The organism is Streptomyces sp. NPDC027962, assembly GCF_055566095.1.
On record NZ_JBVHTA010000016.1, the window covers coordinates 56,630 to 145,830 of the forward strand.

Here is an 89,201-nt window from a genome sequence, read left to right on the forward strand (position 1 = left end):
TTTCCCGGTCACCGCATCGGGGGACGCAGAAACGGGCGAAGGGGTTGCCGTGGGTGGTCGAGAGGGAGGGGGCGCCGCGGGCGGGCGTTCAGCCGCGCCACGGGAGTTCTGCCGTGACCGCCGTCGGGCCCCCGGCGGGGGAGTCCACGGCCAGGACGCCGTCCACCGCGCTCAGCCGTTCCGCGAGACCGGCCAGCCCGCTGCCGGCCGCCGTGTCGGCCCCGCCCCTGCCGTCGTCCACGACCTGGAGCATCAGCCGGTCGGCCGACCGCCACACGTCCACAGAGGCGCGGGTGGCGCATGCGTGCTTGCTGACGTTCTGCAGGAGTTCGGAGACGGTGAAGTAGGCGATGCCTTCTATTGCGGGCGCCGGCCGCCGGTCCAGGTCGACCTCGACCGTCACGGGCACGGCGCAGCGCGACGCGACGGAGGAGAGGGCGGCGTCCAGGCCGCGGTCGGTCAGTACGGCGGGGTGGATTCCGCGGGCCAGGTCCCGGAGCTCCTGCAGGGCGACCTTCACCTCGCCGTGCGCCTCGTCCACCATCCGGGCGGCGGCTTCCGGGTCCTGGGCCAGCTTCTCCTTCGCGAGCCCGAGGTCCATGGCGAGGGCCACGAGCCGGGCCTGCGCGCCGTCGTGCAGGTCGCGTTCGATCCGGCGCAGGTCGGCGGCCGCCGTGTCCACGACGACGCCACGGTCCGACTCCAGCTCCACGACACGGGTCGCGAGGCGGGACGGCCCGAGCAGCCCGGCCACGAACAGGCGGTCGACGCTGGTCAGAGCACGCATGATCCACGGTGTGGCGATCGTGAGCACGAGGCCGACGGCGCTGGTGGCGGCGATCTCGAGGGGGGTGTCGAGGTAGAAGTTGTGCGTCCCGTCCCCGTACAGCTGCAGACCGTCCACGCCGCCCCACGTCGGGAAGGCCCACTGCCACAGCGGGTACAGCAGCAGCGCCCAGCCGGTCACCCACAGGGTCACGGCAACGCAGAAGCCGAAGACGGCCCACGGGAAGTGGAAGAGCGCATACAGAAGGTGGCGCCAGGACGCCCCGCTCTTGAGGATGCCGCCCATCCAGGCGGCGACGCCGCTGTTCTTCGGACCCAGAGTGCTCCGCACCGACTCCGGCGCGGCCACGTCCAGCCCGAGCAGCGCCCGAGCTCGCGCGCGCTCCAGTGCGCCGAAGCCGCGCAGGCAGGCGAGGCAGGCGGCGAACACGGGGATCCCCAGGAACGTGACGAGCAGTCCGGCGCCCAGCGAGGTCATGGTGACCGCGAACGAGAAGACCGCGGTGGCGAGGGGGAGGCTCAGCACCAGGTACCCGAACTCGCGCCAGGCCCGGCCCTCGAAGGGTGCGCGCAGCACGGGAGGGAAGAAGTGTTCCCGGGGGGCCGGGGGACCGTATCCGTAATCCGTATCCGTGCTGGCCATCGAAGTCGTCCGTTCTGCGGGGCGGCGTTCTGCGGGGCGGGCTGTCATGTCCCCAAGCCTGCTGTGGCGGGCCGGCGTGCACCATGCGGCCGGTATCCGTCTTGGGCGGGGGGTTTTCCCCACCATGCCGCCCCGGCGGGCCGGCAGGATGGCGTTCGCTCAGGCACGAGCCCGGCGCTCCCCGCGGTCCCGCCACGGCAGCTCCGCCGTGACCGTCGTCGGCCCGCCCACCGGCGAGTCCAGGGCGAGGAGGCCGTCCACCGCGCCCAACCGCTCCGCCAGCCCGGCCATTCCGGTGCCACCGTCCAGCCGTGCTCCGCCCCTGCCGTCGTCCACGACCTGGAGCATCAGCCGGCCCTCCGACCGCCACACGTCCACAGTGGCGTGCGTGGCTCCCGAGTGCTTGCTCACGTTCTGCAGCAGCTCGGAGACGGTGAAGTAGGCGATGCCTTCGATCGCTTCAGCGGGCCGCGCGTCCAGATCGACGGTGACCGTCACCGGAGCCGTACAGCGCGACGCGACGGAGGAGAGCGCGGCGTCCAGGCCGCGGTCGGTCAGCACGGCGGGGTGGATCCCGCGGGCCAGGTCGCGCAGTTCCTTGAGCGCGAGCTTCACCTCGCCGTGCGCCTCGTCCACCATGTCCGCCGCCGCGTCCGGGTCCTCCAGGAGTTTCTCCTTGGCGAGGCCCAGCCCCATGGCCAGGGCCACCAGCCGGGCCTGCGCACCGTCGTGCAGGTCGCGTTCGATCCGGCGCAGGTCCGCGGAGGCCGTGTCGACGACCACGCCACGGTCCGACTCCAGCTCGGCGATGCGGCGTTCCAGTTCGTCGGAGGGCGAGAGCAGCCCTCGCACCATCGCGCGGTCGGCGTTGGAAAGTCCCCGCGCGATGAAGGGCAGTACGGGCCAGAGCACGAACAGGCCCACCACCATGAAGGTGAAGGTGAGGACGCCCCAGGGCAGCCGGATCACTGAGTACAGCACGGTGCGCCAGGCCACCGGATCCTTCAGGTGGGACCACACCCAGGTGATCAGGCCCCCACCGCGCGAAGCCCCGAGCAACGGGCTCGGCTCGTCGACCTGTACGCCGAGCATCGCACGGCCCCGAGCCCGCTCCGCCCGTCCGAGCATGCGCGCGCCCGCGAGCCCGAGTGCCAGCAGGGGCAGGCCGATCACCGTCACGGCGAGCCCGGCGCCGACGCTGACCGTGACCGTCACATAGACGAACCCGAGCAGTGCGGCCGGCAGGTTGCCGAGCAGATGCGCGATCTCTTTCCACGTATGACGGTCGAAGACGAAGCGCACGGAGGGCGGCCGGTCGTTGTCGGGGGCGGTGATGCTCGCGGTCATGGAGGCCAGCCTGCCGGGCCGGACCGGCGCACGCCATGGGGTACGTGGGTGGGGCGAAGTAGGGATAACCCCACCCGCGGCCGACCGATGCGTGACACAACTGCTTACGCTCTCTTTAGCAGGGCCTAGACTCCCGTGCGTACAGATCGTTCGCGCTCGTCGAGCAGGGCACAAAGCGGTGACGAGGCGACGACAGGCAGCAACAAGCAGCCGCAAACGGCAGCAAACAGCAACAGGAACCGACAAGCAGCGACAAGTGGCGACAAGGTCGACTGGGTCAGGGAGCGAGGGGCGGACGTGCCGGAACCGACCGTGGTCATGCTCGCGGCGGACTACTTCGAGAGCTACGCCGTCGTCGGGCTGCTCGCGCTGATCGGCGTGCTGTTCGTCGCCGTTGCCTTCGCCGCCGGCAGGCTGCTGCGGCCGGTCGTCCCGACGCCGGAGAAAATGCTCACGTACGAGTGCGGAGTCGACCCCGTCGGCGAGGGATGGGCGCACACCCAGGTCCGTTACTACGTCTACGCCTTCCTGTACGTGATCTTCGCGATCGACTCGATCTTCCTTTTCCCGTGGGCGACGGTCTTCGCCGCCGACGGATACGGCGGGACAACTCTCGTGGAGATGTTCATCTTCCTCGGCTTCCTGGCCGTGGGACTGCTCTACGCATGGAAGAAGGGGGTCCTGACATGGACGTGACCCCGACCCCGTCCCAAGCTCCGGACACGGCCTCGGCTCCGGACACGGCCTCGGTCCCTGCTCCGGAGCTGCTTCCGGAGCCGCGGCGACTGGGAGCCCTCGCACGCCTGGCGCCCGAACCGATGAAGGTGGTCCTCAACTGGGGCCGCCGCTACAGCCTCTGGGTCTTCAACTTCGGACTGGCCTGCTGCGCCATCGAGTTCATCGCGGCCTCGATGGCACGCCACGACTTCATCCGTCTCGGCGTGATCCCCTTTGCGCCGGGACCGCGCCAGGCGGACCTGATGATCGTGTCCGGCACGGTGACGGACAAGATGGCGCCGGCGGTGAAGCGTCTGTACGAGCAGATGCCCGAGCCCAAGTACGTCATCTCCTTCGGCGCCTGCTCCAACTGCGGCGGGCCGTACTGGGACTCGTACTCCGTCACCAAGGGCGTCGACCAGATCATCCCCGTCGACGTCTACGTACCCGGCTGTCCGCCCCGCCCGGAGGCGCTGCTCCAGGGGATCCTGAAGCTCCAGGAGAAGATCGCGCGAGAGTCGCTCGGAGAGCGCTACGGGCACGGTGGGAAGAGTGCCGGCGCCCGCACCTCCGCCACGGCCCTGCAGAGCGGGCTGGTCACGCCGCCTCCACCGGCCGGCGCCGAGGGGGCGACGCGGTGAACCAGTACGACCTGCTTCCCGATGCCGTCACCGAGATCTTCGGCGAGGAGGCGACGGCCGAGCGGGCCTACGACCTGCTCACGGTCGACGTCCCGGCCGGCTCCTGGATCGCGGCACTGGAGATCGCACGCGACAAGCTGGGCTGCACCTATTTCGACTGGCTCAGCGCCGTCGACGAGCCGGGTACCGGCTTCCGTGTCTGCGCGCACGTCGTCTCGCTGGAGGGCCGTGCCGTCCGGCGGCTGCTGGTGCGCACGACCGTTACGCACTCGGCTCCGTCGCTGCCCTCCGCGGTCGACATCTACGCGGGCGCGAGCTGGCACGAGCGCGAGACCCACGAGATGTTCGGTGTCGACTTCACCGGCCATCCCCACCAGGCACCGCTGCTGCTGCCCGACGGCTTCGAAGGCCATCCGCTGCGCAAGGACTTCGTGCTGGCCGCCCGGGTCGCCAAGGCCTGGCCGGGCGCGAAGGAACCGGGAGAGTCGGAGCACGGCGGGCCGAAGCGCCGCCAGATGCTGCCGCCGGGTGTCCCGGACCCGAACGAGTGGGGTCCCCTCAAGGGCCAACTCCCGCCCGCGCCCGCCCGCCCCGCCCGCACACCCCGCGCCGCCGGAGCGGCCGGAGCCGCGGCAGCGGCCGGCGAACGCCCGCCGCGTCGCGCGCGGAGTGCGAGTGAGGGCTCTGCGTCCCAGGGCGGAGCAGTCCCTGCGGAGCCGCAGGCCCCGACCGCTCCGCGTCGCTCCCGCAGCGCGAGTGAGGGCTCGGCGAGCGTGCGCCGCTCACGTGACACGACGCCGCCCGAGGCGGCCGGAGCGCCCGAGACGCCGGTTCCTTCGCCGACGCCGGGCGCGCCCGAGGTATCCCAAGAGCCCCCGGCGTCGGGCGCGGGCACCACGCCGCCGCCCAAGGCGTCGCAGCCCTCCGGTTCGGAGGCCGACGCCACGGGTTCCCCCACGACCCCGGCCATGCCGTCACGCTCCCGCAGCGCCGACGCGCCCTGGCATCACGCCCGCCCCGCGTTCGACGACAGGCACTCCGCAGCGGCGTCCCCCGACGCAACCGTGGCGGAACGGCCGGTACCTGCCGGACCCGACGCCGCCGAGGCAACCGTGGCGGAACGGCCGGTACCTGCCGGACCCGACGCCGCCGAGCAACCCGTCGCCTCCGAGAGCGACTCCCCAGAAACCGAGACCCCCCGGCCCGCGACCGGGTCCACCGACGGACCCGAACCCGATGACGAGCCGAACCGACCTGCCGGAGGCGAGCCCGCGTGAACGACGCACTGGACGTCGCCCTCCGGCTCATCGTCGTTTTCGCGGTGTTCCTCGTCCTCCCCCTTGCCATCGGGCAGACCGAGCACAAGGTGATGGCCCATATGCAGGGCCGCCTCGGTCCCATGTACGCCGGCGGCTTCCACGGATGGGCCCAGCTCGTCGCGGACGGCGTGAAGTTCGCACAGAAGGAGGACGTTGTCCCGGCCGACGCCGACCGCCGCGTCTTCCAACTCGCCCCGGCCGTCGCGCTCCTGCCCTACCTCCTCGTACTCGTCGCGATCCCGATCGGACCGAACGAGGGCGCGGTCGGTCAGGTCGTCGATGCCGGCATCTTCTTCGTCCTGGCCGTCATGGGCGTCGGTGTGCTCGGCTCCCTCATGGCGGGATGGGCCTCGGCCAACAAGTTCTCCCTCCTGGGCGGTCTGCGCACGGCCGCCCAGCTGCTCGCGTACGAGCTGCCGATGCTGCTCACCGCTGCCTCCGTCGCGATGGCGGCCGGCACGGTCTCCCTGCCCGGCATCCTGAACGCCTTCGAGTGGTGGTGGCTGCCCTGGCAGATCGTGGGCGCCATCGTGTTCTTCGTCGCAGGCCTCGCCGAGCTGCAGCGCCCTCCCTTCGACATGCCGGTCGCGGACTCCGAGATCATCTTCGGCGCGTACACCGAGTACACCGGTCTGCGCTTCGCGCTCTTCCTGCTCGCCGAGTACGCGGGAATCGTCGTGCTGTGCGGTCTGACGACCGTCCTCTTCCTGGGCGGCTGGCACGGCCCGTTCGGCGCGGACGGCCTCGGCTGGGTATGGACCCTCCTCAAGACCGCCGTGCTCGCCTTCATCGTCATCTGGCTGCGCGTGACATACCCCCGGATGCGCGAGGACCAGCTGCAGAAGCTCGCCTGGACCGTCCTCGTCCCACTCGCTCTCGCCCAGATCGCCCTCACCGGCATCGTCAAGGTGGTGATCTAGTCGTGTCCCCGATCCCCGGATCCGGTCTCGCCAAGGGCCTGGCCGTCACCCTGCGGACGATGACCAAGAAGACCGTCACCGCGCAGTACCCGGACGTCCAGCCCCAACTCCCGCCCCGTACGCGCGGCGTGATCGGACTGTTCGAGGAGAACTGCACGGTCTGCATGCTCTGCGCCCGCGAGTGCCCAGACTGGTGCATCTACATCGACTCCCACAAGGAGACGGTCCCGGCCGCCGTCCCTGGTGGCAGGGAGCGCAGTCGCAACGTCCTCGACCGGTTCGCCATCGACTTCTCCCTCTGCATGTACTGCGGTATCTGCATCGAGGTGTGTCCTTTCGACGCGCTGTTCTGGTCGCCCGAGTTCGAGTACGCGGAGACGGACATCCGCGAACTCACCCACGAGCGCGACAAACTCCGCGAGTGGATGTGGACCGTTCCCGCGCCGCCCGCGCTGGACCCCGGAGCGGAAGAGCCGAAGGAGGTCGCCGCGGCCCGCAAGGCGGCGGACAAGCTGGCAGCCGCACAAGCTGACGCCACGCCCCCGACGACCCCGTCCGCCCCGCAAGGCACGCCGGGCGCGGCCCCGGAGGCCCGGGACGCCCAGCAGGGCGCGCCGCCGCCCGGCGAACGCCCCGCCGAGGGAGAAGACGGCCCGACTTCGGGTCAGGGAGGTCCGGCATGACGCTCGCCGCCGCCGCGACGCACGGTTTCCTGTCCCCCACCGGGGTCGAGATCGCCTTCCTGCTCGTGGGCATCGCCACGCTCGGCGCAGCGGTCATCACCGTCACGACCAGGCAACTGGTGCATGCCGCCCTGTGGCTGGTCGTGGCGCTCGGTGGCCTCGCCGTCGAGTACCTCCTGCTCACCGCGGAGTTCATCGCGTGGGTGCAGGTCCTGATCTACGTCGGTTCCGTGGTTGTCCTCCTTCTTTTCGGGCTGATGCTCACCAAGGCACCCATCGGCCGCTCACCGGATGCCGACTCCGGCAATCGATGGGTCGCTCTCGCTGTGGCGCTCGCCGCAGCGGCGTCCCTGGTCTGGGTCGTCGTCGACGCCTTCCGCACCACGTGGATCGACCTCGACGGGCCGGTCCAGGGGTCCACCAAGGTGTCCGGGGAGATCCTCTTCCGGCACTGGGTGCTGCCGTTCGAGGCGCTCTCCGTACTGCTGCTCGCCGCACTCGTCGGCGCAATCGTCCTGTCCCGCAGGGACGCAGAGCCGGCCGGCACGCCCCGCACACCCCCCACCGGCACTGCGGACCGAACAACCCAAGAGGGGAACAGCTGATGCACCTCGCTTATCCAGCCGTGCTGGCCGTGCTCCTCTTCAGCGTCGGGCTGTACGGGGTGCTTGCCCGCCGCAACGCGATCCTTGTCCTGATGTCCGTCGAGCTGATGCTCAACGCGGTCAACCTCAACCTCGTGGCCTTCGACGTGTGGCTGCGCGACACCCTGCACGCCGGCCAGGCGCTCACCCTGTTCATCATCGCCATCGCCGCGGCGGAGATCGGTATCGGCCTGGCGATCGTGCTCATGGTGTACCGCAACCGCGGCAGTTCGGATATCGACCGTCTCCGCGACACCGCGGAATCGCCGGACGGTCCCGAAGGTTCCGGCCCCGGCCACGGTGTTGCCGGCGAGACATCCACAGACCGCGAGGAGAAGGCCGAGGCCACCGCGTGACCACCACGACCCTCGCCGTCCTCGTACCCCTCCTTCCTTTTCTGGGCGCCGCGGCCGGGCTGCTGCTCGGCCGCCGTGCACCCGGGTTCGTACGTCCGCTGGCCGTACTGCCGACGCTCGCCGCGGCCGTGCTCGCCGTGCTCGTCGCCGTACGCCAGGGCGGCGGCAAGGCGATCGAAGCCTCGACGCAGCTCACGCCCACCGGCTCGGTCCCGATCGACCTCGCCCTGTACCTCGACGGTTTCGCCGCCCTCGCGGCCGTCCTGGTGGGTGTCGTCGCCTCGTGCGTGCAGATCTACTCGACGGGCTACCTGCGCGACGACCCTCGCTATCCCTCGTACGCCGCTCTCGTCTCGCTGTTCACCTCCGCGATGCTGCTCGTCGTCTACTCCGGCGACCTGATGGTGCTGCTGGTCGGCTGGGAGATCATGGGCATCTGCTCGTACTTCCTCGTCGGCCACTACTGGGAGACGCCCGAGGCACGGGCCGCCTCCCTCAAGGCGTTCCTGGTCACCAAGCTCGGTGATGTCCCCTTCCTGATCGGTCTGTTCGCGCTCGCGGCCGACGCGGGCACGTTCCGGATCACCGGGATCCTCGGAGCCGTTGCCGCCGACGCCGTCGAGCACCCCACGCTCATCGCCCTGCTGCTCCTCGCGGGCGTGGCGGGCAAGTCGGCGCAGTTCCCGCTGCACACCTGGCTGCCCGACGCGATGGCGGGCCCCACCCCCGTCTCCGCGCTGATCCACGCGGCGACGATGGTCGCGGCCGGCATCTACTTCGTGGCCCGGCTCCTTCCTCTCTTCGCGGCGTCCGCGGCCGCCATGACCGTGCTTGCCGTGATGGCCGCTGTGACGATGGTTGGCTCGGCGCTCGCCGCGCTCGCCCAGGACGACATCAAGCGGGTCCTCGCCTACTCGACCATCGGCCAGCTCGGCTACATGTCGGGCGCCCTGGCCGTCGGAGACCGAGGCGCCGCCGTCTTCCACCTCCTGTCCCACGGTGCGTTCAAAGCGCTGCTCTTCCTCTCCGCCGGCGTGATCATCCACGCCGCCGGCACCAACTCGCTCGCCGCCATGTCGCGGATGAGCGGACTCGCCAAGCGCGTCCCCGACGCGTACTGGACGATGACCGTCGCGCTTCTCGCCCTCGCGGCGATCCCGCCCTTCGCCGGCTTCTTCTCCAAGGAAGCCGTACTCGTGGCCGCCGAGCACACCGCTATCGGCGACTCGGCCGTCGCGCCCACCGCCGCCGGCTGGTTCGTGCTCGTCGCCGCGCTCGTGACCGCTCTTCTCACCGCCGCATACGCGATCCGGCTATGGCTGCTCGCCTTCCGGGGACGCGGCACCGAGGCTCCCGACCACGGCAGGCAGCCCATCGCGATGACCAGCGTGCTCTGGGTCCTCGTCGTCCCGTCGCTCGCTTTCGGGCTGACCGCCGGCCGCCTGCCCCGCTGGTTCGACGGCCATGAGCTCACCCCGACCCTCACCACCGCCGTCCTCGGCACAGGCGTCGCCCTCGTCGGCGGGCTGATCACCTACGGAGCCTGGCGGCATTCCACCGCGGTCGCCGCCCGACCCCCCATCGGCGCGGTCGCGGCGCACCCGGACGCCGAACCTGCCGTCTCCGAGGCCGAGGCCATCGTCACCCACAAGCCTGCCTACGGCGACATCGCCGCGGCCCCCGACCCGGCCGACCCGGCCCGGCTGCTGCTCGGCCCCCTCCACCGGCACGCTGCCGCGGGCTTCCACGTCGACGCGCTCTACACCGCGATGTTCGTCCGTCCCGTCCGGGCGGCCGCCCAGTTGGTCAGCTTCCTGGACCGCGAGGTCGTCGACTCCTATGTACGCGGCTCCGGCACGGGCACGCGCTGGCTCGGCGCGGCTGTCCGCCGCGCGCAGACCGGCAATGTGCAGACCTACCTGAGCGCTCTGCTCGCCGGCTCCGTCGTCCTGGCGATCGCCGCCGTCGTCCTTTCCAACGTCAACGCCGGATCGTGAGCCGTGATCGATATCAGCGCGTCCGTGATGCAGTTCCTTCTCGCGTTCATCGTCGTCGGGCCGCTCGTCGGAGCCGCCGCAGCCCTGCTGCCCGCCCCGCCCGGGCTTCGCGGCAGCAGCCCGGACCAGGCGGTTCTGCGGCACGGCATGACCGTCACTGGCACGGTCCTGGTCGCGGCCGTCGTCCTGGCGCTCGGCTTCGACCACGACCATCCGTCGAAGATGCAGGCCACGACGGACATCAGCTGGATCCCGGCACTTGATGTGCGGATCCACCTCGGCATCGACGGCATCTCGCTCCCCCTTCTGGTTCTTACGGCGCTGCTGACCTTTCTCTGCGCGCTCTACAGCTACTTCAAAATGCCTGCGGGCCCGTCCCCGAAGGCGTTCGTCGCCCTGCTTCTCGTCCTGGAGTCCGGGACTCTGGCGACCTTCGCCGTCCTCGACCTGCTGCTGTTCTTCCTGGCCTTCGAGATCGTGCTCATCCCGATGTACTTCCTCATCGCCCGCTGGGGCGGGGAGGCGCGGCAGCCTGCCGCCTGGAAGTTCATCCTCTACACACTGCTCGGCTCGGTCGTCATGCTGCTCGGCATCCTGCTCATCGGGCTGAAGGCGGGCACATTCGACATGGTGGCACTCGCCACTGACAACGGCCGGGGACTCACAGCATCCGTGCAGGTCATCGCCGTTCTGGCGATCGGCCTCGGCCTCGCGGTGAAGACGCCGATGTGGCCGTTGCACACCTGGCTGCCCGATGCCCACACCGCCGCTCCAACGGTGGGCTCCGTTCTCCTCGCGGGCGTTCTGCTGAAAATGGGAACGTACGGTTTCGTTCGTATCGTGCTGCCGATCGCGCCCGACGGCATGCGTACTTTCGCGCCGTACCTCGCCGCGTTCGCCGTCGTCGGCATCATCTACGGCTCCCTCGCCTGCCTCGCCCTCGCGAGGAGCGGCGCGGGCGGCGACCTGAAGCGGCTGATCGCGTACTCGTCCGTCGGCCACATGGGCTTCGTGCTGCTCGGCATCGCGACGATGACGCCCACCGGCGTGAACGGCGCCCTGTTCGCCAACATCGCCCACGGCCTCATCACCGGCCTGCTGTTCTTCCTGGTCGGCGCGGTCAAGGACCGCTACGGGACCGCCGACCTCGATGCCCTTGCGGGTGCGACGGGCGCCGCGCTGTACGGCCATGCCCCCCGCCTCGGTGGTCTGCTCGCCTTCGCCGCGGTCGCGTCGCTGGGGCTGCCGGGGCTCGCCGGTTTCTGGGGCGAGATGCTCGCTCTGTTCGGGGCGTTCGACCCCGCCGACGGCCTCAGCCGTCCCGCGTTCCTCACCTTCATGGCGATCGGCGCCTTCGGCACCCTGCTCACGGCCGCGTATCTGCTCGTCGTCGTGCGGCGGGTGTGCATGGGAGCCAGGCCGCCGGCGGACCGGGCCGAGGCCGAGCCGCTCGCCGATGTCCGGGCGTACGAGTTCGCCGCCTGGACCCCGCTCGTCGCCCTCACCGTCCTCGCCGGTCTGTGGCCCGCGGTCCTCCTCGGCCTCACCGACCCGGCCGTGCAGAAGCTCCTCGCAGGAGGCAAGTCGTGACCGTGGCAGCAGACAGCGTCACCAGCCTCGTCCAGTCCGTCGACTGGGCCGCCGTCGCGCCGCCCACGATCACGGCGGTCGCGGCCCTGATCGTCCTGGTCGCCGATCTCTTTGTCGACGAACGGCGCAAGCCGCTGCTGGGCGCCGTCGCCGTCACCGGTCTCGTCGCCTCGCTGCTCGCGCTCCTGCCGCTCCGCAAGGGCGACCGTTCCACCTTCTGCCTGACTGACAACGCAGCGGCCTGCAGCTACACCGCCGACCACTTCACGCTGGTGATCCAGTTCCTGGTATTCGGCGGTGCTCTCCTGACCGCGCTGCTCTCCCTCACCGAGACGCGGAAGAAGCTCCCGGCAGGAGAGTTCTGGTTCCTGCTGCTCTCCTCCGCGGCGGGTGCGGCGCTGCTGCCCGCCTCACGTGACCTCGCGACCCTGGTGGTCGCCCTGGAGGTCGCCTCGCTCCCGGCCTTCGCGCTGGTGGGTCTGAGAAGGGGGGACCGGCTCTCCAGCGAAGCCGCGCTGAAGTTCTTCCTCTCGTCCGTCGCCGCAACGGCCGTGACGCTGCTGGGCGTCAGCTTCGTGTACGCCACGACCGGGACGCTGCACCTCACCCAGGTCGCCGCGGGCCTCGAGGACGTGCCCGGACAGCTCGACACGCTCGCCAAGGCAGGCGTCGCGCTGACTCTTGTCGGCTTCGCCTTCAAGACGGCCGCGGTGCCCTTCCACTTCTGGGTGCCCGACACCTACGTGGGAGCGCCGCTGCCGATCGCGGGCTACCTGTCCGTCGTGGGCAAGGCCGTCGGCTTCACCGGGCTCATCCTGGTGACCGTCATCGCCTTCCCCGGATACGCGGACATCTGGGGCCCCGCTCTCGCGGTCCTCGCCGCTCTGACCATGACCGCGGGTAACGTCGCGGCCCTGCGCCAGTCGGCGACACGCGCGTGGAGCGCGGTCCGTCTCCTGGCCTGGTCCTCCGTGGCGCAGGCCGGCTACCTGCTGGTCCCGATCGCCGCCGCTGCCTACTCCAGCGACGTGCAGATCGGCGCGACGGTCGCGTACGCCCTGATGTACGCCGTGGTGAACCTGGGCGCCTTCGCGGTGGCTGCGCTCGTGGCCCGCAGCCGGCCGCTGAACCGGATCTCCGACTACCGCGGCCTGTACGCCACCCGCCCGCTCACGGCCCTCGCCATGGGCTTTTTCCTGCTCTGCCTGGCAGGACTCCCGCCAGGCATCGTGGGCCTCTTCGCGAAGGTGACCGTCTTCTCTGCGGCCGTCGACGCCGGCCTCGGCTGGCTGGCCGTCGTCATGGGCGTCAACGTGGTGATCGCCCTGTACTACTACCTGCAGTGGACGGCGATTCTGTTCCGCGCCCCCGAGGCGGCGGAAGGGGCGGCGGAGCCCAGCAGGAAGCGTGCCCCCGCCTCGGTCACCGTCGCCGTGGTCCTGGCAGCTGCCGTCGGTGTCGTGCTCTCCGGATACCCCCAGCTGGTCCTGCGCTTCGCCGCCACCAGCCTGTTCTGACGCCCCACCCGAACGGCCCACGCCCGGGGCCGTGGCGTGCAAGGGAACCAGTGTCCTTCGCCTGGCGTTGACCAGTTCAGAAGGGTCCACTGGAGAGTGGAGCACCACCACGCAAAGGGTCCCCTGCCGCACCACTTGGAGGGCGTAGCGTGCACCGCCGGCACAACGGGCTGAAGACCGCCGTACTCCTCGGGGGGCTGTCCGCACTCATCCTTGTCATCGGCAGCTTCTTCGGCCGGACAGGGCTGCTCGTCGCGCTTGTCGTGGCGCTCGGCACCAACGCGTACGCCTACTGGAACAGCGACAAGTTGGCGTTGCGGGCCATGCGCGCCCGCCCCGTCAGCGAGTTCGAGGCCCCCGCGCTCTATCGCATGGTCCGCGAGCTCTCCACCGCGGCCCGCCAGCCCATGCCGCGTCTCTACATTTCCCCGACCCAAGCTCCCAACGCGTTCGCGACGGGCCGCAACCCGCGCAACGCGGCGGTGTGCTGCACCGAGGGGATCCTGCGGATCCTCGACGAGCGCGAGCTGCGCGGCGTGATCGGCCATGAGCTGAGCCATGTCTACAACCGTGACATCCTGATTTCCTCAGTTGCCGGAGCGCTCGCCTCCGTGGTGATGTTCCTGGTCAACTTCGCCTGGCTGATCCCCATCGGCCGCTCCGACGACGACGAAGGCCCCGGCCTGATCGGCATGCTGCTGATCATGCTGCTCGGCCCCCTGGCGGCTTCCGTGATCCAGCTGGCGGTCAGCCGCTCCCGGGAGTTCGAGGCGGACGCGTCGGGATCCCAGCTCACCGGCGACCCACTGGCCCTGGCCAGCGCCCTGCGCAAGCTCGACGCCGGCACGAAGCAACTGCCGCTGCCGCCGGAGCCACGGCTCGAAACCGCGAGCCACATGATGATCGCCAACCCCTTCGGCCCCGGCCGCGGGCTCTCCAGGATGTTCTCGACCCACCCACCGATGGCGGAACGTATCGCCCGACTCGAGCAGATGGCAGGTCCTCGCCCGTGAAGACAATCCTGAACGTCATATGGCTGGTCCTGAGCGGTTTCTGGCTGTTTCTGGGATACCTGCTGGCGGGAGTGATTCTCTGCATCACCGTCATCGGCATCCCGTTCGGCCTGGCGTCGTTCCGGATCGGCGTCTACGCCCTCTGGCCCTTCGGCTACACAACCGTGGACCGACGCGACTCCGGCGCGCCCTCACTCGTGGGCAATGTCCTGTGGGTGATCCTGGCCGGCTGGTGGCTCGCGCTCGGCCATATCGTCACAGGCATCGCGCTGTGCATCACGATCATCGGCATCCCCTTCGGCATCGCCAACTTCAAGCTGATTCCTGTCTCCCTGATGCCACTGGGCAGGGAAATCGTCCCGACCGAGCGGCCGTTCGCGACGCGTTGAGCGCGGCGTCCCGTTCGGTCGGCGTCCGGACTCCACGCGCATGACCGCACATGGGACGTCCCGTACACCCGAACGGGTGTAACGCCGCCCCGTCCGGAACTCGGCGTCCAAGCCGAGGCGTTGGCGACTGTGTAGTAAACGAGCATTCCGAGCGAAGAGAAGCCGATCGCCCCGCGCAGGTCCACCGTTGCCGCCCCCACCGCGGCGACGGCGCCCACAGCGACCACCGCGCGGTGCGGCACCTGGAAGCACGGACGAACGGCGGCCAGTGCACCCGGCAGATGGCCGTCCCTGGCCGTCGCGAGCGTCGTCCTCCAGACGCCGAGAATCAGCGCGAGCACGAATCCGGTGCTGTCACGACGGCGCCGACACCCACCACCGGCACCAGCCGGCCCCCGCCGCCGCTCACGTGTCATGCGTCGCACCACACTGACCAGCGCAACCGCACCCCAGGCGGATCGCGTCCTCGACAACGACACCGCAAGAAAGGCAGGTTCACGGCATGAGCATCATCAGCTGGATCGTCCTCGGGCTGATCGCCGGGGTCATAGCCAAGATCCTGCTCCCGGGGCGGGACCCTGGCGGGCCGATCGGCACCACGGCCATCGGCGTCGCCGGGGCCTTTCTCGGCGGCTGGATTTCCGCCCGGTTCCTGGACCGGGATATCGCCAACCAGTTCTACGACGGGCCTACTTGGATCGCGGCCATCGGCGGCTCGCTCGTCCTGCTGATCGCCTACCGCATACTCTTCGGCCACTCACGCTCGCGCTGAGGGACGGCCCGCGGCGACGGACCAGGTCAGCCCGCAAGCCCGGTCTCCCGCAGCGTGATGTTCAGCCGCCCGCTGCTCATCCCCGCCGCCAGGTCGGCCGTACCGGGCAGCACCTTCGGCACGCCGTGGTACGCGAAGCGTGAGACGCCACCGAAGACGAACAGGTCACCGGACGCCAGCTCCACGTCCGTATAGGGGCGGCCCCGTGTCTCGGGGTTCCCGAACCGGAACACGCACGCGTCGCCGATGCTCAGCGAGACCACAGGCGCGCCGGACCGTTCCTCCTTGTCCTGGTGCATCCCCATCCGCGCCGCGCCGTCGTAGAAGTTGATCAGTGCCGTGTCCGGCGTGTACCCGCGATGCTCGCCGTACGCCTCGACCAGCGCCTCGCGACCCAACTCCACCAGCCAGTCCGGGAATTCGGCCACCCGGGCACCGTTCACGTCGTCCGCCGTGCGGGAATACCGGTACGGCTGCCAGTGCCAGCCCACGCATACGGTGCGCACCGACATCACACCGCCGCCCGGCAGGACCGTGTGCCGGATCGGTACCGGCCCACCGGCCCATCCGCGGCAGGCGTCCACCAGCTCCCGCCGGCGCTCTGCAGACAGCCAGCCGGGCACATGAACCGCGCCGGGCGAGACGACGGCTCGTTCGCGGGGGAACAGTGCGCCGCTCATGAGGCTGTTCCGGTCATGGGGCCAGTGCGCCCTCGAGTCCGAGGAGCCGAGCCTTGGACTCCAGGCCGCCCGCATAGCCGCGCAGCGCGCCGTCCACGCCGATCACCCGGTGACAGGGCCGCACGACGAGCAGCGGGTTGCGCCCGATCGCCGTCCCCACCGCCCGGACGCCCACCGCGGAGGTGCCGACCCGTTCTGCGATCTCCTTGTACGTGGTCGTCCCTCCGTAAGGGATGCTCTCCAGCGCCTGCCAGACGCGGCGCTGGAAGTCGGTCCCGGCATCGACGTACTCGATCTCGAATCGGGTCAGCCGGCCGGCGAAGTACGACGACAGCTGACGGCCGATCTCCTGGAAGGCCTCCGGCTCGCGCCGCCAGCCGTCCTCGATGACGGCGCCGCCCTGCTGCCCCGGCAGCGAGAGCGAGGCCAGTGCGGTGCCGCCCTTCGCCGTGGCCGAGGCCCGGCCGACGAGCAGCAGCTCGCCCAGCGGGCTGGCGACGGCGTCGTACACCCTGGTCATGGCGTGCGTCCTTCCTTGCAGGTGTTGCCTCTCGCGGGAGGTTCCCTCCGACCCGCGGCTACGAGGCCGTCCGTCCCGCTCCTATGAGTCTGCGTCCGCGGCGCTCGTGAAGCTGGCGGAATTCGGACGTCACACCCGGTGGGTGCCCGGTGCGTCCCGCACCGGCGGGCACAGGGCGGGGGCGGACCGGCAAAGCCACTCCGCCCCCGGTGCCCCAGCGCGCCCGCCAATGTCAGCGGTAGTTCACGAACTGCAGCGCGAACTCGAAGTCCTGGCCCTTGAGCAGCGCCTGCACGGCCTGCAGGTCGTCCCGGCTCTTCGAGCTGACCCGCAGCTCGTCGCCCTGAACCTGCGCCTTGACACCCTTGGGGCCCTCGTCGCGGATGACCTTCGCGACCTTCTTGGCGTTCTCCTGGGAGATGCCCTCCTCGATGGAGGCGAAGATCTTGTACTCCTTGCCGGAGAGCTGCGGCTCGCCGGCGTCCAGCGCCTTCAGCGAGATGCCGCGCTTGACGAGCTTGGTCTGGAAGACGTCCAGGATCGCGTTGACGCGGTCCTCGGAGTTCGCCTGCATCAGGATCTTCTCGCCGGACCAGGCGATCGAGGCACCGACGTTCTTGAAGTCGTAGCGCTGCGAGATCTCCTTCGCCGCCTGGTTGAGGGCGTTGTCGACCTCCTGCCGCTCGACCTTCGAGACGATGTCGAAACTGGAGTCGGCCATGTCCTGTGGCTCCTTGTATCGGGTGCGTGGAGGCGCGGCCCGCTGAGCCGGACCGCTCGGGCAAGCCTAGCCACCCGCGCCCGCCCAGGGCGCTGATCAATCCAGTGGCGAAGCACCCCCACGCATCAGGTATCGTTTACGTCGTTGCCACGGAGCACCGCCCCACAGCGGATGCCTCCAGAGCGACATCCCATGGCGGTGTGCCCGAGTGGCCAATGGGAGCGGACTGTAAATCCGTCGGCTTAGCCTACCCAGGTTCGAATCCTGGCGCCGCCACGCGATAAAGATGGCCCCTGATCTGCGGAAACGCAGGCCAGGGGCCATCGTCGTTGGAGCGTCGACAGAGCCGACTGTCTCGCTCTGTCTCGTTCACGCGCGCTCTCTACCAGCTGCTGTGGACGGGGCGTGGACGCGTCGGTTTCGCGGTCGGCATGCATCCAGCTCTGCTCCAGGCTTGGAGGTTTCCGCTACAGCCCATGCAGATCCTGTGGCGTTGCTAGCCTTCGGCTTGATCGTTGGAGCGCTACGGGGGTTGGCATGGTGGCACCGAGGCGACGGCCAAGCAGGCGGCAGACCACTTGGGTTTTGAGTGGTTTACTCACGGCGGCCGCCCTGTTCCTTGCGACGGCGCTGGCTGCGGGCCTCCTTCCGGACATCTACAAGGGGTACATCAGCGACAAACCAGCCCATCTCGTTTTAGGGGTAATTGTCGTCTCGACAATTGCCATCCTCCTCGTATACATCCAGTACCTGAGGAGCAGGCTGCCGCTGGACGTGATGCCGCAACAGGTCGCGGCTGAGAAACTCGAACGTACCCGCCTAGCGCTGCTTCGATCGGTACGCGAAACGTGGGTGAATCGGCTCGACTTGACTTGGCAACGGTCAGTTCGGGTTGAGCTGGGTCTCCTGGAGCAGCCGTCCGCAATCCACCATCCGTGGGGTTCGCCCGTTCTTTCGTCGGCGGAAGGAGTTCCGGTCCACCCCGGAACTTCGCTGAAAGATTTTTTCGTCCGTCATAACTCTCAAGTCCTCGTTCTTGGCGAGCCGGGGGCTGGTAAGACCTCGCAGATGCTCGATCTCACGGCCGCGCTACTGGAAGCAGCCGAGCAGACCGTAGAGGAACCGGCTCCGGTTTTCCTTCTTCTGAGCAACTGGCACGGGGGGCCATTTCAAGACTGGTTGCTGGACGAGATGCGCACTCGGTACCGCGTGGCGCCGGAGGTGTCTCTGGCCCTATTTCGGAATGATGCGATTGCACTTGTGCTGGATGGGCTGGATGAAGTTGCTCCGCAGCTTCGCCGGAAGTGCGTGGCGGAAATCAATGACTTTATCTCCGTTGATCGGCATCCGCATTGTGCGGTTGCAGTTTCTTGTAGGTCGGGTGATTACAGCGCGCTCGACATTCAGTTGATCTTAAATGGGGCAGTTTCTCTCAAGCCGCTTGAGGTTTCTTCCGTCCATTCATTGCTGAACGGCGCTGGGGAGTCCATGAGGGGGCTTGCGGCTGCCGCTGCTGCGGACCCTGTGTTGGCACGGCTGTTGACGACGCCTTTGATGCTCGGAGTAGCTGTTCTGGCGTACGGGGGCGTGAGTGAAGAAGAGGTAAACGGTTCTGGCACCGTTGAGGAGCGTCGCGGGCGAATATTCGATGCCTACATCGATCGGATGATCCAAAGGGATCGAACTCTTCGAGGAATTCGTGTTCCGCATCGCTGGGCGCCAGCGGAAGTGGAGTACTGTCTTTTGGTGCTCGCGCGTATCATGAGTGCAGTCCACGCGACTGCTTTCTACCCCTCCGACCCGTGGCGTTTGCTTTATCAGGCACCCGAGAGTGCTGTTAGGTCGATGTTCCCTGGAGGGCTGTACTGGCACATTAAGGTCGGGAGGGCTCTTTCGGGGTATGAGGCAGGCAATCCAGAGAGTAGGGCGAACTTCTTTTATCGGAAGCTAGCTGATAGCCTGCCCGACAGATTTTACCCACCCCATATTCGGCGGGATTTCTTGGATTATGTCGCCGATAGGGCGATAATGCGCCGTTCTGGTGATGCCTATGCGTTTCTGCACAAAATGATCCAGGACTACCTGGCAGATAAGACGACGCACATGAGCGCGGCAGAGTTGCTTTCTATGAAACCGCCCTCCCTCTCCTGATGCGGCATCAGATCTGATGGCTTGCCGCATCAGGAGAGATTATTGACTCGAAGCGGCTGATTCTTAGTTATTTGATTCTCAATCGGGCAGAGATCTTGGCGTTGGCCGCCTCGTCCCCGCCCTTGAGGAACTTCGCGTACACCCGGAACAGCACAGCAACGCTGTGGCCGGCGCGTTCGGCTACGAGCTGCGGCTCCACTCCAGAGCTGAGCCACGACGAGACAGCTGCGTGGCGGAGGTCATAGGGCCGCTTGGCGAGCTTCGACGCCAATTCACCGGGCGAGAGCACGTCGGCTCGAGCGCGGGCCCAGACCTCGCCGTAGCCGCTTTCCTGCACCATGCCGCCGCGTGCGGTGCGGAACAGCCGACCGTCCGGCGCCGTGCCGAACCGGACGACGTGCCAGCGCAGCAGGGCCAGCAGCTCCGGAGGTATCGGCACGTACCGAACCGCCTTGCGTGACCGGTGCTTCAACCCTCGCTGGTCGTGAGCCTCACCGCTGTCCGTCCAGGCCGTGCCCGAGCGCGCTCGGCTTTCGGGTAGCCGCAGCATGCCCCAGCCTCGGCTTGTGTGTCGTTTCGGCTGCGCCACCCCCTCTCCGGAGAGGTGTGCCGGATACCGGTTCCCTGAATCGCTGGTACGACGCTGCGTGCGCAATCAACTGCTGTAGGCCAAACGCATGCGGGCCGGTCAGTCCGGCCTCCCACCCGGACGAGGTCGTGACGGGAACCTGGAGCCCTCCGATGCCGAACACCGCCCGGCCCGCCTCGGTGAGTTCGCTTGACAGCCGCCGATCGCGTAGGCCAGTCCCCCGCGACAGCCGTCCATGGCAAGGGCTCGCTGTTCGGGGCTGCGTCAACGGTCTGCGGGGGGTGCTGCCGTCGCCGCGAAGGGTGGGGTGTCCTGTTCGCATGTGGCGCCGGCGGGCGGGAGAGCGCCAATGAGGAAGTAGCGGACCGCGTGGCGGCCGACGCAGCCGCTGGGATTGTCCAGTGCGGTGTGGCCGTACCCCTGCAGCGTGAGCAGTCGTGCGTCAGCCAGTTCTCCGGCCATGGCCTCGCCGCCCTGATAGGGAGTGGCGGGGTCGTAGGTCGGATTGACCACGAGGACCGGATACGCGATGGGCTTGTTCCACGGTCCGAGGTACTTGTCTGCTGCCTTGGCCGGCCAGGTCGAGCAGGGCTCGTTGGCCCAGGACCACCAGTGCCCGAGGTCCCCGGCACGCTTCGTGCTGAACCTGTCGAGTTCGGTGTACCGCTGCGGATGACGCGGGTTGGGGCTCTCCGCGCAGAGCACGGCGATGGGCTGCTCGAAGCCGGGGTACGGCGGGGGGCCGGGAGGCGCCTCCGGCTCCTCGGGGGTGCGGCGCTTCCAGAGCGCCTGCAGCGTGTCGGCGGTGTCGTTCCAGCCCGGATGGACCGTGTAGAGGCCGCCGCGGACCTCGCTGACGGTCTTCGCGTAAGTCCACGCTCCCTGGGGCCGCTGCGCCAGACGACGCATCAGCTCCTCGAACTTGGCACGGGTCTTCGTCGGGCTGCCGGCGGAGAAGGCGCAGCGGCTCGCCGAGGCTCGCCCGCACAGATCCAGGAACTGCCGCAGGGTCGACTCCGAGCCGAGATCCGACTCAAGGCGCAGGAACGTGCTGAGCTTCGGTTCCTGCCGGGAGCCGTTGTTGGCCCAGGCCCAGGGGTCGACGTTGCCGTCCAGTACCAGGCGTCCGACCTTGGACGGGAACAGGTTCGCGTAGGTGGCGCCCAGGAAGGTGCCGTACGAGACGCCCCAGTAGCGCAGTTGCTTTTCGCCGACCGCACGCCGCAGCCAGTCGAGATCACGCGCGGTGTCGGCTGTCGAGACGTGGCGCAGCAGTTCCGGCACCCGCTGCTCGCAGCGACGGCCGAGGTCGGCGTAGGCGGCGACGTACTCCTTGCGCTGCTGTCTGCCGACGGGGAAGGGGGGAACGTCCGCAATCCAGTTTTCTGCTTCTTCGGTGTTGGCGAAGCACCGAACCGCGGTGCTTTGTCCGATACCGCGAGGGTCCCAACTCACGATGTCGAACCGCTGTTGCAGTTCCTTGGGGAACTTCTCGTACTGCGCCGGAAGCCCCACCGTGCCCGCACCTCCGGGTCCGCCGGGGTTGAAGAACAACGAACCCATACGACGGCCCGGAACGGTCGCCCGGGCCCTGATCACCGCCAGTTCGATGGTGGGGCCTCCGGCACGGAAGCCGGAGTAGTCCAGCGGAACCTGCGTCGTGGCGCATTCGAACCCCTTCTGCCCGTCGCCCGTGCAGGGCCTCCAGTCCAGAGCCCACCCCGGACCGCCGACAGGACCCCCTCCGCGAGGACGTTCTGCCGCGCCGGTCCCAGTCACGACACTGGAGAGCAGCGTGGCCCCTGCGGCGCACACGACGCCGCGGCGCCGCCAACTCATCGTCGATCCCGGCATGTGCAAACCCTTCTGGGTGATGACGCGCATCGGGCGCCGGCTCGGGCGAGCGCAATCCATCCGACCGGCCGCCGGGGCCATGGGCAACACGCCAAGGCTGAACGGGTGACGAGCTCCTGCCACGCACATGCGTGCTGATGCGGAGCAGCTGAGCAGCGGCATCATCCGTGCGGCACGGCGGTGGACGTTGCATCGGGGTCGGCGGAGCGGCTTTGGGCGGGAGCTGCCACGGGGCGAGAGATCATGGCCCCGTAAGCTTCCGGCGATTCGGGCAGTCTGTGGACCCGCACGGTAAAGCACGACGTTGGGGCCATGATCTTCGAGGCTCGCTCCATGGTGGCTGCCACAAGCCGTGGAGCCGACCGCCCCAGCCACGTTGGGCTACCGTCCACTGCATCAGGTGTGCTCGTAGGGGCTCGTCCGGCGGAGCCGGGGCCGCGCGCGGCGAGCGGAGCGAGCCGCCTTGATCTAGCGCCGGGCAGGCGATGTTCGAGAAGCTCCGCTCGCTGCAACGGGTGGTGGCGGCAGGCGCCGAGCCGGCATCGGCCGCCTTCCACGGCGCCTATCACCACTACATCGGCGCGGTCTGGACCTATCGGGTTGCCGTACGCGAGGGGTTGGAGGGCAAGTCCCTCTCGCCCGCAGCCTTCGGATGGAGCAGAGGGACGGCACCGACCGGTGCCCGATGTGCCAGGGGGCCGTCGTCACGGGAGCGTGAGACACAGCCAGCGCCCCGCGGCGTCGGCGAAATCCTCCGGCGGCGCCTCAGTCCGCCAGCCGGAACGCCAGCTGGATCTCCCACTTGGACATGTCCGGCTCCACCCGGGGATCGGTCGGATACGACTCCGTCCGGCACGCCCAGTGCTCCACCCCGTCGACCACCGTCATGTCCCACTCCAAGCCTTCCTGCGCCGCCCAGTTGCGCATCGCGGCGGCGACGCCGAAGAGCTGGTCGGGGTGGCCGATGTGGGTGGCCGTCGCATAGCGGCCGGCGGGGAGTACGGCCACGCCGATGTCTCCCTCCGGCTCCGGGGCCGAGGCGACCGGCACGCCCGCCTCCACCACCGACTCCCCATCCATGTCCAACGTGTTGAACCGGAAGAAGGGCGCACCCGCGAACTCCACGCCTTTCCCTGTCAGCCAGTTGACCAGTTCGGGCAGCCGGTCGGCGATCTGTGCGAAAGCGTCCATCCGTACGGACCCGCGGATGTACGCATAGAGCTGCTCCTCGCGCTCCTCGATGTCCGGCCGGATGTCCTGTGTGTGATTGCTCATGACCTCAATGACCCCACGGGCGGAGGGAATTCATCGGACGGGAGGGCCCGGCAGTCCCGGGGACGGAGGGAGAGGCGGCGGCGTCAGTTCCCTGCGATGTCCTTCACCGCGACGGTGACCGGTGTCGAACCGCTGATGAGCTCCAGCGTCAGCCCCGCCGTTGCCGGTGTTTCCACCATCTCCGCGAGCACCGCCGCCACGTCGTCGCGCGGTACCGGCCCGCGTCCCGTCGAGGCCTCCAGCCGTACGAGGCCCTTGCCCGCGTCGCTGGTCAGCGCGCCGGGGCGCAGGATCGTCCACTCGAGGCCGGTGCGGGAGCGCACGTAGTCGTCCGCGGCGCCCTTCGCGCGCAGGTATGCGTCGAAGACATCGTCGCCCTCGTGCTCGGCGTCGGCGCCCATCGACGACACGACGATGTACCGCCGTGCGCCCGCCCGTTCGGCCGCGTCGGCGAAGAGCACCGCTGCGCCGCGGTCCACCGTGTCCTTGCGGTCGATGCCACTGCCCGGCCCCGCGCCCGCGGCGAAGATCGCGGCGTCCGCGCCCCGCAGTACGGCGGCGACCTCTTCCACCGACGCCGACTCCAGGTCCAGCAGTACCGGTTCGGCGCCCGCGTCCCGCAGGTCGTCCCCATGGTCCGGATTCCGGATGATGCCCGCGACCTCGTGCCCGCTTGCCGAGAGCAACCGTTCGAGACGGAGAGCGATCTGACCGTGTCCTCCAGCGATGACAATGCGCATGCCTACGACGGTACGTCCGAACCCGGGGCGGCGCTCAGGAGACCGTGGTTCCGACCGCAGTCAGGGTCCGGCGTCCGGCCCGGAGCCAGGCCCGGGACCCGCGCCAGGTCCCGCCCCCGGCCCGGATCCGAGCCCGTGGTCGGGGCGTCCCTGGCGCGGCAGTTCGAAGGCGACCTCAGCCGCCGAGTCGCAGTACTCGCGCACCGCGCTCGTACGGGCCACCACCCGCCCGCGGTGGATGACGATCCGGCTGTACGCGAGCGACAGCACGCCCGAGATCCGTTCGCCGCGCACCGCGAGCAGCTCCGCCGGGAAACCGGCCTCGACCCGCACCTCGGGGAGCCCCATCACCTCGCGGGCCGTGCCGGCCACGCAGCCGTACGCGTCGGAGGGCCGCATCCCGGCCTGCGACGACAGAAGGTACGCGGCCTCCAGCGGATCCCCCCGCCCCACCGGGTTGCACACGTCCCGCAGCGCACCGCTGCCCGCCGCGACCCGCACGCCCGCCGAGCGCAGCAGCCGGACCGGCGCGTTGCCGCGCTGCTCGACGCCGGCGCAGCCGCCCTGGGGCAGCGAGACGACGGTGACGCCGGCTGCCGCGAGCTGGTCGGCAGTCCTGGAGGCGATGTCGCGTGGCAGCCGGGCGAGACCGGCGCACGGCCCGATCGTGACGCCCGGCCGCAGCCCGCCGGCCATCGCGGCGAGCCGCGCCAGCCGTGCGGGGTCGTCGCCGTGGGTGTGCAGGTCGACGGGGCAGCCGTGTTCGGAGGCGATCTCGAGGACCGCCTCCACGTATCCGGTCGGGTCGGGGTCGGCGTCCGGGCAGCCGCCCACCACCCCGGCGCCCATCTTCATCGCGTCCCTCAGGATCGACAGACCGTCGGCCCCCGCGAGGCCCGTCAGCAGCCGGGGCACCGCCACGGTGGTCAGATCGGCCAGCCCGCGCAGGGAACGCCGCGCCTGCAGCACCGCCTCCAGAGAGTCGAGACCCTGTACGTCCCCGATCCGTACGTGCGAGCGCAGCGCCGTCGCCCCGTGGCCCAGCTGCAGCAGTGCCGCCTCGGTGGCGCGCCGCTGGACGTCTTCCGTGTCGTAGGAGACGGGCCCGGGGGTCTCCGCACTGAGAGCCGTGTCGCCGTGGAAGTGGGGTTCGGCGGGGGCGGGCAGCAGCAGGAAGCCGGTCAGATCCAGTCGGGCGGAGTGCGGCGGGAGGCTTCCCGCGGTGCCGACCGCCTCGATGCGGCCACCGCTGAGCCGGACGTCGACGGTGCGGCCGTCGGTGAGCCGGGCGCCGCAGAGCAGCAGCGCGGCTGAGTCCGCGGCGGCGCCGTCGGGGGGCGGCGGCTGGCTGTCGGGCATCGCGCTCCTGGGTGGGGCGGTCGGGCTCGGACGGCGAGCGGCGCCCGGGCGGGGGTGGGAGCCGCGGCGTGGGAGCCGGAAAGGATCACACAGCGTGAGTCGAGCGTAGGGGCGCACGCGATGCGCTTCGAGGAGGAGCGCAATAGTCGTACCGGTGTGGTCGCAAGTGGCGTGCGGGACGGGCGTGGTGCCGAACGAGAACTGCAGGCGTCACGGGCATGGTGCTGTCAGGAACGGCGCGCGTCACCGGCGTGGGGCCCCGGTGGCGACGGGCGCACGCGTCCGTCCATGGCGCGCGCCGCACGTCCGTCCGCGACGCGGGAGCGGGCGGCCGGCGAGTGCCGGTGCGGGGATGCCTTCCGGGCCGCAAGGGGACCGGAAGGCGGCCGACGGGGCGCGTGGAAACGGATTTGGGCGAACGGCAGCCGACCGTGTAATGTCTTCATCGCTCGCCCCAATAGCTCAGTCGGCAGAGCGTCTCCATGGTAAGGAGAAGGTCTACGGTTCGATTCCGTATTGGGGCTCTGATGTTCGGTGATCCTCACTTTCGGGTGAGGAGATCCAGCATCGCAGCGGTGTAGCTCAGTCGGTAGAGCAAGCGGCTCATAATCGCTGTGTCACCGGTTCAAGTCCGGTCACCGCTACACACAGTAGCCGATTGTGGGGTCGGTCCTCCGATCGGCTACTCTTTTATGCGTTCATCCGTCCTATCCGTCCAAGGAGCACTCACGTGGCTGCCACCGACGTCCGCCCGAAGATCACGCTGGCCTGCGTGGAGTGCAAGGAGCGGAACTACATCACCAAGAAGAACCGGCGTAACAACCCGGACCGTCTTGAGATGAAGAAGCACTGCCCGCGCTGCAACTCGCACACGGCGCACCGCGAAACGCGCTGAATCAGGCTCGTATACGAGGCCGCCCCCCCTGGGGGCGGCCTCGTGTCGTTTGTCGTGCCGTCATTTTGCTGTGGTCAATATCAGGAGGGAGCCAGTCATGGCGCTCGACCAGTCCTTCGTGGGGCGGACCTATCCGCCCACCGCGCCCTACGAGGTGGGACGGGAAAAGATCCGCGAGTTCGCAGAGGCGGTGGGTGACGCGAATCCCGCCTACACCGACCGCGAGGTGGCGCGCGCGCTCGGTCACACCGATGTGATCGCTCCGCCGACCTTCGCCTTCACGATCACTTTCAAGGCTGCCGAGCAGGTCGTCCAGGACCCTCAGTTGGGGCTGGACTACAGCCGTGTGGTGCATGGCGACCAGAAGTTCGCGTACGCGCGCCCCGTGCGTGCGGGGGACAGGCTGTCGGTCACGTCGACGATCGAGGCCATCAAGTCCCTTGCCGGCAACGACATTCTGGACATCCGCGGCGAGGTGCACGACGAGACCGGTGAACTGGTCGTGACGGCGTGGACGAAGCTGGTGGCGCGAGCCGCCGAGGAGGCGTGATGGCAGCGAGGATCTCCTACGCGGACGTCGAGGTCGGTACCGAGCTGCCGGCGCGTGGCATCCCCGTGACGCGCGGGACGCTGGTGCAGTACGCGGGCGCCTCCGGCGACTTCAACCCGATCCACTGGAATGAGAAGTTCGCCACCGAGGTCGGGCTGCCGGATGTGATCGCGCACGGCATGTTCACCATGGCGGAGGCGATCCGCGTGGTGACCGACTGGGTCGGCGACCCGGGCGCGGTCGTCGAGTACGGGGTGCGGTTCACCAAGCCGGTCGTCGTTCCGAACGACGACAAGGGTGCGCTGATCGAGGTCAGCGGCAAGGTCGCGGTGAAGCTCGACGACAACCGGGTGCGCGTGGACCTCGTTGCGACGAGCGACGGTCAGAAGGTGCTGGGCATGTCCCGCGCGGTGGTGCAGCTCGTCTGACGGACGCGGCCGGCCGATGCGACGAGGGGTGCCCTGCCGAGGCGGGGCACCCTTCGGCTGTTTCCGGCTCCTGGGGGTTTCCGCTGCCGGCTGTGTCCGCCGGCCGCCCCTCTTGACTTGGTTAGTGATTGACCAATAACTTGTACTCATGGTCAGGATGAGCGCAGAAGAGCGACGCGAGAGCGTGATCCGTGCGGCGATCGCCGAGTTCGCGCGCGCCGGGTACAACGGCACCTCCACCGAGGTCATCGCCAAGCGTGTCGGCGTCTCGCAGCCCTACCTCTTCCGTCTCTTTCCCAACAAGCAGGCCATCTTCCTCGCCGCCTCCTCGCGGTGCCTCGCCGACACCCGGCGCGTCTTCAAGGAGGCGGCTGACGGGCTGGAGGGCGAGGAGGCCCTCCACGCGATGGCGACCGCGTATCAGCGCCTCATCGCCGACGACCCCGAGAAGCTGCTGATGCAGATGCAGATGTACGTCGCCGTGGCGGCCGCGGAGGCGGCGGGCGACCACGAGTTCGGTGAGCAGGTGCGATCCGGATGGCTCGAGCTGTGGGACGCCGTCCATCTGCTTCTCGGCGCCGACACGGACGAGACGACGACCTTCCTCGCCTACGGGATGCTCATCAACGTCCTTGTCTCCATGGGTTTTCCCGCCGATCACCGCATCTGGTCCGGCTTCTACGTCTCCGCGCGTCCCGCCGACGAGTGAGCCCGACGGTTCCCCGGTGCGGTCCGCGCACGTCTCGGCAGTGAAAGTTAGTCATGGATTACTAATCCTCTGGGGGAGCAGTGAATCAAAGTCAGCGGCCCGCGCGGCGCACCAGCGCTGTCTGGGCACTCGTCATCACCAGCACCGCCGGTTTCATGGCGGCGCTCGACAACCTCGTCGTCACCACAGCCCTTCCGTCCATCCGCAAGGACCTCGGCGGGGCGCTGGAGGACCTGGAATGGACCGTGAGCGCCTACACGCTCACCTTCGCCGTCCTGCTGATGTTCGGTGCGGCTCTCGGTGACCGCTTCGGCCGCCGGAGGCTGTTCATCGTGGGCCTGGCCGTCTTCACCGGCGCGTCGGCCGCGGCCGCTCTCGCCTCGGGTATCGATGCCCTCATCGCCGCCCGCGCAGTCCAGGGCGTCGGCGCGGCGATCATGATGCCGCTCACACTGACACTGCTCACCGCGGCCGTCCCGGCCGCCCGACGCGGTGCCATGCTCGGCATCTTCAGCGCCGCCACCGGCGTGGCCGTCGCCACCGGCCCGCTCATCGGCGGCAGCCTCACCGAGCACATCTCGTGGCAGTGGATCTTCTGGCTCAACGTCCCCATAGGCCTGGCGCTGCTGCCACTCGCCCGGCTGCGCCTCGACGAGTCGTACGCCCCCGACGCCCGGCTGGACGTCCCGGGGACCCTGCTCGTCAGCGGCGGCCTCTTCGGCATCGTCTACGCCCTGGTCAACGGCAACGCCGACGGCTGGTCCAGCACCCGGATCCTGTTCTGCCTGACGGCCGGCACCCTGCTGCTCGTCGCCTTCATCTGGCACGGCTCCGTGGCCAGAAAGCCCATGCTTCCCATGCGGCTCTTCCGCAGCCGCGCCTTCTTCGGAATCAACATCGCGAGCCTGCTGATGTTCCTGGGTATGTTCGGCTCGATCTTCCTGCTCAGCCAGTTCCTGCAGGGAGTGGTCGGCTACTCGCCCACCGAGGCAGGACTGCGGATGCTGCCCTGGACCGGCATGTCGCTGCTCGTGGCGCCGTTCGCCGGCATCCTGTCCGACCGGATCGGCGGCCGTCCGGTCGTCACCGCCGGCCTCGCGCTCCAGGCAGTCGGCCTCGCGCTCTTCGCCCTGGTCCTGGAACCGGGTGTCTCGTACGCTGCCCAGCTGCCCGCGCTCGTCATCAGCGGCATCGGCATGGCGCTCTACTTCGCGCCCGCCGCCAGCGTGGTCATGTCCAGCGTCCGGTCCGCGGAGCTGGGCATCGCCTCCGGGGCCAACAACGCGCTGCGCGAGGTCGGCGGCGCTCTCGGCATCGCGGTGCTCGGCGCGGTCTTCGCCGCACAAGGCGGCTACGAGTCCCCCCAGGCCTTCTCCGACGGAACGGTGCCCGCGGTCTGGCTCGGCGCCGGGGTGCTCGCACTCGCGGCCTTGGTGGCGCTGCTGATCCCCAAGGGCCGGATCGTCCCCGACGGCCCCCTGGCGGCCTCCGAGCCCGCCGGGCCCGCCTCCGCCGACGGCGAACGCGCACCGGTCGCGGTCTGAATCCCGCCCCGGCCCTCGCGGGCCGCCCCGGCCGTTCCTCGCGGTGCGGAGCCCGGCCCGGCCCTCGCGGGCCGGGGCCCCGCCCCCGGCCCGCACGGTCTGCATCCCGCCCCCGCGGTCCGCGGCCCCGCCCGAGCGGCGGGGGCGCGGACCGTACTCTTGTCTCCGTGCAGGAACTTCACGACGCCCCCCTTGCCCCCCTGACCACCTTCCGGCTCGGCGGTCCCGCGACGCGCCTCGTCACGGCCACCACCGACGACGAGGTGACCGCCGCCGTGCGCGAGGCGGACGAGGCCGGCACGCCGCTGCTGATCATCGGCGGCGGCAGCAACCTGGTCATCGGCGACAAGGGCTTCGAGGGCACCGCGCTGCGCATCGCGACCCGCGGCTTCGAGCTCGACGGGACCCGGCTGGAGCTGGCCGCGGGGGAGACCTGGAGCGACGCCGTCGCCCGGACCGTCGAGGCAGGCCTCGCGGGCATCGAGTGCCTGGCCGGCATCCCCGGCTCCGCGGGCGCGACCCCGATCCAGAACGTCGGCGCGTACGGCCAGGAGGTCTCCTCGACCGTCACCGAGGTGATCGCCTACGACCGTCGTACCGGGGAGACGGCCACCCTCGCGAACGCCGAGTGCGGCTTCTCCTACCGCGACAGCCGCTTCAAGCAGGACCCCGACCGCTATGTCGTGCTGCGCGTCCGCTTCCGGCTGGAGGACGCGGGCGGGCTGTCCGCGCCCGTGAAGTACGCGGAGACCGCCCGTGCTCTCGGCGTCGAGGTGGGCGACCGCGTTCGGGCCGCCACCGCCCGCGAGACGGTGCTCGGGCTGCGCGCCGGCAAGGGCATGGTGCTCGACCCCGACGACCACGACACGTGGTCGGCCGGTTCCTTCTTCACCAACCCGATCCTCACGGCCGCCGAGTACGAGGCCTTCCTCGTCCGCGTACGCGACCGGCTCGGCGACGGCATCGCCCCGCCCGCCTACCCGTCCGCTGACGGCCTCACGAAGACATCGGCCGCGTGGCTGATCGACAAGGCCGGCTTCACCAAGGGCTACGGCTCCGGCCCGGCCCGTATCTCGACCAAGCACACGCTCGCCCTCACGAACAGGGGCGAGGCCACCACGGAGGATCTGCTGGCGCTGGCCCGCGAGGTGGTCGCGGGAGTGCGGGACGCCTTCGGGGTGACCCTTGTCAACGAGCCGGTGACGGTCGGCGTCAGCCTGTAGGTACCGGACAGTCCCTGGTGCAGGACAGGGCCTGGCAGGCGACTCCCACGTCCTGCTTGAGCGTCGCCGGGTCGTCGGTCGTCGCGGGCATCGCGTGCGCCACGTCCGCCCGGCCGACCCGGCCGATGATCCGGCCACCGTGCGGGTTGCCGCCGACGACCGTGCGGTAGGTGCCGGTCAGCGGCCCGTCGAGCAGCCTGGGCGGTCGACGGAGGTCCAGTCGGTGGCGCTGCGGGACGGCTCGTCCTCCACGACCCGCAGATCCGCGTAGACGTCCTTGAGTACGGACGGCAAGCCGCCCCGACCCGACGACTCCGCAGCGGCCCTCGCGCTCACGGCTGCGCGGCGTCTCTCCGGCCTGAGCTCCTCGCCGAGGCCCTGCCCGGGCGCGGAGCACCTGCCGACCTCGTCCCAGAGGCGCCTCCGGCTCACCAACCCGTCAATTGTCGGACGACCGGTCCCGCCAGCCAGTCGTCGATCCCCGAGAGCAGCTTTCGCCTGACGTCCTCCGGTGCCGCGGAGCCGCGCACCGACTGGCGGGCCAGTTCGGCGAGGTCGGCGTCCGCGAACCCGTGGTGGTGGCGGGCGAGCTCGTACTGGGCCGCGAGGCGGGAGCCGAAGAGCAGAGGGTCGTCCGCACCGAGGGCCATCGGGACGCCGGCTTCGTAGAGCGTCCGCAGCGGTACGTCCGCCGGCTTCTCGTAGACGCCGAGGGCCACGTTCGACGCCGGGCAGACCTCGCACGTCACGCCGCGCTCGGCCAGCTTCCGCAGCAGACGCGGGTCCTCCGCCGCGCGCACGCCGTGGCCGATGCGGGAGGCGTGCAGATCGTCGAGGCAGTCGCGTACGGACGCGGGGCCGGTCAGCTCGCCGCCGTGCGGGGCCGCCAGCAGCCCGCCCTCGCGGGCGATCGCGAAGGCGCGGTCGAATTCGCGGGCCATGCCCCGCCGTTCGTCGTTGGACAGGCCGAAACCGACGATGCCCCGGTCCGCGTAACGCACCGCGAGCCGGGCGAGCGTTCGGGCGTCGAGCGGGTGCTTCATCCGGTTCGCGGCGACCAGCACCCGCATCCCGAGACCGGTCTCTCGCGCGGCGCTGTCCACGGCGTCGAGGATGATCTCCAGCGCCGGGATCAGACCGCCGAGCCGCGGCGCGTACGAGGTCGGATCGACCTGGATCTCCAGCCAGCCCGAGCCGTCCTTGATGTCCTCCTCCGCCGCCTCCCGCACCAGCCGCTGGATGTCCTCAGGCTCGCGCAGGCAGGAGCGGGCCATGTCGTACAGCCGCTGGAAGCGGAACCAGCCCCGCTCGTCCGTGGCCCGCAGCTTGGGCGGCTCGCCGCCGGTGAGCGCCTCCGGCAGGTGCACGCCGTACTTGTCGGCCAGTTCCAGGAGGGTGGCGGGCCGCATCGACCCGGTGAAGTGCAGATGCAGATGGGCTTTGGGCAGCAGGCTGACGTCTCGTACGTGCGGGGGGTCTGAAGAGAGCAGCATTCAGGGATCCTGCCGTACGAAACCCGTCCCGGGCAGCCCTTTTCCCCGATCGGGTTCTTGCCCGAACGCAGAAACGGGCCCCCGGCCGAAGCCGGAGGCCCGTCCCGCGAGGGAGCGGATCAGTCGCGGGCCTCGGCCAGCAGCTTCTGGACCCTGGAGACGCCCTCGACCAGGTCCTCGTCGCCCAGGGCGTACGAAAGACGCAGGTAGCCGGGGGTGCCGAAGGCCTCGCCCGGGACGACCGCGACCTCGACCTCGTCGAGGATCAGGGCCGCGAGCTCCACGGAGCTCTGCGGGCGCTTTCCGCGGATCTCCTTGCCCAGCAGGCCCTTCACGGACGGGTACGCGTAGAACGCGCCCTCGGGGGTCGGGCAGACCACGCCGTCGATCTCGTTGAGCATCCGCACAATGGTCTGGCGGCGGCGGTCGAAGGCCTCACGCATCGTGGCGACGGCGGCCAGATCGCCGGACACGGCGGCCAGCGCGGCGACCTGTGCCACATTGGAGACGTTGGACGTGGCGTGCGACTGCAGGTTGGTCGCGGCCTTCACGACGTCCTTCGGGCCGACGATCCACCCGACGCGCCAGCCCGTCATGGCGTACGTCTTGGCGACGCCGTTGACCACGATGCACTTCTCGCGCAGCGCCGGGACGAGGGCGGGCAGCGAGGTGAACTTCGCGTCGCCGTAGACCAGGTGCTCGTAGATCTCGTCGGTCAGCACCCACAGACCGTGCTGGGCGGCCCACTCGCCGATCGCGAGGGCATCGGCCTCGCTGTAGACGGCGCCGGTGGGGTTGGACGGCGAGACGAAGAGGACGACCTTGGTCTTCTCCGTACGCGCGGCCTCGAGCTGCTCGACGGAGACGCGGTAACCGGTCGTCTCGTCCGCCACGACCTCGACCGGCACGCCGCCCGCGAGGCGGATCGACTCGGGGTAGGTGGTCCAGTACGGCGCCGGGACGATGACCTCGTCGCCCGGGTCCAGGATCGCGGCGAACGCCTCGTAGATCGCCTGCTTGCCGCCGTTGGTCACCAGGATCTCGGCCGGGTCGACCTCGTAGCCGGAGTCGCGCAGCGTCTTCTGAGCGATGGCCTTCTTCAGCTCGGGCAGACCGCCGGCCGGCGTGTAGCGGTGGTACTTCGGGTTGCGGCAGGCCTCGACGGCGGCCTCGACGATGTAGTCGGGGGTCGGGAAGTCGGGCTCGCCCGCGCCGAAGCCGATCACCGGACGCCCGGCGGCCTTGAGAGCCTTGGCCTTGGCGTCGACGGCGAGGGTTGCGGACTCGGAGATCGCGCCGATGCGCGCGGAGACCCGGCGCTCGGTGGGAGAGGTTGCAGCGCTCATGCGGCCCATGCTCCCAGACGCCGGAGACACGCGGCACACAGGTTTCGAGGACCGGACATATCCGGCCGGCCGCTGCGTCCTCGACCGGCCGGAAGCCGAGGGCGCAACCGGCCGGAAGCGGACGGCGCGACGGGCAGGAAGCGGACCGCGGGGCTTTGTGTTCGACGCCGGGCCTGGGAACACGTACACTCACTGGCTGTTGGCCTTCACCAGCCACGTCGGATCCGGGCACTTAGTGCACCCGGACGGATGCGGTAGGTTGGGGGACCACAAAGGGTCGTAGCTCAATTGGTAGAGCACTGGTCTCCAAAACCAGCGGTTGGGGGTTCAAGTCCCTCCGGCCCTGCTACACACACCTTCGCCAGGTTGTGTGCGCAGCGCATGTACGTCTTCTATGCACCGCCGTGCGGCTCCACCGGGCGCGGCACGGCCACGACCCGGGAATCAGGTGAGAGATCGTGACGGACGCCGTAGGCTCCATCGACATGCCTGACGCCGAGGACGAGAGCCCCGAGTCGAAGAAGAAGGCTCGCAAGGGCGGCAAGCGCGGCAAAAAGGGCCCGCTGGGTCGCCTGGCCCTCTTCTACCGCCAGATCGTCGCCGAACTGCGCAAGGTCGTCTGGCCGACTCGCCATCAGCTGACGACGTACACCACAGTGGTGATTATCTTCGTCGTCATCATGATCGGCTTCGTGACCGTGATTGACTATGGCTTCCAGGAAGCAGTCAAGTACGTCTTCGGCTGATCCGCGGAGGGCGCCGGACTCGGCGCCCCTTTCGCATGTTCCACCCCATCTGTATCCAGGAAGAAGCAGCCACCGTGTCTGACCCGAACCTGAACGACGCCGACCGTTCCGGCGAGAGCTTCGAGTCCGCCGAGGACAAGCTCGACATCGTCGAGGCGGCGGACGCTGTGGAGCCGGACCAGGCCGAGGCTGCCGACTCCGCGGCGGGCGAGCCGGCCGAGGTCGAGGCCCTGCACGTCGAGAGCATCGAGGGCGAGGCGGACGTCGAGGATGCCGCCGAAGGTGACGAGGACGCTGCCGAGGTTGCCGAAGGTGACGAGGACGCTGCCGAGGAGCAGGCCGAAGAGGCCCCTGCGGCCCCGGCCGACCCGATCGCAGCCCTGCGCGACGAGCTGCGCGGCCTTCCCGGCGAGTGGTACGTGATCCACACCTACGCGGGCTACGAGAAGCGCGTGAAGGCGAACCTCGAGCAGCGTGCCGTCTCGCTCAACGTCGAGGACTTCATCTACCAGGCCGAGGTCCCCGAGGAAGAGATCGTCCAGATCAAGAACGGCGAGCGCAAGAATGTCCGGCAGAACAAGCTGCCCGGCTACGTGCTCGTCCGCATGGACCTGACGAACGAGTCCTGGGGTGTCGTCCGCAACACCCCCGGTGTCACCGGCTTCGTGGGCAACGCCTACGACCCGTACCCGCTGACCCTGGACGAGATCGTCAAAATGCTCGCCCCGGAGGCCGAGGAGAAGGCCGCCCGTGAGGCCGCAGAGGCCGAGGGCAAGCCGGCTCCCGCCCGCAAGGTCGAGGTCCAGGTGCTGGACTTCGAGGTCGGCGACTCGGTCACCGTCACCGACGGCCCGTTCGCCACGTTGCAGGCCACGATCAACGAGATCAACGCCGACTCGAAGAAGGTCAAGGGCCTCGTCGAGATCTTCGGCCGCGAGACCCCGGTCGAGCTCAGCTTCGACCAGATCCAGAAGAACTAGCACCTTCTGGACGCCAGGCTTCCGAACAGGTCAGACCGCCTTTCGCAGGCGGTCTGACCTGCTCGGTTTTTGGCCGCGCATGGATACCCGTTATCGTTGTGCGGTATGCCTCCATCCGGATGATCGGGTGGCAGGCGGATAACTCTCACTAGGACCCGGAGAGAGCAATGCCTCCCAAGAAGAAGAAGGTCACGGGGCTTATCAAGCTCCAGATCCAGGCCGGCGCGGCCAACCCGGCTCCGCCGGTCGGCCCCGCCCTGGGTCAGCACGGCGTCAACATCATGGAGTTCTGCAAGGCCTACAACGCCGCGACCGAGTCGCAGCGTGGCATGGTCGTGCCGGTGGAGATCACGGTCTACGAGGACCGTTCCTTCACCTTCATCACCAAGACTCCGCCGGCCGCCAAGCTGATCCTCAAGGCCGCGGGTGTGGACAAGGGCTCCGGCGAGCCGCACAAGACCAAGGTCGCGAAGCTCACCAGCGCCCAGGTCCGCGAGATCGCCACGGTCAAGCTGCCCGACCTGAACGCCAACGACCTGGACGCCGCGTCGAAGATCATCGCCGGCACTGCCCGTTCCATGGGCATCACGGTCGAGGGCTGACAGCCCCCAAGCCCCCAGTGGTAGGGCCGGCGCTGGCCCGCACCACGACTCCACGCTCAACACATCAGGAGCAGAAGTGAAGCGCAGCAAGACTCTCCGCGCTGCGGACGCCAAGATCGACCGGGAGCGCAACTACGCCCCGCTCGAGGCCGTCCGTCTCGCCAAGGACACCGCCGCCACCAAGTTCGACGGCACTGTCGAGGTCGCCTTCCGTCTGGGCGTTGACCCGCGCAAGGCCGACCAGATGGTCCGTGGCACCGTGAACCTTCCGCACGGCACCGGTAAGACCGCCCGGGTCCTGGTCTTCGCGACCGGTGACCGTGCTGCGGCCGCGGAAGCCGCGGGCGCCGACATCGTCGGCTCCGACGAACTGATCGACGAGATCTCCAAGGGCAACCGCCTGAACGAGTTCGACGCGGTTGTCGCCACCCCGGACCTCATGGGCAAGGTCGGCCGCCTCGGCCGAGTGCTCGGTCCGCGCGGTCTGATGCCGAACCCGAAGACCGGCACCGTCACGATGGACGTCGCCAAGGCCGTCAACGAGATCAAGGGCGGCAAGATCGAGTTCCGCGTCGACAAGCACTCGAACCTGCACTTCATCATCGGCAAGGTTTCCTTCGACGAGACGAAGCTGGTCGAGAACTACGCGGCGGCGCTGGAGGAGATCCTCCGTCTGAAGCCGTCCGCCGCGAAGGGCCGCTACATCAAGAAGGCGACCCTGACCACGACGATGGGCCCCGGTATCCCGCTGGACTCCAACCGCACCCGCAACCTCCTCGTCGAGGAGGACCCGGCGGCGGTCTGAGCCTGACGCTCAGGGCCTGCCGGTCCGCGTGTTGTGAGAACGGCCCCCGCGCCTCTTTCGAGGCCGCGGGGGCCGTTCCCGTTCCGCCTGGCGCCCCCGGCGCCGCGTCGGCCCTGCGGACTGACCGTGCCCCAGTGGCCGCGAGCGGCCGTCCAGGGCCGGCGCGGCCTGCGGGAGGTGGACCGGCGGCGCAACAGCCGGGCCGCCGTCCGCGAAGGGGACCGAGGGCGGATGCCGTCCCCGGCGACCGCCAGGCCGCTGCCCGGGGTGAAGGCGGAGTCACCCAAGTGCCGCCCCCGGGCGGGCGGGGCGACCGCAGAGGGCGTAAGGGCGGATTTGCCTGGCGGCGATGCGTTCGCGTAGTCTTCCGACGAAGCCAAAGACCGCTGGTCGTTGCCGTGCTCTCCTTCCGAGGGTCCGGTGGCCGAAGGATCCGCTCAGCAGCGGACGACCCGCGCAGGTGACTCTGGACAAGTTCCCGGAAGGAATTCCGGTCGAGCTCAGCCCCGTGCGCCTGCGCCGGGGCGTTTCGTTTTGTTCAGCCCCTTCTGAGCGGTCCTCATCACCCGGAAGGAGGCCGACGCTCATGGCAAGGCCCGACAAGGCTGCCGCGGTAGCCGAGCTGACGGACCAGTTCCGCAGCTCGAACGCCGCCGTGCTGACCGAGTACCGGGGTCTCACCGTGGCTCAGCTCAAGGAGCTGCGCCGTTCGCTCGGTGAGAACGCCCAGTACGCCGTGGTGAAGAACACGCTGACCAAGATTGCGGCCAACGAGGCCGGGATCACTTCGCTCGACGACCAGTTCACTGGTCCGACGGCGGTTGCCTTCATCACCGGTGACCCGGTGGAGTCGGCGAAGGGTCTTCGTGACTTCGCCAAGGACAACCCGAACCTGATCATCAAGGGCGGTGTCCTTGACGGCAAGGCGCTGTCCGCCGATGAGATCAAGAAGCTTGCGGACCTCGAGTCCCGCGAGGTTCTGCTCGCCAAGCTGGCGGGCGCCTTCAAGGGCAAGCAGACCCAGACTGCTCAGCTCTTCCAGGCGCTTCCCTCGAAGTTCGTCCGCACCGCGGAGGCGCTTCGTGCCAAGCAGGCCGAGCAGGGCGGTGCCGAGTAATTCGGCTCGCGCATTGATCGACGCCCACCAGGGCGACGGTCGCAGCGGGCCGAACGTACGCCCGCCTACATGTACATCCGGCACCTGCCGAATTAGTGGAAGGACGCCATCATGGCGAAGCTGTCCCAGGACGACCTGCTCGCGCAGTTCGAGGAGATGACCCTCATCGAGCTCTCCGAGTTCGTGAAGGCCTTCGAGGAGAAGTTCGACGTCACCGCCGCCGCGGCCGTCGCCGTTGCCGGCCCGGCCGGCCCGGCCGCCGCCGCCGAGGCTGCTGAGGAGCAGGACGAGTTCGACGTCATCCTCACCGGCGCCGGCGAGAAGAAGATCCAGGTCATCAAGGTCGTGCGTGAGCTGACCTCCCTGGGCCTGAAGGAGGCCAAGGACCTCGTCGACGGCACCCCGAAGCCGGTCCTCGAGAAGGTCGCCAAGGAGGCCGCGGAGAAGGCTGCCGAGTCCCTCAAGGCCGCCGGCGCCTCCGTCGAGGTCAAGTGACCCCACGGAGTCTCTGACTCCCGCGCTGTAACGCGCACACACTGAAGGGCGATCACCCATGCGGGTGGTCGCCCTTCGGCGTGCCCGCCCGGCTTGCCTTGCTCTCCCGGCGACGGCGAGTATGGTGATCTTCGCCGTGCGCCCCTCACGGCGGCCGACGAGGATCCCGGATCAGCAGCTCAGGGGCAGGGGCCTTGACGAACCGCACGCAGCGCGCAATTCTCAGGACGCGTCGTCGAGGCGATCCAAGTTCCGAGGCATGGATCGACGACCGAACGGGCAGTAATGATGTGCGCCTCACGGCGCATGGGGTTCGCGGAGTTGAGAAAAACGAGGGTATCGAGGGTCTCGAAAACCCGCACTGGACATCAGTGTGCCAAGTGGCTACACTGACCCTTTGCGCTGCCTGTTAGCTGCCTCCTGCCCGTCACCAGGGGCATGCCCACGTTTGAGCATCGGATGTAGACGCCCCCCAGCTGGGGCTTCTCCCTCCGTGCACAGCTTGGGACCGGTACGCGCGTAGTGAGTCCGAGCCCTCGGAAGGACCCCCTCTTGGCCGCCTCGCGCAACGCCTCGACCGCGAATACGAACAACGGCGCAAGCACTGCCCCGCTGCGCATCTCCTTTGCAAAGATCAAGGAGCCCCTCGAGGTTCCGAACCTCCTCGCGCTGCAGACCGAGAGCTTTGACTGGCTGCTCGGCAATGCCGCATGGAAGGCTCGTGTCGAGGCGGCTCTCGAAAGCGGACAGGACGTCCCCACCAAGTCCGGTCTGGAGGAGATCTTCGAGGAGATCTCTCCGATCGAGGACTTCTCCGGGTCGATGTCGCTGACCTTCCGCGACCACCGTTTCGAGCCTCCGAAGAACTCGATCGACGAGTGCAAGGAGCGCGACTTCACGTACGCGGCCCCGCTCTTCGTCACCGCCGAGTTCACCAACAACGAGACCGGCGAGATCAAGTCCCAGACGGTCTTCATGGGCGACTTCCCGCTCATGACCAACAAGGGCACCTTCGTCATCAACGGCACCGAGCGTGTCGTGGTGTCGCAGCTCGTCCGCTCGCCGGGTGTCTACTTCGACTCCTCCATCGACAAGACGTCCGACAAGGACATCTTCACCGCCAAGATCATCCCGTCCCGGGGTGCCTGGCTCGAGATGGAGATCGACAAGCGCGACATGGTCGGTGTCCGCATCGACCGCAAGCGCAAGCAGTCCGTCACCGTCCTGCTCAAGGCTCTCGGTTGGACCACCGAGCAGATCCTCGAGGAGTTCGGCGAGTACGAGTCCATGCGCGCCACCCTGGAGAAGGACCACACCCAGGGCCAGGACGACGCGCTGCTCGACATCTACCGCAAGCTCCGCCCGGGCGAGCCGCCGACCCGTGAGGCCGCTCAGACGCTGCTCGAGAACCTCTACTTCAACCCGAAGCGCTACGACCTCGCCAAGGTCGGCCGCTACAAGGTGAACAAGAAGCTCGGCGCCGACGAGCCGCTGGACGCCGGCGTGCTCACCACCGACGACGTCATCGCCACCATCAAGTACCTGGTCAAGCTGCACGCCGGCGAGACCGAGACGGTCGGCGAGTCCGGCACGCAGATCGTCGTCGAGACCGACGACATCGACCACTTCGGCAACCGTCGTCTGCGCAACGTCGGCGAGCTCATCCAGAACCAGGTCCGCACGGGTCTGGCTCGTATGGAGCGCGTCGTGCGTGAGCGCATGACGACCCAGGACGTCGAGGCGATCACGCCGCAGACCCTGATCAACATCCGGCCGGTCGTGGCCTCCATCAAGGAGTTCTTCGGCACCAGCCAGCTGTCGCAGTTCATGGACCAGAACAACCCGCTGTCGGGTCTCACCCACAAGCGCCGTCTGTCGGCTCTTGGCCCGGGTGGTCTGTCCCGTGAGCGGGCCGGCTTCGAGGTCCGTGACGTGCACCCGTCGCACTACGGCCGCATGTGCCCGATCGAGACCCCTGAAGGCCCGAACATCGGCCTGATCGGCTCGCTCGCCTCCTACGGCCGGGTCAACGCGTTCGGCTTCGTCGAGACGCCGTACCGCAAGGTCACCGACGGCCAGGTCACCGACGAGGTGGACTACCTGACCGCCGACGAGGAGGACCGCTTCGTCATCGCCCAGGCGAACGCGACCCTGAACGACGAGCTCCGGTTCACCGAGGCCCGTGTTCTGGTCCGCCGCCGTGGTGGCGAGGTCGACTACGTGCCGCCGACCGAGGTCGACTACATGGACGTCTCGCCGCGCCAGATGGTGTCGGTCGCGACGGCCATGATCCCGTTCCTCGAGCACGACGACGCCAACCGTGCCCTCATGGGCGCGAACATGATGCGTCAGGCCGTTCCGCTCATCAAGGCGGAGGCCCCGCTCGTCGGCACCGGCATGGAGTACCGCTGTGCCACCGACGCCGGTGACGTCATCAAGGCGGAGAAGGACGGTGTGATCCAGGAGGTTTCGGCCGACTACGTCACCGTCGCGAACGATGACGGCACGTACACCACGTACCGCATCGCGAAGTTCTCCCGCTCCAACCAGGGCACCTCGGTCAACCAGAAGGTCGTCGTAGCCGAGGGCGACCGCGTCATCGAGGGCCAGGTCCTCGCCGACGGCCCCGCCACCGAGAACGGTGAGATGGCGCTCGGCAAGAACCTGCTGGTGGCGTTCATGCCGTGGGAGGGTCACAACTACGAGGACGCGATCATCCTGTCGCAGCGCCTCGTGCAGGACGACGTCCTCTCCTCGATCCACATCGAGGAGCACGAGGTCGACGCCCGTGACACCAAGCTCGGCCCCGAGGAGATCACCCGGGACATCCCGAACGTCTCCGAGGAGGTCCTCGCCGACCTCGACGAGCGCGGCATCATCCGTATCGGTGCCGAGGTCGTCGCCGGCGACATCCTCGTCGGCAAGGTCACGCCCAAGGGTGAGACCGAGCTGACCCCCGAGGAGCGTCTGCTCCGCGCGATCTTCGGTGAGAAGGCGCGCGAGGTCCGTGACACCTCGCTGAAGGTGCCGCACGGCGAGACCGGCAAGGTCATCGGCGTCCGCGTCTTCGACCGCGAGGAGGGCGACGAGCTTCCCCCGGGCGTGAACCAGCTGGTCCGCGTCTACGTCGCCCAGAAGCGCAAGATCACCGACGGTGACAAGCTCGCCGGCCGTCACGGCAACAAGGGCGTCATCTCGAAGATCCTGCCGATCGAGGACATGCCGTTCCTGGAGGACGGCACCCCGGTCGACATCATCCTCAACCCGCTGGGTGTCCCGTCCCGAATGAACCCGGGCCAGGTCCTCGAGATCCACCTCGGCTGGCTCGCCAGCCAGGGCTGGAAGGTCGAGGGCAGCGAGGAGTGGATGCAGCGGCTGCAGGCCATCGGCGCCGACGACGTCGCGCCCGGCACGAACGTCGCCACCCCGGTCTTCGACGGCGCCCGCGAGGACGAGATCGCCGGTCTCTTCGAGTCCACGATCCCGAACCGCGACGGCAACCGGATGGTCCAGCCGTCCGGCAAGGCCAACCTGTTCGACGGCCGCTCCGGCGAGCCGTTCCCGGACCCGATCTCGGTCGGGTACATGTACATCCTCAAACTCCACCACCTGGTCGACGACAAGCTCCACGCCCGTTCGACCGGTCCGTACTCGATGATCACCCAGCAGCCGCTGGGTGGTAAGGCCCAGTTCGGTGGCCAGCGATTCGGTGAGATGGAGGTGTGGGCGCTGGAGGCGTACGGCGCCGCCTACGCGCTCCAGGAGCTGCTGACGATCAAGTCCGACGACGTGACCGGCCGCGTGAAGGTCTACGAGGCCATCGTCAAGGGCGAGAACATCCCCGAGCCCGGCATTCCCGAGTCCTTCAAGGTGCTCATCAAGGAAATGCAGTCGCTCTGCCTCAACGTGGAGGTGCTCTCCTCGGACGGTATGTCCATCGAGATGCGCGACACGGACGAGGACGTCTTCCGCGCTGCGGAGGAGCTCGGTATCGACCTGTCCCGGCGCGAGCCGAGCAGCGTCGAAGAGGTCTGACGGGCCTGGCCGGGGCTCCCCACCAAGGAGCCCCGGTCGTCCCCGGACCCTCCCCCTACGCCCTGCGGGCGTGGAGGGACCCCCATCAGACCACTTGATTGAGACACGACCCCGAAAGAGGGATTGACGCACAGTGCTCGACGTCAACTTCTTCGACGAGCTGCGGATCGGCCTTGCCACCGCGGACGACATCCGGACCTGGTCCCACGGCGAGGTCAAGAAGCCCGAGACCATCAACTACCGCACGCTCAAGCCCGAGAAGGACGGACTCTTCTGCGAGAAGATCTTCGGTCCGACCCGGGACTGGGAGTGCTACTGCGGCAAGTACAAGCGCGTCCGCTTCAAGGGCATCATCTGTGAGCGCTGTGGCGTCGAGGTCACACGCGCCAAGGTGCGCCGTGAGCGGATGGGCCACATCGAGCTTGCCGCTCCCGTCACCCACATCTGGTACTTCAAGGGCGTCCCCTCGCGCCTCGGCTACCTGCTGGACCTGGCGCCGAAGGACCTCGAGAAGGTCATCTACTTCGCCGCGTACATGATCACATTCGTGGACGAGGAGCGCCGCACGCGCGACCTGCCCTCGCTGGAGGCCCACGTCTCCGTCGAGCGCCAGCAGGTCGAGAACCGCCGCGACGCCGACCTCGAGGCCCGCGCCAAGAAGCTCGAGACCGACCTGGCCGAGCTCGAGGCCGAGGGGGCCAAGGCCGACGTGCGCCGCAAGGTGCGTGAGGGCGCCGAGCGTGAGATGAAGCAGCTGCGCGACCGTGCCCAGCGCGAGATCGACCGTCTCGACGAGGTGTGGAACCGCTTCAAGAACCTCAAGGTCCAGGACCTCGAGGGCGACGAGCTGCTCTACCGCGAGCTGCGTGACCGCTTCGGCACGTACTTCGACGGGTCGATGGGTGCCGCGGCGCTGCAGAAGCGCCTGGAGTCCTTCGACCTCGACGAGGAGGCCGAGCGTCTCCGCGAGATCATCCGTACCGGCAAGGGCCAGAAGAAGACCCGTGCGCTCAAGCGCCTCAAGGTCGTCTCCGCGTTCCTGCAGACCAGCAACAGCCCCAAGGGCATGGTGCTCGACTGCGTGCCGGTCATCCCGCCGGACCTGCGTCCGATGGTGCAGCTGGACGGTGGCCGCTTCGCGACCTCCGACCTGAACGACCTGTACCGCCGTGTGATCAACCGCAACAACCGTCTGAAGCGTCTGCTCGACCTCGGTGCCCCCGAGATCATCGTGAACAACGAGAAGCGGATGCTCCAGGAGGCGGTCGACGCCCTCTTCGACAACGGCCGTCGTGGTCGCCCTGTCACGGGCCCCGGCAACCGTCCGCTGAAGTCCCTCAGCGACATGCTGAAGGGCAAGCAGGGCCGCTTCCGTCAGAACCTGCTCGGTAAGCGAGTCGACTACTCGGCGCGTTCCGTCATCGTCGTCGGCCCGCAGCTCAAGCTGCACCAGTGCGGTCTGCCCAAGGCCATGGCGCTGGAGCTCTTCAAGCCGTTCGTGATGAAGCGCCTGGTCGACCTGAACCACGCGCAGAACATCAAGTCGGCCAAGCGCATGGTCGAGCGTGGCCGCACCGTCGTGTACGACGTCCTCGAAGAGGTCATCGCCGAGCACCCGGTGCTTCTGAACCGTGCGCCCACGCTGCACCGCCTCGGCATCCAGGCCTTCGAGCCGCAGCTGGTCGAAGGCAAGGCCATCCAGATCCACCCGCTCGTCTGCACCGCCTTCAACGCGGACTTCGACGGTGACCAGATGGCCGTGCACCTGCCGCTGTCCGCGGAGGCGCAGGCCGAGGCCCGCATCCTGATGCTGTCCTCGAACAACATCCTCAAGCCGGCCGACGGCCGTCCGGTGACCATGCCGACCCAGGACATGGTGCTGGGCCTCTTCTTCCTCACCACGGACGAGGAGGAGCGCAAGGTCATCGGCGAGGGCCGGTCCTTCGGTTCCACCGCCGAGGCGATCATGGCGTTCGACGCCCGGGAGCTCTCGCTCCAGGCGAAGATCGACATCCGCTTCCCGGTCGGCACCATCCCGCCGCGCGGCTGGACGCCGCCGGCGGACGAGGACGAGGCCGGCGAGGGCACGTGGCAGCAGGGTGACTCGTTCCGTCTGCGCACCACCCTGGGCCGCGCGCTCTTCAACGAGCTGCTGCCCGAGGACTACCCGTTCGTCGACTACTCGGTGGGCAAGAAGCAGCTCTCCGAGATCGTCAACGACCTCGCCGAGCGCTACCCCAAGGTCATCGTGGCGGCGACGCTCGACAACCTGAAGGCGGCCGGCTTCTACTGGGCGACCCGTTCCGGTGTCACCGTGGCCATCTCCGACGTCGTCGTCCCCGAGGCGAAGAAGGCGATCGTCAAGGGCTACGAGGAGCAGGACGAGAAGGTCCAGAAGCAGTACGAGCGCGGTCTGATCACCAAGGACGAGCGCACCCAGGAGCTCATCGCGATCTGGACCAAGGCGACCAACGAGGTTGCCGAGGCGATGAACGCGAACTTCCCGAAGACCAACCCCATCTTCATGATGGTCAACTCGGGTGCTCGTGGAAACATGATGCAGATGCGTCAGATCGCCGGTATGCGTGGTCTGGTGTCCAACGCCAAGAACGAGACCATCCCGCGTCCGATCAAGGCGTCCTTCCGCGAGGGTCTGTCCGTGCTGGAGTACTTCATCTCCACGCACGGTGCCCGTAAGGGTCTGGCGGACACCGCTCTGCGTACCGCCGACTCGGGTTACCTCACCCGTCGTCTGGTGGACGTCTCGCAGGACGTCATCATCCGCGAGGAGGACTGCGGCACCGACCGCGGCCTCAAGCTGCGGATCGCCGAGCGCGGCGCCGACGGCGTGCTGCGCAAGGCGGAGGACGTCGAGACCTCCGTGTACGCCCGCATGCTCGCCGAGGACGTCGTCGTCGACGGCAAGGTCATCGCGCCTGCCAACGTCGACCTGGGCGACGTGCTCATCGACGCGGTCGTCGCGGCCGGCGTCGAGGAGGTCAAGACCCGCTCGGTCCTGACCTGTGAGTCCGCTGTCGGCACCTGTGCGTACTGCTACGGCCGTTCGCTCGCCACCGGCAAGCTGGTCGACATCGGCGAGGCGGTCGGCATCATCGCCGCCCAGTCCATCGGTGAGCCCGGTACGCAGCTGACGATGCGTACCTTCCACACCGGTGGTGTGGCCGGTGACGACATCACCCAGGGCCTGCCCCGTGTCGTCGAGCTCTTCGAGGCTCGTACGCCCAAGGGTGTCGCCCCGATCTCGGAGGCGGCCGGCCGCATCCGTATCGAGGAGACCGAGAAGACCAAGAAGATCGTCGTCACCCCGGACGACGGCAGCGACGAGACGGCGTTCCCGATCTCGAAGCGTGCCCGTCTGCTGGTCGGCGAGGGCGATCACGTCGAGGTGGGCCAGAAGCTCACCGTGGGTGCCACCAACCCGCACGACGTGCTGCGGATCCTCGGTCAGCGCGCGGTCCAGGTCCACCTGGTCGGCGAGGTCCAGAAGGTCTACAACTCGCAGGGTGTGTCGATCCACGACAAGCACATCGAGATCATCATCCGGCAGATGCTGCGCCGTGTGACGATCATCGAGTCCGGTGACGCGGAGCTGCTGCCGGGCGAGCTGGTCGAGCGTTCGAAGTTCGAGACCGAGAACCGTCGTGTGGTCACCGAGGGCGGTCACCCCGCCTCCGGCCGTCCGCAGCTGATGGGTATCACCAAGGCCTCGCTGGCGACCGAGTCGTGGCTGTCCGCGGCGTCCTTCCAGGAGACGACCAGGGTTCTGACGGACGCGGCGATCAACGCCAAGTCCGACTCCCTGATCGGCCTCAAGGAGAACGTCATCATCGGTAAGCTCATCCCGGCCGGTACGGGCCTGTCCCGCTACCGCAACATCCGGGTCGAGCCGACCGAGGAGGCCAAGGCCGCGATGTACTCGGCCGTCGGCTACGACGACATCGACTACTCGCCGTTCGGCACCGGCTCCGGCCAGGCCGTTCCGCTGGAGGACTACGACTACGGTCCGTACAACCAGTAGGAGTGCGTGAGGAAGGGCGGTCACCCCATCGGGGTGGCCGCCCTTCTGCGTTCCCGCGTGCCCGGCTTCGTACGCGCCTTCGGCACTCAGGTCCCGGACACGGTCATGGCCCAGGCGTCGTCGCTGTCGACAAAGACGGCGCCGATGCCGTGCAGGCCGAGCCGGAGGGAGGACCGGCCCTGGCCCTCGGCGATCAGGCGGCCGGCGCGGGGGTCCAGGGCATGGGGCTCGCGGATGACGAAGTCCCCGTCGCCCCGGTGCTCGAACGTGGCCAGGCGGTGCCCGGCCCGGTTCAGCAGCACCTCTGAGGCGTCCCCGCGCACCGTGCCGTCGAGGGCGCGCGCCTGCCGGGCGGGGAGCAGGGCGGCCCGCCACGGCCCGTCCGTGATGATCTCGATGGTGACGGCGTCGTCGACGGGGGCCGGTGCGGGCACGCGGACCAAGGCCGGGCCGCGCTCGCGGGAGGCCAGTTTCACGACTCGCCGCCCTCGGCGGCCGCCGACCTTCGCACACACCAGGAAACCTCCTGGGGAGCTGCCCTCGAAGGCGACGAGACACTTTCCCGTCCAGCCCTCGGGCCGGGGCATCCGCAAGGTGGCCGGCCCGGTGCCCCGGCTCCAGACGCGTGGGTCGTTCTCCCTCTGCCGCTCGTCGCCGTGGTCGGCGGACAGCCGCTCCAGGGCACCGTGCCCGCGGGCGAGGATCTGCGGCACCAGACCCGGTTCCGCGTGTTTCGCCTCCTCGTAGGCGTCGAGTGCGATCTGCCAGTCGGCGGCGTGGGTGCCGCCGGTGAAGGGGCGGCGCGCGAGCAGCTCCCCGTACCTGGTGACGGCCTGCTCCGTGGCCTGGTGGCCGGACAGCGGCGGCGCCGGCGGCAGCAGCGCGCGGTGAGGGGCACCTGTCTCCACGTGCGGCCGTCCGGGGGTTCTCGCCCGTTCGCGCAGCCGGCGCAGATGGCGGGGGAGCGCGACGCCGGAGCCGAGCAGCAGGGCGCAGAGGAGCACCGGGGCGGCTGCGGTGCCGCCTGCCGACGCGCTCAGCAGTGCCAGGGCCAGCACGAAGCAGCCCAGGTGCGTCAGGACGGTACGGACAAGGGCCGCGGTGCTCACACCCGGAGGCGGGCGCCACGAGCTGGTGGTACCGAGGGCGGCGGCGGGAGGCGACGGGCGCCGGCTCATGGGGTCTCCCGGGACTGAGGCTGTGCGAGGAGCGCGAGGTGGACGCGGTGCAGCGCTCGTGCCCCCGCCGCGAGTACCGGTGGGACGTCGGCAGACGGAAGGCTGTGGGCCAGGGCGAGCACGTCCACGACGACTGCGTAGTCGTCGACGACGGCCTGCGGTACGCCGGGCGCGCTCACGGCGGCCGCGTAGCCGCCGGCCACGTCTGCGTATTCCATGATGGTCAGGCGCACGTCGACGGTGGTGTCGTCGAGGTCGTGGGCGGTTCGGGCTCGGTGGTCGGTCACGGTGGACCTCCTCGTACCGGACGGTTCGGCTCACCGCATTGTCCGGGCGGGCAAGGGCCGGGGTCAGGGGATGCCGGGGGCCGTCTTGAGCGCCGTACCGTTGCCGACCTCCGGCAACGAAAGGGTGCTCAGCAGCCGTGGCCGACCGGGCCGCACGCCTCATCCGGCGTCGTTCCGGATTGCCCTTGGGGCCAGTACGCCGCCCCTGCCCGGCCTTTCCGGTCATGTCCCCGGTGCCGTGCGTCAGGGCGTGCCCGGCCCCGTCCCGCCCCGCGGTCTCCGGCCCAGTTCGCCGCGGCACCGGAGCCCCGTGCGGGGCATGCTCGGGCCCAGGTCGTGAGGGGAGTCCCGCGCCGTGGGCATTTGTTTTGACCGGAGTCCATGCGATAGGTACGCTCAGACCTTGTGCCTGGGGTGTGCCTGGGCTCGTGTGCGTGTCGTCTGCCGCATGGCGAGTCCTGGACCGGCCACCGCAATCTGCGCCCTTTCCGCCTGGCGGCGAGGGTCCGCAGTATTCGACACACCCGACCGCGTGGGTCGGCGACGTTCCAGGTTAGCTTCACTGACGGCACACAGAAACCGGAGAAGTAGTGCCTACGATCCAGCAGCTGGTCCGCAAGGGCCGGCAGGACAAGGTCGAGAAGAACAAGACGCCCGCACTTGAGGGTTCGCCTCAGCGCCGTGGCGTCTGCACGCGTGTGTTCACGACCACCCCGAAGAAGCCGAACTCGGCCCTCCGTAAGGTCGCGCGTGTGCGTCTGACCTCCGGCATCGAGGTCACGGCCTACATCCCGGGTGAGGGACACAACCTGCAGGAGCACTCCATCGTGCTCGTGCGTGGTGGCCGTGTGAAGGACCTGCCGGGTGTTCGTTACAAGATCATCCGCGGTTCCCTGGACACCCAGGGTGTCAAGAACCGCAAGCAGGCCCGCAGCCGCTACGGCGCCAAGAAGGAGAAGTAAGAATGCCTCGTAAGGGCCCCGCCCCGAAGCGCCCGGTCATCATCGACCCGGTTTACGGTTCTCCTCTGGTGACCTCGCTCATCAACAAGATCCTGCTCAACGGCAAGCGTTCCACCGCTGAGCGCATCGTCTACGGCGCCATGGAAGGCCTCCGCGAGAAGACCGGCGCCGACCCGGTCATCACGCTGAAGCGCGCCCTCGAGAACGTCAAGCCGTCTCTCGAGGTCAAGTCCCGCCGTGTCGGTGGTGCCACCTACCAGGTGCCGATCGAGGTCAAGCCCGGTCGTGCCGCCACCCTCGCGCTCCGCTGGGTCGTGGGTTACTCCCGCGCCCGCCGTGAGAAGACCATGACCGAGCGCCTCATGAACGAACTGCTCGACGCCTCCAACGGCCTCGGCGCTTCGGTCAAGAAGCGTGAGGACACGCACAAGATGGCCGAGTCCAACAAGGCCTTCGCGCACTACCGCTGGTAGTCGCTACCCACATCGAGACCGAGAGAAGATTGAGCCTTATGGCCACCACTTCGCTTGACCTGGCCAAGGTCCGCAACATCGGGATCATGGCCCACATCGACGCGGGCAAGACGACGACCACCGAGCGCATCCTGTTCTACACCGGTGTGAGCTACAAGATCGGTGAGGTCCACGACGGCGCTGCCACGATGGACTGGATGGAGCAGGAGCAGGAGCGCGGCATCACCATCACGTCCGCCGCGACGACCTGTCACTGGCCGCTCGAGGACGTCGACCACACCATCAACATCATCGACACCCCGGGTCACGTGGACTTCACCGTCGAGGTGGAGCGTTCGCTCCGCGTCCTCGACGGTGCCGTGACCGTGTTCGACGGTGTCGCCGGTGTGGAGCCGCAGTCCGAGACGGTGTGGCGTCAGGCCGACCGTTACGGCGTGCCCCGCATCTGCTTCGTCAACAAGCTCGACCGTACCGGTGCCGAGTTCCACCGCTGTGTCGACATGATCGTGAGCCGCCTCGGTGCGACCCCGATCGTCATGCAGCTTCCGATCGGTGCCGAGGCGGACTTCAAGGGCGTCGTCGACCTCGTTCGTATGAAGGCTCTTGTCTGGTCCGCCGAGGCCACCAAGGGCGAGATGTACGACGTCGTCGACATCCCGGCCACGCACACCGAGGCCGCCGACGAGTGGCGCGGCAAGCTGGTCGAGACCGTCGCGGAGAACGACGAAGAGATCATGGAGCTGTACCTCGAGGGCCAGGAGCCCACCGAGGAGCAGCTGTACGCCGCGATCCGTCGTATCACCATCGCTTCCGGCAAGGGCGGCGACACCACGGTCACCCCGGTGTTCTGTGGCACCGCGTTCAAGAACAAGGGCGTCCAGCCCCTGCTCGACGCGGTCGTGCGCTACCTCCCCTCCCCCCTGGACGTCGAGGCCATCGAGGGCCACGACGTGAAGGACGCGGAGCAGGTCGTCTCGCGCAAGCCTTCCGAGTCCGAGCCGCTTTCGGCGCTCGCGTTCAAGATCGCGAGCGACCCGCACCTCGGTAAGCTCACCTTCATCCGGGTCTACTCGGGTCGCCTGGAGGCCGGCACCTCGGTGCTGAACTCCGTCAAGGGCAAGAAGGAGCGCATCGGCAAGATCTACCGCATGCACGCGAACAAGCGTGAGGAGATCGACGCGGTGGGCGCCGGCGACATCGTCGCCGTCATGGGCCTCAAGCAGACCACCACCGGTGAGACGCTGTGCGACGAGAAGAACCCGGTGATCCTGGAGTCCATGGACTTCCCGGCGCCGGTCATTCAGGTCGCCATCGAGCCCAAGTCCAAGGGTGACCAGGAGAAGCTGGGTGTCGCCATCCAGCGTCTCGCGGAGGAGGACCCCTCCTTCCAGGTTCACTCGGACGAGGAGACCGGCCAGACCATCATCGGTGGTATGGGCGAGCTTCACCTCGACGTCCTCGTCGACCGTATGCGCCGCGAGTTCAGGGTCGAGGCCAACGTCGGCAAGCCGCAGGTCGCCTACCGCGAGACGATCCGCAAGACCGTCGAGCGTCACGACTACACCCACAAGAAGCAGACCGGTGGTACCGGTCAGTTCGCCAAGGTGCAGATCGCGATCGAGCCGATCGAGGGCGGCGACGCCTCGTACGAGTTCGTGAACAAGGTCACCGGTGGCCGCATCCCCAAGGAGTACATCCCTTCGGTGGACGCGGGTGCGCAGGAGGCCATGCAGTTCGGCATCCTGGCCGGCTACGAGATGACCGGCGTTCGCGTCATTCTTCTCGACGGTGGCTACCACGAGGTCGACTCCTCCGAGCTCGCCTTCAAGATCGCCGGTTCGCAGGCCTTCAAGGAGGCCGCGCGCAAGGCTTCGCCCGTACTGCTCGAGCCGATGATGTCCGTCGAGGTCACCACGCCCGAGGACTACATGGGTGAGGTCATCGGCGACATCAACTCCCGCCGTGGTCAGATTCAGGCCATGGAGGAGCGCAGCGGCGCTCGCGTCGTGAAGGGCCTCGTGCCCCTCTCGGAGATGTTCGGCTACGTCGGAGACCTCCGCAGCAAGACCTCGGGTCGCGCAAGCTACTCGATGCAGTTCGACTCCTACGCCGAGGTTCCGCGGAACGTCGCCGAGGAGATCATCGCGAAGGCCAAGGGCGAGTAACTCTTCCGAGTCCACGCTTTAGGCTTGACACCATCCGCCGGGGTTCGCCCCCGAAACCGAGGACCGGATCCCGGCGGCTGGCCACCCAGCAAAGATCACCTGGCGCCGATGAGTAAGGCGTACAGAACCACTCCACAGGAGGACCCCAGTGGCGAAGGCGAAGTTCGAGCGGACTAAGCCGCACGTCAACATCGGCACCATCGGTCACATCGACCACGGTAAGACGACCCTCACGGCCGCCATTACCAAGGTGCTGCACGACGCGTACCCGGACCTGAACGAGGCCTCGGCCTTCGACCAGATCGACAAGGCTCCTGAGGAGCGCCAGCGCGGTATCACCATCTCCATCGCGCACGTCGAGTACCAGACGGAGTCGCGTCACTACGCCCACGTCGACTGCCCCGGTCACGCGGACTACATCAAGAACATGATCACGGGTGCGGCGCAGATGGACGGCGCCATCCTCGTGGTCGCGGCCACCGACGGCCCGATGCCGCAGACCAAGGAGCACGTGCTCCTGGCCCGCCAGGTCGGCGTTCCGTACATCGTCGTCGCCCTGAACAAGGCCGACATGGTGGACGACGAGGAGATCCTGGAGCTCGTCGAGCTCGAGGTGCGTGAGCTCCTCTCCGAGTACGAGTTCCCGGGCGACGACCTGCCGGTCGTCAAGGTCTCGGCGCTCAAGGCGCTCGAGGGCGACGCCGAGTGGGGCAAGTCCGTCCTCGACCTGATGAAGGCCGTCGACGAGGCGATCCCGCAGCCCGAGCGTGACGTCGACAAGCCGTTCCTGATGCCGATCGAGGACGTCTTCACGATCACCGGTCGCGGCACCGTCGTGACCGGCCGTATCGAGCGTGGTGTCCTCAAGGTCAACGAGACCGTCGACATCGTCGGTATCAAGCAGGAGAAGACCACCACCACGGTCACCGGCATCGAGATGTTCCGCAAGCTGCTCGACGAGGGCCAGGCCGGTGAGAACGTCGGTCTGCTCCTCCGTGGCATCAAGCGCGAGGACGTCGAGCGCGGCCAGGTCATCATCAAGCCCGGTTCGGTCACGCCGCACACCGAGTTCGAGGCCCAGGCCTACATCCTGTCCAAGGACGAGGGTGGCCGCCACACGCCGTTCTTCAACAACTACCGTCCGCAGTTCTACTTCCGTACGACTGACGTGACCGGTGTTGTGACCCTCCCCGAGGGCACCGAGATGGTCATGCCGGGCGACAACACCCAGATGTCCGTCCAGCTGATCCAGCCGGTCGCCATGGAAGAGGGCCTGAAGTTCGCCATCCGTGAGGGTGGCCGGACCGTGGGCGCCGGCCAGGTCACCAAGATCAACAAGTAATTTGTTGGTTTGACCTGGTAGCTCGCTGAGCTGCAAGAAGGGCCCCGCACCGTCAGGTGCGGGGCCCTTCGTCATACGTGGTGTTGGTTGTGACCGGGGCCCCGGGCGTGTGCGGAGGACCAGGGCCTAGCCTGCCGCGCTGCCCGCCGGGGGTGACCAGATCCAGGGGTACGCGTCCGGGCCCAGGCCGACGACCGTGACCCCCGCGGCGGTGGCGTCCAGCGTGGGGGTGTCGAGCGCCACCGGCCCCGCCTCGCGCGTCAGCAGCCGGTCCTCGAAGCGCAGCTGGATCCGTCCGCGCAGATCCCTGCCCAGCAGGGCGAGCCCGTCGGGTCCGCCGACCGCGCCGACCGGGCCGTATCCGTCGAAGGAGACGGCGGGCAGCTGTTCGCCGCCCGCGCTCAGCCGGGTCAGGTGCGGGGAGGCACTGCCGCGCGAGTCCCGGCTCGAGTCCCGCTTCCAGGGCCGCTCCGTGCGGTACAGCAGCTGCACGGAGCCGTCCGCGCCGGCCAGCGCGGCGGGGGTGCCGACCGCGGTCGGCAGCCGTCCGGCGGGCCGGTGCCGCAGAGGCCGGCCGGGTGCCTCCTGCGTCCAGTGGTGAACGGTGTCGTGGCCCGTGCCGAAGACATGGACCCGGCCGGCCCCGTCCACCACGGTGGACAGGCCGTCCTGTATCTCGGCGGTGCCGTCGAGCGCCTGCCAGCCGCTCCAGCGGCCGCCGGTGTCGCGGACCCTGGCGCTGACGCCCTTGTCCGCGTTGCGCACGAACAGATGGACGCGGCCGTCGGGTGCGGTGACGGCCACCGGTATGCCGATGCGCCGCCCACGGTCGTCGGTGTGCTCCGGGTTGCCGAGGCCTCGCCAGGCGCGGAACGCGCCGCCCGGGGAGCGCTGCTCCAGCAGCACGACCTCCCGGGTGTTGCTCCCGCCGTGACCGCTGATCGCGGAGAAGCGCAGGGCGAAGAGGAGCTGCCGGCCGTCCTCAAGAGCAGTTGCTCCCAGCGCGGGTGCGAGCGGGCCGCCGCCGAGGTCGTCCGGCTCGCTCCACCGGCCGCTGCCCCGCAGGGTCTCGCGCCAGCGGACAGCCCGCAGGCCCAGGACCCCGTAGGCGGAGAGCCGGCCGTCCGGCTCCATGGCCACGGCGGGGCGGGCGCCCGGGTAGCGGTAGTGGGTCGAGCGCACCCAGCCCTTCTTGTTCTTCAACGGGCGCCTGCCGCCGACGTTGTAGTCGCCGCAGCCGCCGCTGTTGCCGCACTCCCAGGCAGGGTCACCGCCGTAGGGGACGAGATGCGCGGCCTTCTCCTCGATCACCCGCGGCGGCAGGTTCTTGGGCCAGTGTCGGTTGTAGTAGCCGCGGAAGGAGGTGGCGGCGAATGCCGGTATGCCGCCGCCGTCCTTGGTGGCGTCGGCCACCCAGCGCACCATCGCCGCCCAGCTGAACGAGGCGACGGCGGTGTGGTCGGCGTGGTCCGAGTAGCCGGGCTGTTCGCTGTCCCGCTTGCGGGTGGCCTCGTCGCTGTACTGGATGTCCGGGTCCGGATCGAGGGTGTGGATCACGGTGGGCCGGTATCGCTCCATCAGACCGACGAGGACGTCCGTCAGATCGTCATAGGCATAGCTGTCGGCCCGGCGGACGGGGGAGCCGTCGGTGATCGTGGTCGGCACGCTCAGCGCGCGGTCGTGCCAGAGGCTGGGCACGGCCATCCAGCGGCGCGGGGCGTGCATCGAGAGGTTGAGGAAGATCAGCTCGACGCGGCGGTTGCCGTCGGCGAGGGTATTGATCTCGGCCCGCCGGTCGCCGCGCAGGGTGGCTACGCCCTTCTGCCACTCGGTGAACTTGTCGAGACCGAGCAGGCTCGCGTACGCCTGGCGCAGCCCCTGATGGCGGGCGGAGGAGTACGCCCCCTTGTCGGCGGGGCCGTCGGGCCGGCCGGGGATGTGGTTGACGCCGTTGTGCTCGCCGGCGGTGACGTAGACGCACACCAGCGGGACGCCGGAGTCCAGCATGTGCTGGGCGTCCGGGTTCATGAAGTACAGGTCGTCGTCGGGGTGCGCCAGTATCTGCATCAGCTGCGCACGCCGCGAGGTGGCGATGGGCATACCGGGCGCGGGATCGGCGGTGGGCCCGGTGCGGCGGGGCGCGGGCACCGAGCACGACGTGAGCGCGGCGGCGGAGGCGGCCGCGGTCAGGGCGGTCAACGCGGCGACGACACTGCGCCGCCGGGGCCGGCTCACGGCTTTCACGGCAGGGCGCAGCCCTGACACAGCTCTCTCGTTCACTTGTGCTCCGTCCGCTTCCCCCCGCAGCGGCCGGGCCCGTGCCCCCGTCTGCGTACTGTGATCTCCCCAGGTCGGAGCGGGACCGGTCGAAGGCCCGCACCGCGATCGACTAGACGGCGGACGGGCGCCGTGGGTTGCCTGGGAGTTCCTTTCACCTCGGTGAACGCAGCCGGCGGAACCAACACGTACACCTACGACGACCGCAGGCAACCTGCTCTCGTCCTCGGGCCCGTCCGGTGCGGCGACCTTCCAGTACGACGAGGAAGGCCGGCTGACCGGGCGTACGGACGCGGCCGGGGACGCGACGTTCGGCTATGACAGCGCGGGCCGACTGCGGACAGCCGCCGGCCCCGGCCCAGGGGCGTGGGCAGGGGCCGGGTGGGCTCCTCTTGCAGAAGGGGCAGGGTCAGACGCCCGCGACGGACTGGATCCAGGAGCGGTACGCCGTGACGTTCGTCTACGCCGTGGGGGTCTGGCGGCCGGCAGGGCAGCCGCAAGTGCCGTGAATAACCTCGCCATTCGCAAGGCTCCTCATTTCCGAAGACACGCGCGGGGACGCGCGGGGGGTGTCCAGGAACCATCAGAATCGCCAGGGGGAAGGCCGGTTGGGCAATAGCAATCGGCTGCAACGCGATGCTATGGCCGGCGTCCACGGCTTCCCGCCGTGCGTCACGCCAGGGTCGGGACCTCGCCACCGGGCACGTGGGTCACCGTCGTGTGCGCGAGCCCTCGTAGCCACGGGACCGCGAGCTCCGCGAGCAGGGCTTTGTCCGGCGGGGTCGGGCCGAGGCCGAGGGCGTAGCGGGTGGGGGCGGTGGTGAACGGGTGGGGCCAGGCGTGGACGCCCGGTTCGGGGAGGGCCGACAGGAGGGCGCGCATACGGCCGCGGACCCGGCCTTCGTCCGTCGCGTCGGCGACGGTCACGACCGCCCAGGCCGCGTGGCGGCGGTGCAACGGCGGCGGGGCGAGCAGCGGTTCGGCGGGGGAGCGGGACTCAAGGAGCTCCCACGCACGGAACAGCTCCTGGGTGATCAGGTCCCGCATACCCGCTGTGACCTGGTCGGAGCAGGCGCGTACGGGCTCGGTCGGGGTCCAGATCGTGACCGGCAGGTCCCCGCGGGCGGGTCCGCCGACCGGCTCGCGCCAGTCCCAGGCCGCCCAGGTCGCGAAGAAGTGGCGGAGCAGTTCGTCGGACGGCAGCTCACTGGCCTCCCGGACCGTACGGGCCGCGAGTACGGACCAGGCGAGCCCCGGCAGCCCGCCGAACGGGGCCGAGTCCAGGCCGCGGGCCCTGGCCCATCGCTTCACCTGCCGAGCCAGGTGCGTGAAGGCGGCGTGGCGGTCGCCGACCGAGGCGAGCAGCGCGTCCGCGTCGCTCACCGCGCTCAGCGCGACCGCCGCGTCCTCGCCCAACTCGGCACGCCGGGCGACCGCGTCGGCTGGAGCGACGGCGCCGGTGGCGACGACGGCCAGATCTACGTCGAGGCCGTCGACGTTGAACCGCACTCCGGGCACGCGGGCGCCGACCACCTCCCGTACGTCCGTCGCCCCGGGCAGGGCGGCCGTCAGCCGGGAGCGGACGTCCGCGAGGCCGGGCGCGCCGTGCACTGCCGCGACCAGGTCCAGGTCCGCGCCCGGCAGCGCGCAGCCCGTGCGCCGTGAGCCGACGACATGGACGGCCCCTTCGGCCAGTGCCTCCGCGACGCGCTCCGCCGTTCGGGACGAGTCCCCTTCCTCACGCACGGACGGAGCCTCGTCCGGCACCCAGCGCACCTCACCCGTCCCCAGCGTCACGGTCGCCCGTACCCGCATCGGCTCGTCTCCGCGGCGGGACAGGAGGACCAGCTCGCCCACGTCGGCAGAGAGCGGAGGCAGACGCGTCTCGCACTCGGCGGCCAGGGGCTGCGGGTCCTTCGTCCGGCCGAGGCTGAGATGGGGTGTGAAGCCCTCGTGGCGGCCACGGCAGCGCGGGAACCGCTCGGCAAGGGCTTGCCGCAGCTCCTGCCACGGCTGCTCATCGCCCGCCGCCGGGTCGAGCCACACCGTCGCGTCTTCGCGGTGGCCGAAACTGTGCACGCCCTCCAGCCGGGCCGTGAACAAGGCGGTTTGGGAGACCGCCTCCGCCACCAGCGGTGCCGCTGCCTCGAAGTCGGACTCCGGTACGAAACCGAAGAGCACGTTGACGTGCGGCGGCCAGCGGTGGATCTGCGGGTCGTGTTCCCGGCGGATGTCCTGGACCGGCGGCCACAGCTCGGCGGGCGGCACCCATGCCACGGCGGTACGGGCCGTCGGCGGTACGTCGAGGACTCGGCGCCCCTCGTGCACCGGGCCGAGCCCGACCGCCACGCCGTAGTGGTCGGAGACGTACAGCCCCTGCGCGGTCGGGACGTCACCGAGCAGGGCCGCCGAGTCCACGGCCAGCCCGTCGGCCCGCAGCAGCACCCGGTCCAGTCGTCCCGCACGCCCGGTGAGGGAGGAGACGGCGGCCAGGGGGTTGGCGGCGGGGTCGAAGGTGGGGGTCGTGTCGGCCGGGCCGTGCGCCTCGCGCCAGGCGTCGCGCATCCCGAGCATGGTCTGTGGTGCGTCCGTGCCGTCGTTGAAGTCGCCGACGAGGACCACGCCCCCGTCCAGGCCCGCCAACCCCTCGGCAATCCGCGCCAGTTCGGCCTGCCGTCGGGCAGCGCCGTCGTCCGAGTGGTCGCTGCTGAGGTGCGTCGCCGCGACCGTGACCGGCCCGGTGACCGTGTCGACGACGACCGCGGTGACGGCCTTGTGCGGGCCGAGGACGTGGTGGCCCACCTCCCGTACCGACAGCCGGCTGAGCAGCAGCAGCCCGCACTCGTCGACGTCCCGGCCGGCCGGGTCGGTCGCCAGCGTGTAGCGGTCGCGTACCCAGGGCGTCCGCAGCAGCAGGACGAGCAGCTCCGGCTCGACCTCCTGAAGGGCGATGACGTCGGCGTCGGCGTCGTGCAGGGCGTCGATCAGCAGCGGGCGGCGCAGCGCGGTGTCGATCCGGTCGGCGTCGTACCGGTCCCACAGGGTGTTCCAGGTCAGCACGCGCAGCCCGCCCGCCATGCTCCGCGGTGCGTGGGGCGCCGGCACCCAGCCGTCCCCGTCCCACGCGTACGGCGTCCGGGCCTCGAAGAACGGCGCCCTCAGCCGGCGCGCCTCCCGGACCCGTCCGGCGTCGGTGTCGTCCATCCGGTCCACGCCCGTCGCGCGGTCCCACACCACCTCGCCGTCCGCCTCGAAGAACAGCACCCGGTGCCAGGGGATGTCGCCGCCCGGTACGAACGCCGACAACGGCATCCGCTTGGGCGCGGCCTCCCGCCGCCGTACGCCGATCACGAAGCGGGCCGGGTCGAACCGTGCGTCCCAGCGCACCCGGTGGTAGATCTCCTCGCTCGTCCGCACGGTCAGACCTCTTCCTCGACGGTTCCGCTCGCACCGATGTACCAGGTGCGGTGGCCCTCGCCGGGGTACGGCGGGCCGAAGCGGTGGAGCTGAGCGGTGAGCACCTCCGGCGGAACGGGGTGCTCGCGACGCTCGTTGCGCCGGATCAGCTCGTCCTCGTCGACGAGGACCACGGCATTCGTGATCAGGGCGTCGCGGCGGCGGGCGACCGTGTGTACCAGCGAGCGCTGCCGGCGGTTGAGGGATGTGGCGTCCCACACCACGGTCCCTCCGGCGGCCAGGGCCGCGTCCAGCCGGTCGAGGCCGGTGCGCAGGACGTTCCCGTTGGCCTTCTGGTCGGCCCGGGAGCCGCGGGCGGCACGCAGGTCGTCGAGGGAGACGTACGCCGACACCCCGGCGAGCTCCCGGGCGAAGGTGCTTTTCCCGCTGCCCGAGGGGCCGACCATCTGGATCAGTGTCGGGAAGTCCCCGGAACGCCAGCGCCAGGTCGAGGCGACAGCCTCCTCGGTACCGCCGATCCGCCCCTGTGCGTACGCCTCGCGTGCTTCGGCGCGGCAGCGGTCGGCGGCATCCGGCGCCAGGCCGGCGAACGCGTCCCGCAGCCCGGCCTCGTCCAGTCCGCCGACGTCCTCGGCGTGCAGCGCCGACCACTCCACCTGCTCGCGCGCCTCGTCGGACGCGGCGGCCGCCCGGGCGACGGCGTGCAGCACGCCGAGGTCGGCGGCGAGCGACAGGCGCACCAGACCGGCCCGCCGGCCCTCGTCCGGATACGGCCGGTGCAACGCCGGATGCAGCCCGACGAGGTCCGCGACGCGCCGCGCGAGCGGCATGCCGAGCGGAGAGGCGAGCCGGGCGGCGAGCGGGGAACGCCGGGCGCCGTGCAGCAGCGCGGCCAGTACGCCGGCGAGCCTGCCGTCGCCGCCGCGCCCCGCCAGGTCGAGGCGCGCGACGGCGGCCGCGTCCCCGTCTCCGGGCAGGCCGACCGCCGCCATGAGCGCGCCCGCGTCGGCCGGGGCACCCGAACGCACTGCCCAGAGCGGCGCGTCGGCGCCGAGCCCGTTCTCCACGACGGCCGCATGCATCCAGTGCGTGTCGGTCTGCACGTGCCCGGCCCGCACCCACTTGGCGGCCCGATGCCCGAACTCCTCGGCCATGAAGCCCTCGGCGGTGCGGACGACGTACCCCTCCTGCCGGGTCAGGTCCAGCTTCAGTCCCCGCAGGGCCCGCTCGTCGAAGACCCCGCGCCACAGCACGCGTGGTACGGGAACTCCCAGGTCGCGCAGGAAGCGGACGGTCCGGTCCCAGTCCAGACACCAGCCGAGCTCGTCCCACACGGAGAACCCGTAGAAGTAGCTGTCCAGGTCGTCGTACGCGATCGAGTGGCGGGCAAGCATGTTCTCCCCGCACACGCGCCAACCCTCGGGGATGTGGTGCCCGATCCGGCCCTGCAGCGCCTTGACCCATGTCCGGGACGGGTGATGTGCCGAGTCCAGCGAGCGGGCGTGCAGACCGTCGGTGTAGAGGGTGGTGTTCTCGCCGTCGAGTTTCTCGGTGACGACGACCTCGCGGCCGCGCAGGCCGGACAGACCGGTGACCCGTACGTCGTCCGCGGTGGCGCCGGGCGACCAGGGCAGATGCCGCGTCCGTGGATAGTGCGTGCGCATGGTGACCCGTCCCCCGTGACTGCTGCCTGCCTCGCCAGCCTAGGAGCCCGGAAGAGCGCCAAGCCACTGGATAACCTGCGGGGCGATCTCCGCTGGCTGCCCCGAGGACGCGCCCTTAGTGTCCCGGTATGAAGCCCAGGGCCGGTCTCGCGCTCACATCGATCATGGTGACGCTCACCCTGACCACCGGGGTGATCGAGGCGGTCAGCTTCCTGGTGCTGGGGCCGGTTTTCACCGCGGTACAGACCGGCAACCTGCTCCTGCTCGGCTTCGCGATCGCCGGCGAGGGCGGTCTGTCCCCGGCGGCGTCCGCGATCTCGGTGGCAGGCTTCGCCGTGGGTGCGGTGCTCGGTTCCCGGTTCGAGTCGGGCATGGACGTCCGGGGCCGCCGCTGGTTCGTGCCCGCGCTGCTGGCTGAGGCGGGGCTGCTGGGGCTCGGCGGACTCGTCGCGTGGCTCACCGGCATCGAGAAGTTGGGCGAGTACCCGACAGGCCGGCACTTCGCGGTGATCGCCCTGGTGTCCGCGGCCATGGGCGTGCGCAATGTGACGACGCTGCGGGTGCGGGTGCCGGATGTGCCGACCACGCTGTCCACCCGGGCTCTGACCGGGTTCTTCAGCGGGCTGCCGATGATGTCCGACAGCCGGATCGCGTCTGAGGCACGCGACGAGGGGCGCCGTTTCGCGTCGATCGGCGCGATGCTCGCGGGCGCGCTGCTCGGCGCCTGGCTGCTGCACCAGGGCGTGAGTCCTGCCGTGGTGCTGCTCGTCCCGGCGGCGACAGCGCTGGTGCTGGGAACGGCGTTCTGGGCCTCGCCCCGCTCCCGCACCTCCGAGGCGGACTGACGGCGACGGGAAACGGGCCTCACGTGTGTGCGTCCTGCCCAGGGCCCGCGTCCCCGCGCGTGAGCGCGAGGCCGTTGTCCCGAACGGACCGCGGCGCGACGGCAGCCCGGCGCCGGGCTGTGGGTCTGCTTGCCGACGCCATGGCCCTGGGCACCGCGGGCACGGCCTGTCCCTGGAGCTCGGTGATTCGTGCAGCCACCCGGTCGCGCAGCCCGGACAGGCCGGTGACCCGGACATCGTCCGTCGTCGCGCCGGGCGGCCACGGCAGATGCCGGGTCCGGGGCACGCGTACGCATGGTGATCGAGCCCCGTGTCGCTCATGTGCTGGTCACTTCAGGGGCGCGGGGGAGTGGTGATCGACCGGCCATCGCGGCCTCTGAGACCGCGATATCGACTGCAGTCGTTGTCGACCATGCTCGGTTGGTTCTCCCTGAGAACCGGGTCCAGTCGGTGGCGAAGACCTCTTCGAGAAACGAGACGGTCACGGCTCGGACGGGCCGGCGGCGCTGGATCTCCGGATCGTGCAGCTGGCGATGCGTTCGCGAGTCTCTTTCGGCAGATGGATACCGCGTCGCCTCAGGATGAGCAGGATGATCTCCGTACGACCCTGAGCGCGCGCGGGACGATGGCGTCGTCGGCCATCAACTGCCCCCGTGGGTGAAGACGTCCTCAGTGGAGGAGGCGGTGAGGGCCCGGTCGAGCCAGTGGAGCAGAAGCTCGGGGTCGTCGCAGCTGGTGATGCGCTTGCGGGCCATGTCGGGGACATCGACACCGCGCCGCCCCAGGATATGAAGGATGTCTTGGGCGCGGCCTTCCATGCGGCCTTCCGCGCGGCCTTCGTCTCGGAGTTCTTCGGAGAGGGGCGACTTGTAGAAAGAGAGGTCCACGGCCACCAGTTTCCTCCATTGTTGTGCGGCCGGCAGTGTGCCCAGGCCCTGTGAGACAAGATCGATCAGCGGGTATCGGATTTCATCCTGAGTGTCCCGCAGCGCGCCGGTCAGTGCCTTGAGTATGGCTCCGGTGTCCGGTCCCGCGCCGTGCGTGATCGCTGCCAGGGTGGCGAGCGGCAGGTCCTTGCGGGCCTCGGCCGTGCTCGTGATGCGCGGCATGTTGTGCGGGCCGACCACGAGCGGACGCACACTGAGTGTCGGCCACCCTGCCGCCTTGAAGTCGACCGGCCGTGCTGCCCACTTCGCTGTGGTGCGATCCTGGCAGACGACGAGGAGCAGCGGTGGTAGGCGGTACTTGTTCAGGAGATACGCGACGTAGTACGCCCACCCGGCCGGTTTGGCCGGGTCCTTCTTGCTCTGGGCCTCGACCGCGAGGATCAAGGCGCCGCGGTCCTCGGTCTCCAGGCGTAACAACGTGTCGACGCGACGCTCGACCGGCCTGTTCTCCGTGAGGTCCGTCGGCAGGACGGTGACCGACGTGGGTGGGGGAAACGGGACGCCGAGCACCTCGGAGATTCCGGAGAAGAGTTCCGGATACTCCTGAAAGATGCGGTGCATCGCCTCGTGGGGCGAACTGACCATGTGGTTCCTTTGCTGGAGGGGCAGCACACCGGATATGCCTTTGGCATGTGCCGTCAACTGACTTGCCGAGGAGCGTAGGCAAGCAAGAGGGCTGTTGAGCAGCAGAGTTGAACGGTTTCACCCGCAGGAGTGAGTGGAGCCTGCGCGGGCGGGGAGCAACACCTGCGGCACGAGAATCAGTTCCGTCCACACCGTCTTGCGCGGGATGGGTTCGGTGCCCACGCCCCAGCGGTCGGACAGCGCCTCGATCAGCAGAAGGCCACGGCCGGACTCGTCGTCGGCCGGTAACGAGGTGCCGGGCTGGGGAGCCGGTCGCAACGGTGTCGGTCACCTCGATGCGCAGGGCGCGGTCGTACGGCATCGTGAAAAGCGCGAGCAGGAATTCGCGGCCACGCATTCGACCGTGGGTGGTGGCGTTCGCAGCGAGTTCGGCCACGACCTGCTGAGAGGTGTCGGTCACCTCGGGGGCCATGCCCAACTGCCCCGTTGAGCGTGGCTGTGCTGCGGCCGTGATCCGCAGGGCGTCTGCCGGTGGCGGCTTCGAGTCGGGGTGGCGCAAGAGCAGTTATGGCTCGAACGGCAGCGAAGCCGACTGCGTCGAGGTCGCGACCGCCCCCGGCGCCGTCCACGTCCGTGACTCCAGGAACGCCCCGGCCCCCGCCTCGCCGTCACGTCGGCCGCCTGGACGGAGTTCGTGGCGTACGCGTCGCGGTGCTGACGTACCCGTCGGACCGTTGGTGCACGTCGGGCCAGGCTTCGGGCCTATTACGTGATCATCACGGTACGAAACCGGACCCTTGATCTCCTTTGATCGCCTTCGTGGAATGTTCACGACACCACCACATCGGCGAGGCGGGCACAGTGAGCAAGGACGAGCCGGAGAAGAAGCACGTCTCCGACGAGGAGTGGGCGCGGTTCGTCCGTGACGCGGAAGCCGGGGCCGTCGCTCCGAAGGAGCCGTCCGCCCGCGCGCGGATGGTGACGGAGCGGCTGCGCGTCCAGGACGCCGAGGCGGCCCGGCAGGGTGGGCGCCGCTGGGGCCGGAAGCCGAAGGCGCCCGCCCAGCCGCCGGGCTGGCGGACCGGTCCGGCCTGGCAGGAGATGAACGGGACGAAGGCGCGGCGCAAGCGCGTGACGTCAGCGGTCGCCGTGCTCGCCCTGGTGGGGCTCGCCGTGGTGGCCGTCAGGCCCGAGCTGGTCACCGATCACCTGCCTGACGGAGGTGAGAGCGACGTGGCAGCTGCGCCGCTCGCCGCGGAGACGGCCCGGCCGGCGACCGCGCCGCCGGAGGACCTGTTCCCGGACAGCCCCACACTCAAGGAGCCGTTCCGTGGCTCGCCCGCCCTCCGCTGGGCGGCCGGTGCCGACGGCATCGTGGTGCCGGAGGCGAAGGCCGTGGGCGGTATGAGCAAGAAGCAGGTCGCGCACGCGCTGAAGAGTGTCAAGAGCTTCCTGGTCGCCGCCAACATCGATCCGGCGACGCTGCGGGGGGAGTACCCGAAGGCCGCGCTGGAGCTGCTCGACCCGCTCCAGAAGGACGGGCGGGGCGCGATGGAGAAGGCGCTCGCCGCCCCGGCGAGAGACCGGGACCCGCTGGCGCTCTTCAGCCGTTTCGACCCGGCGGACGTCCGCCTGGTGGGCGACGTGGTCAAGACGCGCGGGCGGATGACCTTCGGCAAGGGGGAGCGCGACGGCATCGTGGAGGTGTGGACGGACTACACCTTCGTCTACCCGATCGCGCAGGCGAAGCCCGGGGCGACCGAGGTGGCCCGGACCATCGTGCGGCGCGAGATCACGTTCGCGCTGTACGACCCGGCCAGGACCGCGGTGACGCCCGGGAAGCTTTCGGTGCACGAGATGGCTTCGAGCTTCGGCAACAGCGACTGCTTCACCAAGGAGCGCACCGGCTATCTGCAGCCGGAGTTCCTGGCGGACCGCATCGGGGAGCCGGAGCGGACGGGGCCGTCCGGTGACCCGTACGACCGCAGCGAAGACTTGAGCGACGGTCCCGAGGAGTGCGGCACGGTCACCCGCACCTGACCCGTTGCCCCAGGGGTTCTGCGTGCCGGGAGTTTGACGCGCATCACCCTCGGGGTAGTGTCTTCGGCTCGATTGGCCAGGGCGCCGGACCGTATGGCAGACTGTCCGGGTTGCTCGGTTGAGTGCCGATGCTGCGCGCCTCCCGCCGGGAGGACCGGAAGCGAGTCCCACAGTACTCGTCGACCCCACGCGGGTCGGACGTACGGGAATCTTCCGGGAAGTGTCAGCGGGGTACCGGCCAGGCACTCGGCGGGAGCTCTTCCCCCGATCCGCGGTCATCAGGCCCGCACCCCTTGGTTGGGAAATCCTTCGGGAGATCTTCGTAGAGGGACTGCGACACGCCCGACCGCGTGGGTCGGAGAAGAGGGTAAGACCCACCGAGTACCAGAGCGTTTCACTAGACAAAGGACTACTGAGTAGCCATGGCGGGACAGAAGATCCGCATCCGGCTCAAGGCCTACGACCACGAGGTCATCGACTCCTCGGCGAAGAAGATCGTCGAGACGGTGACCCGCACTGGTGCGTCGGTCGCAGGCCCGGTGCCGCTGCCCACTGAGAAGAACGTGTACTGCGTCATCAAGTCGCCGCACAAGTACAAGGACTCGCGCGAGCACTTCGAGATGCGCACGCACAAGCGCCTGATCGACATCCTCGACCCGACGCCCAAGACCGTTGACTCGCTGATGCGCCTGGACCTTCCGGCCGGCGTTGACATCGAGATCAAGCTCTGAGAGGCGCGGAAGAGATGGCAAAGCAGATCAAGGGCGTCCTGGGCGAGAAGCTCGGCATGACCCAGGTCTGGGACGAGAACAACCGTGTCGTCCCGGTGACCGTCGTCAAGGCCGGGCCCTGTGTCGTTACCCAGGTCCGTACGAACGACATCGACGGCTACGAGTCGGTCCAGATCGCCTTCGGCGAGATCGACCCTCGCAAGGTGAACAAGCCCCTCAAGGGCCACTTCGCCAAGGCCGACGTGACCCCCCGCCGCCACCTGGTGGAGCTCCGCACCCCTGACGCCGGCGAGTACACGCTGGGCCAGGAGATCACTGCCGAGGTGTTCGAGTCCGGCGTCAAGGTCGACGTCACGGGCAAGAGCAAGGGCAAGGGCTTCGCCGGTGTCATGAAGCGTCACAACTTCAAGGGCCTCGGCGCCGGTCACGGCACCCAGCGCAAGCACCGCTCTCCCGGCTCCATCGGTGGCTGTGCCACCCCGGGCCGTGTGTTCAAGGGCCTCCGCATGGCGGGCCGCATGGGCAACGAGCGGGTCACCACCCAGAACCTGACCGTTCACGCCGTTGACGCGGAGAAGGGCCTGCTCCTGATCAAGGGCGCGGTTCCTGGCCCGAACGGCGGCCTGGTCCTGGTCCGCACTGCGGCCAAGGGGGCCTGAGGACTATGAGCACCATTGACATTCTGTCGCCCGCAGGCGACAAGTCCGGGACCGTTGAGCTCCCGGCCGAGATCTTCGACGCCAAGGTCAGCATCCCGCTGATCCACCAGGTCGTCGTCGCGCAGCTGGCCGCGGCCCGTCAGGGCACGCACAAGGTCAAGACGCGTGGCGAGGTCCGCGGTGGTGGCAAGAAGCCGTACCGCCAGAAGGGCACCGGCCGCGCCCGTCAGGGTTCGACCCGCGCGCCTCAGTTCGCCGGCGGTGGCGTCGTCCACGGCCCCGTGCCGCGTGACTACTCGCAGCGGACCCCGAAGAAGATGAAGGCCGCCGCCCTGCGCGGTGCCCTCACCGACCGGGCCCGTCACTCCCGCATCCACGTCGTCTCCGGCGTGGTCGAGGGCGAGGTCTCCACCAAGGCCGCGAAGACGCTGTTCGGCAAGATCAGTGAGCGCAAGAACCTGCTCCTGGTCGTCGACCGCGCCGACGAGGCCGCGTGGCTGTCCGCCCGCAACCTGCCCCAGGTGCACATCCTGGAGCCGGGCCAGCTGAACACGTACGACGTGCTCGTCTCCGACGACGTGGTCTTCACCAAGGCCGCCTTCGAGTCCTTCGTGTCTGGCCCCAAGGCCGCTGAGACCGAAGGGAGCGACGCCTGATGTCCGAGGCGACCGTAACCAGCAAGACCTTCACGGACCCGCGCGACGTCCTCGTCAAGCCGGTTGTCTCCGAGAAGAGCTACGCCCTGCTCGACGAGAACAAGTACACGTTCATCGTCGCGCCCGGCTCCAACAAGACCCAGATCAAGCAGGCCGTCGAGGCGGTCTTCTCGGTCAAGGTCACCGGGGTCAACACGATCAACCGCCAGGGCAAGCGCAAGCGCACCCGCACCGGTTTCGGCAAGCGCGCCAACACCAAGCGCGCCATCGTGACCCTTGCCGAGGGCGACCGTATCGACATCTTCGGCGGTCCGACCGCCTGACGGCGGTCGGGATCGTCCAGAAGTCCGGATCATTCCGAGGACTGAGACACAATGGGTATCCGCAAGTACAAGCCGACGACCCCGGGCCGTCGTGGCTCCAGCGTCGCCGACTTCGTCGAGATCACGCGGTCCACGCCGGAGAAGTCGCTGGTCCGCCCCCTGCACAGCAAGGGCGGCCGTAACAACACCGGTCGTGTGACCGTCCGTCACCAGGGCGGTGGCCACAAGCGCGCCTACCGCGTGATCGACTTCCGTCGTCACGACAAGGACGGCGTGCCGGCCAAGGTCGCTCACATCGAGTACGACCCGAACCGCACCGCGCGCATCGCGCTCCTGCACTACGCAGACGGCGAGAAGCGCTACATCATCGCGCCGCGTGGCCTGAGCCAGGGCGACCGTGTCGAGAACGGCCCGGCCGCCGACATCAAGCCCGGCAACAACCTGGCGCTGCGCAACATCCCGGTCGGTACGACCATCCACGCCATTGAGCTGCGGCCCGGCGGCGGTGCGAAGTTCGCCCGTTCCGCGGGTGCCTCCGTGCAGCTGCTGGCGAAGGAGGGCCAGATGGCCCACCTGCGTATGCCGTCCGGCGAGATCCGCCTGGTCGACGTCCGCTGCCGCGCCACCATCGGTGAGGTCGGCAACGCCGAGCAGTCGAACATCAACTGGGGCAAGGCCGGCCGTCTGCGCTGGAAGGGCGTCCGCCCGACCGTCCGCGGTGTCGCGATGAACCCGGTTGACCACCCGCACGGTGGTGGTGAGGGCAAGACCTCCGGTGGTCGCCACCCGGTCTCCCCGTGGGGTCAGAAGGAGGGTCGTACTCGTTCTCCCAAGAAGGCGAGCAACAAGTACATCGTCCGCCGCCGCAAGACGAACAAGAAGCGCTAGGAGCGGGTTTAGATGCCGCGCAGTCTCAAGAAGGGGCCCTTCGTCGACGACCACCTGATCAAGAAGGTGGACGTACAGAACGAAGCCGGCACCAAGAACGTCATCAAGACCTGGTCCCGTCGCTCGATGATCGTCCCGGCCATGCTGGGCCACACGATCGCGGTGCACAACGGCAAGATCCATGTCCCGGTGTTCGTCACCGAGTCCATGGTCGGCCACAAGCTCGGCGAGTTCTCGCCGACTCGCACCTTCCGCGGCCACGTCAAGGACGACCGGAAGTCGAAGCGCCGCTAACGCGGGGTGGAACGACTATGACTTACACCGAAGGGACAACCATGGAAGCCAGGGCCCAGGCGCGGTACATCCGCGTCACGCCCATGAAGGCCCGCCGCGTGGTGGACCTCATCCGTGGCATGGATGCCACGGAGGCTCAGGCGGTCCTGCGTTTCGCCCCGCAGGCCGCGAGCGTGCCGGTCGGCAAGGTGCTGGACAGCGCCATTGCCAACGCCGCGCACAACTACGACCACAGTGACGCCTCTTCGCTGTTCATCAGCGAGGCGTACGTGGACGAGGGCCCGACCCTGAAGCGGTTCCGTCCGCGTGCTCAGGGCCGTGCCTACCGGATCCGTAAGCGGACCAGCCACATCACCGTGGTCGTCAGCAGCAAGGAAGGAACCCGGTAATGGGCCAGAAGGTAAACCCGCACGGGTTCCGGCTCGGTATCACCACGGACTTCAAGTCCCGCTGGTACGCCGACAAGCTGTACAAGGACTACGTCAAGGAAGACGTCGCCATTCGTCGCATGATGACGAAGGGCATGGAGCGGGCCGGCATCTCCAAGGTGGAGATCGAGCGCACCCGCGACCGCGTCCGCGTTGACATCCACACCGCCCGCCCGGGCATCGTCATCGGCCGCCGCGGCGCCGAGGCCGACCGTATCCGTGGCGAGCTGGAGAAGCTGACCGGCAAGCAGGTCCAGCTGAACATCCTCGAGGTCAAGAACCCCGAGGTGGACGCTCAGCTGGTGGCCCAGGCCGTCGCCGAGCAGCTCTCCTCCCGCGTCTCCTTCCGTCGTGCGATGCGCAAGAGCATGCAGAGCTCGATGAAGGCCGGCGCCAAGGGCATCAAGATCCAGTGTGGCGGTCGTCTCGGCGGCGCCGAGATGTCCCGCTCGGAGTTCTACCGCGAGGGCCGTGTGCCCCTGCACACGCTCCGCGCGAACGTCGACTACGGCTTCTTCGAGGCCAAGACCACCTTCGGCCGCATCGGCGTGAAGGTCTGGATCTACAAGGGCGACGTCAAGAACATCGCCGAGGTCCGCGCCGAGAACGCTGCTGCCCGTGCGGGCAACCGCCCGGCCCGTGGCGGCGCCGACCGCCCGGCCGGCCGTGGTGGCCGTGGTGGCGAGCGTGGCGGCCGCGGTCGCAAGCCGCAGCAGGCTCAGGCTGCCGAGGCCCCCAAGGCCGAGGCTCCCGCCGCCGCTCCGGCTGCTGAGAGCACCGGAACGGAGGCCTGACCGACATGCTGATCCCCCGTAGGGTCAAGCACCGCAAGCAGCACCACCCCAAGCGCCGCGGTATGGCCAAGGGTGGTACGACGGTTGCGTTCGGCGAGTACGGCATCCAGGCCATGACTCCGGCGTACGTGACCAACCGCCAGATCGAGGCGGCTCGTATCGCGATGACCCGCCACATCAAGCGTGGCGGCAAGGTCTGGATCAACATCTACCCGGACCGCCCGCTGACGAAGAAGCCTGCCGAGACCCGCATGGGTTCCGGTAAGGGATCCCCCGAGTGGTGGGTCGCGAACGTGCACCCGGGCCGGGTCATGTTCGAGCTGTCCTACCCGAACGAGAAGATTGCACGTGAGGCTCTGACTCGCGCGGCTCACAAGCTGCCGATGAAGTGCCGGATCGTCAAGCGCGAGGCAGGTGAAGCGTGATGTCGGCCGGTACCAAGGCGTCCGAGCTGCGCGAACTGGGCAACGAGGAGCTTGTTGCCAAGCTCCGCGAGGCCAAGGAAGAGCTGTTCAACCTCCGCTTCCAGGCGGCGACGGGCCAGCTCGAGAACCACGGCCGGCTGAAGGCCGTCCGCAAGGACATCGCCCGGATCTACACCCTGATGCGTGAGCGCGAGCTGGGCATCGAGACGGTGGAGAGCGCCTGATGAGCGAGAGCAACGTGACTGAGAACAAGGAAGCGCGCGGATTCCGCAAGACCCGTGAGGGTCTGGTCGTCAGCGACAAGATGGACAAGACCGTCGTCGTCGCCGTCGAGGACCGTGTGAAGCACGCGCTGTACGGCAAGGTCATCCGCCGTACGAACAAGCTCAAGGCGCACGACGAGCAGAACGCCGCGGGCGTCGGCGACCGTGTCCTCCTCATGGAGACCCGGCCGCTGTCCGCGACGAAGCGCTGGCGCGTCGTCGAGATCCTCGAGAAGGCCAAGTAATTGCTTGAAGGGGTAACCCTTCGAGTTCGTTCCGCCAGGCTCGGTGGGGGCTTCACCTCGTAAGAGGAGAGCCCCCGCCGGGAACCGGCAGACAATCAGGAGATAGACGTGATCCAGCAGGAGTCGCGACTGCGTGTCGCCGACAACACTGGTGCCAAGGAGATCCTTTGCATCCGTGTTCTCGGTGGCTCCGGTCGCCGCTACGCGGGCATCGGTGACGTCATCGTCGCCACCGTCAAGGACGCGATCCCCGGTGGCAACGTGAAGAAGGGTGACGTCGTCAAGGCGGTCATCGTTCGCACCGTCAAGGAGCGCCGCCGCCAGGACGGCTCGTACATCCGCTTCGACGAGAACGCCGCTGTCATTCTCAAGAACGACGGCGACCCTCGCGGCACCCGTATCTTCGGCCCGGTGGGCCGTGAGCTGCGCGAGAAGAAGTTCATGAAGATCATCTCGCTCGCGCCGGAGGTGCTGTAAGCATGAAGATCAAGAAGGGCGACCTGGTTCAGGTCATCACCGGCAAGGACAAGGGCAAGCAGGGCAAGGTCATCGCGGCCTTCCCCCGCGAGGACCGCGTCCTGGTCGAGGGTGTCAACCGGGTCAAGAAGCACACCAAGGCCGGCCAGACCGCTCGTGGTTCGCAGACCGGTGGCATCGTCACGACCGAGGCCCCCATTCACGTGAGCAATGTTCAGCTCGTCGTGGAGAAGGACGGCAAGAAGGTCGTGACCCGCGTCGGTTTCCGCTTCGACGACGAGGGCAACAAGATCCGCGTTGCCAAGCGGACGGGTGAGGACATCTGATGGCTACCACCACCACTCCGCGTCTGAAGACGAAGTACCGCGAGGAGATCGCGGGCAAGCTGCGTGAGGAGTTCTCCTACGAGAACGTCATGCAGGTTCCCGGCCTCGTCAAGATCGTGGTCAACATGGGTGTGGGCGACGCCGCCCGCGACTCCAAGCTGATCGACGGTGCCATCAAGGACCTCACCACGATCACCGGCCAGAAGCCGGCCGTCACCAAGGCCCGTAAGTCCATCGCGCAGTTCAAGCTGCGTGAGGGCCAGCCGATCGGTGCCCACGTCACGCTCCGTGGCGACCGCATGTGGGAGTTCCTGGACCGCACCCTGTCGCTCGCGCTTCCGCGCATCCGCGACTTCCGTGGTCTGTCCCCCAAGCAGTTCGACGGCCGTGGCAACTACACCTTCGGTCTCACGGAGCAGGTCATGTTCCACGAGATCGACCAGGACAAGATCGACCGCGTCCGGGGTATGGACATCACCGTGGTCACCACGGCGACCAACGACGACGAGGGCCGTGCCCTTCTGCGTCACCTCGGCTTCCCGTTCAAGGAGGCGTAAGCGAGATGGCGAAGAAGGCTCTCATTGCCAAGGCTGCTCGTAAGCCCAAGTTCGGTGTGCGTGCGTACACCCGCTGCCAGCGCTGCGGCCGTCCGCACTCCGTCTACCGCAAGTTCGGCCTGTGCCGCGTGTGCCTTCGTGAGATGGCTCACCGTGGCGAGCTGCCGGGCGTGACCAAGAGCTCCTGGTAGTCCCTTAATCGGGACAACCGGAGTCTCTCGGTAAGCAGAGGGTTGGCAGGGGCCCTTCTCTCCATGGCTTAGGCTAGGAGGGTTGGGCGTCTGCCGCCCGTACGACTTACTACGCCGTAGGTCCCCGCGCCGCACCCGTCCCGCCTCTGTGCGGGGAGAGGGATGGTGCATACAGGAAACCCCGGCGAGAGAGGCCGAAGGCCAATTCATGACCATGACTGATCCCATCGCAGACATGCTCACGCGTCTGCGTAACGCGAACTCGGCGTACCACGACTCCGTGACGATGCCGCACAGCAAGATCAAGTCTCACATCGCGGAGATCCTCCAGCAGGAGGGCTTCATTACGGGCTGGAAGGTCGAGGACGCCGAGGTCGGCAAGAACCTCGTTCTCGAGCTGAAGTTCGGCCCGAACCGTGAGCGCTCCATCGCGGGCATCAAGCGGATCTCGAAGCCCGGTCTCCGGGTCTACGCGAAGTCCACCAACCTGCCGAAGGTCCTCGGCGGCCTGGGCGTGGCGATCATCTCCACGTCGCACGGTCTCCTGACCGGTCAGCAGGCAGGCAAGAAGGGCGTAGGTGGGGAAGTCCTCGCCTACGTCTGGTAGTCGGGAACGGAGGAATAGCTAATGTCGCGTATTGGCAAGCTGCCTATCCAGGTTCCCGCCGGTGTGGACGTCACCATCGACGGTCGCACGGTCCAGGTGAAGGGCCCCAAGGGTTCCCTCGCTCACACCGTTGCCGCGCCGATCGAGATTGTTAAGGGCGAGGAAGGCGTGCTCAACGTCACCCGCCCCAACGACGAGCGTCAGAACAAGGCCCTGCACGGCCTGTCCCGCACGCTGGTGGCGAACATGATCACCGGTGTGACCCAGGGATACACCAAGGCGCTCGAGATCAGCGGTGTCGGTTACCGCGTCGCCGCGAAGGGCTCCAACCTGGAGTTCCAGCTCGGTTACAGCCACCCGATCCTGGTGGAGGCGCCCGAGGGCATCTCCTTCAAGGTCGAGTCGCCGACCAAGTTCTCGGTCGAGGGCATCGACAAGCAGAAGGTCGGCGAGGTCGCCGCGAACATCCGTAAGCTGCGCAAGCCCGACCCGTACAAGGCCAAGGGCGTGAAGTACGCGGGCGAGGTCATCCGCCGCAAGGTCGGAAAGGCGGGTAAGTAAGCCATGGCATACGGTGTGAAGATTGCCAAGGGCGACGCGTACAAGCGCGCCGCCATCAAGCGCCGCCACATCCGCGTCCGCAAGCACGTCTCCGGTACGCCGGAGCGTCCGCGCCTGGTCGTGACGCGTTCCAACCGCCACATCGTGGCCCAGGTCATCGACGACATCGCGGGCCACACGCTCGCTTCGGCGTCGACCCTGGACACCTCGATCCGTGGTGGCGAGGGCGACAAGAGCGCCCAGGCCAAGCAGGTCGGTTCCCTGGTCGCCGAGCGCGCCAAGGCCGCCGGCGTCGAGGCTGTCGTGTTCGACCGTGGTGGCAACAGGTACGCCGGGCGCATTGCCGCTCTGGCTGACGCCGCCCGCGAAGCCGGGCTGAAGTTCTGAGCCCCGGTTCCGGGACTAACGGACGTAACAGAGAGAGGTAAATCCAATGGCTGGACCCCAGCGCCGCGGAAGCGGTGCCGGTGGCGGCGAGCGGCGGGACCGGAAGGGTCGCGACGGTGGCGCTGCTGCCGCCGAGAAGACCGCGTACGTTGAGCGCGTTGTCGCGATCAACCGCGTCGCCAAGGTTGTCAAGGGTGGTCGTCGCTTCAGCTTCACCGCGCTCGTCGTGGTGGGTGACGGTGACGGCACCGTAGGCGTCGGTTACGGCAAGGCCAAGGAGGTGCCGGCCGCCATCGCCAAGGGTGTTGAGGAGGCCAAGAAGCACTTCTTCAAGGTCCCCCGTATCCAGGGCACCATCCCCCACCCGATCCAGGGTGAGAAGGCTGCCGGCGTCGTTCTGCTCAAGCCGGCTTCCCCCGGTACCGGCGTTATCGCCGGTGGCCCGGTGCGTGCCGTGCTCGAGTGCGCGGGCGTGCACGACATCCTGTCGAAGTCGCTCGGCTCGGACAACGCGATCAACATCGTGCACGCGACCGTGGAGGCCCTGAAGGGCCTGCAGCGTCCCGAGGAGATCGCGGCTCGCCGTGGTCTGCCGCTCGAGGACGTCGCCCCCGCGGCTCTGCTCCGTGCGCGTGCGGGAGCGGGTGCGTAATGGCCCGCCTCAAGATCACGCAGACGAAGTCGTACATCGGCAGCAAGCAGAACCACCGCGACACCCTGCGTTCGCTCGGGCTCAAGCGCCTGAACGACGTGGTTGTCAAGGAGGACCGTCCCGAGTTCCGCGGCATGGTGCACACCGTCCGCCACCTCGTGACGGTCGAGGAGGTCGACTGACATGGCGGAGCAGAACCCGCTGAAGGTCCACAACCTCCGTCCCGCCCCCGGCGCCAAGACCGCGAAGACCCGTGTCGGTCGTGGTGAGGCGTCGAAGGGTAAGACGGCCGGTCGTGGTACCAAGGGCACCAAGGCCCGTTACCAGGTTCCGGAGCGCTTCGAGGGTGGGCAGATGCCCCTCCACATGCGCCTCCCGAAGCTCAAGGGCTTCAAGAACCCGTTCCGTACCGAGTACCAGGTCGTGAACCTGGACAAGCTCGCGGCCCTCTACCCCGAGGGTGGCGAGGTCACCGTTGCCGACCTGGTCGACAAGGGTGCCGTGCGCAAGAACAGCCTCGTCAAGGTCCTGGGCCAGGGCGAGATCTCCGTGGCGCTGCAGGTGACGGTCGACGCCGTCTCCGGCTCCGCCAAGGAGAAGATCGCCGCCGCCGGCGGCACCGTCACCGAGCTCGTCTGAGACGTCTCGATGGCCTGAACATCCGACCGGGGATGCCTCTCATACGGGGCATCCCCGGTCGGTCGTTCCTAGGCGGGCACCGTCGCCGGTAAGGTGTCGTGCGTTGTTAACTTCAGCCCGGTGTGCCTACTGGCAGGCCGAGCGGATTTGCCTGTTACGTATTCGTCGATCCTCAATACCGTCACCTCTGACGCAGTAGCGCGGGGGTCGCAGGAGGCACCGTGCTCACCGCGTTCGCCCGGGCGTTCAAGACGCCCGACCTGCGCAAGAAGCTGCTCTTCACACTCGCCATCATCGTTCTGTACCGGCTCGGGTCCCATATCCCGGTTCCCGGAGTCAATTACCAGAACGTCCAGATCTGTGTGGATGCGGCCACGAAGGGCAACAACAGCCTGTTCGGGCTGGTGAACATGTTCAGCGGCGGAGCGCTGCTGCAGATCACCATCTTCGCGCTCGGCATCATGCCGTACATCACGGCGAGCATCATCCTGCAGCTGCTGACCGTGGTCATCCCGCGGCTGGAGGCCCTGAAGAAGGAGGGTCAGTCCGGCACGGCGAAGATCACGCAGTACACGCGTTACCTGACGGTGGCGCTCGCCGTGCTGCAGGGAACCGGCCTCGTCGCCACCGCCCGGAGCGGCGCGCTGTTCGCCAGCTGCCCGGTCGGCAACGAGATCGTGCCGGACCAGTCGATTTTCACAACCGCCGTGATGGTCATCACCATGACCGCCGGCACCGCCGCCGTCATGTGGCTCGGTGAGCTCATCACCGACCGCGGCATCGGCAACGGTATGTCGATCCTCATGTTCATCTCGATCGCCGCCGGCTTCCCTGGTGCCCTGTGGGCCATCAAGGAGAGCGGCAAGCTCGCCCAGGGCTGGATCGAGTTCGGCACGGTGATCCTGATCGGCTTCGTGATGGTGGCGCTGGTCGTTTTCGTCGAGCAGGCCCAGCGGCGCATCCCCGTGCAGTACGCGAAGCGCATGATCGGGCGGAGGTCGTACGGCGGTACGTCCACTTACATCCCGCTCAAGGTGAACCAGGCGGGTGTGATTCCCGTCATCTTCGCCTCGTCGCTGCTCTACATCCCAGCGCTCGTCGCGCAGTTCTCGAACTCGCAGTCGGGCTGGAAAACCTGGATCGAAGCCCACTTCGTCAAGGGTGACCACCCCTACTACATCGTCACGTACTTCCTTCTGATCGTGTTCTTCGCCTTCTTCTATGTGGCGATCTCGTTCAACCCCGAGGAAGTCGCGGACAACATGAAGAAGTATGGTGGCTTCATCCCGGGTATCCGGGCTGGTCGACCTACTGCCGAGTACCTGAGCTACGTGCTCAACAGGATCACTTGGCCGGGCTCGCTGTACCTGGGTCTGATTGCTCTTGTTCCGACGATGGCGTTGGCAGGCTTCGGAGGCGCGAACCAGAACTTCCCGTTCGGCGGGACGAGCATCCTCATCATCGTGGGTGTGGGTCTGGAGACCGTGAAGCAGATCGAGAGCCAGCTCCAGCAGCGCAATTACGAAGGGTTCCTCCGCTGATGCGAATCGTCCTCGTCGGGCCGCCCGGTGCCGGCAAGGGAACGCAGGCCGCGTTCCTTGCCAAGAACCTGTCGATCCCGCACATCTCCACGGGCGACCTCTTCCGCGCCAACATCTCCCAGGGCACGGAGCTCGGGAAGCAGGCGAAGGCGTACATGGACGCCGGCACCCTGGTCCCGGACGAGGTGACGATCGGGATGGCCAAGGACCGCATGTCCCAGGCGGACGCGGTGAACGGCTTCCTGCTGGACGGTTTCCCGCGCAACGTGGGCCAGGCCGTGGCGCTCGACGAGATGCTCAAGGGCGAGGGTGTCCAGCTGGACGCGGTCCTCGACCTGGAGGTCCCCGAGGACGAGGTGGTCAAGCGGATCGCCGGCCGTCGCGTCTGCCGCAACAACAGCGCGCACGTCTTCCACGTGACGTACTCCCCGGCGAAGACCGAAGGCGTCTGCGACGAGTGCGGCGGCGAGCTGTACCAGCGCGACGACGACTCCGAGGAGACCGTCCGCAAGCGGCTCGAGGTCTACCACACGCAGACCGAGCCGATCATCGACTACTACAGGGCCCAGGGCCTGGTGGTCACCATCTCCGCGCTCGGCAAGGTCAACGAGGTGACCGCCCGGGCGATGGAAGCGCTCAAGGTCGGCAAGGCCGCACAGGCCTGACCTGTTCGCACAGCCCGAGAGTTACGGCCGCGGTGTCCTCCGGACGCCGCGGCCGTATCGTTGAAAAGCCCTGAACACCTTGTCCCGGACCCCTTGTACGGAATTCCTTGTCGAGAAAGGCACGAGCCGCAATGGTGCAGATCAAGACCCCCGAGCAGATCGCGAAGATGCGTGAGGCGGGACTGGTCGTCGCCGCCATCCACGCGGCCACCCGCGAGGCCGCGGTGCCCGGCGCCACGACCAAGGACCTCGACGAGGTGGCGCGCAAGGTGATCGCCGATCACGGCGCCAAGTCGAACTTCCTCGGCTACGGAGGCTTCCCCGCCACGATCTGCACCTCGGTCAACGAGGTCGTGGTCCACGGCATCCCGGACGACAAGACCGTCCTCAAGGACGGAGACATCATCTCCATCGACTGCGGTGCGATCATCGACGGCTGGCACGGCGACGCCGCGTACACCGCCTTCGTCGGCAGCGGCCACGCTCCGGAACTCCTGGAGCTCTCCCGGGTGACCGAGGAGTCGATGTGGGCCGGCATCGCCGCGATGAGATGCGGCAACCGGCTCGTCGACATCTCCCGTGCCATCGAGACCTACATCCGCAGGCAGCCCCGCCCCGCGACGGGCAGGTACGGGATCATCGAGGACTACGGCGGCCACGGCATCGGCACCGAGATGCACATGGACCCGCATCTGCTGAATTACGTCTCGCGCAAGCGCGGCAAGGGCCCGAAGCTGGTGCCCGGTTTCTGCCTGGCGATCGAGCCGATGGTCTCCCTCGGCACGCCGCAGACCGAGGTTCTCTCCGACGACTGGACGGTCATCACGACGGACGGCACCTGGTCCTCCCACTGGGAGCACTCGGTGGCCCTCACGGAGCAGGGTCCGCTGGTGCTGACCGCCCCCGACGGAGGCAAGGCGAAGCTGGCGGAGCTGGGTGTCACCGCCGCCCCCGATCCACTGGCCTGATCCCCGGGGCTTAACGATCTTCACGCATGGGCAGACTTGGCGGATTCGTCTTTTGGATGCCCCTGACGTAGACTGATGCGTCGGCTCTCGTGTACCCGTGTGTCCGCACGCGGTGACGGGAGTCGATCAAGGTAGCCGATTCGAAAGGCGAAGCGTGGCCAAGAAGCAAGGTGCCATCGAAATCGAGGGCACCGTGATCGAGTCTCTCCCGAACGCCATGTTCAAGGTGGAGCTCCAGAACGGTCACAAGGTCCTCGCGCACATCTCCGGCAAGATGCGGATGCACTACATCCGTATCCTCCCGGACGACCGGGTCGTGGTGGAGCTCTCTCCGTACGACCTGACGCGTGGCCGGATCGTCTACCGGTACAAGTAGATCTTGTCGCACCCCCTTCGCGGGGTGTCGGCACTGACCCGGAGAACCTCACATCCCATGAAGGTCAAGCCGAGCGTCAAGAAGATCTGCGACAAGTGCAAGGTGATCCGCCGTCACGGCCGGGTCATGGTCATCTGCGACAACCTGCGCCACAAGCAGCGCCAGGGCTGACGCACGACCACCTGCACTCGCAGTTCTTCGCGCGACGCACGTAAAAACATGTACATACGCAGGGTCCGCCTGGCTTCGGTCGGCGACACCCCCGGTGGAGGCCGGGGACCTGGTCCGTACCACCCTCTCTTCAATCAAGGGTCGGCGGCCACGGAACGACTCTGCGGAAGACCTCCGCATACATCAGGAGCCATGAATGGCACGCCTTGAAGGCGTTGACCTCCCGCGCGACAAGCGCATCGAGGTCGCCCTCACGTACGTTTTCGGCATCGGCCGCACCCGGTCCCAGGAGACCCTCGCCGCCACCGGTGTCGACCCGAACGTCCGCGTTCGTGACCTGGCCGAAGAGGACCTGGTCAAGATCCGCGAGTACGTGGATGTCAACTTCCAGACGGAAGGTGACCTCCGCCGCGACATCCAGGCCAACATCCGCCGCAAGGTCGAGATCGGCTGCTACCAGGGTCTGCGTCACCGCCGCGGCCTGCCGGTCCACGGTCAGCGCACCAGCACGAACGCCCGCACCCGCAAGGGCCCGCGTCGCGCCATCGCCGGTAAGAAGAAGCCGGGCAAGAAGTAGTCCTCAGCGGACACGCTTTACCAGCGGTCTTCGCTGTAGGACCGACCACCTCCCCGTAGGAGTTATAGATGCCCCCCAAGGGTCGTCAGGGCGCTGCCAAGAAGGTGCGCCGCAAGGAAAAGAAGAACGTCGCTCACGGCCACGCGCACATCAAGAGCACGTTCAACAACACGATCGTGTCCATCACGGACCCGACCGGCAACGTGATCTCCTGGGCCTCCGCCGGCCACGTCGGCTTCAAGGGCTCGCGCAAGTCCACCCCCTTCGCCGCGCAGATGGCCGCCGAGTCGGCCGCCCGCCGCGCGCAGGAGCACGGCATGCGCAAGGTCGACGTCTTCGTCAAGGGTCCCGGCTCCGGCCGTGAGACCGCGATCCGCTCCCTCCAGGCCACCGGCCTCGAGGTCGGCTCGATCCAGGACGTCACCCCCACGCCGCACAACGGCTGCCGTCCCCCCAAGCGCCGCCGCGTCTGACGCACGGCTGCTTGTTCGGATTCGGGCGGTTCGGTGCTTCTGTGCCGGGCCGCCCGTACCCTTGCTGTAGGCAGTACCTGTAGGACGTCAAATAGCGGGCGTCCACGACAGAAGGAAACAACACCATGCTGATTGCTCAGCGCCCCTCGCTGACCGAAGAGGTCGTCGACGAGTACCGCTCGCGGTTCGTCATCGAGCCCCTGGAGCCGGGTTTCGGCTACACCCTCGGCAACTCCCTGCGCCGTACGCTCCTCTCCTCGATCCCGGGTGCGGCGGTCACGTCCATCCGCATCGACGGTGTCCTGCACGAGTTCACCACCGTGCCGGGCGTCAAGGAGGACGTCACCGACCTCATCCTGAACATCAAGCAGCTGGTCGTCTCCTCGGAGCACGACGAGCCGGTCGTGATGTACCTGCGCAAGCAGGGCCCCGGCCTGGTCACCGCTGCTGACATCGCCCCGCCGGCCGGTGTCGAGGTGCACAACCCCGACCTGGTGCTGGCCACGCTCAACGGCAAGGGCAAGCTGGAGATGGAGCTGACCGTCGAGCGCGGTCGTGGCTACGTCTCCGCCGTGCAGAACAAGCAGGTGGGCCAGGAGATCGGCCGTATCCCGGTCGACTCCATCTACTCCCCGGTCCTCAAGGTCACCTACAAGGTCGAGGCGACCCGAGTCGAGCAGCGCACCGACTTCGACAAGCTGATCGTCGACGTCGAGACCAAGCAGGCCATGCGCCCGCGTGACGCCATGGCGTCGGCCGGCAAGACCCTGGTCGAGCTGTTCGGTCTGGCCCGTGAGCTCAACATCGACGCCGAGGGCATCGACATGGGCCCGTCCCCCACGGACGCCGCCCTTGCCGCCGACCTCGCGCTGCCGATCGAGGAGCTCGAGCTCACCGTTCGTTCGTACAACTGCCTCAAGCGCGAGGGCATCCACTCCGTGGGTGAGCTCGTGGCGCGTTCCGAGGCCGACCTGCTCGACATCCGCAACTTCGGTGCGAAGTCGATCGACGAGGTCAAGGCGAAGCTGGCCGGCATGGGCCTGGCCCTGAAGGACAGCCCGCCCGGATTCGACCCGACCGCCGCCGCCGACGCCTTCGGCGCCGACGACGACGCGGACGCCGGTTTCGTCGAGACCGAGCAGTACTGAGTCTGAGCCGGGCCTGCGGGCCCGGCCCCACTTCCGGCGGGCGTCCGTCCACCGGTAACTGACACCGGTACCTGATACGGCCGGTGCAGATCACAAGGAGAAACCCATGCCGCGTCCCACCAAGGGAGCCCGTTTCGGTGGCAGCGCCGCTCACGAGAAGCTGCTTCTCGCGAACCTGGCGAAGTCGCTGTTCGAGCACGGCCGCATCACCACGACCGAGGCCAAGGCCCGCCGCCTGCGTCCGGTCGCCGAGCGCCTGATCACCAAGGCGAAGAAGGGCGACATCCACAACCGTCGCCTGGTGCTGCAGACGATCACGGACAAGGGCATCGTGCACACGCTCTTCACCGAGATCGCCCCGCGTTACGCGGAGCGTCCGGGCGGCTACACCCGCATCACCAAGGTCGGCAACCGTCGCGGCGACAACGCCCCGATGGCTGTGATCGAGCTGGTCGAGGGTGAGATCGCGAAGAAGGCGACCGTCGCCGAGGCCGAGGCCGCCACCAAGCGTGCGGTCAAGGAGTCCGAGGAGGCCAAGGCCGAGGACACCAAGGCCGACGAGGCTGCCGAGGCTCCGGCCGAAGAGTCGAAGGACGCCTGAACCGCGTTCTGAAGGCTTTACGACGGGCCCGTATTCCCCTCGGGGGTACGGGCCCGTTCTGCTTGAGAGGATGGATCGCGTGAGCGACGAGGTGGAGCCCGGTCACGTCCGGGTGCGACTGGATCTTTCGTACGACGGCAAGGACTTCTCCGGCTGGGCGAAGCAGGCCGGCGGGCGGCGGACCGTGCAGGGCGAGATCGAGGACGCGCTGCGTACGGTGACGCGCTCGTCCCGGACGTACGAGCTGACGGTCGCCGGGCGTACGGACGCAGGGGTGCATGCGCGTGGGCAGGTGGCGCACGTGGACCTGCCGGAGGACGTCTGGGCAGAGCACCGCGACAAGCTGCTCAAGCGGCTCGCGGGGCGGCTCTCACGCGATGTGCGCATCTGGAGCGTGGCCGAGGCGCCCGAGGGCTTCAACGCGCGGTTCTCGGCGATCTGGCGGCGGTACGCGTACCGCGTGACGGACAACCCCGGCGGCGTCGACCCGCTGCTGCGCGGCCATGTGCTGTGGCACGACTGGCCGTTGGACGTGGCGGCGATGAACGCCGCCGCGCAAGGGCTGGTCGGCGAGCACGACTTCGCGGCCTACTGCAAGAAGCGTGACGGCGCCACGACCATCCGTACCCTGCAGCGGCTGTCCTGGGAGAGGGACGCCTCCGGGGTCGTCACCGCCACCGTGAAGGCCGACGCCTTCTGCCACAACATGGTGCGCTCGCTGGTCGGCGCGCTGCTGTTCGTCGGCGACGGGCACCGGCCGGTGGAATGGCCCGCGAAGGTGCTGGCCGCGGGCGTGCGGGACTCGGCCGTCCATGTCGTGCGCCCGCACGGGCTCACGCTCGAGGAGGTCGGCTATCCGGCGGACGAGCTGCTGGCCGCCCGCAACCAGGAGGCCCGCAACAGGCGTTCGCTGCCGGCGGCTCGCGCCGTCCCGCTACTGGGCGGGTGCGCCGGCTGCGGCTGAGGCCTGCGCCTCGCCGCGCCGTCTGATCTGACGGAACGTGAACTCGCCCAGGTCGTCGCCCGTCTGGTACGCCGCGGTGTCGCCCTGGGTGACGGACTTGGCCTTGGTGTAGCCGGTGATGGTGGCGTAGAAGTACCGCCCGTACGAGTTGAAGGTGGACCGGCAGACCGGGCCGCCCTTGCAGAACGCGGGGACGCCGGAGCCCGTCAGCGGCACGACGCTGCCCGACGCCTGCTCCACGGCCTTCTTGGCCTTCGCCTCGTTCTCGAAGGTCGCGACGCCGATGGTGACCGCGATGCCGTCCTTGCTGTAAGTGGCGCGGAAGACCTGGTCGCAGCCGTTCTTCTCGAGCACGGAGCCGAGGGCGCCCTTGGTGACGGAGCCGCAGTTGCCGGTGCGTGACGTGGCGCCCTTGTCGTAGACACGGTCGCCCATCGTCAGCTTCTTGCCGGGGAAGAGGGATTCGGCGCTCAGTGGCAGCGTGTCCTTGTTCCGCTCGGAGATGAACTCCTTGGGGTTCGGCGGGGGCAGCGGGGCCACGGAGGAGAAGGACGGCTCGGGCTGGGTCGTGTCCGCGGGCAGTTCGGGCGGCGCGGGGAGACTGGAGCTCTTGTCGGAGGCGCTGTTGTCGCTGTCCTTGTTGGACGAGACGATGGCGGTCGCGACGGCGCCGGCGACCAGCGCGGTCGCGAGCGCGCCGCCGCCGATCATGAGCCAGCGCCTGCGGCGGGTACGGGCGGCCGAGGCGTCGGCGAGCGCGGCCCAGTCCGGCGTGCCCGCGTCACTGTCGGACCGGCTGCCGAACGGGTCGAAGGACTGCTGTCCGTACTGCCCCTGACCGTACTGGTTCTGCCCGAATTGGCCCTGGCTGTGCGGGCCCTGGTCGTAGGGGTCCTGGTTCTGTCCGCCGGAACCCCACTGAGGTCCCCCGTGCCCAAAGCTCATGCCGCGCATCCTAAACCTGTTGGGCGAAACCGGGGTCGGCGGTCAGAATCGGGCCATGGGACATGTGGAAGCGGCGCATCTGGAGTACTACCTACCGGATGGGCGGGTGCTCCTCTCGGATGCGTCGTTCCGGGTCGGTGACGGCGCGGTCGCGGCGCTGGTGGGAGCCAACGGCGCCGGCAAGACGACGCTGCTGCGGCTCATCGCGGGGGAGATCCAGCCGCATGGAGGCTCCGTCACCGTGAGCGGAGGGCTCGGGGTGATGCGGCAGTTCGTCGGCTCGGTGCGCGACGAGCGCACGGTCCGGGACCTGCTCGTGTCGGTGGCCCAGCCGCGGATCAGGGAGGCGGCGGCAGCGGTCGACGCCGCCGAGCACGCGATCATGACCGTCGACGACGAGGCCGCGCAGATGCGGTACGCGCAGGCGCTGAGCGACTGGGCGGAGGCGCGTGGCTACGAGGCGGAGACCGTCTGGGACATGTGCACCATGGCGGCGCTGGGCGTGCCGTACGAGAAGGCGCAGTGGCGCGAGGTGCGGACGCTGTCCGGGGGAGAGCAGAAGCGGCTCGTGCTGGAGGCGCTGCTGCGCGGGCCCGACGAGGTGCTGCTGCTCGACGAGCCCGACAACTATTTGGACGTGCCGGGAAAGCGGTGGCTCGAGGACCGGCTGAAGGAGACCCGTAAGACGGTCCTCTTCGTCTCCCACGACAGGGAGCTGCTGGCCAGGGCGGCCGAGCGGATCGTGGCCGTGGAGCCGGGCCCAGCCGGGTCGGACGTATGGGTGCACGGAGCCGGCTTCGCCACGTTCCATGACGCGCGGCGGGAGCGGTTCGCCCGCTTCGAGGAGCTGAAGCGGCGCTGGGACGAGGAGCACGCCCGGCTGAAGGCCCTGGTGTTGCGGCTGCGGCAGCAGGCGGCGAACAGCCCCGACATGGCTTCGCGGTACCGGGCGATGCAGACGCGTTTCAAGAAGTTCGAGGAGGCCGGACCGCCGCCGGAGCCGCCGCGCGAGCAGGACATCACGATGCGGCTCAAGGGCGGGCGTACCGGCGTGCGCGCGCTGACCTGCACCGATCTTGAGCTCACCGGTCTGATGAAGCCGTTCTCCCTGGAGATCTTCTACGGCGAGCGGGTCGCCGTCCTCGGCTCGAACGGCTCCGGGAAGTCGCACTTCCTGCGGCTGCTGGCGGGGGACGCGGTCGCGCACACGGGGCAGTGGAAGCTCGGCGCGCGCGTGGTGCCCGGGCATTTCGCCCAGACCCACGCCCACCCGGAGCTGCTGGGCCGCACCCTGGTCGACATCCTGTGGACGGAACACGCCAAGGACCGGGGCGGGGCGATGTCGGTCCTGCGCCGGTACGAGCTGGAACGCCAGGGCGACCAGGCGTTCGAGAAGCTGTCGGGCGGCCAGCAGGCGCGCTTCCAGATCCTGCTGCTGGAGCTGCAAGGCACGACCGCGCTGCTCCTGGACGAACCGACGGACAACCTGGACCTGGAGTCCGCGGAGGCGCTCCAGGAGGGCCTGGAGTCGTACGAGGGCACTGTTGTGGCGGTGACGCACGACCGCTGGTTCGCACGCTCCTTCGACCGGTATCTGGTGTTCGGCTCGGACGGAGTGGTCCGGGAGACGCCGGCGCCGGTGTGGGACGAGCGGAGGGTGGAGCGGGCGCGGTAGCTCCGCCGCGGGAGGGGGCCGCGAGAGGCGAGTGGGACCCGGTTTTGACCCGCCAGGGGCTGCGCGGGTATTCTGCTGGTTCGTTATGCGTATTGGCTTGCTCTATCTCACGTGAGGGGCCCTTACGCCGGTCCACCGGGCCGATGACCAGCGGCAGGCATTCGGGTTGCGTCCCCGCGTGCCGCCAGGGCTGTCGTGATCGTCCGGGTGGCCTTGTCAGGACCACACTCACTGAAGAAGCGAAGGCTACGACCGTGCGTACGTACAGCCCCAAGCCCGGCGATGTGACGCGCCAGTGGCACATCATCGACGCGCAGGACATCGTCCTGGGCCGTCTGGCGACCACCGCCGCTACCCTTCTCCGGGGCAAGCACAAGCCGATCTACGCGCCGCACGTTGATGCCGGTGACTTCGTCATCGTCATCAACGCCGAGAAGGTGCACCTCTCCGGCAACAAGCGGACCCAGAAGATGGCGTACCGCCACTCCGGCTACCCGGGTGGTCTGCGTTCCATCCGTTACGACGAGCTGCTCGAGAAGAGCCCCGAGAAGGCCATCGAGAAGGCCGTCAAGGGCATGCTCCCCAAGAACACCCTGGGCCGTCAGATGCTCTCGAAGCTGAAGGTCTACGCGGGCGAGAACCACCCGCACGCTGCCCAGCAGCCGGTCCCGTTCGAGATCACCCAGGTCGCGCAGTAAGTCCGGCCACCCCCTAAGACGAAAAGAATCTGAGGAGAATCGTGGCCGAGACCACTGTTGAGACCCCCGTCGAGGGCGAAGAGACCTACGCGGAGGTCACCACCTTCGAGTCGGACGCCCCGGTCGAGGGTGAGTACACCTCCGAGTCCATGGCTTCCCGCTTCGGCGAGCCCCAGCCGGCCGCCGGCCTGGGCCGCCGCAAGAACGCCATTGCCCGCGTCCGGATCGTTCCGGGCACCGGCAAGTGGAAGATCAACGGTCGCACCCTCGAGGACTACTTCCCGAACAAGGTGCACCAGCAGGAAGTCAACGAGCCCTTCAAGGTGCTCGAGCTCGACAACCGCTACGACGTCATCGCCCGCATCTCGGGTGGCGGCGTCTCCGGCCAGGCCGGCGCCCTGCGCCTCGGTGTGGCCCGTGCGCTGAACGAGGCGGACGTGGACAACAACCGCGGCGCGCTCAAGAAGGCCGGCTTCCTCTCCCGCGACGACCGTGCGGTCGAGCGCAAGAAGGCCGGTCTCAAGAAGGCCCGTAAGGCCCCGCAGTACAGCAAGCGCTAAATCGCAGGCTGCCTGCAGATCCCTGTACGGCTTTTCGTTCGCCCCGGCGGCACTCGTGCTGCCGGGGCGTTCGTTTATCGACTGCCTCGGACGAGAATGGTCCGAGCATTCAGCATTCTCGGAGGACAACTGTGGGACGACTCTTCGGCACGGACGGTGTACGCGGTGTCGCCAACGCCGACCTGACGGCGGAGCTCGCGCTCGGCCTGTCGGTCGCGGCGGCGCACGTGCTCGCCGAAGCGGGTACGTTCGCGGGCCACCGCCCGACCGCGGTCGTCGGCCGCGACCCGCGCGCATCCGGAGAGTTCCTGGAGGCCGCCGTCGTGGCGGGCCTGGCGAGCGCGGGCGTCGACGTACTGCGTGTCGGCGTGCTGCCGACGCCGGCCGTCGCGTACCTGACCGGCGCGCTCGGCGCGGACCTCGGCGTGATGCTCTCCGCGAGCCACAACGCCATGCCGGACAACGGCATCAAGTTCTTCGCGCGCGGCGGTCACAAGCTGGCCGACGAGCTCGAGGACCGCATCGAGCAGGTCTACGACCAGCACCGGACCGGCGAGCCGTGGGAGCGGCCCACGGGCGCGGGCGTCGGGCGCGTGACGGACTACGACGAGGGCTTCGACAAGTACGTCGCACACCTCATCGCCGTACTCCCGAACCGGCTCGACGGCCTGAAGGTCGTCCTCGACGAGGCGCACGGCGCCGCATCACGCGTGTCGCCGGAGGCGTTCGCGCGGGCCGGGGCGGAGGTCGTCACGATCGGCGCGGAGCCCGACGGCCTCAACATCAACGACGGCTGCGGCTCGACCCACCTGGACCTGCTGAAGGCCGCCGTCGTCGAGCACGGCGCCGACCTCGGCATCGCCCACGACGGCGACGCGGACCGCTGCCTCGCGGTCGACGCGCAGGGCAGCGAGATCGACGGCGACCAGATCCTCGCCGTCCTGGCGCTCGCCATGCGCGAGGCCGGGACGCTGCGCGGCAACACGGTCGTCGCCACGGTCATGTCCAACCTCGGCTTCAAGCTGGCGATGGAGCGCGAGGGCGTCGAGCTGGTGCAGACCGCGGTCGGCGACCGGTACGTCCTGGAGGCCATGAAGGCCCGCGGCTTCGGGCTCGGTGGCGAGCAGTCCGGCCACGTCATCGTGCTCGACCACGCGACGACCGGCGACGGCACGCTGACCGGTCTGATGCTCGCGGCCCGTGTCGCCGCGACGGGCCGTTCGCTGGACGAGCTGGTCCGCGTGATGGAGCGCCTGCCGCAGGTCCTCGTCAACGTCCCCGACGTGGACAAGTCCCGGGTGCAGACCTCCGCCGAGCTGGCGCACGCCGTCACGGAGGCCGAGCGCGAGCTCGGCTCGACCGGCCGCGTGCTGCTGCGCCCCTCGGGCACCGAGCCGTTGGTGCGGGTCATGGTCGAGGCCGCCGACATCGAGCAGGCGCGGAGCGTGGCGGGCCGGCTGGCCGACGCGGTGAAGTCCGCGCTCGGCTAGGACGTCTCGAGCGACAGCGCAGGGTGGAGGGCCCGTACGGTCACGTACGGGCCCTCTGCCGGCTTCGGTACCAGAAGTACTTCTGCGCGAGCAGCGAGACTCCTAGAGTTTGCGCAGTGACAGCCGCTGCACCTTGTGGTCGGGGCCCTTGCGCAGCACCAGCGTGGCGCGGCCGCGCGTCGGCGCCACATTTTCCAGCAGGTTGGGCTTGTTGATGGTGCGCCACATGGTGCGGGCGTAGTCGAGCGCCTCCTCCTCGGAGACCTGGGTGTACTTCCTGAAGTAGGAGAACGGGTTCTGGAACGCCGTCTCCCGCAGCTTGCGGAAACGGTTGAGGTACCAGGTCTCGATGTCCTCCGCCCGCGCGTCGACGTACACACTGAAGTCGAAGTAGTCGGCGAGACCCACCCGCGTGCGGCCGTCCTTGCCGGGCAGCGCGGGCTGCAGCACGTTGAGCCCCTCGACGATCAATATGTCCGGGCGGCGCACGGTCAGGCGCTCGTCCGGAACGATGTCGTAGATCAGGTGCGAGTAGACGGGGGCGGTGACCTCGTCCTTGCCGGCCTTGATGTCGGCGACGAACCGGGTCAGCGCCCGGCGGTCGTACGACTCGGGGAAGCCCTTGCGGGACATCAGACCGCGGGCCTGAAGCTCCTTCATGGGCAGCAGGAACCCGTCGGTGGTGACGAGCTCGACCCGCGGATGCTCGGGCCAGCGTGCCAGCAGGGCCTGGAGAAGCCGGGCCACGGTGGACTTGCCGACGGCGACGGACCCGGCGACGCCTATGACGAAGGGCGTGCCGCGCTGCTCACCGTGCCCGTTGCCGGCGTCGCCGAGGAACGTATTGAGTGCGCCGCGCAGACCGGCGCTGGCCTGGACGTAGAGGTTGAGGAGCCGGGACAGCGGGAGGTAGACGTCCCGCACCTCGTCGAGGTCGATGACGTCGCCGAGACCGCGGAGCCGCTCGACCTCCTCGGCGGTGAGGGGCAGCGGCGTTTTCTCGCGCAGGGCGCTCCACTCCGCGCGGGTGAGGTCGACGTACGGCGTCGACGCGTGCTCGGCCCGGCGGTGGGCGCTTCGTGGCGGCGAAGTGATCACAGGGCCATTGTCGTGCGTACGGCTCGGTTATGGGTGGTGTGCTCGGTCACGCGGGGCCGGGTGCTCCACGGCGGAATGCAGTGGCGTGCATCACAGTCATGGGGCAGGCGGGCGCCGAACCGCGACATCCGTGAACCTTCGAGGGTGCTTTCTGACGTACATGATCCGGGCGGAAGGCCTGGCCAAGCCTTTCCAGGGGACCGGAGCGCCGGCGGGTGTCGACCTCGCGGCTCTGCTGGGCTTCCGCACGACCGGCGGTTCCGGGCGCTTCCAACTGGTGTTTCTATCGGCTGGCGACGCGGGCGTACCGGGCGAAGGCGCGACCGGGTCGCCGCGGGGCGCTGAAACGCGCGGGCGCGCCCACCGGGTGTGGTGGACGCGCCCACTGCTTGCGGTTCGGGGTGCGGTCATGCGGTTCGGCGTGAGGTCAGCCGAAGGCCTTCTTCGCCTCCCAGCCGCCGACGATCACGGTGGTGCCGGCGCCCGTGTCGGTCGCCGACGGCTTGTAGAAGCGGACTTTGCCTGCTGAGTCCAGCGCCCAGATGTCCGGGATGCCGTCACCGGTGACGTCCGGCGTTCCCGTCATCATCGGGATGTTGGTGCTGGTCCAGCCGGTGCCGTACTCCGCGTCGACGCCCTTCTGAACCGTTCCGGGTTCGGTAGAGACTTTAGATTGTGGTTGTGACCTGGGGTTTCGGGGTTGTGCGGTAGTAGTTGGTCTCGTATTCGACGGGTG

At 68.7% G+C, this 89,201-nt stretch carries 91 protein-coding genes, 4 tRNA genes and 3 pseudogenes; 74 read left to right on the top strand and 24 right to left on the bottom strand.

Annotated elements, in window-relative coordinates; all coding sequences use genetic code 11:
* Window positions 1-88: 88 nt before the first annotated feature.
* Both ACZ4SA_RS17175 and ACZ4SA_RS17180 read right to left on the bottom strand, forming a co-directional pair.
* Window positions 89-1,429: a sensor histidine kinase gene (locus ACZ4SA_RS17175; RefSeq protein WP_468274983.1), complete on the bottom strand. Its 1,341-nt coding sequence runs from the start codon at window positions 1,427-1,429 to the stop codon at window positions 89-91.
* Window positions 1,430-1,588: 159 nt separating this feature from the next.
* Window positions 1,589-2,776 (bottom strand): sensor histidine kinase, encoded by a 1,188-nt coding sequence (locus tag ACZ4SA_RS17180; RefSeq protein ID WP_468274984.1) that lies wholly within the window; start codon window positions 2,774-2,776, stop codon window positions 1,589-1,591.
* Window positions 2,777-3,094: 318 nt separating this feature from the next.
* Here ACZ4SA_RS17180 and ACZ4SA_RS17185 point away from each other — a divergent pair, with 318 nt between their 5' ends.
* The 12 genes from ACZ4SA_RS17185 (at window position 3,095) to ACZ4SA_RS17240 (ending at window position 14,562) form a co-directional block, all read left to right on the top strand.
* Window positions 3,095-3,472: an NADH-quinone oxidoreductase subunit A gene (locus ACZ4SA_RS17185; RefSeq protein WP_468275144.1), complete on the top strand. Its 378-nt coding sequence runs from the start codon at window positions 3,095-3,097 to the stop codon at window positions 3,470-3,472.
* Window positions 3,463-4,134 carry an NADH-quinone oxidoreductase subunit B gene (locus tag ACZ4SA_RS17190; protein ID WP_468274986.1) on the top strand — a complete coding sequence of 224 codons (672 nt, stop codon included), beginning with the start codon at window positions 3,463-3,465 and terminating at the stop codon, window positions 4,132-4,134. Before ACZ4SA_RS17185 ends, ACZ4SA_RS17190 begins: the two co-directional genes overlap by 10 nt.
* Window positions 4,131-5,411, top strand: a complete 1,281-nt coding sequence (locus ACZ4SA_RS17195; RefSeq protein ID WP_468274989.1) for an NADH-quinone oxidoreductase subunit C — start codon at window positions 4,131-4,133, stop codon at window positions 5,409-5,411. The genes ACZ4SA_RS17190 and ACZ4SA_RS17195 overlap by 4 nt, the downstream gene beginning before the upstream one ends.
* Complete coding sequence (locus ACZ4SA_RS17200) at window positions 5,408-6,373, top strand: complex I subunit 1/NuoH family protein (protein ID WP_468274991.1); 966 nt, start codon at window positions 5,408-5,410, stop codon at window positions 6,371-6,373. Before ACZ4SA_RS17195 ends, ACZ4SA_RS17200 begins: the two co-directional genes overlap by 4 nt.
* 2 nt (window positions 6,374-6,375) lie before the next feature.
* On the top strand, window positions 6,376-7,056 hold the full coding sequence (locus ACZ4SA_RS17205; protein WP_468274993.1) for a NuoI/complex I 23 kDa subunit family protein: 681 nt from the start codon (window positions 6,376-6,378) through the stop codon (window positions 7,054-7,056).
* Window positions 7,053-7,661 carry an NADH-quinone oxidoreductase subunit J family protein gene (locus ACZ4SA_RS17210; RefSeq protein WP_468274995.1) on the top strand — a complete coding sequence of 203 codons (609 nt, stop codon included), beginning with the start codon at window positions 7,053-7,055 and terminating at the stop codon, window positions 7,659-7,661. Before ACZ4SA_RS17205 ends, ACZ4SA_RS17210 begins: the two co-directional genes overlap by 4 nt.
* Window positions 7,661-8,056 carry an NADH-quinone oxidoreductase subunit NuoK gene (gene nuoK, locus ACZ4SA_RS17215; protein WP_468274997.1) on the top strand — a complete coding sequence of 132 codons (396 nt, stop codon included), beginning with the start codon at window positions 7,661-7,663 and terminating at the stop codon, window positions 8,054-8,056. Before ACZ4SA_RS17210 ends, nuoK begins: the two co-directional genes overlap by 1 nt.
* Entirely contained in the window at window positions 8,053-10,053 is a 2,001-nt protein-coding gene (locus ACZ4SA_RS17220; RefSeq protein ID WP_468275000.1) for an NADH-quinone oxidoreductase subunit 5 family protein, read from the top strand. Before nuoK ends, ACZ4SA_RS17220 begins: the two co-directional genes overlap by 4 nt.
* A gap of 3 nt (window positions 10,054-10,056) precedes the next feature.
* The gene (locus ACZ4SA_RS17225) at window positions 10,057-11,643 is read left to right on the top strand and encodes an NADH-quinone oxidoreductase subunit M (RefSeq protein WP_468275003.1); all 1,587 of its coding nucleotides are present in this window, start codon (window positions 10,057-10,059) and stop codon (window positions 11,641-11,643) included.
* A complete protein-coding gene (locus ACZ4SA_RS17230; RefSeq protein WP_468275005.1) occupies window positions 11,640-13,160 on the top strand; it encodes an NADH-quinone oxidoreductase subunit N in 1,521 nt (506 codons plus the stop codon). Before ACZ4SA_RS17225 ends, ACZ4SA_RS17230 begins: the two co-directional genes overlap by 4 nt.
* A 149-nt stretch (window positions 13,161-13,309) precedes the next feature.
* Complete coding sequence (htpX, locus tag ACZ4SA_RS17235; RefSeq protein ID WP_468275008.1) at window positions 13,310-14,173, top strand: zinc metalloprotease HtpX; 864 nt, start codon at window positions 13,310-13,312, stop codon at window positions 14,171-14,173.
* Window positions 14,170-14,562, top strand: coding sequence for a YccF domain-containing protein (locus ACZ4SA_RS17240; protein ID WP_468275011.1), 393 nt, complete (start codon window positions 14,170-14,172; stop codon window positions 14,560-14,562). Before htpX ends, ACZ4SA_RS17240 begins: the two co-directional genes overlap by 4 nt.
* Window positions 14,563-14,657: 95 nt before the next feature.
* On the opposite strand, the pseudogene ACZ4SA_RS17245 reads toward ACZ4SA_RS17240, so the two are convergent.
* Window positions 14,658-14,950 (bottom strand): annotated as a pseudogene (locus ACZ4SA_RS17245) (amino acid permease); the annotation flags it as partial.
* Window positions 14,951-15,064: 114 nt separating this feature from the next.
* On the opposite strand from ACZ4SA_RS17245, the gene ACZ4SA_RS17250 reads away from it, so the two are divergent.
* Entirely contained in the window at window positions 15,065-15,334 is a 270-nt protein-coding gene (locus tag ACZ4SA_RS17250; RefSeq protein WP_468275014.1) for a GlsB/YeaQ/YmgE family stress response membrane protein, read from the top strand.
* Window positions 15,335-15,360: 26 nt separating this feature from the next.
* Here ACZ4SA_RS17250 and ACZ4SA_RS17255 read toward each other — a convergent pair whose 3' ends face one another.
* From ACZ4SA_RS17255 to ACZ4SA_RS17265, 3 genes are all read right to left on the bottom strand, one after another.
* Window positions 15,361-16,014, bottom strand: coding sequence for an alpha-ketoglutarate-dependent dioxygenase AlkB family protein (locus tag ACZ4SA_RS17255; protein ID WP_468275016.1), 654 nt, complete (start codon window positions 16,012-16,014; stop codon window positions 15,361-15,363).
* Window positions 16,015-16,027: 13 nt separating this feature from the next.
* On the bottom strand, window positions 16,028-16,534 hold the full coding sequence (locus tag ACZ4SA_RS17260) for a methylated-DNA--[protein]-cysteine S-methyltransferase (RefSeq protein ID WP_468275019.1): 507 nt from the start codon (window positions 16,532-16,534) through the stop codon (window positions 16,028-16,030).
* Window positions 16,535-16,766: 232 nt separating this feature from the next.
* Window positions 16,767-17,255 carry a YajQ family cyclic di-GMP-binding protein gene (locus tag ACZ4SA_RS17265; RefSeq protein WP_468275021.1) on the bottom strand — a complete coding sequence of 163 codons (489 nt, stop codon included), beginning with the start codon at window positions 17,253-17,255 and terminating at the stop codon, window positions 16,767-16,769.
* A gap of 194 nt (window positions 17,256-17,449) precedes the next feature.
* Here ACZ4SA_RS17265 and ACZ4SA_RS17270 point away from each other — a divergent pair.
* Together ACZ4SA_RS17270 and ACZ4SA_RS17275 are read left to right on the top strand one after the other, a co-directional pair.
* A tRNA-Tyr gene (locus tag ACZ4SA_RS17270) sits at window positions 17,450-17,531 on the top strand.
* A 309-nt stretch (window positions 17,532-17,840) separates the two neighbouring features.
* The gene (locus ACZ4SA_RS17275) at window positions 17,841-19,406 is read left to right on the top strand and encodes an NACHT domain-containing protein (RefSeq protein ID WP_468275023.1); all 1,566 of its coding nucleotides are present in this window, start codon (window positions 17,841-17,843) and stop codon (window positions 19,404-19,406) included.
* A 67-nt stretch (window positions 19,407-19,473) separates the two neighbouring features.
* On the opposite strand, the pseudogene ACZ4SA_RS17280 reads toward ACZ4SA_RS17275, so the two are convergent.
* The 5 genes and pseudogenes from ACZ4SA_RS17280 to ACZ4SA_RS17300 form a co-directional block, all read right to left on the bottom strand.
* Window positions 19,474-19,968 (bottom strand): annotated as a pseudogene (locus ACZ4SA_RS17280) (site-specific integrase); the annotation flags it as partial.
* 291 nt (window positions 19,969-20,259) lie between these two features.
* Window positions 20,260-21,879, bottom strand: coding sequence for an alpha/beta hydrolase (locus ACZ4SA_RS17285; RefSeq protein ID WP_468275025.1), 1,620 nt, complete (start codon window positions 21,877-21,879; stop codon window positions 20,260-20,262).
* Window positions 21,880-22,614: 735 nt separating this feature from the next.
* Window positions 22,615-23,124, bottom strand: coding sequence for a GyrI-like domain-containing protein (locus ACZ4SA_RS17290; protein WP_468275028.1), 510 nt, complete (start codon window positions 23,122-23,124; stop codon window positions 22,615-22,617).
* 83 nt (window positions 23,125-23,207) lie between these two features.
* Window positions 23,208-23,864, bottom strand: a complete 657-nt coding sequence (locus ACZ4SA_RS17295) for an SDR family oxidoreductase (RefSeq protein ID WP_468275030.1) — start codon at window positions 23,862-23,864, stop codon at window positions 23,208-23,210.
* 60 nt (window positions 23,865-23,924) lie between these two features.
* The gene (locus ACZ4SA_RS17300; RefSeq protein WP_468275031.1) at window positions 23,925-25,223 is read right to left on the bottom strand and encodes an amidohydrolase family protein; all 1,299 of its coding nucleotides are present in this window, start codon (window positions 25,221-25,223) and stop codon (window positions 23,925-23,927) included.
* Between the two features lie 451 nt (window positions 25,224-25,674).
* On the opposite strand from ACZ4SA_RS17300, the gene ACZ4SA_RS17305 reads away from it, so the two are divergent.
* The 8 genes from ACZ4SA_RS17305 to ACZ4SA_RS17340 all read left to right on the top strand — a co-directional run bounded on the left by ACZ4SA_RS17305 (window position 25,675) and on the right by ACZ4SA_RS17340 (window position 30,572).
* Window positions 25,675-25,747: transfer RNA gene (locus tag ACZ4SA_RS17305), tRNA-Thr, on the top strand.
* Window positions 25,748-25,794: 47 nt separating this feature from the next.
* Window positions 25,795-25,867 (top strand) — tRNA-Met (locus ACZ4SA_RS17310).
* A gap of 86 nt (window positions 25,868-25,953) precedes the next feature.
* The gene (gene rpmG, locus ACZ4SA_RS17315; RefSeq protein ID WP_003956487.1) at window positions 25,954-26,118 is read left to right on the top strand and encodes a 50S ribosomal protein L33; all 165 of its coding nucleotides are present in this window, start codon (window positions 25,954-25,956) and stop codon (window positions 26,116-26,118) included.
* A 97-nt stretch (window positions 26,119-26,215) separates the two neighbouring features.
* Window positions 26,216-26,668: an FAS1-like dehydratase domain-containing protein gene (locus ACZ4SA_RS17320; RefSeq protein ID WP_468275033.1), complete on the top strand. Its 453-nt coding sequence runs from the start codon at window positions 26,216-26,218 to the stop codon at window positions 26,666-26,668.
* Window positions 26,668-27,096: a MaoC family dehydratase gene (locus ACZ4SA_RS17325; RefSeq protein WP_468275035.1), complete on the top strand. Its 429-nt coding sequence runs from the start codon at window positions 26,668-26,670 to the stop codon at window positions 27,094-27,096. Before ACZ4SA_RS17320 ends, ACZ4SA_RS17325 begins: the two co-directional genes overlap by 1 nt.
* 148 nt (window positions 27,097-27,244) lie before the next feature.
* Complete coding sequence (locus tag ACZ4SA_RS17330; RefSeq protein WP_468275036.1) at window positions 27,245-27,805, top strand: TetR/AcrR family transcriptional regulator; 561 nt, start codon at window positions 27,245-27,247, stop codon at window positions 27,803-27,805.
* Window positions 27,806-27,885: 80 nt separating this feature from the next.
* Window positions 27,886-29,349: an MFS transporter gene (locus ACZ4SA_RS17335; RefSeq protein WP_468275038.1), complete on the top strand. Its 1,464-nt coding sequence runs from the start codon at window positions 27,886-27,888 to the stop codon at window positions 29,347-29,349.
* Between the two features lie 167 nt (window positions 29,350-29,516).
* A complete protein-coding gene (locus ACZ4SA_RS17340; protein ID WP_468275040.1) occupies window positions 29,517-30,572 on the top strand; it encodes a UDP-N-acetylmuramate dehydrogenase in 1,056 nt (351 codons plus the stop codon).
* Here ACZ4SA_RS17340 and ACZ4SA_RS17345 read toward each other — a convergent pair.
* The 3 genes and pseudogenes from ACZ4SA_RS17345 to ACZ4SA_RS17355 form a co-directional block, all read right to left on the bottom strand.
* Window positions 30,562-30,860: pseudogene (locus ACZ4SA_RS17345) on the bottom strand (NAD(P)H-binding protein); the annotation flags it as partial. The gene ACZ4SA_RS17340 and the pseudogene ACZ4SA_RS17345 sit on opposite strands and share 11 nt — an antisense overlap.
* A gap of 140 nt (window positions 30,861-31,000) precedes the next feature.
* Window positions 31,001-32,065, bottom strand: a complete 1,065-nt coding sequence (locus ACZ4SA_RS17350; RefSeq protein WP_468275042.1) for an adenosine deaminase — start codon at window positions 32,063-32,065, stop codon at window positions 31,001-31,003.
* A gap of 119 nt (window positions 32,066-32,184) precedes the next feature.
* Complete coding sequence (locus ACZ4SA_RS17355) at window positions 32,185-33,411, bottom strand: pyridoxal phosphate-dependent aminotransferase (protein WP_468275044.1); 1,227 nt, start codon at window positions 33,409-33,411, stop codon at window positions 32,185-32,187.
* A gap of 273 nt (window positions 33,412-33,684) precedes the next feature.
* On the opposite strand from ACZ4SA_RS17355, the gene ACZ4SA_RS17360 reads away from it, so the two are divergent.
* The 9 genes from ACZ4SA_RS17360 to ACZ4SA_RS17400 all read left to right on the top strand — a co-directional run bounded on the left by ACZ4SA_RS17360 (window position 33,685) and on the right by ACZ4SA_RS17400 (window position 46,230).
* Window positions 33,685-33,757: transfer RNA gene (locus ACZ4SA_RS17360), tRNA-Trp, on the top strand.
* A gap of 112 nt (window positions 33,758-33,869) precedes the next feature.
* The gene (gene secE / locus ACZ4SA_RS17365; RefSeq protein WP_468275046.1) at window positions 33,870-34,157 is read left to right on the top strand and encodes a preprotein translocase subunit SecE; all 288 of its coding nucleotides are present in this window, start codon (window positions 33,870-33,872) and stop codon (window positions 34,155-34,157) included.
* A 74-nt stretch (window positions 34,158-34,231) separates the two neighbouring features.
* Window positions 34,232-35,137, top strand: a complete 906-nt coding sequence (gene nusG / locus ACZ4SA_RS17370) for a transcription termination/antitermination protein NusG (RefSeq protein ID WP_468275048.1) — start codon at window positions 34,232-34,234, stop codon at window positions 35,135-35,137.
* 167 nt (window positions 35,138-35,304) lie between these two features.
* Window positions 35,305-35,739 (top strand): 50S ribosomal protein L11, encoded by a 435-nt coding sequence (rplK, locus tag ACZ4SA_RS17375; protein WP_356633362.1) that lies wholly within the window; start codon window positions 35,305-35,307, stop codon window positions 35,737-35,739.
* Window positions 35,740-35,815: 76 nt separating this feature from the next.
* On the top strand, window positions 35,816-36,544 hold the full coding sequence (gene rplA, locus ACZ4SA_RS17380; RefSeq protein WP_005313630.1) for a 50S ribosomal protein L1: 729 nt from the start codon (window positions 35,816-35,818) through the stop codon (window positions 36,542-36,544).
* Window positions 36,545-37,130: 586 nt separating this feature from the next.
* Window positions 37,131-37,661 (top strand): 50S ribosomal protein L10, encoded by a 531-nt coding sequence (gene rplJ / locus ACZ4SA_RS17385; RefSeq protein WP_403854828.1) that lies wholly within the window; start codon window positions 37,131-37,133, stop codon window positions 37,659-37,661.
* 111 nt (window positions 37,662-37,772) lie between these two features.
* On the top strand, window positions 37,773-38,156 hold the full coding sequence (gene rplL / locus ACZ4SA_RS17390) for a 50S ribosomal protein L7/L12 (RefSeq protein WP_403854831.1): 384 nt from the start codon (window positions 37,773-37,775) through the stop codon (window positions 38,154-38,156).
* Between the two features lie 552 nt (window positions 38,157-38,708).
* The gene (rpoB, locus tag ACZ4SA_RS17395) at window positions 38,709-42,191 is read left to right on the top strand and encodes a DNA-directed RNA polymerase subunit beta (protein ID WP_468275051.1); all 3,483 of its coding nucleotides are present in this window, start codon (window positions 38,709-38,711) and stop codon (window positions 42,189-42,191) included.
* A gap of 133 nt (window positions 42,192-42,324) precedes the next feature.
* A complete protein-coding gene (locus ACZ4SA_RS17400; protein WP_403854837.1) occupies window positions 42,325-46,230 on the top strand; it encodes a DNA-directed RNA polymerase subunit beta' in 3,906 nt (1,301 codons plus the stop codon).
* Between the two features lie 86 nt (window positions 46,231-46,316).
* Here ACZ4SA_RS17400 and ACZ4SA_RS17405 read toward each other — a convergent pair whose 3' ends face one another.
* Window positions 46,317-47,339, bottom strand: coding sequence for a hypothetical protein (locus ACZ4SA_RS17405; protein WP_468275053.1), 1,023 nt, complete (start codon window positions 47,337-47,339; stop codon window positions 46,317-46,319).
* Window positions 47,340-47,404: 65 nt separating this feature from the next.
* Window positions 47,405-47,695, bottom strand: a complete 291-nt coding sequence (locus tag ACZ4SA_RS17410) for a hypothetical protein (protein WP_468275055.1) — start codon at window positions 47,693-47,695, stop codon at window positions 47,405-47,407.
* Window positions 47,696-48,285: 590 nt separating this feature from the next.
* Here ACZ4SA_RS17410 and rpsL point away from each other — a divergent pair.
* The 4 genes from rpsL to tuf all read left to right on the top strand — a co-directional run bounded on the left by rpsL (window position 48,286) and on the right by tuf (window position 52,637).
* Complete coding sequence (gene rpsL / locus ACZ4SA_RS17415; protein WP_003948652.1) at window positions 48,286-48,657, top strand: 30S ribosomal protein S12; 372 nt, start codon at window positions 48,286-48,288, stop codon at window positions 48,655-48,657.
* A 2-nt stretch (window positions 48,658-48,659) separates the two neighbouring features.
* Window positions 48,660-49,130, top strand: coding sequence for a 30S ribosomal protein S7 (rpsG, locus tag ACZ4SA_RS17420; protein ID WP_147987673.1), 471 nt, complete (start codon window positions 48,660-48,662; stop codon window positions 49,128-49,130).
* A gap of 38 nt (window positions 49,131-49,168) precedes the next feature.
* The gene (gene fusA / locus ACZ4SA_RS17425; RefSeq protein WP_468275058.1) at window positions 49,169-51,295 is read left to right on the top strand and encodes an elongation factor G; all 2,127 of its coding nucleotides are present in this window, start codon (window positions 49,169-49,171) and stop codon (window positions 51,293-51,295) included.
* Between the two features lie 148 nt (window positions 51,296-51,443).
* Window positions 51,444-52,637 carry an elongation factor Tu gene (tuf, locus tag ACZ4SA_RS17430; protein WP_468275060.1) on the top strand — a complete coding sequence of 398 codons (1,194 nt, stop codon included), beginning with the start codon at window positions 51,444-51,446 and terminating at the stop codon, window positions 52,635-52,637.
* Window positions 52,638-52,763: 126 nt separating this feature from the next.
* On the opposite strand, the gene ACZ4SA_RS17435 is transcribed toward tuf, so the two are convergent.
* From ACZ4SA_RS17435 to ACZ4SA_RS17445, 3 genes are all read right to left on the bottom strand, one after another.
* Window positions 52,764-54,917 (bottom strand): PIG-L family deacetylase, encoded by a 2,154-nt coding sequence (locus ACZ4SA_RS17435; protein WP_468275063.1) that lies wholly within the window; start codon window positions 54,915-54,917, stop codon window positions 52,764-52,766.
* Window positions 54,918-55,586: 669 nt separating this feature from the next.
* A complete protein-coding gene (locus ACZ4SA_RS17440) occupies window positions 55,587-58,331 on the bottom strand; it encodes a poly(A) polymerase (protein WP_468275066.1) in 2,745 nt (914 codons plus the stop codon).
* Between the two features lie 2 nt (window positions 58,332-58,333).
* Window positions 58,334-59,995, bottom strand: a complete 1,662-nt coding sequence (locus tag ACZ4SA_RS17445; protein ID WP_468275068.1) for an RNA ligase family protein — start codon at window positions 59,993-59,995, stop codon at window positions 58,334-58,336.
* A 128-nt stretch (window positions 59,996-60,123) separates the two neighbouring features.
* Here ACZ4SA_RS17445 and ACZ4SA_RS17450 point away from each other — a divergent pair, with 128 nt between their 5' ends.
* The gene (locus tag ACZ4SA_RS17450) at window positions 60,124-60,840 is read left to right on the top strand and encodes a YoaK family protein (RefSeq protein WP_468275070.1); all 717 of its coding nucleotides are present in this window, start codon (window positions 60,124-60,126) and stop codon (window positions 60,838-60,840) included.
* Between the two features lie 641 nt (window positions 60,841-61,481).
* Here ACZ4SA_RS17450 and ACZ4SA_RS17455 read toward each other — a convergent pair.
* Both ACZ4SA_RS17455 and ACZ4SA_RS17460 read right to left on the bottom strand, forming a co-directional pair.
* Window positions 61,482-62,372: a hypothetical protein gene (locus ACZ4SA_RS17455; protein WP_468275072.1), complete on the bottom strand. Its 891-nt coding sequence runs from the start codon at window positions 62,370-62,372 to the stop codon at window positions 61,482-61,484.
* 117 nt (window positions 62,373-62,489) lie between these two features.
* On the bottom strand, window positions 62,490-62,690 hold the full coding sequence (locus tag ACZ4SA_RS17460) for an ATP-binding protein (protein WP_468275075.1): 201 nt from the start codon (window positions 62,688-62,690) through the stop codon (window positions 62,490-62,492).
* A gap of 152 nt (window positions 62,691-62,842) precedes the next feature.
* Here ACZ4SA_RS17460 and ACZ4SA_RS17465 point away from each other — a divergent pair, with 152 nt between their 5' ends.
* The 33 genes from ACZ4SA_RS17465 (at window position 62,843) to truA (ending at window position 81,999) form a co-directional block, all read left to right on the top strand.
* Window positions 62,843-63,145, top strand: a complete 303-nt coding sequence (locus ACZ4SA_RS17465) for a DUF397 domain-containing protein (RefSeq protein ID WP_468275078.1) — start codon at window positions 62,843-62,845, stop codon at window positions 63,143-63,145.
* Window positions 63,146-63,191: 46 nt separating this feature from the next.
* Entirely contained in the window at window positions 63,192-64,412 is a 1,221-nt protein-coding gene (locus tag ACZ4SA_RS17470) for a hypothetical protein (protein ID WP_468275081.1), read from the top strand.
* Window positions 64,413-64,834: 422 nt separating this feature from the next.
* On the top strand, window positions 64,835-65,143 hold the full coding sequence (rpsJ, locus tag ACZ4SA_RS17475) for a 30S ribosomal protein S10 (RefSeq protein ID WP_003948644.1): 309 nt from the start codon (window positions 64,835-64,837) through the stop codon (window positions 65,141-65,143).
* 14 nt (window positions 65,144-65,157) lie between these two features.
* Window positions 65,158-65,802 carry a 50S ribosomal protein L3 gene (rplC, locus tag ACZ4SA_RS17480; protein WP_468275084.1) on the top strand — a complete coding sequence of 215 codons (645 nt, stop codon included), beginning with the start codon at window positions 65,158-65,160 and terminating at the stop codon, window positions 65,800-65,802.
* 5 nt (window positions 65,803-65,807) lie between these two features.
* Window positions 65,808-66,458 carry a 50S ribosomal protein L4 gene (rplD, locus tag ACZ4SA_RS17485; RefSeq protein ID WP_356631663.1) on the top strand — a complete coding sequence of 217 codons (651 nt, stop codon included), beginning with the start codon at window positions 65,808-65,810 and terminating at the stop codon, window positions 66,456-66,458.
* Complete coding sequence (gene rplW / locus ACZ4SA_RS17490; RefSeq protein WP_005313587.1) at window positions 66,458-66,781, top strand: 50S ribosomal protein L23; 324 nt, start codon at window positions 66,458-66,460, stop codon at window positions 66,779-66,781. The genes rplD and rplW overlap by 1 nt, the downstream gene beginning before the upstream one ends.
* Window positions 66,782-66,832: 51 nt before the next feature.
* Entirely contained in the window at window positions 66,833-67,669 is an 837-nt protein-coding gene (rplB, locus tag ACZ4SA_RS17495) for a 50S ribosomal protein L2 (RefSeq protein ID WP_142214206.1), read from the top strand.
* A gap of 12 nt (window positions 67,670-67,681) precedes the next feature.
* Window positions 67,682-67,963, top strand: a complete 282-nt coding sequence (gene rpsS / locus ACZ4SA_RS17500; RefSeq protein ID WP_030351437.1) for a 30S ribosomal protein S19 — start codon at window positions 67,682-67,684, stop codon at window positions 67,961-67,963.
* A 41-nt stretch (window positions 67,964-68,004) separates the two neighbouring features.
* Window positions 68,005-68,352 carry a 50S ribosomal protein L22 gene (rplV, locus tag ACZ4SA_RS17505; protein ID WP_058848120.1) on the top strand — a complete coding sequence of 116 codons (348 nt, stop codon included), beginning with the start codon at window positions 68,005-68,007 and terminating at the stop codon, window positions 68,350-68,352.
* Complete coding sequence (gene rpsC / locus ACZ4SA_RS17510) at window positions 68,352-69,185, top strand: 30S ribosomal protein S3 (RefSeq protein WP_468275088.1); 834 nt, start codon at window positions 68,352-68,354, stop codon at window positions 69,183-69,185. Before rplV ends, rpsC begins: the two co-directional genes overlap by 1 nt.
* Window positions 69,186-69,190: 5 nt before the next feature.
* Complete coding sequence (rplP, locus tag ACZ4SA_RS17515; protein ID WP_005313579.1) at window positions 69,191-69,610, top strand: 50S ribosomal protein L16; 420 nt, start codon at window positions 69,191-69,193, stop codon at window positions 69,608-69,610.
* Window positions 69,610-69,834 (top strand): 50S ribosomal protein L29, encoded by a 225-nt coding sequence (gene rpmC, locus ACZ4SA_RS17520; RefSeq protein WP_017949657.1) that lies wholly within the window; start codon window positions 69,610-69,612, stop codon window positions 69,832-69,834. The genes rplP and rpmC overlap by 1 nt, the downstream gene beginning before the upstream one ends.
* A complete protein-coding gene (gene rpsQ, locus ACZ4SA_RS17525; protein WP_039656223.1) occupies window positions 69,834-70,118 on the top strand; it encodes a 30S ribosomal protein S17 in 285 nt (94 codons plus the stop codon). Before rpmC ends, rpsQ begins: the two co-directional genes overlap by 1 nt.
* A 108-nt stretch (window positions 70,119-70,226) precedes the next feature.
* Window positions 70,227-70,595 (top strand): 50S ribosomal protein L14, encoded by a 369-nt coding sequence (rplN, locus tag ACZ4SA_RS17530; protein ID WP_003956455.1) that lies wholly within the window; start codon window positions 70,227-70,229, stop codon window positions 70,593-70,595.
* Between the two features lie 2 nt (window positions 70,596-70,597).
* Window positions 70,598-70,921, top strand: a complete 324-nt coding sequence (gene rplX / locus ACZ4SA_RS17535; RefSeq protein WP_005313570.1) for a 50S ribosomal protein L24 — start codon at window positions 70,598-70,600, stop codon at window positions 70,919-70,921.
* The gene (gene rplE, locus ACZ4SA_RS17540; RefSeq protein WP_356631657.1) at window positions 70,921-71,478 is read left to right on the top strand and encodes a 50S ribosomal protein L5; all 558 of its coding nucleotides are present in this window, start codon (window positions 70,921-70,923) and stop codon (window positions 71,476-71,478) included. Before rplX ends, rplE begins: the two co-directional genes overlap by 1 nt.
* Before the next feature lie 5 nt (window positions 71,479-71,483).
* A complete protein-coding gene (locus ACZ4SA_RS17545) occupies window positions 71,484-71,669 on the top strand; it encodes a type Z 30S ribosomal protein S14 (RefSeq protein WP_003956452.1) in 186 nt (61 codons plus the stop codon).
* 208 nt (window positions 71,670-71,877) lie between these two features.
* Complete coding sequence (gene rpsH / locus ACZ4SA_RS17550; RefSeq protein ID WP_015035585.1) at window positions 71,878-72,276, top strand: 30S ribosomal protein S8; 399 nt, start codon at window positions 71,878-71,880, stop codon at window positions 72,274-72,276.
* Window positions 72,277-72,297: 21 nt separating this feature from the next.
* Window positions 72,298-72,837 carry a 50S ribosomal protein L6 gene (gene rplF, locus ACZ4SA_RS17555; protein WP_468275092.1) on the top strand — a complete coding sequence of 180 codons (540 nt, stop codon included), beginning with the start codon at window positions 72,298-72,300 and terminating at the stop codon, window positions 72,835-72,837.
* A gap of 3 nt (window positions 72,838-72,840) precedes the next feature.
* Window positions 72,841-73,224, top strand: a complete 384-nt coding sequence (gene rplR, locus ACZ4SA_RS17560; protein WP_100108608.1) for a 50S ribosomal protein L18 — start codon at window positions 72,841-72,843, stop codon at window positions 73,222-73,224.
* A gap of 46 nt (window positions 73,225-73,270) precedes the next feature.
* Window positions 73,271-73,876, top strand: coding sequence for a 30S ribosomal protein S5 (gene rpsE, locus ACZ4SA_RS17565; RefSeq protein ID WP_030201551.1), 606 nt, complete (start codon window positions 73,271-73,273; stop codon window positions 73,874-73,876).
* Window positions 73,876-74,058, top strand: a complete 183-nt coding sequence (rpmD, locus tag ACZ4SA_RS17570) for a 50S ribosomal protein L30 (protein WP_005313525.1) — start codon at window positions 73,876-73,878, stop codon at window positions 74,056-74,058. The genes rpsE and rpmD overlap by 1 nt, the downstream gene beginning before the upstream one ends.
* A gap of 1 nt (window position 74,059) precedes the next feature.
* Window positions 74,060-74,515: a 50S ribosomal protein L15 gene (gene rplO / locus ACZ4SA_RS17575; RefSeq protein WP_005313522.1), complete on the top strand. Its 456-nt coding sequence runs from the start codon at window positions 74,060-74,062 to the stop codon at window positions 74,513-74,515.
* Window positions 74,516-74,736: 221 nt separating this feature from the next.
* Window positions 74,737-76,056 carry a preprotein translocase subunit SecY gene (gene secY, locus ACZ4SA_RS17580; protein ID WP_468275096.1) on the top strand — a complete coding sequence of 440 codons (1,320 nt, stop codon included), beginning with the start codon at window positions 74,737-74,739 and terminating at the stop codon, window positions 76,054-76,056.
* Window positions 76,056-76,721, top strand: a complete 666-nt coding sequence (locus ACZ4SA_RS17585; RefSeq protein WP_468275099.1) for an adenylate kinase — start codon at window positions 76,056-76,058, stop codon at window positions 76,719-76,721. Before secY ends, ACZ4SA_RS17585 begins: the two co-directional genes overlap by 1 nt.
* A 131-nt stretch (window positions 76,722-76,852) precedes the next feature.
* Window positions 76,853-77,689 (top strand): type I methionyl aminopeptidase, encoded by an 837-nt coding sequence (map, locus tag ACZ4SA_RS17590; protein WP_468275102.1) that lies wholly within the window; start codon window positions 76,853-76,855, stop codon window positions 77,687-77,689.
* A gap of 154 nt (window positions 77,690-77,843) precedes the next feature.
* Complete coding sequence (gene infA, locus ACZ4SA_RS17595) at window positions 77,844-78,065, top strand: translation initiation factor IF-1 (RefSeq protein ID WP_003956442.1); 222 nt, start codon at window positions 77,844-77,846, stop codon at window positions 78,063-78,065.
* A 57-nt stretch (window positions 78,066-78,122) separates the two neighbouring features.
* Window positions 78,123-78,236, top strand: coding sequence for a 50S ribosomal protein L36 (gene rpmJ / locus ACZ4SA_RS17600; RefSeq protein ID WP_003956441.1), 114 nt, complete (start codon window positions 78,123-78,125; stop codon window positions 78,234-78,236).
* Window positions 78,237-78,432: 196 nt separating this feature from the next.
* Window positions 78,433-78,813 carry a 30S ribosomal protein S13 gene (gene rpsM, locus ACZ4SA_RS17605; protein WP_159688557.1) on the top strand — a complete coding sequence of 127 codons (381 nt, stop codon included), beginning with the start codon at window positions 78,433-78,435 and terminating at the stop codon, window positions 78,811-78,813.
* 68 nt (window positions 78,814-78,881) lie between these two features.
* Window positions 78,882-79,286 (top strand): 30S ribosomal protein S11, encoded by a 405-nt coding sequence (gene rpsK / locus ACZ4SA_RS17610; RefSeq protein ID WP_003948617.1) that lies wholly within the window; start codon window positions 78,882-78,884, stop codon window positions 79,284-79,286.
* Between the two features lie 125 nt (window positions 79,287-79,411).
* Window positions 79,412-80,434: a DNA-directed RNA polymerase subunit alpha gene (locus ACZ4SA_RS17615; RefSeq protein ID WP_003956430.1), complete on the top strand. Its 1,023-nt coding sequence runs from the start codon at window positions 79,412-79,414 to the stop codon at window positions 80,432-80,434.
* Window positions 80,435-80,540: 106 nt separating this feature from the next.
* Window positions 80,541-81,035, top strand: coding sequence for a 50S ribosomal protein L17 (gene rplQ / locus ACZ4SA_RS17620; protein ID WP_468275104.1), 495 nt, complete (start codon window positions 80,541-80,543; stop codon window positions 81,033-81,035).
* A 79-nt stretch (window positions 81,036-81,114) separates the two neighbouring features.
* Window positions 81,115-81,999 (top strand): tRNA pseudouridine(38-40) synthase TruA, encoded by an 885-nt coding sequence (truA, locus tag ACZ4SA_RS17625; RefSeq protein ID WP_468275106.1) that lies wholly within the window; start codon window positions 81,115-81,117, stop codon window positions 81,997-81,999.
* On the opposite strand, the gene ACZ4SA_RS17630 is transcribed toward truA, so the two are convergent.
* A complete protein-coding gene (locus ACZ4SA_RS17630; RefSeq protein WP_468275108.1) occupies window positions 81,970-82,944 on the bottom strand; it encodes a hypothetical protein in 975 nt (324 codons plus the stop codon). The genes truA and ACZ4SA_RS17630 overlap by 30 nt on opposite strands.
* Before the next feature lie 55 nt (window positions 82,945-82,999).
* On the opposite strand from ACZ4SA_RS17630, the gene ACZ4SA_RS17635 reads away from it, so the two are divergent.
* From ACZ4SA_RS17635 to glmM, 4 genes are all read left to right on the top strand, one after another.
* The gene (locus tag ACZ4SA_RS17635) at window positions 83,000-84,619 is read left to right on the top strand and encodes an ABC-F family ATP-binding cassette domain-containing protein (protein ID WP_468275111.1); all 1,620 of its coding nucleotides are present in this window, start codon (window positions 83,000-83,002) and stop codon (window positions 84,617-84,619) included.
* A gap of 254 nt (window positions 84,620-84,873) precedes the next feature.
* Window positions 84,874-85,317 (top strand): 50S ribosomal protein L13, encoded by a 444-nt coding sequence (gene rplM, locus ACZ4SA_RS17640; RefSeq protein ID WP_468275113.1) that lies wholly within the window; start codon window positions 84,874-84,876, stop codon window positions 85,315-85,317.
* A 41-nt stretch (window positions 85,318-85,358) separates the two neighbouring features.
* A complete protein-coding gene (rpsI, locus tag ACZ4SA_RS17645; protein ID WP_356631638.1) occupies window positions 85,359-85,877 on the top strand; it encodes a 30S ribosomal protein S9 in 519 nt (172 codons plus the stop codon).
* 131 nt (window positions 85,878-86,008) lie between these two features.
* Entirely contained in the window at window positions 86,009-87,367 is a 1,359-nt protein-coding gene (glmM, locus tag ACZ4SA_RS17650) for a phosphoglucosamine mutase (protein ID WP_468275116.1), read from the top strand.
* A gap of 102 nt (window positions 87,368-87,469) precedes the next feature.
* On the opposite strand, the gene coaA is transcribed toward glmM, so the two are convergent.
* Together coaA and ACZ4SA_RS17660 are read right to left on the bottom strand one after the other, a co-directional pair.
* On the bottom strand, window positions 87,470-88,465 hold the full coding sequence (gene coaA, locus ACZ4SA_RS17655) for a type I pantothenate kinase (RefSeq protein WP_356631632.1): 996 nt from the start codon (window positions 88,463-88,465) through the stop codon (window positions 87,470-87,472).
* A 427-nt stretch (window positions 88,466-88,892) separates the two neighbouring features.
* Window positions 88,893-89,201: hypothetical protein (locus tag ACZ4SA_RS17660; protein WP_468275119.1), on the bottom strand; the 309-nt coding region annotated here is incomplete at its 5' end.

Excerpts from the sequence above, each read along its gene's own strand:
- rplF (WP_468275092.1), top strand. The coding sequence starts at position 72,298 with ATGTCGCGTATTGGCAAGCTGCCTATCCAGGTTCCCGCCGGTGTGGAC.
- map (WP_468275102.1), top strand. The coding sequence starts at position 76,853 with ATGGTGCAGATCAAGACCCCCGAGCAGATCGCGAAGATGCGTGAGGCG.
- ACZ4SA_RS17180 (WP_468274984.1), bottom strand. The coding sequence starts at position 2,776 with ATGACCGCGAGCATCACCGCCCCCGACAACGACCGGCCGCCCTCCGTG.
- rplE (WP_356631657.1), top strand. The coding sequence starts at position 70,921 with ATGGCTACCACCACCACTCCGCGTCTGAAGACGAAGTACCGCGAGGAG.
- ACZ4SA_RS17290 (WP_468275028.1), bottom strand. The coding sequence starts at position 23,124 with ATGAGCAATCACACACAGGACATCCGGCCGGACATCGAGGAGCGCGAG.
- ACZ4SA_RS17210 (WP_468274995.1), top strand. The coding sequence starts at position 7,053 with ATGACGCTCGCCGCCGCCGCGACGCACGGTTTCCTGTCCCCCACCGGG.
- rplL (WP_403854831.1), top strand. The coding sequence starts at position 37,773 with ATGGCGAAGCTGTCCCAGGACGACCTGCTCGCGCAGTTCGAGGAGATG.
- ACZ4SA_RS17325 (WP_468275035.1), top strand. The coding sequence starts at position 26,668 with ATGGCAGCGAGGATCTCCTACGCGGACGTCGAGGTCGGTACCGAGCTG.
- rpsS (WP_030351437.1), top strand. The coding sequence starts at position 67,682 with ATGCCGCGCAGTCTCAAGAAGGGGCCCTTCGTCGACGACCACCTGATC.
- rpsH (WP_015035585.1), top strand. The coding sequence starts at position 71,878 with ATGACCATGACTGATCCCATCGCAGACATGCTCACGCGTCTGCGTAAC.
- rplO (WP_005313522.1), top strand. The coding sequence starts at position 74,060 with ATGGCGGAGCAGAACCCGCTGAAGGTCCACAACCTCCGTCCCGCCCCC.
- rplQ (WP_468275104.1), top strand. The coding sequence starts at position 80,541 with ATGCCGCGTCCCACCAAGGGAGCCCGTTTCGGTGGCAGCGCCGCTCAC.
- ACZ4SA_RS17450 (WP_468275070.1), top strand. The coding sequence starts at position 60,124 with ATGAAGCCCAGGGCCGGTCTCGCGCTCACATCGATCATGGTGACGCTC.
- ACZ4SA_RS17300 (WP_468275031.1), bottom strand. The coding sequence starts at position 25,223 with ATGCCCGACAGCCAGCCGCCGCCCCCCGACGGCGCCGCCGCGGACTCA.
- fusA (WP_468275058.1), top strand. The coding sequence starts at position 49,169 with ATGGCCACCACTTCGCTTGACCTGGCCAAGGTCCGCAACATCGGGATC.
- ACZ4SA_RS17445 (WP_468275068.1), bottom strand. The coding sequence starts at position 59,995 with ATGCGCACGCACTATCCACGGACGCGGCATCTGCCCTGGTCGCCCGGC.
- ACZ4SA_RS17185 (WP_468275144.1), top strand. The coding sequence starts at position 3,095 with ATGCTCGCGGCGGACTACTTCGAGAGCTACGCCGTCGTCGGGCTGCTC.
- ACZ4SA_RS17545 (WP_003956452.1), top strand. The coding sequence starts at position 71,484 with ATGGCGAAGAAGGCTCTCATTGCCAAGGCTGCTCGTAAGCCCAAGTTC.
- rpsM (WP_159688557.1), top strand. The coding sequence starts at position 78,433 with ATGGCACGCCTTGAAGGCGTTGACCTCCCGCGCGACAAGCGCATCGAG.
- rpsK (WP_003948617.1), top strand. The coding sequence starts at position 78,882 with ATGCCCCCCAAGGGTCGTCAGGGCGCTGCCAAGAAGGTGCGCCGCAAG.
- ACZ4SA_RS17175 (WP_468274983.1), bottom strand. The coding sequence starts at position 1,429 with ATGGCCAGCACGGATACGGATTACGGATACGGTCCCCCGGCCCCCCGG.
- rplW (WP_005313587.1), top strand. The coding sequence starts at position 66,458 with ATGTCCGAGGCGACCGTAACCAGCAAGACCTTCACGGACCCGCGCGAC.
- nuoK (WP_468274997.1), top strand. The coding sequence starts at position 7,661 with ATGCACCTCGCTTATCCAGCCGTGCTGGCCGTGCTCCTCTTCAGCGTC.
- ACZ4SA_RS17260 (WP_468275019.1), bottom strand. The coding sequence starts at position 16,534 with ATGACCAGGGTGTACGACGCCGTCGCCAGCCCGCTGGGCGAGCTGCTG.
- rpmD (WP_005313525.1), top strand. The coding sequence starts at position 73,876 with ATGGCCCGCCTCAAGATCACGCAGACGAAGTCGTACATCGGCAGCAAG.
- ACZ4SA_RS17330 (WP_468275036.1), top strand. The coding sequence starts at position 27,245 with ATGGTCAGGATGAGCGCAGAAGAGCGACGCGAGAGCGTGATCCGTGCG.
- rplD (WP_356631663.1), top strand. The coding sequence starts at position 65,808 with ATGAGCACCATTGACATTCTGTCGCCCGCAGGCGACAAGTCCGGGACC.
- rplR (WP_100108608.1), top strand. The coding sequence starts at position 72,841 with ATGGCATACGGTGTGAAGATTGCCAAGGGCGACGCGTACAAGCGCGCC.
- ACZ4SA_RS17465 (WP_468275078.1), top strand. The coding sequence starts at position 62,843 with ATGCCCAACTGCCCCGTTGAGCGTGGCTGTGCTGCGGCCGTGATCCGC.
- ACZ4SA_RS17615 (WP_003956430.1), top strand. The coding sequence starts at position 79,412 with ATGCTGATTGCTCAGCGCCCCTCGCTGACCGAAGAGGTCGTCGACGAG.
- ACZ4SA_RS17350 (WP_468275042.1), bottom strand. The coding sequence starts at position 32,065 with ATGCTGCTCTCTTCAGACCCCCCGCACGTACGAGACGTCAGCCTGCTG.
- rplK (WP_356633362.1), top strand. The coding sequence starts at position 35,305 with ATGCCTCCCAAGAAGAAGAAGGTCACGGGGCTTATCAAGCTCCAGATC.
- rpsC (WP_468275088.1), top strand. The coding sequence starts at position 68,352 with ATGGGCCAGAAGGTAAACCCGCACGGGTTCCGGCTCGGTATCACCACG.
- ACZ4SA_RS17635 (WP_468275111.1), top strand. The coding sequence starts at position 83,000 with ATGGGACATGTGGAAGCGGCGCATCTGGAGTACTACCTACCGGATGGG.
- rpsQ (WP_039656223.1), top strand. The coding sequence starts at position 69,834 with ATGAGCGAGAGCAACGTGACTGAGAACAAGGAAGCGCGCGGATTCCGC.
- rpsE (WP_030201551.1), top strand. The coding sequence starts at position 73,271 with ATGGCTGGACCCCAGCGCCGCGGAAGCGGTGCCGGTGGCGGCGAGCGG.
- rpmC (WP_017949657.1), top strand. The coding sequence starts at position 69,610 with ATGTCGGCCGGTACCAAGGCGTCCGAGCTGCGCGAACTGGGCAACGAG.
- ACZ4SA_RS17630 (WP_468275108.1), bottom strand. The coding sequence starts at position 82,944 with ATGAGCTTTGGGCACGGGGGACCTCAGTGGGGTTCCGGCGGACAGAAC.
- ACZ4SA_RS17585 (WP_468275099.1), top strand. The coding sequence starts at position 76,056 with ATGCGAATCGTCCTCGTCGGGCCGCCCGGTGCCGGCAAGGGAACGCAG.
- rplP (WP_005313579.1), top strand. The coding sequence starts at position 69,191 with ATGCTGATCCCCCGTAGGGTCAAGCACCGCAAGCAGCACCACCCCAAG.
- ACZ4SA_RS17250 (WP_468275014.1), top strand. The coding sequence starts at position 15,065 with ATGAGCATCATCAGCTGGATCGTCCTCGGGCTGATCGCCGGGGTCATA.
- rpsJ (WP_003948644.1), top strand. The coding sequence starts at position 64,835 with ATGGCGGGACAGAAGATCCGCATCCGGCTCAAGGCCTACGACCACGAG.
- ACZ4SA_RS17295 (WP_468275030.1), bottom strand. The coding sequence starts at position 23,864 with ATGCGCATTGTCATCGCTGGAGGACACGGTCAGATCGCTCTCCGTCTC.
- ACZ4SA_RS17320 (WP_468275033.1), top strand. The coding sequence starts at position 26,216 with ATGGCGCTCGACCAGTCCTTCGTGGGGCGGACCTATCCGCCCACCGCG.
- ACZ4SA_RS17285 (WP_468275025.1), bottom strand. The coding sequence starts at position 21,879 with ATGCGCGTCATCACCCAGAAGGGTTTGCACATGCCGGGATCGACGATG.
- ACZ4SA_RS17255 (WP_468275016.1), bottom strand. The coding sequence starts at position 16,014 with ATGAGCGGCGCACTGTTCCCCCGCGAACGAGCCGTCGTCTCGCCCGGC.
- rplB (WP_142214206.1), top strand. The coding sequence starts at position 66,833 with ATGGGTATCCGCAAGTACAAGCCGACGACCCCGGGCCGTCGTGGCTCC.
- ACZ4SA_RS17355 (WP_468275044.1), bottom strand. The coding sequence starts at position 33,411 with ATGAGCGCTGCAACCTCTCCCACCGAGCGCCGGGTCTCCGCGCGCATC.
- rplJ (WP_403854828.1), top strand. The coding sequence starts at position 37,131 with ATGGCAAGGCCCGACAAGGCTGCCGCGGTAGCCGAGCTGACGGACCAG.
- rplC (WP_468275084.1), top strand. The coding sequence starts at position 65,158 with ATGGCAAAGCAGATCAAGGGCGTCCTGGGCGAGAAGCTCGGCATGACC.
- ACZ4SA_RS17455 (WP_468275072.1), bottom strand. The coding sequence starts at position 62,372 with ATGGTCAGTTCGCCCCACGAGGCGATGCACCGCATCTTTCAGGAGTAT.
- rpsG (WP_147987673.1), top strand. The coding sequence starts at position 48,660 with ATGCCTCGTAAGGGCCCCGCCCCGAAGCGCCCGGTCATCATCGACCCG.
- rplV (WP_058848120.1), top strand. The coding sequence starts at position 68,005 with ATGGAAGCCAGGGCCCAGGCGCGGTACATCCGCGTCACGCCCATGAAG.
- rplX (WP_005313570.1), top strand. The coding sequence starts at position 70,598 with ATGAAGATCAAGAAGGGCGACCTGGTTCAGGTCATCACCGGCAAGGAC.
- ACZ4SA_RS17265 (WP_468275021.1), bottom strand. The coding sequence starts at position 17,255 with ATGGCCGACTCCAGTTTCGACATCGTCTCGAAGGTCGAGCGGCAGGAG.
- rpmJ (WP_003956441.1), top strand. The coding sequence starts at position 78,123 with ATGAAGGTCAAGCCGAGCGTCAAGAAGATCTGCGACAAGTGCAAGGTG.
- ACZ4SA_RS17190 (WP_468274986.1), top strand. The coding sequence starts at position 3,463 with ATGGACGTGACCCCGACCCCGTCCCAAGCTCCGGACACGGCCTCGGCT.